Source organism: Corallococcus terminator (genome assembly GCF_049194865.1).
GTDB classification, from domain to species: domain Bacteria; phylum Myxococcota; class Myxococcia; order Myxococcales; family Myxococcaceae; genus Myxococcus; species Myxococcus terminator_A.
Genome location: NZ_JBLZWL010000097.1, coordinates 1 through 115,343 on the forward strand (window position 1 = coordinate 1; position 115,343 = coordinate 115,343).

Genomic DNA, 115,343 nt, shown 5'->3' on the forward strand with positions numbered 1-115,343 from the left:
TCCGCCCCCCTGAGCGGACCGCGCCTCGACTCAAGTCATGTGCGCGCTCGAGAGCGGGCCAGCGCCGCGGCCCGCGCGGGGTCGCGAAGCTGGTCCATCTCTTCTGGCATCAGCCAGTCCACGGGCTCCACCTCGTAGACATCCCGCTGGGCGTCGTACGACAGCACCAGCGCGGGATCTCCCCGCTTGAGCCCGTTCTTCTTCGAGCAGACCACGTTCAAGATGAAGCCCGCCTCGCCGTCCTCGAACGTCGCGTGGCCGTTGCGGTCCGTGACGCCGCCGCTGGAGATGGTGCACACCCGGCCCATCAGCGAGTCGCGACCCGGCGCCTTGCGCGCCACGAAGACGGGGCGCAGCGGCCGCACGGAGATGCCGGAGATCACCAGCCCCGCGATGAAGCACAGGATGCCCACCGTGCTGTTGAGCAGCCACGAGGGCAGCACGCCCCCCAGCAGCGCGTGCGCGGGAGGCGTGGCCAGGAGCGACAGGAACCACGAGAAGAACGAGACGAGGCTCACGGAGACCGTAAGGGGAATGCCCGCGAAGCCCAGCGTGGAGAGGATGCCGCCTTCCATGTGCGCGTCGTGGTCATGCGCGCCCATGGCCTTGCCGCCGCCCTGGATGGCCTCGCCCGCCGCCTTCGCCCCACCCTCCAGCGTCCCGGCGAGGGCCTTGCCCCCACCCTCGAACGCCGCTCCCAGTGCCTTTCCGCCAGATTCGAAGTCGACGTGACCGCCATCGAGCAGGTCGATACCCACTGCTCCGATGATGACGAACAGCCAATAAGTGAGCACCACGCCCATTGCCGTGGTGAAGATCGCGGTCGGAAACGCGAGGATGGCGTCGAAGAAGGGCGTCATCGTCGCCCGGGACTCTAATCGACCCTGATTCTCTCCGAAAACCGCCCCCGTCGATTTCCGGGCCGGACGCTCGCCGAGCCACCGAGCAGAGCCCGCATCGCCCAGCCGCCCTCGGCCGCGCAGCGCCTGGAGGGCCGGGCCTCGACAGGTCCGGGGTCCACCTTCACCCGGACAGAAGGACGATGCCGTCGCCACCACGGCCACGGCGCGAAGGAGGCCCTGCTCCACCTGCTGAAGTCGTCGGGGAGCGCCGGCCCGGCGCGTGATGCGACGCCGGGCCGCCGGCCGTTCGACTCAGGCGGGGACGACCTCCACCACGCTGGGCGGCATGTACGTGGGCAGCACGCGGTGGATGCGCAGCCCGGCCTTCTCCACCAGCGCGGTGTACTCCACCCCGGTGCGCTCCTGGCCGCCCACCAGCACCAGCATGGCCATGTCGTAGAGGTTGCCGAAGTGCGACACGTTGTCGCCCGGAAGCACCGTCTCCACGATGAGCAGCTTCGCTCCCGGATGCATCGCCTCGCGCATGTTGGTGAGGATCTTCAGGCTGCGCTCGTCGTCCCAGTCATGGAGGATCTGCGACAGGATGTAGATGTCGTGGCCCGACGGAATCTTCTCGAAGAAGTTGCCCTCCAGCACCTCGGCGCGTGACGCCACACCCAGGTTCGTCAGGCGCGCGGTGGCCTCCGCCTTGACGTGCGGCAGCTCGAAGAGCGCGCCCCGGAGGTTCGGATGGGACTGGAGGATGTGCGCCAGCAACGTGCCCGTTCCACCGCCCACGTCCACCACGGACTTCGCGGTGGAGAAGTCATACGCGCCCACCACCGCCGGAGCGTTGAGGCTCTGATACGCGGCCATGCTGCCGTTGAAGATGGCCGCGTCCTCCGGGTGCTTGGACATGTAGCCGAAGAAGCTGTCCCCCATGAACTTCTCCACGGAGGGCTGCCCCGTCTTCAGCGACGACACCAGGTCTCCCCACGCCTGCCAGGACAGCAGGTGGCCGTGCGCGCGCAGCGAGCCGTACACCGAGCCTGGGCTGTCCTTGCGCAACATGTTGCCCAGCTCCGTGAGGCCGAAACGCTGGCTCTGCTCGTCCTTGACCAGCACCCCCAGGCCGGTCAGGAGTCGGAGCATGCGTCGCAGCGCCGGAACATGGGTGCCGCTCGCCTGCGCGAGCTCCTCCACGCTCTTGGGCACATCACCGATGGTGTCCGCGATGCCAAGCTCCGCCATGATCTGCAGGCTGCGGGAGACCCAGAAGCCGTAGACCATCTGTGTCATCACGGCTGCGGGCGGAGGTGAGCTGGGAGAGACAGGAGCGGCGTTGATGGGACGAGGTTGCTGGCTCATGCAGGGGGGGACCTTGCGCGGGGGGAGGGAGTGAGACGCGGCAATTCTGGAACCTAAAAGGTAGGCTGTAAAAGCACTATTGGTCAGTTCCCTCGCATTCCCGGCCTTTTGTCGTGCGCGCATACATCAGCCACCGTCAAGCTCTCCCCACAGTGGAGTTGGAGTCACTGCGAGACGCCCTGCTGGGCTCGCGTTTCGTGGCCCGCAGTCCGCTCATGGGCACGTTCCAGGCGAGTCGGGGCTTCGCCTTCATCTTCACACATGAAGGTCGGAGCACCCTGGAGGCGCGCTTCCCGTTCCTGCGCGCATACCTCGCGCGAGTGCTGGCACCGGACAGCGCGCGCGGGCTGCTGCCGTGGCGTGAGCGGTTGTTCGGTTCGCGACAGCCGATACCCAACGCGTTCTATCTGAACCTGCTGTTGCTCGATGCGGGCAAGGGCGTGGGCCGACACATCGATGCGACATTGCAGGGCCCCAGCGGCGTCGCCGATGCCACGCCCCGACACGTGAGCGTGCTGTATCTCCAGATGCCACGGGGCGCGCGCGGCGGCGCGCTTCGGCTGCTTCACGACAACCACCGCGTGGGCGAAGTGCGGCCTCGGCCCGGGCTGCTGGTTCACTTCCAGGGCCATCTCCAGCACGAGGTGCAGCCGTTCCTCGGCGCCCAGGACGACACACAGCGCGCCAGCCTCGTCTGTGAGCAGTACGTCTTCCCGCCAGACGCCCTCGCCCGCCTGCCGGCCTTTCGCATCCAGTCCAAGGCCGGCTTCGCCGCCTATCTGGATGCGCAGCGCGAGCGCCGCGATACCTGAAACATCTGAAATCTCGGCAAGGCCGTGATGTCGTCGCCGCGCGGGTCGCTCGGATGCCCGGCGTCCTTGCGTCGGCCCTGGGCTCGTCTCCCGTCTCCTGAGAGTCGTGGGTGGTGGGGGCCCCAGTTTTGAGGGCTCCCGGGTCTGTCCTGTGCCGGGTTCAAAGCACGGAGAGACTGAGAGACAATGATTCGCCGTCTCGATGGGGGGCGGACCGATTCGTCGTTCAGGAGGCACCGTGGCTGTCGATCCGCAGGGCACCGATGTTCAGCGCTTCATCCAGGAAGACCCCGGGGGACCGCTGGTGATGATGAACCTGGTGCGGTTCAAGGAAGGGGGCCGGGCCTCGTTCGCGGAGTATGCGAACGCCATCATGCCTTTCATGATCAAGGCGGGCGCCCAGCCGCTCTATGCGGGCGACGGCTCCACCGCGCTGGTCGCCGAGCCGGGGCAAAGCTGGGACGCGGTGATGATTGTCCGCTACCCGAGCCGCGCCGCGTTCCTCCAGATGGTGAACGACCCCGACTACCAGCGCTTCAGCCACCTGCGCACGGCCGCGCTGCACGAGGCGGTGATGCAGGCGACGCTTCCCTGGGCGGCATCGCCTCCTTGAGCTTCGCGCGGACTCAACGCCCGGCGACGAGGCGCAGGTCCGCGGTGGGCACGAAGCCAGGCGGACGTCGGTGCCGCGTGGCCTGCTCATACGCATGGGCGAGCTTGAGCAACGTGGGCTCGCTCCATGCTCGACCGATGAACGACAGCCCCACGGGCAGTCCGCGCACGTAGCCCGCGGGCACGGTGAGGGTGGCGTAGCCGGAGACGGCGGCCGGCGTGGAGCTGCTGCCCAGCCAGTGGTCTCCGTTCACCAGGTCGATGAGCCCCGGAGGCGCCTGCGTGGGCGCGACGAGTGCATCCAGTCGGTGCTTGTTCATCACCGCGTCGATGCCCTGCGCGCGAGACAGCTTGCGGCTGGTGGCCAGGGCCTTGAGGTACTTCGCGTCGGAGAGCGGCCCGCGCGCCTGCGCCTGACGCAGCAGCTCCTGGCCGAAGTACGGCATCTCCACGTCCTGGTGCTCCTCGTTGAAGCGGATGAGGTCCCCGAGCGTGCGCAGCTTCGTCCTGTCTCCCAGGCTCGCGAGCCAGGCCTCCGTGCCGGCCTTGAACTCGTACAGCAGGACCTCGAACTCGGGGTCATCCAGCTTGGGTGCGTTGGGGATGGAGGCCGGGTCCACGAGGATGGCGCCCTTGGACTTCATGACCTCCAGGGCCTGCTCCATCAGCGCGTCCGTGGCGGCGTGGTAGCCGAAGAAGCGCTCGCGAGGAACGCCGATGCGCGCGCCCCTCAGCCCGTCGGCGTCCAGGAACTTCGTGTAGTCGAGCCCCGTGCGACCCTTGCTCGCGGCCGTCGCCACGTCGGCGGCGTCGACTCCGGCGAGCACGGTGAGCAGCGCGGCGGCATCCGCCACCGTGCGCGTCATCGGGCCCGCGGTGTCCTGGCTGTGGGAGATGGGGATGATGCCCGAGCGGCTGACGAGCCCCACCGTGGGCTTGAGCCCCACGAGCGAGCACGCCGCGGAGGGCGACACGATGGAGCCGTCCGTCTCCGTGCCCACGGACACGACGCACAGGTTCGCGGCCGTGGCGGCGCCCGAGCCCGAGCTGGAGCCCGAGGGAGACCTGTCCAGCGCGTAGGGATTGCGGCACTGGCCACCGCGTCCACTCCAGCCGCTGGCGGAGCGCGTGGAGCGGAAGTTGGCCCACTCGCTGAGGTTCGTCTTGCCGAGGATGACGGCGCCCGCCGCGCGCAAGCGCTCCACCACGAACGCATCTCGCGAGGGCACGGCGCCGACGAGCGCGAGCGAGCCCGCGGTCGTCTGCATCCGGTCCGCCGTGGCGATGTTGTCCTTGATGAGCACGGGGATGCCGTGCAACGGACCGCGCGCGCCCTTCTCCTTGCGCTCCTGGTCCAACGCCCGCGCGATGGCGAGCGCGTCCGGGTTCAGCTCGATGACGGAGAGCAGCGGCAGCGAACCGGTGCGGTCCATGGCCGCGATGCGCGCCAGGTAGCGCTCCGTGAGGCCGTGCGCGGTGTACGTCCCTTCGCCCATGCCGGCTTGAAGGTCGGCGATGGTGGCCTCCTCCAGGTCGAAGCGACTGGCTGAAGGCGCGGCCTGGCCCTCGGGGTTCGCGGAGACGTCGAGCGAGGACAGGGCCGTGACGGCGGCCGTGCCTCCGAGGAAGGCACGACGGCTCATTTCCCAGGAACGATGACCGGGCGGCGTGGGCTTTTTCATGGGGGCGTGCGCAGTACAGCAGTGGCGCATGGCTTGTCGCAAGCGAGGCGGCCCCGGACGCGGAAGTCCCGCGCGTCGCGCACGCTCCTGTTACGGTGCCAGGCCGACATGGCCTCGAATCTGACGCTTCTCGCGGGACCTGACGCGCTGCGGCTCTTGCGGGCGCGAGGGCTGCGCGGTGACGACGTGGATGTCGTTCCTGGGGCTTCTGGTGGCCCCAAGTGGTTGGTGCTGGCGGGGTTGGATCGCGCCCTGTTCGGCGAGCTCTTCAAGGGGCGCACCCGACCCCTGCATCTGATTGGCAGCTCCATCGGGAGCTGGCGGCTGGCGTGTCTGGCCCAGAACGACCCGGTGTCCGCGCTGCGCCGCTTCGAGGCGGCGTACATCGACCAGCGCTATCCGCCCAAGCCCTCCCCCGCCCTGGTGAGCGAGACGAGCGAGCGAATCCTCGACGCGCTCCTGGGTGACGACGGCCTGCAGGAGATCCTCCACCACCCGTGGGCGCGGCTGCACATCGTCACCGCGCTGTGTCGCGGACCCATGGGCGTGGAGCATCCCCGCGTGCAGCTCCTGGGGTTGGCGCTGTGCGCCATGGGCAACGTGGTGAGCCGCAAGAGCCTGAGCCTCCACCTGCGCCGCGTCATCTTCGACACGGCGGGAGACACCAGCCCCTTCACGCGCCAGAAGGACCTGCCCTCCGTCCACCTGCCCTTGACGGCGGAGAACCTGAAGCCGGCGCTCATCGCCTCGGGCTCGATTCCGCTGGTGCTCAGCGGCGTGCGCATCCCCGGCGCGCATCCGGGCGTGTACCGGGATGGCGGCGTCATCGACTACCACCTGGACCTGGACTTCGGTCCCGGTGAAGGCCTGGTGCTGTACCCGCACTTCTATCCGTACGTGGTGCCCGGCTGGTTCGACAAGGCCCTGCGCTGGCGACGGGCGCGGCCGGAGAACTTCCGGAGGGCGCTGCTCATCTCCCCTTCCCCGGAGCTGGTCGCGAGGCTGCCCGGTGGAAAGATTCCGGACCGCATCGACTTCGAGCGGATGACGGACACCGCGCGCATCCGCGCCTGGAACCAGGTGGTCGCCGAGAGCGAGCGGATGGGAGACGAGCTCCAGGAGCTCATCGCCACCGGTCAGCTCGCCGAGCATGTGAGGCCCCTCTGAGCACGGGGCCACGCGCCTCACGGGCGTGACGGCGGGGCTTCATTCTCGAGCTGGACCTGGTCCAGGTAGCACCAGCCCCAGTTCTCACCGGGCTCCAGCGAGCGGATGAGCGGGTGTGCCGTGTCGTGGAAGTGCCGCGTCGCGTGCTTGTTCTTCGAGTCGTCGCAGCACCCCACGTGGCCGCACGTCATGCACAACCTCAAGTGCACCCAGGTGTCGTGGAGCTTGAGACACTCCTCGCAGCCCTTCGTCCGGGGCCGCACGGGGCGCAGTTGATCCAGGTGGCCACAAGGGCCCGTGCCCTCCTTCGGATGGAACTCGATGGTGGCCTGCGGGTCGATGAGCTCCGCCGCCGTGCGCGGTGCGGTGGGAGCCGGCGAGGAGGTATCCACCTCCACGCCCTCCGGGGGTGGCGCGCGGAACAGCTCGGCGCCGCGCTCGAAGACGGAGACCGCGCCCTTGAGGACCAGCTCATCCCCCGACTCGAAGCGCAGGTGGGGTCCCACCTGTGACAGCAGCGCTCCGTCCCTTCGCAGGGACAGGACCTGGAGCGCGCCCCCCGCGCGCTGGACCAGCGCCTCCACCGTCATCCCGACGACGGGCGCACCGGGGCGGACCGTCACGCGGCGCGAGCCGAGGCAGTCATCTTCCAGCGCGCACACGAGCAGGGGCTTCTCCAGGGAGCCCGACAGACGCAGCGCCGCGTAGCCGGAGCGCCGCACGGCGTCCTCGTGGTCCTCGATTTCCTCCGGCGACTGTCGGTAGTCCTCGAGCACCGAGGACAGCACGGCCACCAGGCTCTCCAGCTCCTCGCACACGACGACATCCGCGCCGGCCGTGCTCATCGGCTCCACGTCCGCGACGGTGCGGACGCGCGCCACCAGTCGCAGCGTCGGGTTCTCCATCCGCGCCACGGCCACCACGCGGTGGGCCATGGCGACCTCGTCATCGACCACCATCAGGAGCTTCGCGCGCTGGATGCCCGCGACGCGCAGCGTGCGCTGACGCGCATAGTCGCCGCGCAGCACCGCCATGCCCTCGGCCTCCGCCTCGTTCGCCCCCTGGGGACTCAAGGTGGTGACCAGGAACGGGATGCCCGAGCCCCGCAGCACGCGCGACAGTCTGCGCGCCCCGTCTCCATAGCCCGCGACGATGATGTGGTTCTCGAAGCGGGCGAAGGACTCCGCCGCGAGCGCCTCGGACTCATCCGTCGTGGGGCTCTCCTGCGCCATCGCGCGGTGACCTCTGCGGGTGAGCCGACCGCCCGCCCAGACGCCCAGCCGGGACAGCAGCGGCGTGAGCACCATCAGCATCACCGTGGCCGCGATGAAGGCCTGGGAGCCCTCGGGGAGTCCCGCTGGAAACAACCCCAGCTTCCGGCCGCTGCGCTCCAGCACGAAGGAGAACTCCCCCACCTGGGCCAGGAGCAGCGCGCTCTCCACCGCCACGGGTGGTCGATAGCCGAGCGCCAGCACGCTGATGCCCGTCGTCACCGCCTTCACGACGAGCACCGCGACGATGGCCAGCAACACCTCGGGCAGGTGCGCCACGAGGAAGCCCACGTCCAGCAACATGCCCACGGAGACGAAGAACGTGGCGCTGAAGAGGATCTGGAGCGGGAGGATCTCTCCGAAGGCGTGTTCACTGAAGCGGCTCTCGCTGACGACGAGGCCCGCGAGGAAGGCCCCCAACGACACGCTGACGCCCGCGAGGCTGGTGAGGTATGCGGTGCCGAAGCACACGGCGATGACGGTGAGCAGGAACAGCTCCGGCGAGCACGTGCGGGCCACCACCTCCAGCAGCCGGGGCATCAGTCGTCGCGCCACCACCAGCACCGCGATGATGATGCCGATCGCCTTGGCGAACGCCCACACGAAGTGAAGCGGTGTGTCCCCCTTCCCCGCCAGCACTGGAACGAGCAGCACCATCATCACCACCGCGAGGTCCTGGAAGATGAGCAGCCCCAGGGACACCTGGCCCACGTCGGACGACGTGCCTCCCCTGTCTCCGAGCAGCTTGAGGACGATGGCGGTGGAGGACAGCGCCACCAGGAAGCCGGTGAACAGCGCGGGGCGCCACGCCACGCCGAACAACATCAGCAGGCCCATCATCCCCACGGAGGCCAGCCCCACCTGGAGCCCTCCTCCTCCGAACAGGAGCAGCTTGAGGCGGGACAGCTTCTCCAGGCTGAACTCCAGCCCGATGCTGAACAGCAGCAGGATGACGCCCAGCTCCGCGGCGGAGTTGACCAGCTCCAGGTCCTTCACCAGGGCCAGGGAGTTGGGTCCAATCAGCGCGCCCGCGAGCAGGAAGCCGACGATGGGCACCAGCCGGAAGCGATGGCCCACGTAGGCCATCACCGCGCCCGCGGCGATCAGGATGACAATCTCCTGCAGGAACGGCGGCGCGGCGGAGGCGAGAGGGAACATGGACGGAGGGCGGCGGCCCGGCCGGGCCACACGCGCGCCGAGCCTGCCCCAGCACGAGAGGCCGCCAGCGCGCCGCGCGGCGGATTCGTGCACCAGTCACCTTCACCACCCCGCCAACGGCGCCGGAATGAGCAACGGCCGACACCCTCGCGAGAGGATGCCGGCCGTCGGACTTCGAGAGCTCTCAGGACCGCTGAAGCGAGTGGTGTGCCTCCGGGTGCGGGCCTGTCAGGCGCCCGTCCCCGGAGGGAGCCGCCTCCTCGAAGGGAGGCGGCGTCCGACTCAGTTCAGGCGGCGACGACGGTGCAGCAGGCTGAGGAGCGCCAGGGCAAGCATGCCCGCCGGAGCACCCGCGCCCGTGGACGAGCAACCACCACCATCATCCGGGGTGGCCGTGGCCTCCACCGTGACGCTGTGGGTGGCACCCTTGGAGTCCTTCACCGTCAGCTTGAACGAGAACGTGGCGCTGTCGTCATCCAGCTCCGGAACGTCCACGCTGAGCACCGCCTTGGTCGACTCGTTGAGCGTGACGCCCGGGCCGCCCGTCTGCTCCCACTTGTAGGTCAGGACATCGCCATTCGCGTCGCTGGAAGCCGAGCCGTCGAGGGTCATCGACGTCTGGCTGCCATTGAGGATGATGCGAGCCTTGGCCACCGGCGCCGTGTTCTCCACCGGCGCGGCGGTCACGGTGATGACCACCAGGGAGGCCGTGCTGCTCGCCGCCCCGTCGCTCACCACCAGGCTGAACACCAGGTCACGATCAGCCGTCACCGCAGGGGCGGTGAAGCTGGGCTGGGCCGCCGTGGCATCGGACAGCGCCACCGTCGGGCCGCTGACCTGCGTCCACGCGTACGTCACCGGAGTGGAGTCCGGATCGCTGCTCGCGCTGCCATTCAGCGTCACGGTGGCGCCAGACTGAGCGGAAGCCGCCGCGCCCGCGTCCGCCGTGGGAGCACGGTTCACGTTGCGCACCGTCACCGCCACATCCGTGGTCACAGAGACCGTGCCATCCGACACCGTCACGCGGAACGACAGCGCCGCGTTGGCATCCACTTCGCCCGCGTCGAACGTCGCGGTCGCGGTGTTGGCGTTCTGCAGCGTCACGTTGGTGCCCGTCAGCTGCGTCCACGCGTAGGTCAGCGTGTCGCCGTCCTCATCCGAGGCATGGGCCACGAGGGAGACAGTGCTCCGCTCATCGGCCGTCACCGCGGACGCGGTCACCACCGGAGCCCGGTTCGGGATGTCCGTCGGGTTGATGGTGATGACCACCAGGGAGGCCGCGCTGATCGCCACCCCGTCACTCACGACCAGGCTGAACACCAGGTCGCGCTGCGCCTGCACCGAAGGAGCGGTGAAGGACGGCTGGGCCGCCGTGGCGTCGGACAGCGCCACGGACGGGCCGCTGACCTGCGTCCACGCGTACGTCACCGGAGTGGAGTCCGGATCGCTGCTCGCGCTGCCATCCAGCGTCACAGTCGTACCGGACACGGCGGAGGCCGCCGCACCCGCGTTCGCCGTCGGCGCGAGGTTGACGTTGAGCACCGTCACCGTCACGTCGTGGGTAGCGGTCTCCGGACCATCCGTCACCGTCACCCGGAACGTCAGGGTGCCAGTCGTGGTGACCTCGGGGGCCGTGAAGGTGGCCGTCGCGGTGGTCGCACCGGACAGCGTCACCGCCGTGCCGGTCAGCTGCGCCCAGGCGTAGGTCAGCGTGTCACCGTCCGGGTCCGTCCCGAAGGCGGTGAGCGTGGCGGGAGCGCGCTCGTTGACCGTGACGGCAGAGGCCGTCACCGCCGGGGCGCGGTTCACCGGGTTGACCTGCACGTTGACCGTGTCGCTGGCGGTGGAGCTGCCGTCGCTCACCGTCAGGCGGAAGGTCAGCGTCTCACCGGTCGCCGTCTCCGGCGCGGTGAAGGTGGCGATGGCCGAGGTGGCGTTGGTGATGCCCACCGGCGTACCGGCCGTCTGCACCCAGGTGTACGTCAGGGTGTCGTCATCCGCGTCGCTCGCCGAGCCGCTCAGCGTGGCCACGGCGCGCTCGTTCACGGAGCCATCCAGGCCCGCGTTCACCGTCGGAGCGCGGTTGATGTGGAGCACGTTCACCGTCACGTCCTGCGTGGCGGACGCCGTGCCATCCGACACCGTCACCCGGAAGGTGAGGACGGCGTTGGCGGCCACTTCGCCCGTCGCGAAGGAAGCGTTCGCGGTGTCCGCACCGGACAGCGTCACCGCCGGGCCGGACAGCTGCGTCCACTCGTACGTCAGGGTGTCACCGTCCGCATCCGAGGCCGTGGCCGCGAGGGTGGCGGTGCTGCGCTCGTCGACCGTCACCGACGAGGCGGTGACGACGGGGGCGCGGTTCACGTCGCGGATGACCACGTCCACGGTGTCGTTCACGCTGACCTTGCCGTCGGAGACGGTGAGGCGGAACGTGAGCGTCGTGTCGAAGTCCACCTCGGGGGTCGCGAACGTGGCGGAGGCCGCCGTGTAGCCCGTCAGCGCCACCGGGGTGCCGGACACCTGCGTCCAGAGGTAGGTGATGCTGTCGCCGTCCGCGTCGCTCGCGGAGCCGGACAGGGTGTAGCTGCCACGCTCATCCGCGGCGCCGTCCAGGCCCGCGTTCACCGAGGGAACGCGGTTGACGTTGAGGATGCGCACCGTCACGTAGTCCGTGGAGGTCAGGCTGCCGTCGCTGACCACCAGGCGCAGGACGATGTCGCGGTCCGACGCCACTTCAGGGGCCGTGAAGGTCACCGTGGCCGTGTCGGCACCGGACAGCGTCACCGCCGAGCCGGAGAACTGCGTCCAGGTGTACGTGAGCGCATCGCCGTCGGCGTCCGTCGCGCTGCCCGCCACCGTCACCGCGGTGCGCTCGTTGACGATCTGATCCGCACCGGCGTTGGCCACCGGAGGACGGTTCAGACACACGTTGTCGTCCGCCGCCAGCGCGGTGAACGGGGTGTTGTCGATGCCGCTGAAGGACAGGTTGTCCAGCGCCCAGCCCGTCGCGCCGACGGCGTTGTCGGTGCCGATGCGGAAGCGGATCTGGACCGTCTGGCCAGCGTACGTGGTGCCCAGGTCCAGCGACGCGGCGTTGAGCGTGGGGAAGTTCGCGCTCGTGCCGACGATGGCCTGCCGACCCTGCAGGGGGTTCAACACGCCCGGAGCAGTGTCCAGCACGCCGCCGTACAGGGGGCCACCGATGTCAATCCACGTCTGACCATTGTCCTGGGTGAGTTCGATGACGGCGCCGTCGTAGTTGAAGTCCTCGTCGGCTTCGAAATCGTAGGCGTGGTCGAAGCTGACGATGAACGGCGCGGTGGCGCTCACCTGGAGCGGCGGCGTCTTCAGCCAGAAGTCCGTGGGGACCCCCAGGTCCTCGCCGAAGAAGGCGCGGTCGACGTACGCCTCGTCCAAGTAGATGAGCCCGAAGTAGGTCTCGATGATGCGCGGCGCCTCGCTGGACTCCAGCTCCCAGGGGAGCGTCGCGGGGTTGGACTGGACGGTCTCCGTGCGGCTGCTCTCCGGAACCTCGTCGTAGTTGGTCATCGCGGCCAGCGATGCGATCACGTCGCCAGGGCTCGCCTGGTTCTCATCGCGGAAGGAGATGATGAACTCCGCGACGGAGCTCGGCGCGGCGCCCGTCAGCGTCACGGGCAGCGACACCGTCGTCTCACCGAAGACAGGGATCTCCGGCAGCCGGACAAAGCCCCCGTTGCTGATGACGACACCACGCGTCGGCGAGAAGATGGTGACGGAGCCATTGCGCGCGGGGTGCGAGCCGGTGTTCGCGATGGTGACGACGACGCGGCCCGTCTCACCATTGTCGAGCACGCCGTCGCGATCACACGAACTGGTAGGCAGGTCGTCGGACAGCGTCGCGCCCACGAGTCCCAGGGCGGGACCGGTGCGGAAGCTCTCCACCACACCCTCGTGGTTGGTGGAGACGTAGGACGGGCCCACGGCGCCGACACCGGCACCGCGCTTGGCGAAGGCCACCCACAGGCGCTCGGCATCCGCGGGGTCCACGGCATAGGCACCCGCGAGGATGGCGTCACGAGCCTCCAGGAAGGTGGGCGCGAACGGCGTCTGCATGTATCCCAGGACGATGTACTGCTTCATCCGGTCCTGGGCGACCTGGAACGGGTGCACGCGCAAGAGCGACGTATAGGCCTCCCAGAGCATGGTGGCCCACACCTCACCGGAGTTGTGGAACTGCGAGTTCACGCTGGCGTTCGGGAGGATGGGCGCCGTGGTGGGCAGGGGCGACGAGTTCGAGATGTGGCGGAACGTCAGCGCGTTCTTCGCCATGTCGGAGGAGTACGTCACGCGGCGGATGCCGTAGAACGCGCTGTCGGGAGAGCTAGCGCCGTAGCGCGGGGCGAACTCGGCGGCGCCGTACGCGCCCGTCCAGTTGGGATTGGAGGGGACGTTGATGTCCTCCGGCCGGGTCACCATGAGCAGCGCGTGGAAGTCAGCCCAGCCCTCACCCATGGAACGGCCCTGTTGGTTGACCAGACCCGAGGAGTTCAGGACGAGGCGGTTGCTGATGTAGTGCCCCCACTCGTGCGCGACGATGATGTTGTCGACGGTGCCGTCCGGGCCGATGCTCGGCGCGCGGAACATGCGCACGTTGAGGCTCGGGGCGTTGCGGAGCAGGTTGCCATCCGCCAGGGTGATGCGCAGCAAGGGGATGGTGATGGTGGCCGAAGTGCCCCCCATGTCCGCGACAGGGCCGGCGGCATTGTCGGCGATGATCATGCCCCGCGCGCCCGCGGCCTGGGCCACGGTGGCCTTGACGAGGAAGTCGCAGTTACCGCGGTCGATGAGGACGATGTTGCCAGCCACCGCCGCCGCGTTGGTCAGCGCGGTGCAGCCGTCCGTCGGGGACGTTCCGGGCGCGGTCACGCCATCCAACCCGATGACGACGTCGCCCACCATGTCGAACACTTGAGCGCCCATGCCCGACGCGATACCGACGGCATAGGTACCCGCGACGTTGGCCGGGGCATTCACCGTCAGATTCGCATCGCGGGGGCCGCTGAAGCGGTACATCTGCATTTTCGGCGGAAAACCATCCGCCGGCGTCGTCATGTTGGCGTTGTCCATCCCGCTGTAATCCTGCGCCTGCGCCAGGAGGGGATCGCTTCCCAAGCCGCCACGCCCGAAGTTGTCGGACTGCGCGTTGCCCGCGGACTCGTCGAACCCGGTGTCGTAGTACCAGTCGTGCAGCCAGTTGTTCAGGAAGAACAAGCTGGTCGTCGCCGCGGAGATCTGCTCGGCGTTGGCGTTCGGCTGGATGTCGAACAGCATCGTGCGGTCGAACACGCCAGGAGCCGTGACGGTGGGGCGAAGGTCGCCCTCGTTGTAGTTGTCCGGAGCCACGAGGTCCGCGTACGCGTCCACGTTGTTACCGGTCGTCACCGTGGCACCGGCCGGCAGCCACGGGTCGTTCTGGCTGAAGGGCGCGTTCTGCAGGGTGACGAGCGCGGGGGGAACGAACGCGGGCCGGAAGCCCGTCGGCGCACCGTCCGGGTGCGGCGTGGCGTTCGTGCCCGCGGGGCCGTCGTGAGGCGTATACGGGGGGGTGGAGTCCGCGAAGACGCGGTAGCTGAAGGCGGCCTGCTCGCGCAGGTCCTTGCGAGACAGCACTCGGCCATCCAACGCGGAGATGACGTACGAGTAGGCGTCCGAACCGACACTGTCCACGCGGCCGGTGAAGACCTCGACGTAGTACGCGGGCACCAGCGTGTTCGGCAGCTCGTAGTAGACCTGCTTGGCACGGGCGGGCTCGCGGAGGCCCGCTTCCTGAGGCCGCGCGTACGAGGCCAGGGTGTAGTGCGTGTAGCGCCCCGTGGACTTCGCGCTCTTCACTTCCGCCAGCAGGCTGCCGTCGAGCGCCGAGCCGGTGACATCCTGGTAGGCGGCGGCGATGGCGGACTTCGCGGACAGCTTGAACCGCAGGCGCTCGGGGACGGTGTGCGACTCCGTCACGTGCTCGGAGATGGTGCCGGAGATCGACACCAGCTCGTTGTTCTTGTTCAAGAGCATCCGGAGGCTCTGGCGGAACACCTCGACGCCGGAGAGCTCCTGCGCCACGGTGACGACCTTGACGCCCGCGGTCAGCTCCTTGACACCGGAGACGCGCGCACCGGCCGCCTCGAACGACTTCACGCCGTACATCGCCGTGTAGTCGTTGAGCTGGGCGAGGGCCGCCTGCGCCGGCGCCATGCTGGCGTACTGCGCCTTCAGCTTGTTGTTCGTCTGAGCGCCACCATTGGCCCACAGGAAGCGGGGGGCGCCGGTGTGCTCGTCGCGGTGGGTGACACGGACATTCGTGTCGGCGTCCACCGGCTTGAAGCTCGCGGCGGTGCGGCTCGCGGGCTTCGCCTCAAGGAATGCGTCGTAGTTCGGCAGCGTCCTGGCGAAGGAGCCGGTACCTGAAAGTACCAGCGCCAGGCCGGACAGCTTGGCAACCAACCTTCTCACGTGGGGGTGCTCCCATGGGATTGCGCGGGGTGGGAGCCGCCCGGGAGACCCGATACGTCGCTTTCCGACAATCTCGCCGGAAGTTCAGGTCTGTTCTGATTGGCTCCCAGGTGACAATTTGTCACCTGTTGGAGAGATTAGTGCCTTTACTGATGTAAGTTGAAAGGCGACATCGCGGTTTTTTCTACGATGGCGGGAGATTTCCGTATCCACGGGAGACTCGTCCGGAAAGATCCCCAGGCAGAACAAGGGTCTGCAATGTCCGTGGGCCACATTCCAGTGCTGACGGACCTACCCTGGTTCTCTGGTGTCAAGCCAGACAGGACGCGGAGTCCAGGTGGCTGTCGAGCCCCGGACAATCCACCTCGCGAGCAGCCCCCCTCCCCTGCCCGGAGCAAACCCAGCACGTGAGGAGCAGGCGCGCGCGGCGAGCGGAGGCACGAGCGCACCAAAAGAGAAAACCCCGGCCACCATCTCTGGCGACCGGGGTCTTCAACCTTGCGGCGCCTCTGAAGCCAGACAGGCTTCAAAAGACACCAAGTTGCGGGGGCAGGATTTGAACCTGCGACCTTCGGGTTATGAGCCCGACGAGCTACCAGGCTGCTCCACCCCGCGACATGTTGTGTTTGCCAATAAACACCAGAGGCCCGGCTTTCTATTCTCCGGGCCTCTGGCATTCCTAATTGCGGGGGCAGGATTTGAACCTGCGACCTTCGGGTTATGAGCCCGACGAGCTACCAGGCTGCTCCACCCCGCGTCAGCGGCGAGGGAGGTAGTACCGCCCCTCGCCGTGGACTGCAACATCTATTTCCCGCGAACCCGAACACGCTTCAAACGTGCTCGGTCGCGGTGAATCACTTGCCGAACTTGCTGAAGAGATCGGCGAGCGTGCCGAAGCCCTTCTTGCCAGCGGCGACACCCTGCGGCTGCTGCGTCTTCTGCCACTCCTCCACCTCGGCACGCTCCTCGGCGCGCACCGCGGCGGTGACGGACAGACGAATCTTGCCGGAGGCGTCGATGTCGAGAATCGCCACCTTCACCTCCTGACCGAGCGCGTAGTGCTTGCGCAGATCCGTGCCGCGCTCGGTGCCCGTCTCGCTGGCGGGGAGCAGACCCTTGCCACCCGGGAACTGGAGGAACACGCCGTAGGGCTCGATGCGGTCCACCTTGCCCACGACCACCTGCCCCGCCTTGGGACGGGGAGCGGCCGGAGCCGAGGGCGCGGTCTTCTCGGCCGCCACCGGAGCCGTGCGCTCCTCGGGAGGACGCTGCGCCTCCTCCTCGGTGATGCGGCGCAGGCCGATGCGCTTGTCGTTCGCGTCGATCTTCTCGACGGCGACCCAGATGGTCTCGCCTTCCTTCACGACGTCGCGCGGGTGCGCGATGCGGCGATCGCTCAGGGCGGAGATGTGGACCAGGCCGTCCACGCCGGGACGCAGCTCCACGAAGGCGCCGAACTGCTGGAGGCGGACGACCTTGCCCTGCAGGCGGTCGCCCTCCTTGATCTCGGAGATCGCCTTCTTGAACGGGTCCTCCTGCCGCGAGCGCATGGACAGCGTGATGCGCTCCTTCTGCTTGGTCTTGTCGGGCGAGTTGGGCTGCGCGGCCTCCATGCGCAGGATCTCCACCTCCACCTCGTCACCGGACTTCACCACGTCGCTGGGGTGACCCACGCGCGTGTACGAGAGCTCGGAGACGGGGATCATCCCCTCCACGCCGCCCAGGTCCACGAACACGCCGAAGTCGCGCACGCCAGAGACCTTGCCCTTGACGATGCTGCCCTGGGACAGGGTCTTGCGCGTCTCCGAGGCGAGCTGGCGCTGCTCGTCCTCGAGCAGCGAGCGGCGCGACAGCACCACGTTGCGGTCACGCACTTCCGTGACGCGGAACTTGAGCTTCTCGCCGATGAACTGATCCGGCTTCTCCACGTAGCGCAGGTCCAGCTGGCTGATGGGGCAGAAGGCGCGCTGGTCGCCGATGGCGACCTCGACGCCGCCCTTGTTCACGCTCAGCACCATGCCCTCGACGGGCATGCCGGAAGCGCGAGCCTCGGCCAGCATCGCCATGGACGCACTGCCCTTGGCCAGCGCGCGGCTCAGGACGATGCCCTTGGCACCCACCTCGATGACGTGCGCCTCCAGGCTGTCGCCGACGCCGAAGCGCAGGATGCCCTCGTCGTCCTTGAGCTCGCGCAGCTCAATCATCGCCTCGCTCTTGGCCGAACCCTCCAGCGACACGAACGCGGTGTCCGCGCCGAGCTGGAAGATGGTGCCCTTGACCTTCTCGCCCAGGCGCACGCCCCGACGACCCGGAGCGCCACCGTCCTTGGCCTGCGCCTCGAACATCTCGGCGAAGGACTGGGACTCGGGGACCTCCTCGTACAGCGCCGTGGAAGGCGCCGGCGTCGGCACGACAGGGCGCGGCGTCGGAGTGGCGCCGGAGGCCTCGGCCTCGGCCGTGGTGGCCTCCGCCGTCGCGGTCGCCTCGGCGGGCTGCTCACCCACCGGCCCCCGCGTTTCGATGGCACCCGACGCACGCTTCACGACGACCATGGGCCCCGACGGACGGCGCTCGCCACCACCGCGGCGCTCACCCCCTCGGTCACCACCCCGCGGAGGGCGCTCCTCGCGGGGCGCTCCTCCCGCGGGGCGCGGCTGCGCATCGCGCCCCTGACCGGGACCGCCGCGCTCGCCTCCGCGACCGCCGCCGCCGCCGCCACGACCTCCCTCACCACGGCTCGCGCCGCCCGAAGGAATGCCGAGCATCACGTCTCCGAAGGTCGCCTTCGGCTTCTTGGGGCCCATTCCACCAGGACCGCCCGCATTGGAACCGTTCTTCTCGTCGCTCACTGCCGAGACCTTCCTGAGACGAAGACAGCCCAGACTTCGCGTGAAGCCGGAGCCCATGAAAAAGGCGGCGCACTCTACACGCGCGCCCTGTCGGGAGGAAGCCCCGATGACGCGCACGTGGTCCACACCACCCCTTGAACCCTAACGAAGAGGCCCCTCCACGCCATCCCTTCCGACACCTGCTTGCACCCCCAACCACAGCCTGCCTGGTCCGTCAGGAACCGAGCAGTGGCGGGCACTTAGCGCCCTCGGCGAAGCCGGCCCGAGACCTTGCGAAGACCGCGCCGGCCTCCGGAACGCCGAGCGCCGCGGCCACCGCGAAATAGATGGCTCCCATGGGGATGGCGACGGCGACAAATCCCAGGATGGGATGCAGCCGAGGGGGGGCGAGGAAGGCCCCACCCCACTCCGCTTGCACTCCAGGCATGGGACCCAGCACCGAGGTGAGCCCCAGCTTCACCCCCAAGGCCACCGCTCCGGCAATCACCGCCGCGCCCCACAGCCGGGGGAGCAATCCAGAAGGCACACCCACGCGGCCCAGCTGCCTGGAGAGCTTGCGGCGCAGGAGGGTGGACTCCAGCCAGGCCACCATGCCGCTGGAGAGCGTGAGGCCGAGCGCGCCCAGGTGCGGGGGGAGCCCCAGCCACTCGGGCCCGTGCAGGCCCAGGAGCCACGCGCCCAGCGAGCCCAGCGCCACGCGGACGATGGCGAAGCGCAGCGGCGTCTTCGGATCCTTCAGCGCGTAGAACGCGGAGGCATAGAGCCGGCCCACGGTGGCGGCCACCAGGCCCACGGACGCGCCCATCAGCAGGTACCAGAGGTAGCGCGAGTCCGCCGCGGAGAAGCGGCCTGTCTGCAGCAGCGCCGCGGCGACCATGTCCCCCACGAAGAAGAAGGCCGCGGCCGAGGGCACCACCCAGAAGGCGATGCGCCGCGCGCCCGCGTCGATGCGCGTCCGAAGCTTCGCGGCGACCGCTTCCTGCTCGCCATCCGCCGCGCGCGCCATCTCTGGCAGCTCCGCCGCGGACACCGCCATGCCGAAGAGGCTCACGGGGATGAGGTAGATGGTCTGCGCGTAGACGAGCGAGGACATGGCCCGCACGGAGATGAGCGTGGCGAACGCCGTGTCCACCCAGGCGCTGAACTGCACCACGCCGCGCCCCAGGACGACGGGCCCGAAGCTCTTGAGCACCTGGCGCACGGGCGCCGCCGCGGTGGAGAGCGAGGGCTGGAAGCGCCCCAGCAACTTGAGGACGCTCGGCACCTGCACCGCGAACTGGAGGAAGCTTCCCGCGACGACGCCGTAGGCGAGCAGCTCCACCAGCCGCTCCTCGGCATGGCGGCCGCCCAGCACCAGCAGCGTGAGGATGATGGCGCCGTTCCACACCACCGGCGCCAGGTACGACAGCAGGAAGCGGCGGTGGCTGTTGAGGATGCCCAGACACCAGGCGCTGAGCACCAGGAAGCCGGTGCCCGGGAAGAGGATGCGCACCACGCGGATGGCCAGCTCGCGCGCGGAGCCCTCGAAGCCCGGGGCGATGAGGTCCACGAAGAGCGGCGTGAAGAGCATGCCCGCGCCCACGAGCAGCGCGGTGGCCAGTGACAGCAGGCCGAACACCGCGCCCGCCACCCGGTCCGCCTCCTTCGTGTCCTTGCGGCCGAGCAGCTGCGCGTACACCGGAATGAACGAGCCGGAGAGCACGCCCTCGCCAAACAGGTTCTGCAGGAAGTTGGGGATGCGCAGCGCCGCCTTGAAGATGGCCGCCGCCGCCTCGTTTCCCAGGTAGTGCGCGAAGACGCGCTCGCGCACGAGCCCCACGAGCTTGGAGGCGAGGATGCCAGTGGCCACGAGCACCGCGCCTCGTCCGCTGGAGCGCTCGGACCGAGGGGACGAGGCGGTGGAAGGCGGCGGGGAAGGCTCGGGCACGGAGACGGTCACGAGCGCCGGACTGTATGCGTGACGTCAAGTGGCATGAAGCAGGAAACCCACCGGGCCCTGTTTCTCTTGACGGTGCCCCCGGCGCATTGCAAGGGTCCGTACCCAATGGCCGATACCCCGGACAGCGACCTGGACGACGTGGCGCGCATCCGCCGCGTGCTGGCGCGCGAGCTGGAGACCATCAACGAATACGAGTCCTTCGCCCGGGCCGCCACACACCCGGAAGTGAAGGCGTTCTTCCTCCACCTGGCGACAGAGGAGAAGGAACACGTGTCGGAGGCGGTTCACATGCTTCGCATGCTCGACGCCAGTCAGGACACCCGCTTCACCAGTCCCATCGCGCCCGGGCACTTCCAGCAGGCCGTCGCCGACGCCGGCACACCTGTCGCGGCCCACTCGCCCTCTCCGTCTCCACCGCCCGCGCCGCACCTCACCAACGGCCGGTCCCCGGTGGAGCCGCTCACCGCCCTTCCCCCTCAGCGCCTGATGTACGGCCTGCCTGCTCCGCCGCCCACCGTGGAGTCCCATCCCCTCACGGTGGGCTCGCTCCGCCGCGGTGGCGGTGGTGGTGGCAGTGGCCGCAGTCGCTGAAGCCGTTCCTTTCCTCTTCTCCTTGTTGAGTATCTGGAGACTGTTCGATGCCTGACTTCCTTGGACATGCCGAGAACCCGCTCCGTGAAGAGGAGTGGGCGCGCCTGAATGAAACCGTCATCCAGGTCGCGCGGCGCTCGCTCGTCGGCCGTCGCATCCTCGACATCTACGGTCCGCTGGGCGCGGGCGTGCAGACGGTGCCCTACGACGAGTTCCAGGGCGTGTCCCCGGGCGCGGTGGACATCGTCGGCGAGCAGGAGACCGCGATGGTCTTCACCGACGCGCGCAAGTTCAAGACCATCCCCATCATCTACAAGGACTTCCTGCTGCACTGGCGGGACATCGAGGCGGCGCGGACGCACAACATGCCGCTGGACGTGTCCGCCGCCGCGGGCGCCGCCGCGCTGTGCGCGCAGCAGGAAGACGAGCTCATCTTCTACGGCGACGCGAAGCTCGGCTACGAGGGCCTGATGACGGCCAACGGCCGGCTCACCGTGTCGCTGGGTGACTGGACGGTGGCGGGCGGTGGGTTCCAGGCCATCGTCGAGGCCACGCGCAAGCTCAACGAGCACGGCCACTTCGGTCCCTACGCCGTCGTGCTGTCGCCCCGGCTGTACTCGCAGCTGCACCGCATCTACGAGAAGACGGGCGTGCTGGAGATCGAGACCATCATGAAGCTGGCCTCGGACGGCGTCTTCCAGTCCAACCGCCTGCGCGGCGACTCCGGCGTGGTGGTGTCCACCGGCCGCGAGAACATGGACCTGGCGGTGTCCATGGACATGGTGGCGTCCTACCTGGGCGCCTCGCGGATGAACCATCCGTTCCGCGTGCTGGAGGCGCTCCTCTTGCGCATCAAGCACCCGGACGCCATCTGCACCCTCGAGGGCCCCACCGCGGCGCCGGCCCGTCGTTAGTACGGCCCCTCCGCGCCCTGCTCCCATGGCAAGAGTCCTGGTGATTGACGACGAGGCGAACCTCCGCAAGGTGCTCGCCACGATGCTGCGCCGGGATGGCTTTGACGTCACCGTCGCGGAGAATGGTGAGCAGGGGCTCGCCGAGTTCCACAAGAACGGCGCCGACATCATCGTGACGGACCTGGTGATGCCCAAGGTGGGCGGCATGGAGGTGCTCAGCACCATCCGCGCCGCCAACCCGGACGTGCCCGTCATCATCATCACCGCGCACGGCACCGTGGACTCGGCCGTGGACGCCATCAAGGCGGGCGCGTTCGACTACATCACCAAGCCCTTCGATCAGGCGGAGCTGTCCGTCGTGGTCGCCAAGGCCGCCAAGACGAACGAGAGCGCCCGTCGCTCCGTGCGTCCGGACCTCAAGGCGCGCGCCGCCATCATCGGCGATGCGCCCCAGATGCAGGACGTCTACAAGGTCATCGACAAGGTGGCGGACACGCCCTCCACGGTGCTCATCACCGGCGAGAGCGGCACCGGCAAGGAGCTGATCGCCACCGCGCTGCACGGCGCCTCCAGCCGTCGCGACAAGCCGTTCATCAAGATCAACTGCGCGGCCATCCCCGCCACGCTGCTGGAGAGCGAGCTGTTCGGCTACGAGCGCGGGGCCTTCACCGGCGCCGTCACCTCCAAGCCCGGCCGCTTCGAGCTGGCTGACGAAGGCACGCTCTTCCTGGACGAGATCGGCGAGATTCCCGTCGAGATGCAGGTGAAGCTGCTGCGCGCGCTCCAGGAAGGTGAGTTCGAGCGCGTGGGCGGCATCAAGACGACCCGCGTGGACGTGCGCCTCGTCGCCGCCACCAACCGCGACCTCCAGGCGGAGATTGAAGCGGGCCGGTTCCGCAAGGACCTGTACTACCGGCTGGCGGTGGTGCCGCTCACCCTGCCGCCCCTGCGGGAGCGCCGCAGCGACATCCTGATGCTCGCGCGGCACTTCGTGGATAAGTACAACCGCCGCCTCAACAAGAAGATCGAGGGCATCAGCGACGAAGCGCTGGCGCTGCTCCAGGGCTACTCGTGGCCGGGCAACATCCGCGAGCTGGAGAACCTCATCGAGCGCGCGCTGCTGTTCGCGGACGGCCCGCTCATCACCGCCAAGGACCTGCCCGACCCCGTCCGTCAGGGACCGGGCGTCCAGGCGAGCTCTTCGTCAGCCGCCACCGCGCCGAGCATGGAAGTTCCCACGGGCGAGGTGGGCCTGAAGGACATCGTCCGGATGAAGGCGGCGGAGCTGGAGCGGGACCTCATCGTCAAGAAGCTCGATGAGACGGGGGGCAACGTCACCCGGGCCGCACGGCTCCTGCAGATCAGCCGCAAGTCGCTGCAGACGAAGATGAAGGAATTCGGCCTGCGCGACACCACGCCAGACGAGCAAGAGGACGGCCCCGAGGATTGACCCTCGGCAGGCGGAATTCCTCGTCGCGGGCGCTGGTTTTCGCGCCCGCCCACTCTTTCCATTTCACGGAGCCAGCATGCGGCCGAATCTCCCCACCCTCGGTGCACCACCCAAGCGCAGCCCTATCGGGCCCGTGGTCGCCGTGTCACTCATCCTGGGCGGCGCCGCCGGGGGCGTGTGGTGGTGGAAGCAGCGGATGGCCAGCGCCACGGGCGAGGCCGCCGTGCATCAGCCTGTCGCCGAGGCCGCCGGCTCCGTCGATGCGGGCGCCGTCGCGGCGTCCGCGCTCACCGCGCCCGTTCCCGTGGACCCGGTGAAGGCCGCGGGCATGGAGCGCGCGTCGATGCGCATCGACGGCCCGCTGGAGACGGCCATCAACAACGCCGCCGGCGCGGACGTGGGCCCCGCCCTGGCGCAGGTGGTGACGCGCACGCTGGTGTGGTGGGTGGCGGTGCCGGGTGAAATCCTGCGCGGCGACACGCTCGACATCCTCTTCCAGCGCCGCCCCAACGAGGAGCCCCTGGTGCACGCGGTGCGCTTCACGAGCGCCAAGCTGGGCAAGACGCTGAGCGCGTATCGCTACCAGTCGGGAACCGAGGGCGCCGCCGCCCGGTACTACCTGTCCACGGGCGAGGAGCTGGAGCTGCGCCTGGAGAAGTCGCCGCTGGACGACTACGAGCAGGTGACGTCGCTGCTGCGCGACGGCCGGCGCCACAAGGGCGTGGACTTCCGCACCCCCGTGGGCACGCCCGTCAAGGCGCCCTTCGCGGGCGTGGTGAAGCGCAAGAACTGGAACTGGGGCAGCAACGGCAACTGCCTGGAGCTGGTGGAGTCGGGTGGCCGTGGCCGCCGCGCCCTCTTCCTGCACCTGGACGAGGTGGGCAAGGACATCCACCCGGGCACGCGCTTCAACGTGGGACAGGTCATCGGCCGGAGCGGCAACACGGGCCGCTCCTTCGCGCCCCACCTGCACTACCAGCTGATGACCCAGGATGACCGGGTGCTGGACCCCTTCGACCAGCACAAGACCTACCGACGCACCATCGCGGCCACCCACAAGACGGGCCTCGATGACGAGGTCCGGCGCCTGGAAGGGCTGCTCGGAACCTCCGTCGCGGGTAAGTAAAAGCAACCCGATTCTTGACACTCCTTCGACGGCGCGGCTAGCTGGAAGCCCCCGGGCTTGCCGGAAGGCCCGGTCGTTTCGCCGTCGGAGGTCGGATGCACAGGCTTCGCGCCGTACTCGCCGCGCTTACACTGGGCGCGCCGTTCGCCGCCAGCGCGGCGGACATCACCCGGATCGCTTCGTCCTTCGAGGACGACGATCCGTTCGACCTGTTCATCGACGTCGGGTTCGAACGTACGCAGACTCGCGCCAAGATTGTCCGCGAGCAACTCGCTCCCGCGGGCACGCCCCCCAATGAGGATGGCTCGCCCGCCACCCGCGGTGATGCCGCGGAGCTCTGGTACAAGGGCGTGGATGCCCGCCTCAACCTGAGGCTGGCCATCGGTCTCTATCGGGATTTGGAGCTGTCCTTCACGCTCCCGCTGGTGTTCCAGCAGAACGAGAGTTGGGACTTCACCTCCCAGTCGTCCCAGGAGACGTCCACCATCACCAACAACTGCATCAACGCGGATGGGACGACCATCGCGGGATGCCTCTCGGATCCGCAGACCAACGGCGTGCCCCTCTTCGGCATGCCGCAGGAGAGCTTCCGGGGCGGTCTGGGCAACCTCCACTTCGGCCTGGCCTACGCCTTCTTCAACCAGGCGAAGGACGACACCAAGCCCACCTGGATTGTCGGCATCGACTACGAGGCGCCCACCGCGAAGATGCGGGACCCGAGCGTGGACACCACGAACTCGGACGAGCGCGGCAACATCGGCGACCGGGTCCACAAGTATCAAATCTACACGGCGTTCTCGCGCCGCATGGGCGTGGCCGAGCCGTACTTCAAGGCCAGCTACACCATCCCCGTCCGGGGCCCGCTCTTCTACTCCAACTGCGACCAGCGCGACGCCGACCCGCCGAACCTCGGCGCGCCCGGCAACTGCGGCACGGGCCCGTGGAACCGCAAGGAGACGGGCATGAAGTCGCCCGAGATGCTGGGGATGACGGCTGGTGTGGAGCTGGTGCCGTTCGACCGGCCCCAGAAGCACCAGAAGTTCACCCTGGACCTGCGGGCCATCGGAAACTACGTGGGCTCCGGCCGGTACAACAACGAGCTGAGCGCGGCGCTGCGCAAGCTGCTCACCTCCGAGGACTACTTCCAGGTCGGCGGCATGCTCGGCGCCACCGCCAGCGCGTCGGACACCTTCAAGATTCGCGCGTCGGGCACGTTCCTCTACAACACGGACCACACGCTGACGAACGAGGAGCTCGGCCAGGACCTCGACGGCAACGGAGAAGTCGACACCGATCCAGGCTCGGCGGAGCTCAACCCGACGTTCGATTGGCGCTACGACCTGGTCTCCCGCCGCTTCCGCGCCGTGGGCAGCACGACGTTCCGCTTCGACCTGAGCGCTTCGTTCAACTTCTAGCGGCAGGAAGCACCCGGGAGGAGCGGCATGCACCGCCTGCCCTCCCGGTGCCGCGACGGCGGCAACGCGGACATCAGGAAGGAACCATTCCCTCCCTGGAGTCCACTTCGATTCACCGCTTCAGCGAGAGCCCGAGTCGGTAGACGTCCTGTCCCGACCAGCCCGCACGACGCGCCAGCTCGGTGCTCAGCGGCTTGAGCTTCTCCCCGCGAGCCAGTCCCTCTTCGAGCCCTCGCCGCAGCTCCTCCTCGGACCAGCGGCGCTCTCCGGTGCGGCCCTCCACCAGGACCACCACCTCGCCCCGGGCCTCCTCCGTCGCGTAGCGCGCGGACAGCTCCGACAGCGGGCCCCGCACGAACTCCTCGTGCAGCTTGGTCAGCTCACGGGCCACGCACGCACGGCGATCACCCCAGGCCTCCTGCAGGTCCGGGAGCGTTTCTCCCAGGCGGCGGGGAGATTCGTAGAGCACCAGCGTCGCGGACAGCGCGGCCACTTCCTCCAGCATGGCGCGCCGCTCAGCGCCCTTACGGGGCAGGAAGCCCAGGAAGTGGAAGCGCCCCGTGGGGAGCCCTGACGCGCTCAGGGCCGCGACGAGGGCCGTGGCGCCAGGGATTGGCACCACCGTCAGCCCTCGCTCCAGGGCCTCGGCCACCAGCCGCTCGCCAGGGTCGCTGATGGCCGGACTGCCCGCGTCCGTGATGAGCGCGCAGTCATCCCCTTCCGAAATCCGGTCCAGGATTCGCCCGGCCCGCTGTCCCTCCGCGAAGGCCGGGAGGCTCACCAGGTCCTTGCCGCCAATGCCGAAGTGGTCCAGCAGCACGCGGGAGTGCCGCGTGTCCTCGCAGGCGATGAAGCGCACCGCGCGCAGCGTCTCCAGCGCGCGAGTCGAGATGTCACCCAGGTTCCCGATGGGCGTGGCCACCAGGTACAGCGTTCCAGCCATGCCTTCCCCTTACATGCCCGCATCGAAGGCGCCGGGAATGTGCTCCACGGTGGCGCGCTCTCCGCGCCCCACCACTGAAATCACGTCGAAGCGCATCATCCGCTCACGCAGGTCATGAGCGAAGAGATAGTGCAGCGCCGCCTTCACCACCCGACGCTGCTTGGCGAAGGACACGGTGTGCGCCGGGTCTCCCCACACAGCCGAGGAGCGCATCCGCACCTCGACGAAGCACACGAGGTCCTCGCGCTCCGCCACCACGTCCAGCTCGCCGTAACGACACAGCCAGTTCCGCGCCTTCACCCGCCAACCCCGCTCCTCCAGATACCGCACCGCCACCGACTCCGCCTCGTCCCCGAACTCCCGCCGCACCCCACGCCCCATCCCCGTACCCCCACGGTCCTCCTCCACGGAGGACACCCGCCACATCGGACTACACGTTAACCGTGCCGTCCGACATCTGGGCGAAGCCGGGGTGCGGGGTGACGTGGAGCACCTGCGTCAGCGTGCCCAGGTGCTTCAGCATGCGGGCGATGAGCGGCAGCTTCACTTCCTCGACGCCGGCGAAGACATCCTCGAGGACGAAGGGCCGCTTCACGCGGGCGCTCGCCTTCTCCACCACCGTCATCCGCAGCGCCAGGTAATACAGGTCCAGGTCCTTGGGCGGAATCTCGCCCACCGGCACGCGCTTACCACCCGCGAGCGCGAAGGCCCGACCTTCCTTGTCCCACTCGACGCCCTGGTAGCGGCGGTCCGCGAGCGCGGTGAAGTACTGGACGCAGCGCTCCTTGAGCATCGCCTGCACGCTCAGCACGTCGGTGGTGAAGATGTCAGAGGCCTGCGCCAGCAGTGCCGGAGAGGGGTCCTCCAGCGGCTCGGCGGGCGCGGGAGAACCATCGGGCCCAGCAGCGGCCGGCGGAGGGGGGGCCTTCGCCAGCGCGATGGACTCCTTCACGCGGCCCAGCTCGCGCTCCACCTCGCGCATGTCGCGCACGTAGGAGCCCTTCTGCGTGAGGTCCGCGTTGAGCGCCTCGAGCTGGTCCTTCAGCGCCTGTCGCTGCGTGGACGCGGCCACGAACTCCGGATCCGCCTCCATGCCCACGAGCTGATCCTTCAACTCCACCACGCGAGCCGCCAGCAGCTCCTTGCGCTCCAGCGCGGCGGGAATCTCATCCAGGCTCTCCACGCCGAGCGCCTTCTGCGCCATGCGCACCGGCGCGGCCTCGGCCTCGAACTCCTCGTGGAGCTTCTTCTCGCGAGAGTCGAAGCGGCCTTCCTTGCTGCCCCGCTGCGAGGTCTTCTGGAGCTCGTCCACGTAGCGCAGCGCGAGCAGCGCGGAGAAGCCGAAGGCCGGGATGTCCAGCAGCGCCAGGTAGCGGAACGTGCTGTCGATGCCGAGCCCCAGGCCCAGCCCCAGCCCCAGGAACAACACGCCCACGGCGATGCCCGCCCAGAAGCCACGGTCCTCGGTCAGCGGCTCCACCGAGTCCGGCACCTCCGCCGCGTCCGCATCCCGGTCCGCGCCCAGTCGGGCCAGCGCATCGTCCCGCTTCGCCACCGCCTTGGGGTAGCGCTGCACGCGGTTGAGGATGTCCTGGGGAAGGCCCAGCGTCTGCGGCGTCGGCGCGGCCCGCCACGCGTTCTCCGCATCGTTGATGGCGACCTTCAGGCCCTCGGTGCCCCTCAGGCGCTGGTCCGCATCGAAGATCTGCGAGGACAACCCATCCACCTTGAACTGGAGCGCATCCACCTCACGCGCGGAGACGAGCTCCGCTTCCAGCGCGCGCACCTTCGCCTCGGACGCCGCGACGTCCTCGGAAGGCGCCACGGCGGAGGCGGACGCCAGCGAGGGGAACTTGCCGGACGTCTTCGGATCCACGCCGGCCTTGGCTGCGGCCTTGCGCGGACGCCGCGACGGAAGCTGCCCCAGTTGGAGGCAGTAGAGCTGCTCGAACGTCGTCCGCGGAGGCAGCCCCACTTGGCCCCGGAGGAACTGGTTCATCTCCGAGGCGTCCGAGGACACCAGCTCCGGCTGCTGCGTCGTCTTGTTCAGACGGTGCAACGTCCCCGAGCCGCCCAGCTCCCGCAGCACGCGGTAGGTGGCGCCATCGACGCCCTGGAACGTGAGCGCGGCCTTGCCGGACTTCGCACCGGGAGCCACGAAGGAGGCATCTCCGCCACGGCCGTCCGCATAGAACAGCGCGAGCAGGAGCCCCGCGAACGGGCTCGCCTCAGCCGAGGGTGGCTTGAGGACAAGGTACCCGGACTTGAGCGCGAAGCGGCCCGCGGGAGTGAAGCCCCGGACATTCTGGACGGCGACCTCGACGAATTGCATGGCCGGCGCATGTTACCGCGAATGAAAAAAGGAGCGCCCGGGATCGGACGCTCCTTCTTGATGACGGCCCGAGGGCCGACGAGGACTCAGGCGCTCAGGAGGCCTTCGGGGCCTTGGGGGCCTTGTCGGCGTCTTCCTGCACGTCCACGCGGGCCGCCTTGCCCTTGAGGTTGCGGAGGTAGAACAGGCGGCTGCGGTTCACGCGGCCACGCGACAGGACTTCGATCTTCTCGTAGCGGGGGCTGTGCAGCGGGAAGATGCGCTCCACGCCGACGCCGAAGGACGTCTTGCGGACGGTGAAGGTGGCCCGGTGGCTGCCCGAGGTCTTCCGGATGACGGTGCCCTCGAACGCCTGCACGCGCTCCTTCTCGCCCTCCTTCACCTTCCAGAAGACGCGCACGGAGTCACCAGAACGGAACGAGGTGACGTCCTGGCGCAGGTACTTGGCCTCGACGTGCTGAATGGCGCTGTTACGCATGACAGACTCCAGTAAAGCGGAAGCTAACGCGATGATGAACGCGTGAAAGAGCGGGCCGTACTACCAGAGAGAACGGTGTCGGACAAGCCCGCTGAAGCCCAATCCACTGAGAACCCCCAGGGTTACAGGTCTTCCTCGCGGCGAGCCAGCAGTTTCTGATCCGCCTTCGACAACGTCAGGCGGGCGAACAGGTCCGGCCGGCGCTCTTGCGTGAGCACCAGGGATTTCCACCGACGCCACCGGGCAATGCGGGCATGGTCTCCCGACTGGAGGGCCGCGGGCACCTCGACCTCCCGGAAGACGGGCGGGCGCGTGTAGTGGGGATGCTCCAGCGTCCCCTCCTCGAAGCTCTCCGACACCGAGGACGCCACGTTGCCCAGCACCCCGGGCACCAGGCGCGCCACGGCATCCACCACCGCCAGCGCGGCGATCTCCCCGCCGGTGAGGACGAAGTCCCCCAAGGACAGCTCGCCGTCCAGGTGGCTCATCACCCGCTCGTCCACGCCCTCGTAGCGGCCGCAGACGAGGATCAGCCCCGCGGTGTGCGCTACCAGTTCGCGCACCGTGGCCTGCGTGAAGGTCGCTCCACGAGGGCTCATCAGCAGCACCTTCGCGCCGGGCAGCCGCGTCCGAGCCGCTTCGATGGCCGCGATCAGCGGCTCGGGCTTCATCACCATCCCCGCGCCGCCCCCGTAGGGCGCGTCGTCGGTGACGCGATGCTTGCCCTCCGCGTACTCGCGGATGTCGGTGATGGTGGTGGAGAGCAGGCCCTTCTCCTGGGCCTTGCCGAGGATGCTGGAGCCCAGGTAGCCGGACACCATGCCGGGGAACAGCGTGAGCAGCTCCACCGGATACGGCGGGCTCACGACTCGGACCCGTCCGGGGCGTCCTTGTCGGCGTCGCGACGCCCGACCTCCACGTACTCTGGAGGGCGGATCACGATGCGCTGGGCGGCGATGTCCACGGTGGGGACGAACTCGTCCGCGAAGGGAACCACCAGCTCCTGGCGTCCCGCGGCGCGGATGACCAGGTTCGGCACTTCGCCGGTGGCCCAGATCTCCTCCACCGTGCCCAGGGGCGTGCCAGCCTCATCCACGGCGGACAGGCCCAGCAGGTCACCCTGGAAGAACTGGCCCTCCTCGGGCGCCTCCAGGTCCTCGCGGAAGACGAACACCGTGGAGCCCACGAGCGACTCCGCCTCCGTGCGCGTCTCCACGCCCTCGAAGGCGACGATGTCCTCTTTCGGCGTGGGCCGCAGCTCCTCAATCTTGAGGTCGCGCTCCACGCCCGCACGCGTGCGGATGCGGACCCGCTCGACGGTGGCGAGCGTCTCCGAGTTTGGATCAAACGGCCGCACGGCCACCTCGCCGCGCAGCCCGTGCGCGCGCGAGATGAAGCCCAGCTCAAGCAAGGGTTTCTGGGTCACCGCGACACGTCCGGTGCGGCGGCGGGGGGACCGCTGGCCGCATTGCGCCGGTCGTCGAGGATCTCCAGACGGACCTTCTGGCCTGACTTCTGCGCGGCGGCATTGAGCAGCGTCCGGAGGGCATTCACGGTGCGCCCATCACGGCCGATGACCTTGCCGACGTCCTCGGGGGCGACCTTCAGCTCGAAGAGCCGCGCGCCGTCCGCCTCGGAGATGCGCAGGCCCACCTGGTCCGGTTGATCGACCAGGGCCCGCGCCAGATACGTGAGGAGTTGCTCCACGTCCGCTCAGTACAGGCGGTCGCGGATCAAGCCGCGGGGGTGGACTTGGGAGCCTTCGCGGCGACCTTGATGAGGTCGGCGACAGTCTCCGAAGGCGTCGCGCCCGTCTTCAGCCAGTAGCTCAGCCGCTCCTCGTTGAACTCCACCTTCGGAGGGGTGAGGTTCGGGTCGTACGCGCCAACGGCCTCGATGAACTTGCCGTCCCGGGGATTGCGGGAGTCGGTGGCGACCACGTGGTAGTAGGGCTTCTTCTTGGCGCCCGCTCGGGCAAGACGGAGGACGACGGCCATGGAGTACTCCAACGAACAGGTTACGACGATGGAAACGGGGTGGCGCTCTTAACGCCGTACCCGCCGGATTGTCAAGGAAGCTCGGGACTTTATGTCGTGCTTTCGGCTGCGGACGCCTCACCACGATTGGCGAGTTGCCCGCAGGCGCCAGCGATGTCCCGGCCCCGGTTCTTGCGGATGTACGCGGCCACGTGCCCGTCCGACAAGATGGCTCGGAACTCTTCGGCCCGCTCTTCCGCGGTGGTCTGGAACCCCAGACCCGGGTTCTCGTTGTAGGGAATCAGGTTCACCTTCGCCGGAATTCCCTTGAGCAGCTGGATGAGGCGGTGGGCGTCCTCGTCGCTGTCGTTGAAGCCCTGGATGAGGACGTACTCGAAGGTGATGCGGCGCCCCTGGCGCAGCGGGAACTTGCGACACGCGTCCAGCAGCGCGGCGATGTTCCACTTGCGGTTGACGGGCATCGTCTTGCTGCGCTGCTCGTCGGTGCTGGCGTTGAGGGAGATGGCCAGCTTCACGTCCGTCTCCTGGCCGAAGCGCTCGATCATGGGAACGAGGCCCACGGTGGACACGGTGATGTGGCGGTGGCTGAAGTTCGGCCCGTCCCCGGACTGGAGGATGGCGAGCGCCGTCTTGAGGTTCTCGAAGTTGTGCAGCGGCTCGCCCATCCCCATGAACACGAGGTTGGAGAGCGGACGCAGCGTCTCGTGGCCCTCGTTCTTGCGGACCTCGCGGTTCACCGCGTGGACCTGGGCGACAATCTCGCTGGCCGTCAGGTTGCGCTTGAGGCCCATCGTGCCCGTCATGCAGAAGCTACAGGCCATGGCGCAGCCCACCTGGGTGGACACGCACAGCGTCCTGCGGTCCTCGGAGGGCATGTAGACGGACTCGATGTAGCGCCCGTCCCGCGTCTTCCACCGGTACTTGATGGTGCCGTCGATGCTGCGCTGCTCCAGGTCCTTCACCAGCGGGATGATCTCCGCGGCGACCCTGAGCTTCTCGCGCAGGACCTTGGACAGGTCCGTCATCTCGTCGAACGAGGTGGCACCGCGCTGGTGCAGCCAGCGGTAGACCTGGGGGGCACGGAAGGCGCGCTCGCCCAGCTGCTCGGTGACGAAGCGGGTGAGCGCCTCCAGTGACAGGCTGGCCACGTCCACGAGCTTCGCTGGCGCGGGCGCCGGCAGGGGCTCCGTGACGGGAAGAGAGGGGGTGGCGGAGGTCTCGGTCATCGTCGTCGCGCTATTGAACGGTAAGGCCCGGGGCGTCCCTTCCCACACCTGGGCACGACAAGTCAAAGGAGCGCACGGCCCCTGAGTCCTGCTCCGGGCAGGAGCGCCCTCCCGCTCCCCTGCCCCGCTGGAAAGCCAACGGCCCGGGCCAGCCCCTCGCGGGTGCCGACACCGGGCCGTCAGTCACGGGCCCCGCGCGGGGGCCCTGCCGCCTACTTCTTGGCGGTGTACTCGTACGACTGGATCTCCGTCTCGCGGAAGAAGTACGCGATCTCGTTCTTCGCGTTCTCCAGGCTGTCGGAGCCGTGCACCGTGTTCTGGTCGATGCTGGTGGCGAAGTCCTTGCGGATGGTGCCCTCGGCCGCCTGCGCGGGGTTGGTGGCGCCCATGATGTCGCGGTTGCCCAGGACGGCGTTCTCGCCCTCCAGCACCATCAGGACCACCGGGCCGGAGACCATGAACTGCACCAGGTCCTTGAAGAAGGGCCGGGCCTTGTGGACCGCGTAGAAGCCCTCGGCCTCCTTCTGGGAGAGCTGCTGGAGCCGGATGGCGACCGGCTTCAGACCCTTCTCCTCGAAGCGGCTGATGACCTTCCCGATGACGCCCTTCTGAAGACCGTCCGGCTTGATGATGGACAGCGTACGCTCGATGGCCATTTTGACTGGCTCCTTGTTCCCTTGAGGGGGGGTGTTAGCGCTTCGTGGGGCCGCGCTTCACGGCCGCCTGGAGGGTGGTGCCCAGCTCGGCGGGGCTGGCGGCCATCAGGATTCCCGCGGCCTCCATCGCCTTGATCTTCTCCGTCGCCGTGCCCTTGCCACCAGAGATGATGGCGCCGGCGTGGCCCATGCGCTTGCCCGGGGGCGCCGACTGACCGGCGATGAACCCGGCGATGGGCTTGGTGAACTCGCGAGCGACGTACTCCGCGCCCAGCTCCTCGGCGCTGCCGCCGATCTCACCAATCATGATCACCGCGTCCGTGTCCGGGTCCGCGTTGAACAGCTTCAGCACGTCCACGAAGTCCGTGCCGTTGACCGGGTCTCCGCCGATGCCGACCGCCGTCGACTGGCCCAGGCCCAGCTGCGTGAGCTGGTGCACGGCCTCGTACGTCAGCGTGCCGGAGCGCGACACCACGCCGATGCGGCCCGCCTTGTGGATGTGGCCCGGCATGATGCCGATCTTGCACTTGGCGCCGGGGGTGATGACGCCCGGACAGTTCGGACCGATGAGGCGCACGCCCGGCTTGCCCTGCAGGTAGCGCTTGGCGCGCACCATGTCGAGGACCGGGATGCCTTCGGTGATCGTGATGATGAGGGACACGCCCGCGTCAGCGGCCTCCATGATGGAGTCCGCGGCGAACGGGGGCGGGACGAAGATGACGGACGTGTTCGCGCCCGTCTGCTTCACGGCGTCGGCGACCGTGTTGAACACGGGAACCTTGCCCTCGAAGTCGGTGCCGCCCTTGCCCGGCGTGACACCACCAACGAGCTTCGTGCCGTAGTCCAACATCTGCTTCGAGTGGAACGAGCCCGCCGAGCCGGTGATGCCCTGGCAGAGGACCTTCGTGTTTTCGTTGACGAGGATGCTCATGGCGCTCCTTCAAAAAAGTGTGGGCGATGAAGCGCGCGGACTACTTCAGCGCGGCGACGGCCTTCTCGGCCGCCTGACGCAGGTTGTCCGCCGGGGTGATGGCGAGGCCGGAGTTGCGCAGCAGTTCCTTGCCCTGCTCCACGTTGGTGCCTTCCAGCCGAACGATGAGCGGGATCTTGAGCTGCACTTCCTTGGCCGCGGCGATGATGCCGTCCGCGATGACATCGCACTTCATGATGCCGCCGAAGATGTTGACCAGCACCGCCTTCACCGCGGGGTCGGCCAGGATGAGCTTGAAGGCCGCCGTCACCTTCTCCTTGCTCGCGCCGCCACCGACGTCCAGGAAGTTGGCCGGCGAGCCGCCCACCAGCTTGATGGTGTCCATGGTGGCCATGGCCAGGCCCGCGCCGTTCACCATGCAGCCGATGTTGCCCTCGAGCGCGATGTAGGCCAGGTCCCACTCCTTGGCCTTCGTCTCACGCTCGTCCTCTTCCGCCTGGTCCCGGTACTGCAGCAGGTCCTTGTGACGGTAGAGGGCGTTCTCGTCGAACGTCACCTTCGCGTCCAGCGCCACCACGCCGCCATCCTTCAGGATGACCAGCGGGTTGATCTCCACCAGCGACGCATCCGTCTCGATGAACATCTTGTAGAGCGCGGTGCAGAACTGGGCGAACTTGTTCACCGTGGGGCCCGTCAGGCCCAGCCCGAAGGCCAGGTTGCGGCCCTGGAAGTCCAGGAAGCCCACCGCCGGGTCCACCGTCTCGCGGAGGATCTTCTCGGGGTGCTTCTCCGCCACTTCTTCAATCTCCACGCCGCCCTCGCGGGACGCCATGAAGGTGACGCGGCTGGTGACGCGGTCCAGCGTCACGCCCAGGTACAGCTCCTGGCCAATGGCCAGACCTTCTTCGATGTAGACCTTGTTGACCTTCGTGCCTTCCGGCCCGGTCTGGATGGTCTTCAGCATCATGCCAATCATCTGACTGGCGAGGTCCTTCGCCTCGGCCGGGCTCTTGGCGAGCTTCACGCCGCCGCCCTTGCCTCGGCCACCGGCGTGGATCTGGGCCTTCACCACGACGACCGGCGTGGCCAACTCCTTGGCCGCGGCCTCCGCTGCATCCGGCGTGAGGGCGAGAATTCCCTTCGGCGTGGGCACACCGTACTTCCGGAAGATTTCCTTGCCCTGGTACTCGTGGATCTTCATCGAGGCTCCATGTGGAGACGAGGGGGACGACCCCTTACAGGCGTCAGCGCGTGGCCCTCATTGCGCAGAAACCGACGGATGGCAAGACCGTTTGACCCGGCACACACCGCGGTGCGGCAGCGTGTGGACAGCTGATAACCAGGGATGTCCAGGCAGATGAGGCCGCCTTCACCTCGTCCGAGCGACGGGGCGAACGCTCGAACGGCGACGGCCCCATGCGGTGTCCCGGAGGACACGCGCACGAGGCCGCTCGGGCATCACGCGAGTGACGAACGTGTCACCCCGGACCGCTGTGTGCCTTCTTCTCCTCATCCTGCGAGAAGAGGTCCTTGATGACCAGCTTGGTCACCTGACGGTTCATCATCGCGATGGAGGTGGTGAGCGGAATCTCCTTCGGGCAGACCTTCACGCAGTTCTGCGCCTTGCCGCAATCCTGCACGCCGCCGGGCCCCATGAGCGAGCGCACGCGCTCCTCGGAGTTCAGCTTGCCCGTGGGGTTCATGTTGAACAGGCGGGCCTGGCTGATGGCCGCGGCGCCCACGAAGTCGTTGTCCAGGGTCACCTGGGGACACGCCTCCAGGCAGCTTCCGCACGTGATGCACGTGGAGAGCACGTACATCGTGGACTGGTCCACCGGCGACTGGCGCGGGCCCGGCCCCAGGTTGTGGGTACCGTCCGTGGGAATCCAGCCCTTCACCTTCTTGAGCGCCTCGAACATCCGGCTGCGATCCACGGCCAGGTCCCGGACCACGGGGAACTTGCTCATGGGCTCCAGGGTGATCGGCTGCTCCAGCTTGTCGATGAGCGCCGAGCACGCCATGCGCACCCGTCCGTTGATGTTGATGGCGCAGCTGCCGCAGACCTCCTCGAGGCACGCGGCGTCCCAGACCACCGGAGGCACGCGCTTGCCCTCCACGGTGACGGGGTTGCGCTGGATCTCCATCAGGCACGAGATGACGTTGGCGCCCTTGCGGTAGGGAACCTTGAACTCCTCGTAGCGGCCCGGCTGATCTGGAGCGTCCTGCCGCCAGATGCGGAAGGAGATGGATTGGGTGCTGACGGCGCCTGCCTGTGCGGTATCCATGTGGCTCGACCCTTCACTTCCAAGTCAGTGACGGGGACCCGCGCACCGAGCGCGAGCCCACCCAGAAAGTTCCCCGGCGCCTCACGCGTACCAGCGCGGCTCGGGCTTCAGCACGGGCGTCGGGACGTCCTCGTAGGAGATGTTCGGCCCCTCTTCCGCGTACTTCGCGATGGTCGTCTTCGCCCACTTGTCGTGGCGCGCCTGCCACAGCGCCATCCACGTCGGATCTTCGTTGGGGTCCTTCGTCTTCGGCTCGGGCAGCGAGAAGTCCGGCTTGTAGTGCGCGCCGCGGCTCTCGTCGCGCAAGAGCGCGCTGGTGGCGATGACCTCGCCCAGCTCCAGCATGTTCCAGACCTGGTTGGTGTACGACAGCGACCGGTTGGACGAGTTGCCCGTGTCCAGGACGTTGACGTTCTTCCAGCGGCTCTTCAGCTCGCGGATCTTGTCCACCGTCTTCTTCAGCCGGTCGTTGTAGCGGACGACGGTGCAGTTCTCCGTCATCACGTCGCCCAGCTCCTGCGCCAGGCCGTAGGGATTCTCCGGGCCCGCCATCTTCTTGATGGTCCCGAACCGGTCCTCCCAGTAGCGCTTCGCGTCCTGGAAGTACTTCTCCGGCATCGCCGCCGCGCTCGTTGTGTTGCTCTTGGCGAAGGACGCCATGGCCGGGCCGCCGATCATGCCCGAGTAGATGCAGGACAAGAGCGAGTTGGCGCCCAGGCGGTTGCCGCCGTGGAACGCGTAGTCCGCCTCGCCCGCGGCGTAGAGGCCCGGAATATTCGTGGACTGGTTCTTCGGGCTGCCCTCGAGCGGCGTCTGCGTCTTCGAATCCGCCTCGAACTGAACGTACAGGCCGCCCATCGAGTAGTGCATGCCCGGGAAGATGACCATCGGCGTGACGCGCGGGTCGTCACCGACGAACTTCTCGTAGATCTCCATGACGCCCTTGATCTTGGCGTCCAGCGTCTTGGCCGGGATGTGCGTCACATCCAGGTACACGCCGTCCCTGCCCCCGATGCCCATGCCCAGGTCGCGGCAGACGATGAAGATCTCCCGCGTGGCCACATCGCGGGGCACCAGGTTCTTGTACTTGGGGTACTTCTCCTCGAGGAAGTACCAGCGCTCGCTCTCCGGGATGTCCCGGGGCCCGCGCGTGTCACCCTTCTTCCGAGGCACCCAGACGCGGCCACCCTCGCCGCGCACCGACTCGCTCATCAGGCGCAGCTTGTCCTCGCCCGGAATCGACGTCGGATGCACCTGGATGAACTCGCCGTTCGCGTAGATGGCGCCCTCCATGTAGGCGCGACCCGCGGCGGTGCCGGTGTTGATGATGGAGTTGGTGGAGCGACCGAACACGATGCCAGGGCCGCCCGTGGCGAGGCACACGGCCTCCGCCGGGAAGGTGCGGATCTCCATGGTGCGCAGGTCCACGGCCACGCTGCCGATGCAGCGGCCACCCTCGTCCTTCACCGTGCCGAGCCACTCCCAGTACTCGTACTTGGTGACCTTGCCCTCGGCCTCATAGCGGCGGACCTGCTCGTCCAGCGCGTAGAGCAGCTGCTGACCGGTCGTCGCTCCGGCGAAGGCCGTGCGGTGGTGCAGCGTGCCGCCGAAGCGGCGGAAGTCCAGCAGCCCTTCCGGCGTGCGGTTGAACGTCACGCCCATGCGGTCCAGCAGGTAGATGATGCCGGGGGCCGCGTAACACATGCCCTTCACGGAGATCTGCTCGGCCAGGAAGTCGCCGCCGCGCAGCGTGTCCTTGACGTGGACCTCCGGGCTGTCGCCCTCGCCCTTGGTATTCACCGCGCCGTTGATGCCGCCCTGGGCGCAGACCGAGTGCGAGCGCTTCACCGGGACGAGCGAGAGCACATCCACCTGGTGGCCCGCCTCCGCGAGCTTGATCGTCGTCATCAGCCCGGCGAGACCGCCGCCCACCACTGTGAACCGCGCTGCTGCTGCCATCATCGTCTCCTTGACTGCCGGGAACCCGGACGCGCCAGCTGTCAGCCGGCTCGCCACGTTGGCGCGCCACGCTCCGGACATCCCCGTGCGAGTTCTACAGGCTAGTTAACTTGGCGGAACCGCGCCGCAACGGCGGCGTCGAAAACGATAAGCCCGCGTCATCCGCGGCATCAGGCGCGAAGCCCGCCGAGTGCTTCCGGCGGGCTCCACGACTGGAACGGATTACAGCTTGACGGAGTCGACCGTCTTCTTGACCGATTGGAAGGACTTCGCCAGCTCGGCCTTCTCGTCGGCGTTGAGGTCGACGGTGATGACCTTCTCGATGCCGCCCGCGCCGATCTGCACGGGGGTGCCGAAGAAGTAGTCGCTGATGCCGTACTGGCCCTTCAGCAGCGCCGCGCCCGGCAGGATGCGCTTGCGGTCGAAGATGAAGCTCTCCGCCATGGCGATGGAGGAGGCCGCGGGGCCGAAGTAGGCGCTGCCCGTCTTGTACAGGCCGACCAGCTCCGCGCCGCCCTCACGGGTGCGCTTGACGATGGCGTCCAGCTTGTCCTTCGCGATGAGCTCCGTGAGGGGCACGCCGCCCACGGTGCTGTGACGCACCAGGGGCACCATGTCGTCACCGTGGCCGCCGAGCACCAGCGCGTCCACGTCACGGATGGAGCAGCCGAGCGCCTCCGCCACGAAGCACTTGAAGCGGCTGGTGTCCAGCACGCCCGCCATGCCCACCACCATGTTGTCCGGCAACTCCGCGATCTTGTGGAGCGCGAACACCATCGCGTCCAGCGGGTTCGCCACGTTGATGACGAACGCGCCCGGGGCGTGCTGCTTGATGTTGGCAGCCACGTCCTTCATGATCTTGAGGTTGATCTCGAGCAGATCCTCGCGGCTCATGCCCGGCTTGCGGGGCATGCCGGCCGTGATGATGATCACGTCCGAGCCAGCGACGTCCTTCCAATCCGTGGTGCCGGTGACGCGACAGTCGTAGCCGTCCACCGCCGCGAGCTGGTTGATGTCCAGCGCCTTGCCCTTGACCAGACCTTCGGCCACGGGGATGTCGTACAGGAACACGTCACCGAGCGACTTCTGCACCGCCAGCAGCGCGAGGTTGCCGCCGATCTGCCCGCCGCCGATGAGGCCAATCTTCTTCTTGCGATTCTGAGCCATGGATTCGCCGTCTCCCATTTCCCCGTGAGGGGACTACATGTGCTTGATGATGGCCTGACCGAACTCGGAGCACTTCACCTCGTTCACGCCAGCCTGCCCTTCCTGCTTCATCAGACGGGCGAAGTCGTAGGTCACCGTCTTGGCGGCGATGGCGCGGTCCATGCCCTGGATCATCAGGTCCGCGGCCTCGTGCCAGCCCAGGTGCCGGAACATCATCTCACCGGAGAGGATGACGGAGCCGGGGTTCACCTTGTCCTGGTCCGCGTACTTGGGCGCCGTGCCGTGCGTCGCCTCGAAGACGGCGTGGCCGGTGACGTAGTTGATGTTGCCACCCGGGGCGATGCCGATGCCGCCCACCTGCGCCGCGAGCGCGTCCGACAGGTAGTCGCCGTTGAGGTTCAGCGTGGCGATGACGTCGAACTCGTCCGGACGCGTGAGCACCTGCTGCAGGGTGATGTCCGCGATGGAGTCCTTGATGATGATCTTCCCGGCGGCGACGGCGGCCTTCTGCTCCGCGTTGGCCGCGTCCTCACCCTTCGCGGCCTTCGTCACTTCCCACTGGTCCCAGGTGTAGACCTTGTCACCGAACTCCCGCGCGGCCAGCTCGTAGCCCCACTTGCGGAAGGCGCCTTCGGTGAACTTCATGATGTTGCCCTTGTGGACCAGCGTCACGCTCTTGCGCTTGTGGTCCACCGCGTACTGGATGGCCGCGCGGATGAGCCGGTCGCTGCCCTCGTGGGACACCGGCTTCAGGCCGATGCCGACGTCGGAGGGGAAGCGGATCTTCCCGAACTCCTTCGGGAACTCCTGCTTCAGCAGGGCCAGGAACTTGTCCGCCGCCGGGGTGCCGGCCTCGAACTCGATGCCCGTGTAGATGTCCTCCGTGTTCTCACGGAAGATGGTCATGTCCACCTTGTCCGGCGTCTTCACCGGGCTGGGCACGCCCTTGAAGTAGCGCACGGGACGCAGGCAGACGTACAGGTCGAGCATCTGGCGCAGCGCCACGTTGAGCGAGCGGATGCCGCCGCCCACCGGCGTGGTCAGCGGCCCCTTGATGCCCACCAGATAGGTGCGGAAGGCCTCGACCGTCTCTTCGGGGAGCCAGTTGTTGACCGCCTTGAAGGACTTCTCGCCGGCGAGCACTTCGTACCAGGCGATCTTCTTCTTGCCCTTGTAGGCCTTCTCCACCGAGGCATCGAAGACGGCCTGGGACGCGCGCCAGATGTCGCGGCCAGTGCCATCGCCCTCGATGTAGGGGATGATCGGATGATCCGGGACGGACAACTTGCCGTTCTGGAGGGTGATCTTCTCGCCGGACGTCGGGGGCGCCATGGACGTGCTCCTGGAAGGTGTGGCCGTGTAAGAATTGGCGCGGGATAGTCGAGAACCCGCCCCCCTCCCGTCAAGGAGTTTGGCCACCCCTCCAGGGTGCAGGACTTATCGGACCCAGCGGCGCGGCACGAGAGGGCGAACCTCCCGCACGCCCCCGAGCGCTCGAGTTCCTCGCCGGCCCGACTACCAACAGGCCAGGCCCGGCGCGGGCAGCTCCACCGTCACGGTGAGCCCCACTTCCACGCCGCGCGACACTTCCAACGTCCCGCCCACGGACTCCACCAGCTCCCGCGCGCGCGCCAGCCGCCGGTGCGCCGAGCCCACCAGCATGGGCGACAGCACGACGGCCCTCAGCTCGCGCTCGGACAGGTGCGCATCCGGCGTCACCACCTGGAAGCGCGGCCCCTCGTCACCAAAATCGTCCGGCGCGTCCAGTGACACCTGAACGCCGCCCTCCCCGGCGAGGTCCGCCGCATGGGCCAGCAGCAGCAACAGCACCTGCCGTGTGCGACGCAGCCCCGTTCGCGCCAGCACCGCTTCCCCTGGAAGATCCAGCTTCACCGCAATGCCGTGGATTCTTCGCGTGACTTCCAGCAATTCCTTGGATTCACGCATGAGCGCCGCCACATCCACCTGGTGGAAATCCGGCCCCTCCACCGACTCCAGGGAGGCCGCGCGCACGGGGCGTCCGCCCTCGTTCGCCGCTTCACCCGAAGTGCTTCCCACCCAATCCCGCGCCGCGCTCATCGCTCACCTCTTATGGTTGGCGTGCAGGAGGGAGTTTACTGGAGCAATCCGACTCGCTCCATTTCACTACGAGAAAGCACTCAGAGCGTGGTTGACTGGTGACATTACAGTTGAGCGACATCTTGGCGGTGGCGTTGTCGGGTGCTGGGCATACAGTTCGTGAAACTTGGAGAAATGACCTGTCACGGTTGACCCAGTGACCTAGATTCTCGCCTTGCCGAAAACAGCAAGGCTGCACAAATTTGATTTGACTGTTCCTGCTGACTCCGTATGATACGGACCCATAGCGAAATGCCGCCCACCGCAGCACCGCTGGAGCAGGGAGGAACTGTTGTGCTTGCAACTTCGCCATCCGCTTCAGGCGTTCCTCACTACCGGAGAAGGGGGCTCCTGGACATGGAAGGGGGAAACCCACTCTCTGACCGGCGGACGGTCGAGTTCGACAGCCGAGACGCTTTCATCAATGTGATTCCGCTGCCGCCAGCGGAAGCCGCGCTGGATGACTCGGGATACTCGCTGCATGGCCGAGGCCCGAACGCCATCACCTGCTCGCTGGGTTCGCTGGAAGGGACCATTGGCGAGGTGACGCGGCTGAGCCCCACCGTGGTCTGGGTGATGCCGCGAGGCCCGGTGAACCACTCCGAGGCGCCCACCCTGCCCGTCTTCCTCAAGGGCCGTGGCGTGACGATTGGTCCCCTGGTGGGTGCGTTCATCCGCACCGACGCCGAGACGGCGAGCGCGCCCGTGGGCCTGCAGCTCGTGGGAGTCACCGTGGAGCAGGGCCGGCAGATCCTCGCCATGCTGGCGGATGCCTTGCGCAACGGCGTTGCGGAGCCCGCGGCCTCGGCGCTCCCGATGCAGGACACCATCGAGCAGCCGGAGCGCATCCGCTCCATCCTCAGCGCCATCTGCGCGGCGGGGAACAAGGGCGTGCTGCGCCGCATGGGCCGCTCGGTGCAGATGGTGCTGGAGCGCTTCAACTCGGCGACGGCCCAGCTCGAGTGGCGCACGGACGAGACAGTCTCAGAGTGGGGCGAGGCGCCCTACGACGTGGACGTCATCGGCTACAACAGCGCCTACCGGATGCAGTTGGAGGCGGGCGGCACGGATGGAGATCGGCTCTTCACGCCGCTGCCGACGCGCATCTTCCGCATCCGTCACCGCTGGCACCGCCGCGTCCCCGCCCCCGCCGGCGCGCGCGTGCGCTTCCACCACCCGCTCTGGCGCGAGCTGGGCGAGCTGCAGCGCGACGCGGTGGACCTGTCCTTCTCCGGCCTGTGCGTCCGCTGCAAGCCCGAGGACTTGATGTTCCCCGGCCTGCTGCCGCCCCACATCGAGCTGGAGACAGGCGCGGGCCAGATTCTGACTTTGCGTGGCGAAATCCGCTACGTCACCAGCCCGCGCGCGGACGGCTCCGTGCTGTGCGGCCTGAGCGTGCAGCCCTACTCCGTGGACGAGGCGCGCTGGGTGCGCTTCGTGTCGCAGACGACGTCCCCCGCGACTCGCACCAGCGAGGACATGGAGGACGGGCTGTGGGACTTGTTCACCCGCTCCGGCTTCTTCAGCCTGGCGGGCAAGTCCACCGAGGAGTTCGAGGAGCTGCGGCTGTCCTTCCGGACCATGGCGAAGCGCGGCGCGGAGGTTCCCCAGCTCTTCTGCCAGGCGGTGTGGCCGTCGGAGCGCGGGCCCGAGGCGACGCTGTCCTTCATGAAGCCCTACCGCCACGCGTGGATGGGGCACCAGGTCGCCAAGCGTCCCGGCAAGCCGCCTCCGAGCGTCACGGAGCCGGGGCAGATCATGCGTGACTTGTACGTGCGCACGTTCGAGCACCCGCAGAGCGATCCGGACTTCCGCTGGGTGGTGGCCTACGTGGAGGCCCTCAACCCGTGGATCGCCAAGGCGCACGTGCGCTACGCCGAGCGGCAGATGGAGACGGGCCAGGGACTGGCCTTCACCCGCAAGGTCCACATGCTGGACGTGCTCACCCATGAGCAGACCGGCCGCAGCCACGAGGGCATCACCGTGGGGCTCGCCACGCCCCAGGAGCTGACGCTGCTGGCGGACACCATCGCTCGCACGCGACCGGCCTGCTACGTGGAAGCGCTGGACTTCACGCGGGAGCGCATCGACATGCGCCCGGTGCAGGCGCGCTGGAAGGAATTCGGTCTCGAGCGTGAGCGCGAGATTCTGGTCGCGCGTCGGGGCGGAGTTCCCGTGGCCGCGACGGTGCTGGAACTGGGTCAGCGGGGCACGAACCTGTACTGCCTGCTGGACATGGCCCGCCTGTTCTCGATGACCGAAGAAGGACCGTCCACCTATGTCGCCTTGGTGGATGCCGCGCGCCGTTGGTATGCCGCGCGACGCCGCACCTCGTTCCACTTCCTGTGTGAGGACGAGGGGGGGGATTACGTGCAGGAAGCCGGTATCCACGGCGGACCTGATCCATTCATGTGGATCATCTCCTCCAAGCTGATTCCCGACTTCCTCGAGCACATCAGTGAGCTGACCATCGGGCGCCGTGGCGCCCACAACCCTCGCTAACACGCCCTAGAGGTCCAGACATGAGCAACAAGCAACTCGTGGAGCAGAAGTACGTTCCCCACGTGGTCGAAGTCCGCGAGCGCCTCAAGTCCTCCCCCGCGCTCAAGACGCTGTTGGATCCGAACGTCGACCCGGCGCTCGTGGAAGGATTCCTCATCCAGCTCAACTCGCTGGGCGTGTACATGACGGAGCCGGTGGATGGCTGGATTCGCCGCGCCGGTGAGGCCACCGTGAAGATGGGCCTCAAGGACGTGGGCGAGAAGCTCATCACCCACGCGAAGCACGAGGAAGGCCACCACCTGATGATGATCGAGGACACCAAGAGCCTCGTCGCCCGGTGGAACGCCAAGCGCGGTCCCCAGCTGGACGCGACGGCGCTGCTGAACCAGGTGCCCACGCAGGCCATGGTGGAGTACCGGAAGATCCACGAGGACACCATCGTCGGGCCGATGCCCGCCGCCCAGGTCGCGATTGAATATGAAATCGAGAACCTGTCGGTCGTCTTCGCGCCCGGGCTGATGGAGCAGGCCAAGCGCGTGTGTGGCGAGGACATCATGGAGGCGATGTCCTTCGTCAAGGAGCACGCCGAAATCGACGTGGGCCACACCGCCCTCAACGAGGTGATGCTCGGCAAGCTGCTGACCCAGGTGCCCGAGAAGGCCGAGGTCATCGGCAAGACGGGCGCGCAGGCGCTCGACATCTACCTGCGCTTCATGGGCGACTGCGTCGAGCGCGCCCAGGGCCTGCTGAAGCCCGCCGCCGCGGCCTGACCTCACCGTCGGGTGGAAGAACTCCGGGGCGCCTCGGGCCATCTTCTGGCCTGGGCGCCCCGTCGTCATTTCAAGCAGCGCCCTACCCTCGCCTCACCCGGCCTTGCGGACCTCGGTGGTGCCCCCCGGAGGCCGGGGACGGATGAGCCCGCGCAGCGAGCGGCGGAGGCCGTCCAGGCTGGGGCCTTTCGCCGTGCCGAACACGTAGCGGTCCGGACGCAGCACCACCACGTCCTTGTCGTGGTGCTTGAACCACGCGCCCAGCCGCCCCTCCGTGTCCACGAACGCGTCCGCGGGAGGCTCGCCGATGCGCTCCGCGGAGAGCACCGACCAGGCCCGCGCGCCCACTTCGGCCGCCAGCGCGCGCGCCTCCCGCTGCGTGTCCTGCGAGGCCCCGGGCCGCGTCAGCACCACGAAGCCATCGCCGAGCACGTGGTCCATCAGCACTCGCTGGCCCTCGGAGGCCTCGACGCGGGGCTGCGGGAAGTAGGTGCCCTCCGGCGCGGCCTTCGCCCGCTGCGTGCCGAGGATGAAGCCCTTCTCCAGCGCGAAGGCGGGCTTCACCTTGAACTGGCGGATGAACTCCCCGGTGACGGGCAGCCGGTAGAGCAACTGGATGAGCACGTTGCGCGCGCGCGCCAGCACCTGGCCACCGGTCATCATCATCCGGCCCATGGCGTCCGAGCTCTTGATGACCTCCGCGACATGGCCGCGCCGCTCGTGCTCGTACGTGTCCAGCAGCGAGTCGTCCGCCGAGCCGTCCAGCACCCGCGCCAGCTTCCAGCTCAGGTTCGCCGCGTCGCGGAAGCCCGCGCACAAGCCCTGCCCCAGGAAGGGCGGCATCAGGTGCGCTGCGTCACCGAGCAGGAACGCGCGTCCCACCCGCCAGCGGTCCACGAGGCGGCTATGGTACGAGTGGACGTTGACGGAGCGGATGGTCACCGTCGCCGGGTCGATGTAGTGCGCGATGAGCGAACGCACGTGGTCCGGCTGCCGCACGGCCTCCAGGTCCGAGCCTGGGTCCACGATGAGGTCGAAGCGCATCTCGTCCCGCGCGGTGCGCGCGATGAAGCCCCGACGGTTCGGTCCACACAGGTAGCTGGTGTAGTCGGGCTCCGGCGACGTCGTGCTCACCGTGATGGCCAGGGCGTGCTCGAGCGCGGTGGTGCCCTCCAGCTTCAGGTCCAGCTTGCGGCGGATCAAGCTGTGAGCGCCGTCGCAGGCCAGCAGGTAGCGCGCGCGAACCGTCACGGACCTGTCGGTACCGCACTCGCGCACGCGCACGTTGAGCCCCTCGCCATCCTGCACGAAGGACTCGACCTCGCGGCCCTGCCACAGCGCCACGTTCTCGAAGCGCGCCATCCCCCGCCGCAGCACCGCCTCCATGCGCGGCTGCTGGAAGAAGGCCCCGACATAGTGGCCGTACGGCTGGTCCAGGTTCGCGAAGTCCACCTCCGCGAGCGAGCGCAGGCGGTCGTCGAGGTAGCGCAACGTGTGGCACGGATGGAAGCCCGGCCCCAGCTCGCCCTCCAGTCCCGCGGACTGGAAGATGCGCTGCGCCTCGTCATCCACGCTGATGGCGCGGGACTGCCCATGCGCGGACAGCTCCTTCTCCACCACCAGGGTCCTCACGCCTTGGAGCCCCAGCAGATTGGCTGCCATCGCTCCGACCGGTCCACATCCCACGATGATGACATCAACAGTTTCTGGAGCCACGTCCGCCCTCCGGGTGTCGTGCTTGTTGAGCTGCCTTTGATTCATCCCCCAGGCCAGGCCTTGGAATAATCAAGCCAGTACCACCGCTCCGCCTCGCCCCGTGCCTCTTGATTCAAAGAACGCCTGGGGGTGGATTCCTTGCCTGTTTGAGTTTCACCCCTCGAACAGAATTTCCAATCACGCCTGGATGTTTTCCATTTCGAGCGGGGGGTGCTCCCTACCCGGCGGCTTACCGTCGTGGGCCGAGGTGGGAGCGCATTCCTCGTGAGCTACAAGTTTTGCGTCTGCATGAAATCGCAGTGTCGAGTAGCGACGGAGACCCTGTCTGGAAAGCAGCACAGACGTCGTGGGCAACGCGCGGCGTCGTGCATTCAGGGATCGACGGATGTTCTGGTGGCGGTTCCCCCTCACGCGAAGTTCGCGAAGGAGCAGTTCCATGGAATGGCTCGAATTCTCCCGCTGGTCCCCCGAGGTGGAGCGACAGCTCGCGCAGCAGGCCGCGCGACTGGGCGCGGCGGCGGCCCTTGGAGCCTCCCTGACCCGGCGGGTGCGCGTCAGCGCCACCGTGGCGGCGGCGTACCGGCTGAGCGCGATGCTGCGTGAGTACCCTCGCACCAATCCCTGGGGCCACCCCGTCTCGGAGTCCTGAGTCGGGCTGACGCTCGCCGGAAGTCCCCCGGCTTCCGGCGTCACGTCCCCACCAGGAGCCCCGGCCCCCTTGTCGAGGGTGAGCGCGTGAATGGTCCCTTCGAGGGGCCCACGAAAGCTCCCATCCGAGGGAAGGGCTCTGACGAAAGCGGTTCGATTCACGATTGATTGACACATCAATCCACTCCCACCTCAGCCTACCGGGTTCCCTCTACGCCGCACATTGGCGCGCAAAGACTTCGCGCGCGCACCCAGGCCCGGCGCAAGACATGCGTTGGCGCGATTGGGTGGGCAGGGCCTTCCACGTCCCCAAGGGAGGAGACCGGCCGGGCGCTCCTCTGTGTCGTTCAGTCCTCGGCGGCCTTGCGCAATGCGGGACGTTCCAGCTTCCCCATCGCATTGCGTGGCAGGGCTTCCACCCAGATGAACCGCGCCGGCAGCTTGAAGCCCGCGAGCGACTGGCGACACCAGGCGTCCATCGCCTCCGCCTCGGGACGCGGCTGTCCCGCGCGTCGCGCGAGGAAGGCCACGGGGACCTCGCCCCAACGCGGGTCCGGCACGCCAACGACCGCGGCCTCCCGCACCGAGGGGTGATTGGCGAGCACCGCCTCCACCTCGGCCGGGTAGATGTTCTCCCCGCCCCGAACGATGAGGTCCGTGCGGCGCGACAGCACCGTGAGGCGACCTCGTGCGTCCAGCACACCGAGGTCTCTCGTGTGCAGCCAACCATCGAGCAAGGCCTCGTTCGTGGCCTCGGGCTTGCGCCAATAGCCCGCCATCACCGTGGGGCCACGCACCTCGATGTCACCCTCCTGCCCCGGGCCTCGCACGTCGCCGCGCTCTCCGACGATGCGAACCTCCATCCCTGGAAGTGGTGGCCCGGCGGTCCGCCCATCCGCATCGGAGGGACGCTCCGTCGTCACCTGGGAGCACGCCTCGGTGAGTCCGTACGTCTGGAGCGCGAGCAGTCCCACCGCGCGCGCCCGCTCCAACAAGGGAACGGGCACCGGCCCTCCGCCAATCAGCGCCAGCTTGAAGGACTCCGGCACGCGACGCCCGGCGCGAACATCCAGCACCCGCTCCAGCGTCGTGGCGACGAGGCTCGCGTGCGACACGCCCTCCTCGTCGATGGCCCGACAGGTGGCTTCCGCATCGAAGCGCTCGTGCAGCACGAGACAGCCCCCCTCGTACGCGGTGCGCGTGAGCATCGCGAGCCCGCCGACGTGAAACAGCGGCAAGGTCCCGAGCCAGCGTGGCGCCCGGTGTTCTCCCAGGTTCCCCGCGGACCCGCGCGAGGACGCCCGGAAGTTCCCCTCCATCAGCACCGCGCCCTTGGGCCGCCCCGTCGTCCCACTGGTGAAGAGGATGACGCGAGGCGCTCGCCCTTCCAGCTCCACGCACGTGTCGGACGAGGCCTCTCCCGCGAAGCTCTCCAGCCCCTCCGCGCCCACAAGCCGCTCACGCAGCGTTGCCAGGGCGAGCGTCAGGCCTGGCTCGACATCCTGGGCCAGGGGCTCCAGCTCCGCGCGGGTGAGTCGCGCATTGAGCGGCGCCAGCACGGCCCCGAGACGACCGAGGGCCCAGAAGAGGAACACGCAGGCCGCGTGATTCGTCGCCAACACACAGACGCGATGACCCGCGCCAACTCCGCGAGCCTCCAGCGCGGCCACCCACCGACGCACCTCCGCATCCAGTGCGCCGTAGCTCCACGAGCGTCCCGCGAAGGTGAGCGCCTCCGCGTCCGGGTGACGCAAGGCTCCTTCGCGAACGGGACACCCGAACTTCGTCACACCACCACCCTGGCATCCAGGCCCAGTCCAGGCGACTCCGGAAGACGGATGCGCCCGTGCACGGGCTGGTAGTCATGCCAGTCGGGCTCTTTCGCGAAGAGCCGCCCGACCGCGAGCCCCGAGGCCAGCGCACCCGAGGGCAGCGCGGCGGCCAGATGCGCGGCACCCGCTCGGGCCACGACGCCATCCAGCGAGCTCGTCACATACGCCTGCATTCCCAGCCGAGCGGCCCGCATCGCCACCACGAGCCCAGGGAGCAGTCCGCCCAGCACCATCGGCTTGAGCACCACCGCGCCCACCGCGGGGCCGCCCCCCAACAGCGGATCCACCGACAGCAGCGCGCGCAGCGTCTCTGGTGAGCCGAGCGACTCGTCCGCCGCCACCATGCATGGCGCCCTTCGCTGCACGCGCCACAGGGCCGACAGGTCGTCCGGCGGCGTCGGCTGCTCCACCAACTCCAGGCCGTACCACCCCAGCTTGTCGAGCGCGCGCTTCGCGTCCAGCTCCGACCAGCCACCGTTCGCGTCCAGCCGCAGCTTCACGTCCGGCCCCACGGCCTCGCGCACCGCCTTCACTCGCTGCTCGTCCGCCTCCAGCGAACGCGTGGCCACCTTCAGCTTCAGCGTCCCGAAGCCCTCGGCCACCGCACTCCGGGCCTCTTCCGCCAGCGCCTCCGGAGACTCCTCGCCCAGCAGCGCGTTCACCAGCACCTCGGGACGCGACTCCTCCGCCAACAGCCAGCACAGCGGCACGCCCTGGCGCCTGGCGAGCAGGTCCAACAGGGCCAGCTCCAGCGCATGCTCCGCGGCGGGCACGGGGCCCGGCGGCGCGGGATGGCGGGCCCGGACACGAACGCCCTCGCCACGCGCCACCGTCGGCGGGAAGGGAGACAGCGTGTCCTCGACAGCGCGCACCGAGTCGCCCAACAGCTGGCCCTTCAGCGACGACAGCCACGCGCCCAGCACCTCACCACACACCGCCAGCGACTCCGTGCCGAACTCCGGAAGCGGCATCGCCTCGCCGAGTCCCACCCGCCCATCCTCGTCCTCCAGTTGCACGAGGAAACCCTCGCGCGCGGAGTAGGAGCCTCGGGCTGTCTTCAAGGGCTGGAGCAGCTCCAACTTCAGCGGGGTCAGCGTCGCCTGGACAATGCGCATGAGCTCACATCATCGCAGGTACAGGCCCACGCCGAACAGCACTCCGAAGAAGAGTTGGAAGCGCGCCGTCCCGCCCAGCGCCGGGTTCAGCGCAGCCCCCTGCTCTCGCAGCACCCGCTTCAGCGGCGGCACGACCAGGGGCAGGCTCAGGAACGATAGAAAGACCCAGGGTCCCGCGAGTCCCAGCGAGAACATCGCCACCGGCGTGGCGAACGAGGCGACGAGCAACAGCACGTACTCGGCCTTTCCCGCCGTCGTCCCCCAGCGCACGGCGAGTGTGCGCTTGCCCGCCTTCACGTCCGTGGTGACGTCTCGCAGGTTGTTGACGACGATGAGCATGGTGCCGCTCGCACCGACTGGAATCGCCGCCCACCATGCCGCCGGATGCACCGTGCCGGCCTGCACGTAGAAGGTCCCCGTCACCGCGACGAGCCCGAAGAAGATGAAGACGAACAGGTCGCCCAGCCCGTTGTAGCCCAGGGGGAACGGCCCGCCCGTGTACGCGTACCCGCAGAGGAGCGACGCGAGCCCAATCGCGACGATGGGCCAGCCGCCCACCGCCACGAGGTACGCCCCCACCGCCGTCGCCAGGGCGAAGCAGACCGCCGCGCCCAGCAACACCGTGCTCGGAGCAATCAGCCCGCTCTGCGTGACTCGCACCGGCCCGAGCCGCTCGTGCGTGTCCGCGCCCTTCTTGAAGTCGTAGTAGTCGTTGATGAAGTTGGTGCCAATCTGGATGAGCACCGCGCCCAACAGCGCCGCGAGGGCCGGGAGCGTGCGCCCGACACCCAGTCCGAACGCGAGCGTCGTCCCCACCAGCACGGGCACCAGCGCCGCTGTCAGCGTCTTGGGGCGCACCGCCATCAACCACGTCTTCACCGTGGGCCGAGGCTTCGCCATGCCCACTGGGGCTACCGGCACGGACGTACTCACGGGTTCACCCTCCCAGGACTCGCCACCGGGGCGGCGGCCTCGAACTGGGGCGCCTCGTACCAGGGCGTCTGGAGGAAACCGAGCACCTCCCGGACGTAGTCCTCCGGCGCCTCCAGGTGCGGCGCGTGGCCGCAGTCAGAGAAGGCATGTCGCCACACCACAGGAAGCTCCGTCGCCATCTTCCGCGCCGTCTGCGTGAACTTCTCGTCCCGCGCCCCCGTGAGCAGCAACGTGGGCAGCCGCTGGTGATGCAGCTCCGACCAGTAATCCGGTTGCACACCGAGCCCCAGGCACTCCAGCGCACCGGCGAGTCCCTCCACCGTGCATGCACGACGGTGAGCGCGCAGCGTGTCACGGCGCTCCTTTGGCATGTCTCGCAACCCGTCGAACAGGGGCAGCGCCTCCCAGCGCTCCACGAAGGCGTCCACACCCTGGGCGCGGATGAAGGCCGCGAGCCGTGCGTCCGCCTCACGTCGCGCGGAACGCTCCTGACGACGATGCAGGCCCGGCGAACCGCTCTCCATGATGAGCCGACCGAACCGGTCCGGTGCGCGCACGGCCGCCGCCAGCGCCACCCGCGCGCCCTGCGAATAACCGAGCAGATCCACCGTGCCCACGCCCAGCGAGTCCACGAGGGACACCAGTGCGTCCACCGTCTCCAGGAAGCCGTCGCGGCCCTGTCGCTCGGGCAGCGGCGTGGCGCCGTGTCCAGGCAGGTCCACCGCGATGGCTCGCACGGCGCTCCCCAGCAGCGGACGCAGTCCATCGAACGAGGCCCGGTTGCCGGTGAAGCCGTGCAGCAGCACGAGGGGCCGGGAACCTTCTCCCCACGTCTCGTAGGCCAGTGTCACGCCCATGGTCCGTCTCCGAGTGCGGCGGCCATCCTCGCGAAGAGCTGCCGGTGGTCATCCACGTTCGCGGCCCGGTCCACGCGCACCTCCACGAGGTGCAGGCCGCCTTCGAGTCCCTCACGCACCGCCGACCGCAGCGCGGAGGGTGTCGTCGGCCGGTGCAGCCGCGCACCGCCGAGCGCCGCCGCATGCGACAGGTCCACGCCATGCGGAGTGCCGAACAGCGTCTCGAACTCGTCCGGCTTCGCCGTCTGGGCGATGGGCAGGAACGAGAAGATGCCGCCGCCGTCGTTGTTCACCGCGACCACCGTCAGCGGGACTCGCGAGCGCGAAGCCGTGACGAAGGCGCCCACGTCGTGCAACAGCGCCAGATCGCCCGTGAGCAGCACCGCGGGACGCGAGGCCGCGGCGGCCATGCCCAGCGCGCTGGAGATGATGCCGTCGATGCCGTTCGCTCCACGATTGGCGAGCACCCGCAGCGGCACCGGACCCGCCGGCGCGAAGGCGTCCACGTCGCGGATGGGCATGCTGCTGGAGACGAACAACGGGGCTCCCGCTGGAAGCGCGGCCACCACCTCGCGAGCGATGCGCGGCTCGCTGAGCTGGTCGGGCCGCTCGGCGAAGGCGGCCTCGAGCGCGCCTCTCGCCAGTCGCTCCGCCGCGAGGAAGCCCTGGGCCCACCGCCCCGCTCCTCGCGTCTGCCCCTTCGCCAGCGCCGCGCAGGCCGCCACCGCCGAGCCCTCCACCACCGTCGCCGCGCGATGCGTGGGGTCGAACAGCGAGCCCCCATCACTGAAGAGGACGACGTCCGAGCCCGACGCCTCCATCCACTGCTGCGGCGACTTGGGCGTCAGCCCACCACCGAAGCGCAACACCAGCTCCGGACGGTGCGCCCGGGCGAAGGGCGCATGGCGCAACAGCGCGTCGTAATACGAGAGCGTGAGCGGCCCACCGCCGTAGCGCGCCTGGGACGTCGCCTCGGCGAGCACCGGGTAGCCCGTGGCCTGGGACAACGCGGAGATGGCGTCGGCGAACCCGTCCGCCTCGTCGCGCGGTCCACAGACGATGACACCCCGCTCCGTCGCGGCGATGCGCTGACGGAGCGACTCCAACACCGCCGCGTCAGGCACCGGCATCGGCGCCACGATTCGCGTGAGCGGCGCCCCCGCGCGGCCCGCCTTCGCCAGCGCGGACAGCCGCTCCTCGCCGAAGGCCTCCGTCACGGGCGCGAGCGGCTCGCGGAAGGGCACGTTGAGCTGCACGGCGCCACGCGGCATGCGCAGCGCGGTGGCCACGGCCCGGGCGGCGGTGGCGCGCAGGTGGATCAACGCGACGTCACTGGCCTCGGGGACTCCCACGTCCGTGAAGCTGCGCGCGTGCTCACCGTAGAAGTGCGCCTGGGGCACCGTCTGCGCCGCGCCCCAGCCCTGCAGCTCCAACGGACGGTCCGCCGTCAGCACCACCAGCGGCACCTGCGACAGCGAGGCCTCGATGACCGCGGGATAGAAGTGCGCGCCCGCCGTGCCGCTCGTCGCCACGAGAATCACTGGCGCGCGAGACTGCTTCGCGAGCCCCAGCCCGAAGAAGGCCGCGCTTCGCTCGTCGATGATGGACCAGGTGCGCAGGCCCTCCGCGCGAGCACACGCCAGCGCCAGCGGCGAGGAGCGCGAGCCCGGGCACACCACCGCGTGCCGCGCGCCACCGCGAACCAGCTCCTCCACGAGCGCACGAGCCCACAGCAGGTTGAGATTACTGTCGCCCGACATCCCCGCCTCCCAACGCACGCAACACGGCCAGACTCTTCATCTCCGTCTCCCGCCACTCCGCCTCCGCGATGGAGCCGGCCACGATTCCGCAACCCACGAACAACCGGGCCCGCGAGCCCCGCACGCGCGCCGAGCGCAACCCCACCATCAGGTGCGCACGCCCCGGCCCCACCCACCCCACCGGCCCCGCGTACCAGCCCCTGTCCAACCCTTCGTGCTCCAATAGGAAGGACAGCGCTCGCTCGCGCGGCGTTCCTCCCACCGCGGGCGTGGGATGCAGCGCCCCCACCACCTGCGCCGCCGACACGCCCTCGCGCAGCTCCGCGCGGATGGCCGTGCGCAGGTGCACCACGTTCTTCAACGCCAACAACTGGGGCTCCGCGTCAGCCCGCACGTCGGTGGCCAGGCCCCGCAGCGTCGCGAGGATGTAGCGCACCACCGCCTCGTGCTCGCGCCCGTCCTTGTCCTGGCCCCGCAGCCCCTCGGCCAGATGCGGCGCGGCCGTCCCCGCGAGCGCCTCCGTCTCCAGCACCCGCCCCTCCACCCGACACAGCGTCTCCGGCGTCGCGCCCAGGAAGCACGTCCCGTCCGGCGCTCGAAACAAGAAGGTGGCGCAGCGAGGGTTCTGCTCCCGCAGCCGCGCCAGCACGTCCACCACGTCGAAGGGCGCCGGCCCCTCCACGTCCACGGCGCGCGCCAGTACCACCTTCTGAAGCTGTCCCGAAGCAATGGCTTCCAGCGCCCGCTCCACCCGCGCCTCGAAGTCCGGACGCGACGACGTCAGCGACAGCGAGACCTCGCCGCCCCGCACATGTCGATAGGCCTCCGAGAAGCGCGCCCTCACCCGCTCCAGCCGCGAGCGCACCGCGTCCTCGCCACCCCGCCCCTCGGGCGCGAAGGCCGCCACGGCCAGGCCGCTCAAGGTGCGCCACACCAGCACCTCCGGCAACGTCCAGCGCGCCACGCCGTGCGCCGCCCAGGCCTCATCGGGCAGGCCCGTCGCGCCGAAGCGAATCCCGCCGAACCAAGGACCCGGGAGGTTGTCGGGAGCCTCTCCCAACCAGCGCAGCGACGTCGCGGCCAGCGTGCTCAGCACCTCGGGCACCTGCCCGGAATCCGAGGCCTCCACCACCGCCGCCTCACCCCACCCCGCCACCGCTTCCCGCTCCAGGGGCCGCTCCCAATACACCGTTGGAACGCCCAGCGAGTCCGCTCCGGAGAGTGGATCCACCGCAGCCAGGGGCATCATTCCGGCCACCCAGCGCTGGCTCTCAACGAGATTGAGCGTCTTCATCAGCGGTCCTCATCCGCGACTGCCCTGAAATCACCTTCGGTTGTCTTCTAAGCCATCTCGGCTATACATGCACCAAGGAGTTCAAAACCTCTTGAACTCGGTGGATGGGAGGGCTCGTGGGAGGCAAGCAGCCAGACGAATCCGTGCCGGTAAACGCCGGGAAGGACACGGGTGCGCGGCGAGTGCTCCGCTCATTCCGGCCCGAGGGCACGCGTGTCCGAGCGGGGACCGTGGAGGTAGGCGGCCCGGGATTCGTCGTCATGGCTGGCCCCTGCGCCGTGGAGGGTCTGGAGCAGGTCGACCGCACCGCCGCCGCCGTGGCCCAAGCCGGTGCCCATGTCCTCCGCGGTGGCGTGTTCAAGCCCCGCACCAGTCCCTACGCGTTTCAGGGCATGGGGGAGCCGGGGCTCCAGCTGCTGGCCGACACCGGACGCCGACATGGGCTGCCCATCATCAGTGAAGTGATGGAGACCGCGCAGATTCCCTTCATGGCGGAGTCCGCGGACATCCTCCAGGTGGGCGCGCGGAACATGCAGAACTTCTCCCTGCTGCGCGCGCTGGGGAAGATTCGCCGCCCGGTGCTGCTGAAGCGGGGGCTGTCCGCCACGGTGCAGGAGTGGCTGCTGGCGGCGGAGTACATCCTCGAGGGCGGCAACGAGCAGGTGCTGCTGTGCGAGCGGGGCATCCGGACGTTCGAGACGGAGATGCGCAACACGCTGGATCTGGCCGCCGTTGCATGGGCCAAGCAGCGCACGCACCTGCCCGTTATCGTCGACCCTTCACATGCGACGGGACTGGTGGAGCTCATCCTCCCCATGTCGCTGGCGGCGGCGGCGGCGGGGGCGGACGGGTTGTTGATTGAGGTCCATGCGAAGCCGGAGCAGGCGCTGTGCGACGGGGCGCAGGCCCTGACGCCGGAGCGCTTTCAAACGTTGATGCAGCGGCTGCCAGCCGTGCTAGACGCGGTGGGCCGACACCTTTGGCGGCCGGAGAGTCCGGCCCAGGTCGTGAGGGCGCGATGAGCACTGAAGTCCGTCAGATGTTCTCCTCCATCGCCACGCGGTACGACGTGACGAACGAGGTCCTGTCGTTCGGCATCCACCGCCTGTGGCGCCGGACGGCCGTGCGACTCAGCCGGGCCAAGGAAGGCGACAGCGTCCTCGACTGCGCCTCCGGCACGGGTGACCTGGCGCTGGTCTTCAAGCGGAAGGTGGGAAGCAACGGCCGAGTCATGGGCACGGACTTCTGCCCGGAGATGCTGGAGAGCGCCCCCGCGAAGGCGGCCAAGGCGGGCCTCCAGGTGGACTTCCAGGTCGCCGACGCGATGGCCCTGCCCTTCGCGGACAACAGCTTCGACGTGGCCTCCATCGCCTTCGGCATCCGCAACGTGGATGACCCGGTGAAGTGCCTCAGTGAGATGGGGCGCGTGGTGAAGCCGGGTGGCCGCGTGGTGGTGCTGGAGTTCGGCCAGCCCAACGGCGTCTTCGGAGCGCTCTTCCGCTTCTACAGCAAGACGGTGATGCCGGCGATTGGCGGCATGCTCACCGGCAATCGCGCGGCCTATGAGTACCTGCCCCGCACCTCGGCGGCCTTCCCCGCCGGAGACCGTTTCCTGTCGCTGATGGACCAGTCCGGAGCCTATGCGGAGCGAAGCGCGCATCCGCTGATGTTCGGGACCGCGAACGTGTATGTCGGCATCGTCCGCTGAAGGCCGCAGAAGACTCGTCGAGCATGTCCTCAACTCAGTGGATCCCCGGCTCGCGCCGACCCTGAGAGAAGCCCTCGCGCGTCCGGGGCCCATACCCCGCCCGGACGCGGGCCAGACGGTGGTTCTGTGTGGCCACCGCAGCGCGGGCAAGTCCACGCTGCTGCCCCGCGTCGGCGGGCTGCTGGAGCGGCGCGGCCTGGACCTGGACACCCACCTGGAGCAGACCCATGGACGCCCGCTGCGCAAGTGGGTGGCGGAGGCTCCCGCGGAGTTTCGCGCCGCTGAGCGCCGAGCGCTCCTGGAGCTTCCCTCCGGTGCCCTCGTCGCGGTGGGTGGCGGCTTCCTCTCGCACCACCCGGACGCGCTGGCGGGGATGTTCACCCTGCTCATCCCGGTGACGTTCGAGACCTACCGGGAGCGACTGCTCACGGACCGGACCCGCCCCCGGTTGCGTCCGGAGGTCTCCCTGGAAGAGGAGCTCTCCTCCGTCTTCCATGAGCGCGAGGTCCTGCACGCCCGCGTTCCCACCATCGCCCTGGTGGACTTCCTCCGGGGCTGCCTCCACCTCGAGGAGTCCCCGTGACACCCGCCCGGCGTGTCGTGACGCTGCCTCCCACCCTGCTCGGCGCTGACGCCGTGCACTTCGCCCGGGAGTGCCAGCGTCGCGGCGCCGACGTGCTGGAGATTCGCACGGACCTGCACACCCCGGAGGCCGTGGACCCGGCGGCGCTCGCGGCCGTCCTTCCGCTGCTCGTCTCCGAGCGTGGCAAGCCGCTGCCCGCCGCCTGGATCTCCGCCGCGTGGCGCGTGGACCGGGACTTGATGGACGCCACCGGGCACCAGGGTTCGCTCGACGCGCCCTCCGGAAAGCTGCTCGCGTCGCACCATGCGGACCGACAGCTCACCACCGACGAGGCGCTGCGCCTGTGGGAGCGCGATGTGCCTCCCGACGCGCTGGTGAAACACGTGGAGCCCATGGCCCATCCGGACCATGTCGGCACCCTGCTCGAAACCCAGCGTCGGCTGGCGGAGCGGTTCGGCGTGACGCGTGTCACGGTGCTCGGCATGGGCGCGGTGGCGCTGCCGGCTCGGGCCGTGCTCGCCCGGAACAACCTTCTCGATTACGTGGCGGCAGGCGGCTCGTGGGCCGCCGCTCCGGGCCAGCGACTCCTCGACGACGTCGTCCGCGAGTGGCGCGGCTCGGACCGCACCACGCTGCCAGCCCCTCTGCGGCTGGGCATCTTCGGGATGTCCATTGCCCACTCGCGCTCGCCGCGCATCCACCGCCAGCCGTTCGATCGCATCGACATCCCCGAGGGCGGCCCCGTCGAGGCGCTCCTGGACTCGCTCTTGCCCCACTACGCGGGCTTCGCTGTCACCAGCCCGTTCAAGATGCCCCTGGCCCGGCACACCGGCTCATCGCTGGACGCCATCAACACCCTGGTCCGCCGGGGCAACCGGTGGGAGTCCTTCAACACGGACACCGAGGGCGCCCGGAAGGTGCTGGAGCGCCTGGGCGCCAAGGACGTCTTCGTCCTCGGTGACGGGGGCGCCACCTCCGCGCTGCGCACCGTGGCGGCCGAGCGCGGTGACGCCCTGCGCATCCTTCGCCGGGCCGACATCCAGGCCCCCCTCACCGGGGCGGGCGTCTGGACCTGGCCAGTCCATGTGGAGCCGCCGGATTCCCTGCGATTCGAGCGAGCACGCGTCGCGGTGATCGCATACGGTGCGCCCGGCCGACGCATCGCGGCGGAGATTACGCGGCGCGGCGGCACCCCGGTCCTGCTGGGTGCGGCGTGGTTCGTCGCGCAGGCCCGGCGGCAGCGACAGCTTTGGGAGACCGCGACATGAACACCTTCGGAGTCCTCTTCCGCTTGACGACCTTTGGTGAGAGCCACGGCCCCGCGCTCGGCGCGGTGGTGGATGGCTGTCCCGCGGGCGTGCCCCTCACGCAAGAGCGCCTCCAGGCCGCGTTGGACAGGCGCCGCCCTGGCCAGTCCGCCCTTGTCACGCCTCGCAACGAGCCAGACCGGGTGGAGATCCTCTCCGGCGTCTTCGAGGACAAGACGCTCGGCACGCCCATCGCCGCCATGGTGCGCAACACGAACCAGCGCTCGGGCGACTACGAGCAGCTCAAGCAGGTGGACCGGCCCGGCCACGCGGACGCCGTGTGGCGCGAGCGCTACAAGCACCGGGACCACCGCGGCGGTGGCCGCACCAGCGGACGCGAGACGCTCTGCCGCGTCATCGGCGGCACCATCGCGGAGGCGTACCTGGAGCGAGATATGCCCACCGTGCGCACCGTCGCGTACGTGTCGCAGGTCGGTGAGCTCATCGCCTCCGTACCCGCGCCGGGCCTCACGCGCGCCATGGTGGACGCCCACCCCACGCGCTGCCCCGACGAGGCCGTCCGCGAGGAGATGTCTCGCCGCATCCTCGCCGCGAAGGAGGCCGGGGACAGCCTCGGCGGCTCCATCGACATCCGCGTGGAAGGCCTGCCCGTGGGACTGGGCGAGCCCATCTTCGGGAAGATCAAGGCGCTCATCGCGCAGGCGCTCGGCAGCGTGGGCGCCATTACGGGTGTCGTCTGGGGCCCGCCGGACTTGCTCCAGCGCATCGGCCAGCCGGGCACCCAGTTCCACTCCGTCAAGGACGTCTACGGCGGCATCCAAGGGGGACTCACCAACGGTGAGCCGCTCCAGGTCCGCGCTTTCTTCAAACCCCCAGCGACGCTGGCGGACCACGCGAAGGGTGGCCGTCACGATCCGTGCATCATGCCCCGCGCCGTTCCGGTGCTGGAGTCCATGGTGTCACTGGTCATCGCAGACCTCGTCCAACAGATGAACGCACGCCCCAACACCCTATGAGCCCCTACCCTCCCGGCGCCTACCGTCCTCCCAACGACCGCTGGGGTCCGTTCTCCCGACTCGCCAAACGCCTCCCCGAAGGCAGCCTCGCGGTGGTGGATCGCACCGTGGCCCGTCTCCACCCGGGGATCATCCCCGCGCTGGAGGCGCAGAATCCTCGCGCCATCGTCCAGCTCGTGGGCGGAGAGAGCGCGAAGAGCTTCAAGGCCCTGGAGAAGGTGCTCGCCGCGGGCCTGTCCCTGCCGCGCTCCGGCACGCTGCTCGCCGTGGGCGGAGGCACCGTGGGCGATGTGTCCACCGTCGCCGCGCACCTGCTCAAGCGCGGCGTGAGGTTGGTGCAGGTCCCCACCACGCTGCTCGCCGCCGTCGACAGCAGCCTGGGTGGCAAGGGCGCGGTGGACCTCACCGTGAAGGGCCGCGTGGTGAAGAACCCCGCCGGCGTCTTCCACTACGCCGAGGAGTCGTGGATCTGCCCGGAGCTGTTCGCCTCGCTGTCGCCGACGCAGGTGCGCGAGGGCTCGCTCGAGGCGTGGAAGATGGTCATCAGCCTGGATGCCGCCCTCTTCCGTCGCTACCTGCGCAAGCCTCCGGCGCTCGAGAAGCTGGTGAAGGACGCGCGCGGCCTCAAGGAGAGCGTCTGCGAGCAGGACCCGTACGAGCACAAGGGCCTGCGCCGGGTGCTCAACTTCGGCCACACCTTTGGCCACGTGCTGGAGAGCGTGTCCCACTTCAAGCTGTCCCACGGTGACGCCGTGGGCCTGGGCATCCTCCTGGCCCTGGACGTGGGTCGCCACCTGGGCGTCACCCCCGAGCCCGTGGCCGCCGAGGTCGAGCGGGCCCTCATCGACGGCCCGGGTGTCCAGAGTCGTGAGCGAGTCGCCGCCCTGCTGCGCCCCGCGTCGCTCAAGGACATCGCCACGCTGCTCGACGCCGACAAGAAGGCGGGAGCGCGGGGCGAGCTGCGCATGGTGCTGCTGACGGCCATCGGCGCCACCGAGGTCCGCGACGTGGCGGCGACCACGTGGCGCGAGCTGTGGCCGTCGTGGACGAAGGCGGTGCGCCCGTGAGCACCAGCACCCGTCGAATCCTCCTGGACCCGAGCGGCCTCGTGGCCTCGCCGCTCACCCCGCCCGTCTCCAAGTCGGACGCGCAGCGCGCCCTGGTGCTCGGCCACCTCACCGGCGCCTGGCCCCTGCCCTCCGTCCAGGCCGAGTCGGACGAGGACCTCCCCGCCGACGTGCGCGTGCTCCGTCGAGGCGTGGAGGCCCTGCGACTGCCACCCGGGCCCGTTCGCGACGTGGACTGCGCGGACGGTGGCGCCCCCTTCCGAATCCTCGCCACCCAGGCCGCGGTGACTCCAGGCGCGCGAGTGAGCCTCACCGGAACGCCCCGCCTGGGTGAGCGTCCCCACGGCCCGCTCTTCACTTCGCTCAAGGACGCGCTCGGCCCCGCGGGCCTCACCCTCACCGAGGGACACCCGTGGCCCGTGGAGCTGGCCGCGCCCACGGACACCTCGAAGGTGTCGCCCGTCTTCCGGGTGCCCGGCTCGCAGAGCAGCCAGTACGCCTCCAGCCTGCTCCTGGGCTGCGCCGCGCTGTTCCTCCGGGAGCGCCGCGCGTGGAGCGTCGAAATCGAAGGCACGCTGACGAGCGCCGGCTACCTGGAGCTCACGCTGACATGGCTGGAGCGCTTCGGCTTCGAGGTCCAGAAGTCCGACTCCCGCTACACCCTCTCCGGCTACACGCCCCCGCCGAGCGTCCCCTCGCTCCCCGGGGATTGGTCCTCATTAGGTTATCTCCTGCTCGTCGCCTGGAAGGCCGGCGGCACGGTGGAGCGGGCAGATTCGGCCAGCGCCCATCCGGACCAGGCCATCCTCCGCCTCATCGAGCAGGTGGGCCTGGGCACGACGCCAGCGGGCCCCGCCCACACCTTGAAGGTGACGGGCCGTCCCGTGGGAGGCCTGCGGGCTTCGGGCAAGGAGTGCCCGGACCTGCTGCCGACCCTGGCGGCGCTCGCCTGTGTGCTCCCCGCGCCGTCCACGCTGACGGACGTCGGAATTCTCCGACTCAAGGAAAGTGACCGGTTGGAAGGTATCCGAGACCTCGTGAAGGCCTACGGGGGCACCGCGGACCTTCAGGGGGAAATCCTCCACCTGACGCCTCCAGCGGCCCCTCCTGCCCGGTTCGAGATGGACAGCCGGGGGGACCACCGCCTGGCGATGACGGCCGCGACACTCAGCGTGCTGTCTGGAGCGACCCTCGTCCTGACCGGTCCCGAGTGTGTCGAGAAGAGTTTTCCCGGCTTCTGGCGGCAGCTGTCCCGCTCGGGAGCGCGTATTTCCGAGCAGCCGTAGGAAGCATCAGTGTCTCCCCCGTCGACTTATCGATCTTTTTTGTTGAAAGCGATCTGCCCCCTGTGAAATCTCCGCCCATGCCCAAGGACACGCTGACGATCACCGACAATCGGACCGGCAAGACGTACGAGGTCCCGGTCGAGAACGGCTGTATTCGCACCAACGCCCTCCGACAGATCAAGGTCGCGGACGACGACTTTGGCCTCATGGGCTACGATCCGGCGTTCCTCAACACCGCGAACTGTAAGAGCGCCATCACCTTCATCGATGGCGACAAAGGCATCCTGGAGTACCGCGGCTACCCCATCGAGCAGCTGGCCGAGAAGTCCAGCTACCTGGAGGTCGCCTACCTCCTGCTGAACGGTGAGCTGCCGACCCCGAAGGAACTGGACAACTTCGTCCACCTCGTCACGCACCACACGTACGTGCACGAGAACGTGAAGTCCTTCATGGACGGGTTCCGCTACGACGCGCATCCCATGTCCGTGCTGGGCTCCACCGTGGCCGCACTGTCCAGCTTCTACCCGGAGGCGAAGTACACCAAGGACGAGCAGAGCCGCCGCATCCAGATCACCCGGCTCATCGCCAAGATGCCCACCATCGCCGCGTTCTCCTACCGGCACCTGATGGGGCTGCCCTACATCTACCCGGACAATGACCTGTCCTACGTCGCCAACTTCCTGGCGATGGTGAAGCGCGTCGGCACCGCGACCTACAAGGTCCACCCCGTGCTGGAGCGCGCGCTGGACGTGCTCTTCATCCTCCACGCCGACCACGAGCAGAACTGCTCCACCACCTCCGTGCGCACGGTGGGCTCGTCGGAAGTGGACCCGTACTCGGCCGTCACGGCGGGCATCGGCGCCCTCTACGGCCCGCTGCACGGCGGCGCCAACGAGGCGGTGCTGCGCATGCTCCGCGAGATTGGCCACATCTCCAAGGTCCCGGACTTCATCAAGTCGGTGAAGAGCGGCGAGGGCGAGAAGAAGCTGATGGGCTTCGGCCACCGCGTCTACAAGTCCTACGACCCGCGCGCCAAGGTCATCAAGCGCGTGGCCGACGAGGTCTTCGACGTGACGGGCAAGAACCCGCTGCTGGAGCTGGCCGTGGAGCTGGAGCGCATCGCGCTGCAGGACGACTACTTCGTCAAGCGCAAGCTCTACCCCAACGTCGACTTCTACTCCGGCCTCATCTACGAGGCGATGGGCTTCCAGGCGGAGATGTTCCCCGTCCTCTTCGCCATCCCCCGCACGGTGGGCTGGTGCGCGCAGTGGGAGGAGATGGTCCTGGACTCCGAGCAGAAGATCGCCCGTCCCCGGCAGATCTACACGGGCCAGAAGCGCCGCGACTACGTCTCCATGGACAAGCGCACCGCGAAGTAATCGGCGCGTCGTCACGCCTCACGGCCTGACATGAGAAGGGGCGAGGGACCGCGAGGTTCCCCGCCCCTTTCTCTTTGCGGGCTCCGGAAGCCCCAGGCTCCAGAAGCCCCGAGGGCCGCCCGCACCGCCCTGCTTCAGCCCGTCTGGGCCGCGCCGTTGGCCTCGGCGTACATCGCCTCGATGAGCGCGGCGTGCTTCTGCTCCACGGCCTTGCGGCGGACCTTCAGGGTGGGCGTCAGGTCGCCCGCGTCCACGGTGAGGTCCTGCTCCAGGACGACGAAGCGCTTGATCGTCTCGAAGCGGGAGAGCTTCGGGTTGATGTCCCGGTCCAACCCCTCCTGGAGGAGCTGGCGCAGGCGGGCGTCCTGGGAGAGCGTCTTGAGGTCCTCCGGCCAGCCCTTCTGCTGGGCCAGGGCGCGGCACTTCTCCACGTCCAGCGCCAGCAGGGCCACCAGGTAGTTGCGCCGCTCGCCCACCACCACCGCGTGGCCCACGCCGGGCAGGGATTTGATCAGCTCCTCGATGTTGCCGGGCGCCGTCTTCTTCCCGCCGGAGGTGACGATGATCTCCTTCTTGCGGCCGGTGATGTGGAGGTAGCCCTCGCCGTCGAGCTGGCCCACGTCCCCGGAGTGCAGCCACCCGCCCTCCAGCAGCTCCTCGGTGGCCCGCGGGTTCTTGTAGTAGCCCATGCAGACGTTGCCGCCCTTGACGAGGATCTCCCCGTCCTCGGCGATGCGCACCTCCACGCCGATCAGCGGACGCCCCACCGTGCCCAGGTGGGCGGCTTCGCGCGTGTTCACCGTGCCGGGGCCCGCCACCTCCGTCATGCCCCACACCTCGTGGATGAACATGTCGATGGAGGCGAAGAACTCCAGCACGTCCCGGCCGATGGGCGCCGCCGCCGTGGCGAAGAAGTCCACCCGCTCCATGCCGATGCGGGCCTTGAGCGGCTCGAACACCAGCCGCCGAGCCAGCTTGTACTGGGCGTCCAGCAGCACGGGGATGCGCTCGTGGCGCTGGGCGCGGGCATGCAGCTCCGAGGCGACGCCCCGGGCCCAGGAGACGATGCGGCGCTTCATGGGCGGCTGGGAGCGCAGCCCCTCCTCCGCCTTGGCCTTGAACTTCTCCCACACGCGGGGGACGCCGAAGAAGAACGTGGGCCGCACGTCCTTCAGGTTCGACGGCATCGCCTCCACCGAGTCCGCGAAGTACACCTGGATGCCCAGCATCAGCGGGCAGTGCAGGGAGATGACCTGCTCCGCGATGTGGGACAACGGCAGGTAGGAGATGATGACGGAGTCCTGCTTGTGCTTGAAGTCCACCGCCAGGATGAGCTGCCGGGACGTCCAGGCGATGTTGTGGTGGCTGAGCATGACCCCCTTGGGGTGGCCCGTCGTCCCGGAGGTGTAGATGAGGGTGCCCAGCGCTTCCGGCTTCAGGGCGTTGACGCTGTCCCAGTAGGGCTTGTCGTCCACCCCCGTGCCCTTCTCCAGGACGTCCGCGTAGCGCAGGACGCCCTCTGGCAGCGGCGTGGACGGCGCGTCCAGGATGATGATGTGGCGCAGCTTGGGCAGCCGCTCGCGCAGGGCCAGGCCGGTGCGCAGGTGCTTCTCGTTCTCCACCACGAGGATGGTGGCCTCACAGTGGCCCAGGATGTACTCGAGCTGGTCCACCGCGCTGGTGGTGTAGAGACCTACCGGAACGCCCCCCAGCGCCATGGCGGCCAGGTCCGCGACGTGCCACTCCTCGCGGTTGAAGCTGATGATGCCCAGCGGCTGGCCCTCCCCGTACCCGAGCGTCCTCAGGCCCAGGGCGAAGCGTTTGACCCGCTGGGCGTAGTCGAACCAGGAGGTAGGGACATAAGCGTGTCCCCGGCGCGTCCAGAGGGCCGGCCGATGTTCCTGCTGCGAGGCGCGGTCATGGAGGGCATGCACCATCGTCTTCGGGAGGTCCATCCGACGAAGGTTAGCGGATGTAGGGGCGTTCCGACCACGCCACCGGTTCGCGGACGTTGACAGCTGGTTGGATGGCTTTGTATGCCGCGCCCGACCATGAGCATCGACTTCACGTGCCAGAAGTGCGAGGCAAGCTTCGAGCTTGACGTTCAAGACCTCATCGAGGGGACGGAGAAGATCGTCTGTCCCCACTGCGACGCGAAAGCGCCCGCGAATCTCTCGGAGGACTTCGTCGCCGCGCTCTCGGAGATGCGCGCGCAGATCGCCGTGCTCGACAAGAAGTTCGCCGTCTCCATGACGCTGGAGTCGGAGGACGTCACCGACACCATCGACGACGAGGACGAAGACGAGGATGAGGAGTCCGAGGAGGACGACGAGGAGGACGACGACGAGGATGAAGACGAGGACGTCGAGGACGACGAGGACTACGACGACGGCGACGAAGACGAGCGTCCCTGACGTCCGCCCCCTTGCCCTCCGGGCGACCGTTTCCCGTCGCCCAGGGCAACCGGGCTGAACCGCTACCCTCCCGACAGGGTAGCGGGTGCGTAGTTTCAGGGTGTGAGAACACCCAACCGCGCCACTTTCTTCTTCGCCCCCCTGTCGGCGCTGTTGCTGGCGCTAGGGGGGGTCCTGCTGCTCCCCGCCTTCAGCGCTCCGGGGGCCGTCGCGGCCACCCTCCCGGACGCCTCCGGGCAACCGTGCATCACCGAGCACGGAGGCGACCCCAAGGCCTGCAACGAGCTGGTGGAGCTCGAGGTGCAGGATGTCGTCCCGCTGGTGGAGGCCCAGACGCACGCCGTCGTGCTCACCACCAAGGACAAGCAGGTGGTCCTCCCCGTCTTCGTGGATGAGGCCTCCGCCGTCTCCATCGCCTTCCGGCTGGCGGAGCGCGAGCCGCCCCAGCCGCTCGCCCAGGACCTGCTGGACGACGTCGTCGACCAGCTCGGCGCCAAGGTGACCGAGGTCCGCATCGACGACCTGCGCGACAACGTCTACTCGGGGCGCGTCTTCCTGGAGCAGGGCGCGAAGAAGATGACGCTGGAGGCCCGCCCGTCGGACTCCATCGCCATGGCCCTCACCAGCCATGCCCGCATCCGCGTCACCCGAAAGGTCCTCACCCTGGCCGGCATCAGCCGCGAGGAGATCGAGTCGCTCCAGCAGGGCGGTCCCGGCGTCGGCGGCAGCGGCCCGGGCGGATTGATGGAAGAGCCGGAGGTGATGCCTCCGCCTGGGCTGCCTGCGCCCGGCCAGCCGCCCATCGAAATGGACACGGAGGCCCTTCCGCCCGGCCACCCGCCGCTCGGCGCGCCCCAGGGCACCGGAAAGAAAATCGACCTCTAGTCCGGGACGAGCAGGCTTGGCGACAGGTGCGAGAAAGCCCGGCCCCCCCTCCCAGGGAAGCCGGGCTTTCTCTCTCGAACAGCGAGCACCTGAAAAACACTGGCATGGGGCCCACCCGGGGGTCGGCACCGCGCCTGGGGCAAAGAGTTAGTCTCCCAGGCGCGAGGCTGTCAAGCCGCGCACCCTGGCGCCTAGGATGCGCGCGCATATGCGCAAGGCGAAGATCATCTGCACCCTGGGGCCCGCATCGAGCACGCAGGAGGCCATCGAAGGCCTCATCCGCGCGGGGATGAACGTGGCGCGGTTGAACTTCTCGCACGGTACGCACGACGAGCACCGTCAGCGAGTGGCCCTCATCCGCAAGGCGTCCAAGCGACTGAAGCTGCCCGTGGCCATCCTCCAGGATGTCCAGGGCCCCAAGATTCGCCTCGGAAAGTTCGAGGGTGGACAGCTCCTGGTGACGCAGGGCCAGCGCGTGACGGTGACGACGCGCGCCGTCATGGGCCAGGGCTCCATCATCCCCACCCCCATCAAGTCGCTGACGAAGGACGTGTCGCCCGGAGAGGCCATCCTCCTGGACGACGGCCGGGTGCGGCTGCGCGTGCGCAAGGTCACGGGCCAGGACGTCCTCTGCGAGGTGGAGATCGGGGGCCTGCTCAAGGACCACAAGGGGCTGAACCTGCCGGGCTCGCCCATGTCCGTGCCCACGATCACCCCCAAGGACGAAGTGGACCTGGCGTTCGGCCAGGACGTGGGCGTGGACTACGTGGCGCTCTCCTTCGTGCGCACGGCGGACGACATCCACCGCGCCCGCAAGCACGTGGCGAAGAACAAGACGCCGCTCATCGCCAAGATTGAGAAGCCCCAGGCCGTGGACCAGCTCGACGCGATTGCGCGGGCGTCCGACGGCATCATGGTGGCCCGGGGCGATTTGGGCGTGGAGATGCCGCTGGAGCAGCTCCCCGCCATCCAGAAGCGGATGGTGCGGGTGGTGAACCAGATGGGCGGCCTGGTCATCGTCGCCACGGAGATGCTGGAGAGCATGGTCAACAACCCGCGCCCCACCCGCGCAGAGGTGTCCGACGTGGCCAATGCGATTCTGGACGGCGCGGACGCGGTGATGCTGTCGGGCGAGACGGCCGCGGGGCGCTACCCCATCGAGGCGGCGTCCACCATGGCCCGCATCGTCGAGGAGACAGAGCGCGGCGTGGTGCGACACCAGCACCACTCCCCCTTCGAGCGCTCGGAGGATCTGGGCACGGGCGTCGCGGCGGCGGCGGTGGCGGCGGCCACCCAGCTCAACATCCAGACGATCGTCGCGTACACGGAGAGCGGCCACACCGCGCGCCTCATCTCCGAGTTCCGCCCCCACGCGCGCATCATCGCCCTCACGCCGAACGAGGCCGCGGTGAACCGCATGGCGCTGTACTGGGGCGTGACGGGGCTCCAGGTGCCTCGCGTGAGGTCCACGGACTCCATGCTGCGGCAGGTGCGCAAGCTGTGCCTGCGCGAGGGCATCTGCCAGGTGGGAACGCCCGTCGTCGTCGTGGCCGGCGTGCCACTCAACGTGCCGGGCAACACCAATCTGATGAGCATCCACCGCGTGTGAGCGCGGTGGACGGCGTCACTCAGAGCACCTTCTGCTCGAAGTCGTAGATCTTCTCGACGGCGAGCTGACGGTAGCGCTCCATGTTGAGGGCGCGGCGGGCGCACTCCCACACCAGCTCGTTGGAGGTGCGCTCCGGCTCCTTCTTCTTGCGGCGCTTCACCTCGGCCTTGATGGACTTCACCGCGGCGCGCGGGTGGTAGCAGAAGGCGGAGGAGAACAGGAGATGTCCACCGAAGGGGATGAGGCGGGCCTCCAGGATGTCGCCCGTCTCCAGCCCGGCGATGTGGCGCCGCTCCGTCACGTCGAAGTCCTTGCCCGAGTACAAGTCGCGCAGGCGCACCAGCCCCTTGCCCAGCTTGCGGACCTCGAAGAGGCCGTGGACCGTCTCCGTGAAGCTGCGGAAGGCGTTGGCCTCCTCGGGCGGGGTGTTCGCCAGGCGCTGCTCGTAGAACTCCACGGCCGGCGTCTTGCCCGTGCTCGGCGAGACGCGGTCATAGAGGAAGTAGTCGAGGAACGACGCCATGCGCAGCTCGAAGAGCTTGTCGTCCTCGAAGACCTCGCCCGTCAGGCGGAAGTACTCCGCCTTGGCTTCGAGCAGGTCCGCCTTCCGCGACTCCACGCTGCCGAAGGCGATGAGCTGGTCCAGGTACGGCTGGTAGGAGAGCGGTGACAGCGGGGAGTCCATAGAGGGTCGGTCATCCTACCCCGCCATCAGCTTCGCGAAGCGGCCGAAGAGATAGCGTGCGTCATGCGGGCCGGGAGAGGCCTCGGGGTGGTACTGCACGCTGAAGGCCCGAGCGTCGGGGACGGCCAGGCCCTCCACCGTGCCGTCGTTGAGGTTGATGTGCGTGACGACGGCCTTGCCCTTGAGGCTGGCGTCGTCCACGGCGAAGCCGTGGTTCTGCGCGGTGATCTCCACCTTGCCCGTCGTCAGGTCCTTCACGGGCTGGTTGCCTCCGCGGTGGCCGAACTTCATCTTGTACGTCCGGCCGCCCAGCGCCAGGGCCATGATTTGATGCCCCAGGCAGATGCCGAACACCGGCACCTTGCCCAGGAGCGCCGCCACGGTGCGGTCCGCGCCCTTCACCGCCGCCGGGTCTCCGGGGCCGTTGGCCAGGAAGACGCCGTGGGGCTTGCGGGCGAGGACCTCGTCCGCCGTGGTGTTGGCTGGGACGACCGTCACGCGGCAGCCCACGTCGACCAGGAAGTGGAGCATCGACTTCTTGAGGCCGTAGTCGTAGGCGACCACGTCGAAGCGCGGCTCACCCTGGGGGTGGGCCTCGCCAATGCCGGTGAAGACGTCCGGCGAGGGCGCGGTGAAGGTGTACGGCGTCTTCACCGACACGCCGCTGGCCAGGTCCAGGCCCTCCATGCCGTGGGCGGTGCGAGCGCGCTCCGACAGCGCGGCCGGAGACAGGCCCTCGCTGGAGATGACGCCCATCTGCGCGCCGTGGGTGCGCAGGTGGCGCACCAGGCGGCGGGTGTCCAGGCCTTCGATGCCGGCGACGTTGTGACGCTTGAGGTACCCATCCAGCGACTCACGCGAGCGCCAGTTGGACGGCTGGCTCGCGAGGGCGCGCACCACCATGCCCACCGCGTGCGGCTTGCCGGCCTCTTCGTCCTCCGGCGTCACGCCGACGTTGCCCATCTCCGGGTACGTCATGGTGAGGATCTGCCCGACGTACGAGGGGTCCGTGAGGATCTCCTGGTAGCCGTACATGGACGTGTTGAAGACCACCTCACCCACCGTCTCGCCGACCGAGCCAAAGGCACGGCCCTCGAAGGTGGTGCCATCCGCCAGGGCGAGCACTGCCCGCTTCGTCATTACCGTGACTCCTTCACCTGGCCGTCGGAGAACACCTTCCGGCCAGAAACCCAGGTCTGCACCACGCGGCCCTTCTGCTTCCGGCCATGGAAAGGCGTATTCCGGCTGCGGGAATAGAACCGGTGGGCATCCACCGTCCACTCCTCCAAGGGGTCCACCACGGTGATGTCCGCCGGAGCCCCGGGCGCCAGGTGACCGCCCGGCAGGCCGAACGCCTTCGCCGGCCCGTGCGTCAGCAGCTCCACCGCCCGCTTCGCGCCCAAGAGCCCCGAGTGCACCAGCTCCAGCGTCAGCCCCAGGGCCGTCTCCAGCCCGATGATGCCGTTGATGCCCTTGTCGAACTCCACCTGCTTGTCCAGCACGCCGTGGGGCGCGTGGTCCGTGGCGATGGCGTCCACCGTGCCATCCACCAGCGCCTCGCGCAGCGCCTCCACGTCCCGGTCCGCGCGCAGGGGCGGCGCCATCTTCGCGTGGGTGTCGTAGTCCCCCACCGCCCGGTCATCCAGGATGACGTGGTGGGGCGTGGCCTCGGCCGTGACGAGCAGGCCCCGGCGCTTCGCCTCGCGGATGAGGCGCACGCTGCCCTCACACGACACGTGGGCGATGTGCAGCCGGCCCTTCGTCTCCTCGAGCAGCACCAGGTCTCGCGCCACCATGGCCACCTCCGCCGAGGCGGGGATGCCGCGCAGGCCCAGGCGCGTGGAGGTGGTGCCCTCGTGCATGGCGCCCCCGGCGGACAGCGTCAGGTCCTCCTCGTGGACCATGACGGGCACGCCGAAGAGCGTGGCGTACTGGAGCGCGCGCCGCATCAGCGCCGCGTTCATCACCGGGCGGCCGTCGTCGGTGATGGCGACGCAGCCGGAGGACACCAGCTCGCCCGTCTCCGCCAGCTCCTCGCCCTTGAGGCCCTTCGTAATCGCGCCCGCGGGGTACACGTGGCACAGGCCGGCGGCGCGAGCGCGCGACAGCACCAGCTCCGTGACGAGCCCGCTGTCGTTGACGACCTTGGTGTTGGGCATGGCGACGACGGCGGTGAAGCCTCCCGCCACGGCGGCGCGGCAGCCCGTGAGGACGGTCTCCTTCCCCTCCTCGCCCGGCTCGCGCAGGTGGACGTGCAGGTCGATGAAGCCCGGCAGGACCCAGCGCCCTTCGGCCTCGACCACCTCCGCGCCTTGGGGCACGGGGAGCGGCGCGTCGGAGACCTCCGCCACCTTGCCGTCGCGCACCAGGACGTCGCGGACCCCATCGACTCCGTTGCGCGGGTCGATGACGCGCCCTCTCCGGAAAAGCACCGTGGAGCTCATGACGCGCACACCTCGAGGATGGCCCGCCGCACGGCGACGCCGTTGGAAACCTGCTCCAGGATGACGCTGCGCGGCCCGTCCGCCACCGAGGGCGCAAGCTCCAGGCCTCGGTTGATGGGGCCCGGGTGCATCACCAGCGCGCCCGCCTTCATCCGCTCCTCGCGAGCGGGGGTGAGGCCGAACAGCCGCGAGTACTCCTTCGTCGAGGGCAGGAACGCCTCGCCCATGCGCTCTATCTGCAGGCGCAGACACATCACCGCGTCCGCGTGCGGCAGCGCCGCGTCCAGGTTGTGCGTCACCTCGGCGCCCAGCGACTCCAGGCCCGGGGGCACCAGCGTGGGAGGACCACAGAAGACCACCCGCGCGCCCAGCGACTTCAGGCACCAGAGGTTGGAGCGGGCCACGCGGCTGTGGAGGATGTCACCGACGATGAGCACCGTGCGGCCGTCCAGGCTGCCCCAGTGCTGGCGGAGGGTGAAGGCGTCCAGGAGGGCCTGGGAGGGGTGCTCGTGGGTGCCGTCCCCGGCATTGATGACGGCGCAGCGGACGTGTTTGGCCACCAGGTGGGGCGCACCGGACGAGCGGTGGCGCATGACGATGGCCACCGGCCCCGTCGCCTCGATGTTGCGAGCGGTGTCCAGCAGCGTCTCGCCCTTCGACGTCGACGAGCCGGAGGGGCTCCAGTTGAGGACGCCGGCGCCCAGGCCTCGGGCGGCCATGTGGAACGAGGTGCGAGTGCGGGTGGAGTCCTCGAAGAAGAGGTTGGCGACCACCTTGCCGCGCAGGGTGTGGGTGACGTCTGGACCACCAGGCAGGTGCGCGCGCGCCCTGTCGAGCACCGCTTCGAGCTCGTCCCGGCGCCAGCCTTCGATTCCAAGGAGGTGTCTCATGGCCGGGGCCGCCGCGTACCCCGGGCCGTGCGGCGCGTCAAGCACCGTCCGAGGCGTGACGGGCCGCCTGCCCGCCGTGTGTGGGTCAGCGCACGGGCTCGAAGAACCGGTCCAACCGCAGGCCGGTGCCACCGAACAGGCCGTGCAGCAGGCCGCGGTAGCCCAGCGACGCCCAGATGACCATCGACTTGCCCTTGATGTGGCCGTAGGGCACGAACTCCGTCTTGTTGTAGCCGGTGATGCCCAGGCCGTGACGGCTGTCCGCGCTGTTGTCGCGGTTGTCACCCAGGACGAAGACGTGCCCCTCGGGCACCACGTAGGGGCCCTCGTGCCGAGGCATCCGCGTGGGCGTCTGGAGCACGCTGTGTGTCACGCCGCCCAGGTCTTCCCGGTACAGCGACTCCTGCTGGTCGAACCACTCCCCGCCGTCGGTGAGGTTGTGGACGATGTACTCGGGGTTGATGCGCTCGCGCGGCTGCGGCTGGCCGTTGATGTGGACCACGCCGTCGAACATCTCCACCGTGTCACCGGGCACACCCACCACGCGCTTGGTGAAGTCAGAGGACTCGTCGACCGGGTTGTTGAAGACGATGACGTCGCCGCGCCCCGGAGGCCGGATGATGACGAACGGCACCACATTGGCGAACGGGATGCGCACGCCGTAGATGAACTTGTTGATGAAGACCTGATCGCCAATCTCCAGCGTGGGCAGCATGGAGCCGGAGGGAATCCGGTACGGCTCCACGAAACACGTCCGGAACACGGCGGCGACGAGCAGCAGCTTCGCGAAGCCGCCCACGAAGTCCAGGGGTGACTCCTTGCGGAACGGGCCCAGGTGCTTCTCCGTGAGGACGTCCAGCGCCCCCACCTCGGCCCGCAGCGCCTCCAGTTCCCCTCGCACCGACGCGGCCTCCACCTTCAGGGCCTGCTCGGCGAGGAGCGCGGGAACTCCTGGCGCCAGCTTCTCGCGCACCGGCGACCTGGAGAGGACCCGCTCGTTTTGCTCGAGCAACTCCGACGCGCCAAGCCGCGAGTCACGCCACTTCGACGACACGCCGCGCCAGACGAGCAGCGCGACCCAGCACGCCACCAGCAGCAGGCCCAGTCCCTTCATCACCGGCTGCGCCCAGCTCGCCGCGGACGGCACGAACTCGATGAGCACCGTGTAGGGGAACATCAGCAGGGCGGCGATGCACACCGGAGCCCACAGGCTGGTGAGTCGCTCCCGCCAGAGCAGCCGGCGCCAGGCACGCACCTGCGCGGGGGTGCGCCGAGCCGCCATCATCGAGGACAACGACTCAGTGGACGCAGGGGCAGGCAAGGAGTTCATGGAGGGCCGCCCCCTGTACGAACCACCCAGGAAGCGATTTCCAGGAACTTCCTAGCGAACGGGTTCGAAGAACCGGTCCAACCGCAGGCCGGTGCCGCCGAACAGGCCGTGCAGCAGGCCGTGGTAGCCCAGCGACAGCCACACCACCATCGCCTTGCCCTTGATGTGGCCGTAGGGCACGAACTCCGTCTTGTTGTAGCCGGTGATGCCCAGGCCGTGACGGCTGTCGGAGCTGTTGTCGCGGTTGTCGCCCATGACGAAGACGTGGCCCTCGGGCACCACGTAGGGGCCCTCGTGCCGAGGCATCCGCGTGGGCGTCTGGAGCACGCTGTGCGTCACGCCGCCCAGGTCCTCCCGGAACAGCGCTTCCTGCTGGTCGAACCACTGCCCGGTTTCGGTGATGTTGTTGACGATGTACTCGGGGTTGATGCTCTCGCGAGTCTGCGGCTGGCCGTTGATGTGGACCACGCCGTCGAACATCTCCACCGTGTCACCCGGCACGCCCACCACGCGCTTGATGTAGTCGGTGGCCTCGTTCACGGGATTGTTGAAGACCACGACGTCACCGCGCCCCGGAGGCCGGACGATGACGAACGGCACCACGTTCGCGAACGGGACGCGCACGCCGTAGATGAACTTGTTGATGAAGACCTGATCGCCAATCTGGAGCGTGGGCAACATGGAGCCGGAGGGAATCCGGTACGGCTCCACGATGAACGTCCGGAACACCAGGGCGACCAGCAGCATCTTCACGAAGCCGCCCACGAAGTCCATGGGCGACTCCTTGCGGAACGCGCCCAGGTGCTGGGCGGTGAGCGCGTCGAGCGCCTTCACCTCGAGGGGCAGCCGCTCCATGTCCCCTTCGGCCGAGGCCGACTCCACCTTCAGGGCCTGGTCGGCGATCTGCTCGGCCGCCAGCGGGGAGACCTTCTCGCGCACCTGCGGCTTCTGGAGGATGCGCTCGTTCTCGGCGATGAGCTCATGCGCCTCGTGCCGCAGCCGGCGGAGCTGCTTCTCGCGGGGCGACACGTTGCGCCACACCAGCAGCGCCACGAAGTACGCCACCATCAGCAGCCCCAGCCCCTTCATCGCGGGCTGGGCCCAGGCGGCCGCCGTGGGCACGAACTCGATGAGCACCGTGTACGGGAACAGCACCAGCGCGACGATGCACAGCGGGGCCCACAGGCTGGTGAGCATCTCCCGCCACAGCAACTTGCGGCGAGCGCTCACCTGCTCAGGGGTGCGCCGGGCCGCCATCGCGGTCGCCAGCTTCGCGGGAGGGTTGGCGGAAGGACTGGCAGCGTTCATGGCTACTGCTCCGACTTGAGGACCGCGAGGAAGGCCTCCTGCGGAATCTCCACCGTACCCACCTGCTTCATGCGCTTCTTGCCCTCCTTCTGCTTCTCGAGGAGCTTGCGCTTGCGGCTGATGTCACCACCGTAGCACTTGGCGAGCACGTTCTTGCGCATGGCGGAGATGGTCTCACGGGAGATGATCTTCGCGCCGATCGCCGCCTGGATGGCCACTTCGTACATCTGCTTCGGGATGACTTCCTTCAGCTTCGCGCAGACCTCGCGACCGCGCAGGTAGGCGCGCTCGCGGTGCACGATGACGCTCAGCGCGTCCACCGGCTCCCCGTTGATGAGGATGTCCAGGCGCGCCAGATCCGCCTCCTGGTAGCCGGTCAGCTCGTAGTCCAGGCTGGCGTAGCCGCGCGACACGCTCTTGAGCTTGTCGAAGAAGTCGAAGACCACCTCGGCCATCGGCATCTCGTACGTCACCTGCACGCGCTGCCCGCTGCTGCCCAGGTACTTCATGTCCTTCTGCACACCGCGGCGGTCCTGGCACAGCTTCAGGATGGCGCCCAGGTGGTCGTTGGGGACGTGGATGTGGCAGGTGAGGATGGGCTCCTCGAACTTCGCGATGTTCTGCACCGGCGGCAGCTTGGCGGGGTTGTCCACCAGCTGGACGTCGCCCTTGCCGCTCGTGATTTGATACACCACGCTGGGCGCGGTGGTGATGAGGTTCAGGTTGTACTCGCGCTCCAGGCGCTCCTGGACGATCTCCATGTGCAACAGGCCCAGGTAGCCGCAGCGGAAGCCGAAGCCGAGCGCCGTGGACGACTCGGGCTCGTACGTGAAGGCGGAGTCGTTGAGCTTCAGCTTCGCGAGCGCGTCACGCAGGTTCTCGTACTGGTCGGATTCGATCGGGAAGATGCCGGAGAACACCATCGGCTTCACTTCCTGGAAGCCCGGGAACGGCTCCAGCGTCGGACGGGCCTCCTCCGTGACGGTGTCGCCGACCTTCGCGTCCAGCAGTTCCTTGATGTTGGCGACCAGCACGCCCACTTCGCCGGCCATCAACTGCGTCACGGGGCGGGAGAACGGGGTGAAGACACCCAGCTCCTGGACCTCGAAGACCTTGTTGTTGCTGAACAGCTTGATCTTCTGCTTGAGCTTGAGCGTGCCTTCCAGCACACGCACCAGCGTCACCACACCCCGGTAGTTGTCGTACCAGGAGTCGAAGATGAGGGCCTTGAGCGGCGCATCCGGCGAGCCCGTCGGCGGCGGCACACGCGCGACCACCGCCTCGAGAATCTCGTGGATGCCGATGCCTTCCTTCGCGGAGGCGGGCACGGCCACGGAGGCGTCGATGCCGATGACGTCTTCGATCTCCGCGCGGGTGCGGTCGACGTCCGCGCTGGGCAGGTCGATCTTGTTGATGACCGGGATGATCTCCAGGTCGTGATCCAACGCCATGTAGACGTTGGACAGCGTCTGCGCTTCCACGCCCTGCGACGCGTCCACCACCAGGAGCGCGCCCTCGCACGCGGCCAGGCTGCGGCTGACCTCGTACGCGAAGTCGACGTGTCCCGGCGTGTCGATGAGGTTGAGGACGTACTGCTTGCCGTCCTTCGCGGTGTAGTTCATCCGCACGGACTGGGCCTTGATGGTGATGCCCCGTTCGCGCTCGATGTCCATGTTGTCGAGGAACTGGGCCTGCGCCTCGCGCTTGCTCAGCGTCCCCGTCTTGTCGAGGAGGCGATCAGCCAGCGTCGACTTTCCATGGTCGATATGGGCGATGATGCAGAAGTTGCGGATGTGCGCGTTTTCAGCCGGCATGTTCGGGGCGCTCGTCGGAAGAAGCGGGCGTGACTAACATCGAACCGCGCGAAAATCTACGCGCGAACGCCCACTCGACGAGCAACCCGTCAGGGGCGCCCGATTGTTCCCCAATCATCAGGCGCCCTTGAGCGGACGCCCGGCCACCTCGGGACGAAGGGGCACGAGGTCCCGCCCGGGAGGCAGTCTCCTCCCGGACTCCCCTGCCCCCAGGCTCGCCAGCCAGCCTCAGCCGTGGACTCGGCCCGGCTCGGTCTTCTCGCGGAAGTAGGCGACGGTGCGGCGAGCCCCCTCGCGCAGGTCGGCGGACGGCTCCCAGCCGAGCACCTTCTTCGCGAGTGAGTTGTCGATGCACGAACGAAGCTGCTCGCCGGGCTTGCCGGGCGCGTGGGCCACGGCGGCCGTCGAACCCGCGGCCTCGGCCAGCAGCGCATAGAGGCGGTTGATGTCCGTCTCCACGCCGGTGCCGATGTTGATGGCGCCCACGTAGTCCTTCTCGAAGGCCAGCCGGTTCGCCCGGGCCACGTCGGGACCGAAGACGAAGTCGCGGGTCTGCTTGCCCTCGCCGAAGATGGTGGCGCCCTGCCCGGAGAGCAGGCGCTGGCAGAAGATGGCCACCACGCCCGCTTCGCCGTGCGGGTTCTGTCGCGGGCCGTACACGTTGGCGTAGCGCAGGGCGACGTACTGCAGGCCGTACTGGGCCCGGTAGTAGCCCAGGTACAGCTCTCCGGCGGCCTTGGAGACGCCGTACGGGGACACCGGGCGCGTCGCGTGGGACTCGGTCGCGGGGAACACGTCCTGCTCGCCGTAGATGGCGCCGCCGGTGGAGCTGAAGATGACCTTCTTCACGCCGGAGACCCGCGAAGCCTCCAGCACGTTGAGCATGCCGCGGATGTTCACGTCCGCGTCGAAGCCCGGATCATCCACGCTGCGCCGCACGTCCATCTGCGCCGCCAGGTGACAAAGCACCTGGGGCTTCTCCGACTTGATGAGCTCCGCGGCCTCGCGGCTGCGGATGTCATGCACGGCCAGCCGGACCCGCGGGTCCAGGTTCTCCTTCTTGCCACCCGACAGGTCATCCAACGCGATGACCTCATGTCCGGCCTTCAGGAACTCGTCGCACACGTGCGAGCCGATGAAGCCCGCTCCACCCGTCACCAGGACTTTCACGCTTCCGTCTCCCCGCCACCCGGCCGTGGCCAAACTTGTCTTTGATTCCAGGATCTCTCGCGGCGGCAACCTATGCCGGGGACCGCCGCACGGCAACCTCGCGGAACCACGCGATGGTCTCCCGCAAACCCTCTTCCAGCGGCACCTTGGGCTCCCAGCCGAGCAACGTGCGGGCGCGGGTGATGTCTGGTTGACGCTGCTTGGGATCATCCTTGGGCAGGGGCTTCTCGATGATGCTCCCGCCACCGCCCGCCGCCGTGCGCACGGCTTCCGCGAACTGACGGATGGTCATCTCCCGGGGGTTGCCGATGTTGACCGGGTTGGGCTCGTCCGACAGCGCGAGCCGGATGAGGCCGTCCACCAGGTCCTTCACGTAACAGAACGAGCGCGTCTGGCTGCCATCGCCGAAGACGGTGAAGTCCTCGCCCTTGAGCGCCTGGCCGACGAAGGCTGGAACCACGCGCCCGTCGTTGAGCCGCATGCGCGGGCCGTAGGTGTTGAAGATGCGAACGATGCGGACCTGCACGCCCTTTCGGCCGTAGGCCGCCGTCACCGCCTCCGCGTAGCGCTTGGCCTCGTCGTACACCGAACGCGGGCCAATGGGATTGACGTTGCCCCAGTAGTCCTCGCGCTGCGGGTGCACCAGCGGATCGCCGTACACCTCGGAGGTGGACGCCATCAGGAAGACGGCCTTGTTCGCCTCCGCCAGCTTCAGCCCGTTCTCCGTGCCGATGGAGCCCACGCGCAGCGTCTCCAGCGGGAGGTTCGCGTAGTCGATGGGCGACGCGGGCGACGCCATGTTGAACATGTAGTCGAACGGCTCCTTCACGGGGATGCCGTCGACGATGTCCGCCTTCACGTACCCGAAGCCCGGCCGCCCTTGCAGCGTGCGGATGTTCTCCTCGTTGCCGGTGATGAGGTTGTCCACGGCCGTCACGGCCGCCGCGCCGTCATCCAGAAGGCGCTCGCACAGGTGCGAGCCCACGAAGCCCGCGCCGCCCAGTACCACCACTCGCTTGCCCTGCATGCTCTTCACGTCGCGCCTCGTCTCTCTCTCAAATCTCGTCGAAGGTCGCCTGCCCCGGCAGCTGCGCTTTGTACTTCTCCAGGACCAGGTCGATGCCCTGGCGGATGTACTCGGCCACGGGCACCTTCGTCTTCTGGTTCAGCGCCTTGAGGAGCTCGTTCTGCTCCGGGGTGATGTAGATGGTGGTGCTGATCTTCTTTCGGGCCATGGCGATATGTGAAAATATATGGAATGACGTGGCGCGCGAAAGCATCTCGTGCACACGACTCGGCGCAGAGGCCCCTGCGTCCCGGGAGCACCGAATGAGCCGTTGCAAGCGCTGGATTTTCCTCGGGTTGATGACATCCGGCCTGCTCACCGGCTGCGCCAGGGACAAGTCAGCGGAGCGCGGCGACAGCGCCCCGGGTAGGTCCTCACCCACCGCATCCGAGTCCATCCGGCCGGAGCGCTCGCGCGACGAACACGTCACGCAGTTGGACGTGAACGGCGACGGAAAGCCGGACGTGTGGACCTACACGGTGGCGGACGCGGGCGCGAGTGGCGAGGAGCGCTTCCGCAAGGTGCGCCAGGAGCTGGACCTGAACTGGGACGGCCGCGTGGACCTGACGCGCTACTTCGACGACGTCGGCGCGCTGATGCGCGAGGTGATGGACCTGGACTACGACGGCAAGGTGGACGCCACCTACTTCTACGAGAAGGGGGCCAACACGCGCCGCGAGCGGGACTTCGACGGCGATGGCCGCACCGACAGCGTCACCTTCTACGAGCGCGGCGTCCTGGTTCGCAAGGAGCGCGACACCAACGCGGACGGGCGCGTGGACTACTGGGAGTACTGGGAGGGCGGCCAGGTGGACCGCATCGGCGAGGACCTGGACGGTGATGGCACCGTCGACAAGTGGACCCGCAATCCCAACAACGCGGCCCGCGACTGAGGAGCGAGCCGCGCCTTCACGGCGCAGCGACTACGCCTTGCTGGTGCCGGTGCGGCCGTAGGAGTCCTCCAACCGCACGACGTCATCCAGCTCGGGCGTGCTGACCTCGAGGATGTCGCAGTCGGTGAGGGCCACCATGCGGTGCTTGGTGAGGGGCTTGATGTGGTAGCTCTCCCCCGGGTTCATCTCCTTCTCGATGAGCCCCTGTCCCTCGTCGACGATGAAGAGCAGCTTGCCGCTCTGGACGTGGATCGTCTCGTCCTTCTGGTTGTGGTACTGCAGGCTGAGCTTGTGGCCCTGCTTCACGTGCAGCAGCTTGCCCACGTAGCGCTCGGTGTGGGCCCAGATGAGCTCGTGGCCCCAGGGCTTCTCCACTCGCCTTGTCGTCGTCATGGTGCTTCCCGTCTTCCTCGCCCGCTCTCAGTTCGTGCCGGCCACGAACGCGTCGAGCTGGGTCTCACGCTTGAAGTCTGACAGATACCGCGTCGCAGCGTCCTTCGAGGCGAAGGTGCCCATGCGCACGCGGTACCAGGTGCCCTTACCGGCCACCTCCGCCGTGACGATATACGGGGCATAACCCCTATCACGCAACCGGGCCATGAACCTGTCCGCCTCCTGCTTGTCCTGGAAGGCCGACAGCTGGAGCGTGAAGGCCCCACCCTTGACCGCCGGGTCCGGCAGTTGCGCGGCGCGGGCCAGGGCTTCCTTCATCCCACTCCCCTCCTTCTGCGTCGTCCGGGTCGGCACGGCCGCCGTCTCCACCTTCCCGGACACCTGTGCGGGCTTGGCGGCGACGGGCGCGGGCTTCTCGGCGGGAGCGGCGGGCTTCTCCGCGACGGGCGCGGGGGTGGGCTTGGGCGTCTCCGCGACAGCCACGGCCTGGGGCTCCTCGGAGGGCTCCTCCGGGGGCAGCTCGCCGGTGTCCGGGTCCGGCGTCGGGGCCATCGCGGCCGTCTTGACGGGCTCGGGGGGCTTGGGCGCGGGCTTCTCGGCGGGAGCGGCGGCGGGCTTCGCCGGAGCGGGCTTCGGGGCGGCGGCGACGGGCTCCGCGCTGGCCTTGCGCGTCAGCTCGTCCTGGAAGGTGAGCGCGGAGTCCTTCTGCTGCACGGCCTGGAGCGCCTGGGCATTGGCATCCAGCGCGGAGAGCAGGTCGGGAGCGCTGGCCGTCTGCACGTCACCCGCGAGCTTCTTCCCCACGACGACGCCCAGGACGAAGACGGCGCCAAGCACGACGATGCCGGCGATCAACAGGCTTACGATCTGCCGGTTGTCGAGAGAGACGTCGAACTTCTCCTTCATCCGGTGGGCGTCTCGCATGACTCAGGGATCCTCGCGCGCGGACAGAGCGGGCCACACGAGTCCGTGTTGCGGCCTGTAGCGTCGGCGTCGAGGGGAAGGTACGCCCCACCCCCCACCCGGTCAAATTCACGGAAGGCGGCTCCAAGGCCGCGCCGTCACCGCGCCACGGACGTCACCGGCGGTGTCGCGGAGGCGATCGCCACCGCGGGCAGCACGGGCCCCACGGGCTCCTGCCGGGGTGCGGGGGCATTGAGCCGAGCGCGCAGCTCCTTGCCGGCGGCGAAGCTGAGCGTGCGGCGCTCCGGTACGGAGACGCTCTGCCCCGTCTTCGGGTTGCGCCCCGTCCGGGCACGCCGCGTGCGCAGGGAGAAGACACCAAAGCCTCGCAGCTCGATGCGCTTTCCAGCCACGAGTGCCTCCGACATGCAGTCGAAGACCGCATGCACGATGGCCTCCAACTCTCGTCGCGGGACGTGGGGTGCACGCGCCGCGATGCGCTCGATGAGCTCACTCCTCGTCATGGCACACCTCCGCCGAGGGGACGGTGGACTCTACAGAAGGCGCACCCGCGAGGACAATCCAGCCAGCCCCACGCCTCAGCGCAGGCGCAGGTCCACGGGGCCCTCGACCTCCACCTCGGAGCCGTCCTTGCCCTTCAGGATGACCTCCGCCCCATCCGGCACCAGCAGGCGGACGGTGCGCCCCAGGGGCACCTCGCGGCCCTCCAGGAGCACCGCGGTGGCCAGGTCATCCGTCTCCGCCACGGCGATGCCGTCATCCACCACCGCCACCAGCCCCCCCTCCCCCAGGTCGCCCGCGTGGATGAACGGGACCTTGGGGCGGAACGGCGGCGCGGGAAGCGGCGTGTGCGGCCCCTCGTGCTCGACGTCCGAGCCCATCTTCTGAAGGCCGTTGGGGGTGAAGAAGGCGACGAAGTACTGGCTGGACGAGTACGCGTCCTCGTGCGCGCTCTTGGGCGTCACCTGCACGTTGGTGTACCGGGCGGCGACGATGCGCAGCGCGCGGGGCGCCTCCTGCACCGCGCCCTCCACCCAGCGGTGGGACGGGAGGTTGGAGCCGTGGAGCCTCGCCTCGTCCGCGTCGCCGACCTCCAGCGTGTCACCCTTCTCCAGGAACCTCAGGCCGCCACCGAAGTACTCGAGCACGGCGGGGCCGGTGGCGGTGAGCAACATGTCACCGGTGAGCTGGGCGCCGACGGCGACGGTGCGCTGCTCCTTGCCCCGCGTGTGGATCACCGGGGCTCCGGCCGCGAGCAGCCCGGCGATGGGCTTGTCCGAGCGCTCCTTGCAGGCAGGGAGCAGGCTGGCCGTCGCGACCACGAGCAGACATCCCATGAGGCGCCGCGCCATGTCCTGCTTCCTTCCTCAAGCCGACTCGAGCTCAGACGATCCAACCACCGCCCAGCACCTGATCCCGAGCGTAGACCACGGCGGCCTGTCCTGGGGTGACGGCGCGCGCGGGGGCATCCAGCTTCACCGAAACGAGGCCGTGGGGGGAGATCTCCACACGCCCCGAGGCCCCCGCGTGGCGGTGCCGGATACGGACCTCCACGGGCGTCTCCGGCGACGGCGGCGCGTCCACCCAGTGGGGCTGGAGCAGGCCGAAGCGATCCCGCCCCGTCTGCTCGGCGCTGCCCACCACCACGCGGTGGGTCTCCGGCTCCAGCCGCTGGACGTAGCGCACCTCTCCGCCGCCCAGGTTGAGCCCCTTGCGCTGCCCCACCGTGTAGCGGTGGATGCCCTGGTGGGTGCCGAGCACGTGCCCCTCCGTGTCGACGACCTCGCCCGAGGGCTGAGGGCCGGCGACCTTCTCCACGAAGCCCGCGTAGTCGCCGTCCGGCACGAAGCAGATCTCCATGCTCTCCGGCTTGTGGCTGGTGACCAGGCCGTGGCGCTCGGCGACGGCGCGGACCTCCGCCTTGGTCATGTCCCCCACGGGGAAGACGATGTCGCGCAGCTCGTCCTGGCCGAGCGTGAAGAGGAAGTAGCTCTGGTCCTTCGCGGCGTCGACGGCGCGGCGCAGGACGAAGCGGCCGTCCGTCTCTTCCACGCGCGCGTAGTGGCCAGTGGCCAGTCGCGCTCCGAGCGCCCGGGCGCGCTTGAGCAGGAAGTTGAACTTCACGTCGCGGTTGCAGGCCACGCAGGGGATGGGCGTGCGCCCGCCGAGGTAGGACTGGACGAAGGGATTGACGACGCGGTCCTGGAAGATCTCCTCCGCGTTGGCGACGTAGAACGGAATCCCGAGCGTCTGGGCGACGGCGCGCGCGTCATCGATGTCGTCGGGACTGCAGCAGCTCCCGCACTTCGCCTTGCCCTCGTAGGACCAGACGCGCAGGGTGATGCCGATAACCTCGTGGCCCTGCTCCTTGAGCAAGGCGGCAGCGGCCGAGGAATCCACCCCGCCGCTCATCGCAACGACGACTCGCATGGTGCCCCTTCCTACACGCCCCGGCTTCCGGGCGCACGCGGGAGGACGCGGGGTGCCCCCCAAACCCGACCCTGGAGCCCGGTGGGAGGGCCGCCCACCGGCCGGGCTCAGGCCCCCGAGCGCGCCGACCGCCAGGCCAGGAGCCGCTGCTTGAGCCCCTCGGCGGTGTTCAGGGCCGGCTCGTCGAGCACCGAGTCCATCAGGAAGCGTGTCGCCTCCCCGACGATGGGCGACGGGCCGACGGCGAGGGTGGCCATGATGTCGCCCCCCGTGAGCGCCAGGTCCTTGGGCACCAGGGGCGGCTTCGCGGCGGCGAGGGCCTCCAGCCGCGCGCACAGGCGCTCCACGTCGGCCAGGCGCTCCGGAGCACGGACCTGGACGCGCGCCCGCGCTACGGAAACGAGCTGGGGGAGCTGGGGCGGCCCCACCCGGGCCAGGAGCCGGCGCAGCGCGGGGTCCGCGTCCGAGACGCGCTCCTCCAGCTTCGCGGTCTCCACGAGCAGCGCGACGAGGTCCGCGACCTTGTTGGGGAACTTGAGCCGCAGGCCGATTTCACGGGCCTGGGCGCGGTCGACGAGGTCCGCGAGCAGCGTGGCCATGCGCGGTTCGATTTCCGTCGGCGCGGCCTGAACGGCGGCACGCGCGAGCCGGGCGGCCTCGGGAGAAGCGCGGGCCACTTCGGGGAGGAACACGTCCATCAGCCCCGTGTCCGCGAGCAGCACGAGGCCTCCTTCCGCGCGCGGAGAGAGCAACAGCTTCGTCAGCTCCTCGCGCACGCGCTCCAGGGCGACCTTTCGGAACACCCCGAGCGTGGCGGGAATGGCGTCACGGGTGTCCGGGTCCAGGGTGAAGCCGAGCACGGCGGCGAAGCGGACCGCGCGCATGGGGCGCAGGCCGTCCTCGGAGAAGCGCTCCAGGGCCGAGCCCACGCAGCGGATGAGCTGGGCCTGGAGGTCCGTCTGGCCGCCGAAGGGGTCCACGAGGTCGCGGTCCAACGGGTTGTAGGCCATCGCGTTGATGGTGAAGTCGCGGCGGGACAGGTCCTTGACGATGTCGCGCTCGAAGGCGACGGAGCTGGGCCGGCGTCCGTCGAGGTAGTCCCCCTCCGAGCGGAACGTCGTCACCTCGACGTGGGTGCCGCCCTGCACGACAGTGACGGTGCCGTGCTGGATGCCGGTGGGGATGACCTTGCGGAAGGCGCGCTGGACCTCCTCGGGGAGCGCGCTGGTGGCGACGTCGAAGTCCTTCGGGTGGACCTTGCGCACCATGTCCCGGACGCAGCCGCCCACCAGGTACACGGCATGGCCCAGCTCGCGCAGCCGGGCGATGACGTCGAGCACGGGTTGGGGGATGTCGGCGTTATGGAGGTTGGCGAGCATGGGTCCCAGGGCGGCGAGCGAGGTGCCCGCCTCCCCCGGTTGTACTTGCGTGCCCGCCCTTGGATCCAGGGCCTCGACGAGAGGCCCTGTGCTCAGCCCGTCACATGGACTGTTCGTCGCAGGGGTTCTGGGGATTGTGCACAGGCTCGGAAGACGAGGCGCACGCCAGAATGAGGCACTCGTTCTTCGTCCCACAACTGCCGTCACAGCAGCGCTGCTGCCCCGCGGGACACGCAGGGCCCGCATCGGCACAAGTGCCACAGTTCATGACCACACCGCAGCCGTTGGGGACGCAGCCGCAGAGGCCAATACAGTTGGACGGGCTGGGCTGACAGGTGGACTCGCACATGAACTGGGAGTTGCAGACAGACCCAGCGGCACAGGCGCCGCAACTGAGCGATCCACCGCAGCCGTCCGGGGGAGTGCCGCACTGCCCTCCTATCGCGGAGCAGGTCGTCGCAGGCACACACCCCGTCGAGTACAGCTCACTGGGTTGACGGCTCAAGACCCCGCCCGAGTCCCGATTCCAGCCGCCGTTGATGAGCACCTTGTCGGGGGATGAAGCGATCAGCGACAGCTTGAAGTCCCGGCGCGCCAGTGCAAGCGCTGGCATCACCGTCCACCCAGTCGCGCCGATGTTGTACCGCTCCGCGGAGGTCACGGGAGTGCCCGTCGTCGGATGGATTCCGCCCACGACGAGCACGGAGCCATTGCTCAACTCGACGGCGGCGTGGCCCGTGCGCACGACCGACACGGCACCGAAGGCCCAGGTGTTCGTCACCGGGTCATAGAAAGAGGCCCTCTGCTCCGGCACGTCGTTGATCCAGCGCGGCCCCACCACCAGGACCAGTCCAGAGTCGGTCTTCGTCAGCAGGGTCGCGGAGTGGCCCGAGGCCAGCACGTTGCCGCTGTTCGCCACGGCGGACCAGGTGTTGGCGGTGGGGTTGTACCGCTCGTGCTGGAGACGGTTGCCGAGCACCAGCACGTCCCCCTGCTTGAGCAACGTGGCCGTGTGGCCTGAATAGGTGTGCGTGGGAGCGGCGGTCAGGGCCCACGTTCCGGTGGCCGGGTCGAAGAGCTCCGCGGACGCGAGCCCCTGGGCGGAGGCGGGATTGTCCCCGCCCACCACCAGCACCTTGCCGTTGGGCAGGAGCGTCTGCGTGTGGCGGGCCCGGGCGACCTGGAGCGGGCCCGTTTCCGACCAGGTGCCCGTCGTCGGATCATAGAGCTCGGCGTTCCTGCCATCCCCGCGAGGGGTAATGCCGCCGGAGACCAGGACTCGGCCATCCGAGAGGCGCGTGGCGGCATGCTCGTGGCGAGCCTTCACCAGGTTTCCGGTGGCGCTCCAGGGAGTGGAGGCACCTGGGGTGTACAGCTCACAGGCGCGGAAATCACTGGGGGCGCCCGGAGCGGCGGTGGTGCCACCGACGAGGAGGACCCGCCCGTCCGCGAGGACCGTCTGCGTGAAGCCAGTCCGGATGAAGGAGGGCGAGGTCGTCAGGACCCGAGCCTCCTGGGACGCCAGCACGGGGACCTCGGCCTTGGGCGAGCTACAGGCCACCCCCATGAACAACCCCAGGAGCGCAACGGCCCCCCTCATCCCACCCTGCTGGCTCACGACACCTCCGGAATACGGTCCGGACTGTATACGAACCCAGCCCAACACACTGGTCATCGAGGCCCTCAGGGTGTCGCCGCACCCCGAGTGACACCGCTCGTGACGCCTCAGCTGGCGCGTCTGTCCGACACGCGGGCGGCCGACAGCACTCCGGCCAGGGCCAGCACGAGCACCCCCGCGATGGGCACCACGAGCAGCCCCACTCGCAGTCCCACCGCGTCGGCGACGAGCCCGACCACGGGGGGCGACAGGAGGAAGCCCAGGCGCATCAACCAGCTCACGAGGGTCAGACCCGTGCCCGGGCGCAAGCCGGGCAGCTCGTCAGCGCCGTGCATGGCGGCGGGGACCAGCGTCGAGACGCCGAAGCCCGCGAGCGCGAACCCCGCGATGGTGGCGGGCACCGAGGGGAACAGCAGCGCCGCGCCCATGCCCACCGCCGCGAACGCACCGCCCGCCCGAGCAACCGCTCGCTGCCCGAACCTGTCCACGAGCCGGTCACCGCGCAGCCGCCCGATGAACTGCGCGCCCACGAGCGCCACGTATCCCAACGAAGCCACCGTGACGCCCGCGCCGAGCGTGCCGGAAAGATAGACAGCCGCCCAGGTCATCCCCGCGTCTTCGACGAGCGCCCCGCTCAGCGCAATCATGACCAGCGCGGCGACCGCGAGCCCCAGTCGGAGCCGCACCGACGACCCACGCCGTGCCGGCTCGGCCGCTGCATGAACCGTGGCCTCGGATGAGTCGTTGGAGGCGGAGGGCTCGGGGCCGGGGAGCAGGAAGCGCAAGGCGGTCAGCGACACGGCGGAGAAGATGAGCGCCGAGGCGCCCAGGTGGATGCCTCGTGGCACGTTGAGGCCCGCGGCGAGTCCTCCCATGAGTCCCCCGAGCACCGCGCCGATGCTCCAGATGGCGTGAAACGAATTGAGGATGGAGCGACCGTAGAGACGTTGGACGCGAAGACCGTGGGAGTTCTGGGCCACGTCGGTAATGGCATCCATGCTGCCCGCGAGGAAGAGCGTCCCGGCGAGCGCCGCCCACGAGGGTGCGATGCTGGCGAACAGCATTCCCAGCCCCGTGAGCACGGTTCCGGCCACGGCGACCCGGGACGAGCGGAAGCGACGGATGAGCGCTCCGGCGGCAAGTCCCGCCATCAGGGCGCCGAAAGGAAATGACGCGACCGCGAGTCCGTACTGGGCATTGCTGAGCCCGAGGTCGGATTTGATCTGCGGATAACGAGGCAACAGGTTGGCGAGGATGGCGCCGTTGGTGAGGAACAGCACCGCCACGGCGGTGCGGGCCGCTCGGTGCTCACGGGGCACCGGGGGCGAGAGGGGGATGGTCATGATGAGGCGGCTCTAGGAAGAGAGGAATCGGAGCACGGCGTCGCGAGTGACGTCGCGGCCATGCGGTGTCGCGTCGAGGCTGACGTGGATGAACAGCCCTTCAATCAAGGCATCGAGCTTGTGGGCGGTCTCCGCGTCGACATGCTGTTCGAGCACGTCGCGGCTGCGGCGCATCCAGTCGTGGGTGATCTGCCGGAAGGCGGGCTTCCGGGCAGCAAGGGTGTAGAGCTCGAGCGTGAGCACCAGGTCATCGGGCCCCTCCACGAGGTCCGTGTGCACCAGGTCGACGATGGCCGAGGCGAGCTCGTCACGATGGGCCGCCACCGAGAGTCGCGCGGCGAAGCGCTCGCTGACGCGCTCGGCGAAGCGGGTGAAGGCCTCGCGCAGGAGCTCATCCATGCTGGTGAAGTGGTAGGTCATCGACCCGAGTGGCACCCCGGCACGGTCCGCGACGCGGCGGTGTGACGTTCCCGCCACCCCGCCCTCCGCGATGACGGCGAGCGCGGCGTCGATGATGCGGTCGCGTCGGTCGGGATCATTCCGGCGGGTCGCCAAGGGGGGCTCCTGGCTTTTCGAGAGTTCGTGCAAGAGCGACATCGAAGGAGAAGTCCTGCATGTGTACGTTCGTACATATCGACAATACCTGGAACGACTTTGTTCCCGGGGAGGGCGTCTCCCCTGGGAGTGGGGCTGTCGAGCAGGCAACCCGCAGCCCGCGCGACGGGGGTACGGCGTCAGCCAGACCGCCCCAGGGTCAGACGCACTCCAGACTCAACGCCATTCATTACCACCCACGAATTGGCTCGCCACGCCAACCAACGCCAGGATTTGCCTCCCCTCGCAGCGCCAAGGCACGTCCATGACACCCAGGCTGTATGCGGTTCTCCTCGTCCTTCTGGCCCTTCCACTTCACGCATCAGCGGAGTCCTTTGATAGGACTTTCATCTACGAAGCAGAAACGAACTTGCAGCATGCCATTGGTTATCCGGAAGGCGTCGGCTGGGCCGCGAACACGGCGGCCTACGCACGGGGCACGCTCGTCTACGGTCCCTATGCCACGAACTGGGGTGCCGGCGCGGGCAAGGCCGTTTTTCGAATCATGATCGACAACAACAGTTCCAACAACGTTCCCGTCGCGAACCTGGACGTCTACTGCTACGACAGTGATCGCCTCATCGCCACGAAGGAACTGCGGCGAGGAGACTTCACCCGGACCTTCGAATATCAGGACTTCGACCTCTGGTTCGACCTGCGGCTCTGCGCCGGTCAACAGATGGAGGTCCGCCTGGGCTGGCTCGATCAGGCCTACCTGAACATCGACAAGGTCACGGTCCACCTCGACGACTTCGCCCAGGGAGAGCCGCAGGTGAGGAACTTCACCGAGAGTTCTCCCGCGCACGTCCAGGCCCTGGTTCGAAGGGCCATCGAGGGGCTGGGGTTCGGGACCTATGACCCGGCCACCGCCCCACTCCGTCGAGACGGCCCCAACGCCGGAGACCTCGTCTTCGTCGGCAAGCACTACATGGCATGGATTGACCAGACGGGCTTCTACGGGAAGATGAACGCCCTCTGGCTTCTCAATGGCGCGACGGGAGACGCACTGGCCTTCGTCCATGAGCAGCCCACCACCCGACGCCCCGTGAGCTTCCTGGGCGTGGCCGAGGACGGCAATGGCGCGTGGATGGCGGGCTACAGCGGCGCCGAGCACTATGAGCTGCCCCACGAGACTCCGGAGCCTGGCGAGGACCCCAACAGGAACGGGCAATGCGACACCAATGAGGCGTGTACGGGCAGCGCCTGCGTCCGAACCATCTGCAACTGGTACAGCATCAACGAGGCGGCGCCGGTCACCGACCCTGACGTGCCCCATTGGACGGCGTGTGCCCAGAACCGCATGGCCTGGGCCCGGCGCGTCCGTCCCTCCCTCCAGGAGGAAAGCGCCACCTCGCTCCGCCTGGTCTACGAGGCGCCCATCACCAAGGAGTCCGATGCGGGGAGGGATGGCGCGAAGGAGGGAGACCTCTGCCACCAGGACTTCCTCTTCTCCGACGGAGTCCGACGTCCCGTGTTCCTGCGGCTCGGCTACGTCCTGCATGGGGACAAGGCGTTCTTTGATCGGACCTACCAGTTCGACAATCCGGCGGGGAACCCGGCCTTCGGGCAGGAAGTGTGGTCCGTGATTGGAGGGCTGGTCCTGTCGAAGCTGCCAGCGACCCAGCCGGCCAAGGCCAACCTGTTCCACACGGTGCGCCCGGAGTTGCGCGCTGTCTCGGGGCCCGTGCCACCCTATACGTTCCCCGCGGGCCAGTGGACCGCGCGCCGCCCGGCCACGTCGTCGAACGAGGACGAGGTCTGGGGATGGCTGGCGACGTCCATCTCCTGGAGCGCGCGGGGACGTGCGTCGCTCGGAGACTCGTTGAAGATGGAGTCCCTGGGCCCTGTCGACAATGACGACACGGGCTTCTGCCTGTGCAACGTCCACGGGGGAATGGAGGTGGGTGGTGGCGTGCTGCATCGGGGCATCTCGCTGCCCATCGCGGGCGGCACCCGGTCCATCGAAACCACGCGCCGTATCTCGTTTCCGGCAGAGTACACCCTCCCCTTCGTCTACGAGGCGGAGGGCGGTTCACTCTTCAAGCTCGTAGGTCGCACCGATGGCGATGGTTGGTCCGCCAGCACCGCGGCCGACTCGCAGGGCCGACTCCTCTACGGGCCCTATGCCAGCCACTGGGGGGATGGCGCCAAGAACGCGATCTTCAGACTGATGGTCGACTCCATCACGACTGGCGGCAACGTGGTGACGGTGGATGTCTATGACGCCACGACAGACCAGGTCATCGCGACGCGAGCCATTCCGCGCTCGTCATTCATCCAGCCCTACATGTATCGAGACTTCAGCCTGAGCTTCTCCCTGGACAACCGGCTGGGTCACGCTATCGAGACGCGCGTGTACTGGCATGACATCTCTTATGTGAAGGTCGACAAGATCTCGGTGTTCGACCAGTAGTGGGGCAGTACCTGGGGCCTGTCGCTGGAGGGCGGGCGGTGGGTGCTCCCTGGCCCCTGTGGTGGGCGAGGGGGCGGCCACCCGGGCTCGCTTCCGTGCTCCTGGGACGGAGCCCCGTTGTTCGCAAGGCATCAGACCGGGCTCAACGGGCGTGCCCATCAGGGCATCGCTCTCGTTGCGCGCGTCCGGGCACCTGCTATAAACCGCTTCAGTGCGAAGGGAGCCACCAGCAGTGGCCACCCTTCGTTTGAAATAACGAGTAATTCTGCGGATTTAGCCGCGAACGACCTCGTAGCTCAGTTGGATAGAGCGGCGGTTTCCTAAACCGCAGGCCACAGGTTCGATTCCTGTCGGGGTCATAGCGGAACCCCTTGATGTTCCAAGGGGTTCCGCGCGTATCACCGAGCGCCAGGTGGTTGACCGCGCCAGCGTGGTGTCCAGGTGGCGCTGCGACGAACGCGAATGACGCTCAGCCTTTGACGGCCACAAGCACGGCCCACCACCGCGCCACATGCGTCGGCCCCGTACATCGGTCCGCACTGACGAGGCCGAGGCACCGATTGAAGACGTGGGCGCTACAGCGCCTTCTGGAGCGCCTGCTCCAGTTCCTGATGCGTCTGCCAGCTCACCGGGCGGAGCCCTGAGACCAGATCCAGTGTCCCGTTCGAAACGGAGACGGAGGCCTGGGCATCCGTGCGCAACTGGATGCGCTTCACCTTCTCACGCAGCGCGGTGCGACCAATCTCGTCCTTGGCGAGGGACTCCACCACTTCGCGGACGCGCTCGGCGAGGAAGCCCAGCGCGCGCAACTCCTCCGCGCTCGCGGGGTTGACCCCGGGCGCCAGCATCACCTCCAACGGAGCCTCGGTCACCGCGCGCAGGCGGGCCTCCAGCGCGATGAGCTGACGGCGAAGATCCAGCAGCGACGGGACGGGCACGGAATCTCGCCGCAGCTCGCCGAACCACACGACATCGTGGACGGTGACGGCCTCGACGGTGCCCACGGGGATGATGGAGGCATCCTCCTGCGAGTAGCCACCCTCCCGGGGAGCGAAAACGAGGATGGAGCGGCCCTCGCGACGGTCCTCCAGCATCTCCCGGACGACGCCGGTGATGGCTCGGCCGCTGCGCAGGGACAGCGTCGCGCGGGGAAGGAACAGCGGAACCCCCGCCCGCTCCCGCGCGGTGATGCGCACCAATGCATGGAGCAATGCATCCACACCCTTGGCATCCGCCTCCAGGAAGGAACGGAGGGGGTCACCCGTGTACGGATTCGGCAGCTCCGGGGCGGCCTCGAGCGTCTTCCGGATGGCCTCCTTCCGGTCATCCACCTGGTCCAGGTTCGTGACGGGCTCATGGTCCAACGTGAGCACCCCCTCCTGAAACGTCGCGATGCTGGACGCGGACGAGTTGCTCGACGAGTTGCGGATGACGATGCGCTTGAGCGCGCCTCGCAGGAAGTCGCGGCCCAGGTCGTCCTGCCCCAGGGCGTCCAGCGCGCCGATGAGCGGGGCGAAATAGACCTGAGGCCAGGCTTCCGCATACAGCTCCGCGTAGCCCTCCGCCGTGAGGCTGGCCCAGTCGACCTGCACGGGCACCTCGAAGCGCGCCGCGGCCTCCACGTCCTTCTGGAGCTTCGGGTAGAGCGTTTCCTCGAACTGCTTCGCGGCCTTGCGTTCGGCGAGTCCCATTCGATTCTCCAGAAGGAGGGTGTGGGCGAGGAGTCTCGCCCGAGCCCCCAGAAGACGCCCAGCCCCGACTGCTCGTTCCATCGCCTCTGGTCCGGGTGGACCCATGCTCACAGCCCATCCTGGGTCACCCCGGCATCACTGTGCCGGCTTTTCGGGCGCGGATAGGCTTTCCCCCTCACCCCCCAACCAAGCCCAGGAGATCTCCATGTCCAAGTCATGGAACGTCGTCATGTGCAGTCTCGCCTCGCTGTGGATGGCCTGTTCTGACGGCCTCGAGGAGTCGATTCAGCCGGAGCTCTCCGGTGAGATGAGATTGTCTGTCAGCGGCCTGACCGCCCAGCAGCTCGACAGTCTGGTCCTCACGGTGCAGCCGGCCAATGTCTCTCAATCCCTGTCGTATTCGGCGACGACGGACACCTTCACCGGCACGCTCGTGTTGCCCGTCGGAACTCAGACCCTGACGGCGCAAGGCTATGTCGACGATGGCGCGGGCAACCCCGTGCTCGTCGCGAGCGGCACTACCTCCGTGGATGTCGTCGGAGGTACGACGGTGACTGCCCTCCTGCGCGTCCAGGACCTCACGCCGCCGGTGCCCCAGCCCGACATCGCGCCTTTCATCTTCGGAGCGACCATCACCGGGCCGTCCCGCGTCAATCAGTACACCAGCTTGAGCGTGTCGGCCCGCGACCTCGACGGGGACGTCCTGACCTACCAGTGGACGAGCAACTGCCCGACGAGCGTGTTCACCCACCCCACCTCCTCATATACCCAGTGGGTGCCACGTGACGCTGGCACCTGCCGCATCCAGGTGGACGTCACAGCGCGCGGCGTGACGGTAAGCCAGAGCATCACCGTGGGCGTCCAGGGGCTGACGACGCCGCAGACTGGCGAGGTCGAGATCGAAGCGGAGTACATCACCCGGCCCCTCGTCACCGCCATCCACATCCAGGGGACCGGCCTGAGCGCCCGCCAGTTCTCGCGCCAGGACGCGGTGACGCGACTGCCCTTCGTGGGCCCGAACCGGACCTTCCAGATCGAGTTCTTCGTGGACTATGGCAACCGACACGGCACTCGCACCGCGTCGCTCGACTCGACGTGCGGCACCGTGGTGCGCGGCGTCGACACGTGCGCGGCCAGCCCCGCTCCCGCGACGTGCTCGGTGCGGTACACCTGGACCACTCCCCTGCCCAGCCCCACCTGTCTGCTGACGGCCCGGGCGACGAATGGAAGTCTGACGGACTCCTTCGCCATCGGAACCATGGTGGACTGGGTTCCCTGAGCGCCCTCTGGACGCGAAGACCCCACATTCCTGGGATGGACCTGCCCGGGTGGCTCCCGCCACCCTTCTCTCCTACCGGACGAACCCTGTTCGCGAGAGGAGAGAACCGAGATGCTCGCCCCGCTTCCGATTTCGCGCGTCGCGACCCATCCCCTCGTCCTCCTCTGGGCCGCACTGGCCGTCCTGAGCCTGGCCGTCGGACTGGGTGGGTTCTTGAGGCCCTGCCAGTGGAACCCGGAGCGGGTACTCGCACGCGCCTGTGCGCCGAATCCACCCCAGGCGCCCTGAAGACAGACGCCCCGCTCCGGCACTGGAGCGGGGCGTGCGGCTCCTGACGTCACTCCTCGCGAATGCTCAGGCGGATGCTGCCAACTTCCGTGTCTTCGTAGCCATCCACGACGATGGTGATGGCCTGCTGGGCATCCAGCGGAATCCGGACCTCCGGCGTCCCGTTGTGCCGGCTCCGCCCATCACAGGCCAGGATCCTCTCGGGCTCGCACGAGCGGGGGTACACCGCCACCACCGTGCCGATGCTGGAGCCCTCCGTATCAATCACATACGTCCCCGCGGCGGGAGCCACCCAGAAGAACACCTTCTCCGGGGCCTCGGACCAATAGGAGCAGGTGTCCTGATCGTGATTGATGGAGCTGGTGCCTGACGTGTTCGCCGCCGTCCAGATGGGGAGCGGGTCCGTCAAGTGGACCCCCTCGACGCCCTGGCAGTTGGTCCGCTCCGTCGTCCCGGAAGCCGCGTGGCAGTCCGCGTCCAACGGATAGTCCGACTGCCCGTCTCCGTCGTTGTCCACGCCGTCGGCGCACACGGGCAACACCGCGGGGTCCACCTCGGACTCATCCCGGGAAGACTCACAGCCGGGCTCCTCGGGGTAGTCGATGCGCCCATCCCCGTCGTCATCCCGCCCGTTGCCGCACGCGAACGGCAGCTCCACCGTCAGGGTGAAGTCAACCGCGTCCCAGGCCTCGATGACGACCACCACTCGCTCGTTGGCCGCGAGCGTCACGACTCCCATCGCGCCGCCCGAGCTTTGTCGGGACCTGCAGGCAGTGATGACCTCTCCTCGGCAGGACTCCTCGCGCAGCGACAAGAAGGGCCGGGCCTGGCTGAGACTACTGTCCACCCGGAACCGATACGTCCCCGCGACGGGCGCCACGAAATCGTAGGCCCGTGCCCGGACATAGCGTGAGTCGGAGCACCCCGCCGACGCGGCGATATCCGCGAAACGGGTCGTCCCTTGGATGACCACCGGCGTCAGCGGCAGGCCCTGCGTCGAGAGCAGCTCGCCGCAGGCGACCTCGTCGTCGTCTCCGGCGCTCAGACAGGACGGATCTCCCGACGAACCCTCGGCGAAGTCGATCCACCCATCCTCCTGACCCACCGGCTCACTGTCCACCTGGTCGCCACAAGCCGGCGCGGGGATGGGGTCCTGTTCATCGTCGTCCATCGGGTCCGAACAGCCGGGGTCGTTGGGGAAGTCCTTCTTCCCATCGCCGTCCGAATCCATCCCGTCATCGCAGCGAGACACGCGGCACTGGAACTCAGTGATGGACACCCCGCCGCCTTCCAGTTCCTTCGGGCGACAGTGCTGATCTTCCGCGCACCGGAACCAGGGCTGCAACGGATCACACACGGCGTCGTCGTCGAGGATGCCATGCACCCGGAGCTGGGCCGTCCCTGTCCCTTCCGCGATGGCGTAGACGACCCCGCCCTCGTCCACGCGCGCGCTCGTGAAGACTTCCGACGCCGCCTCCAACTTGACGTCACACGTGATGGCCCGGTTGTCGTCGGCGCACGAGTTGCGCAGGGACAAGCCACTGAGCTGCGTCTCCGCTCCCACGATGACCAGTCCAGGCCCCGGCATGCGGATGCCGACCACCCGGTCCACTTGGTTCTCCGTCGAGCACGTCAGTCGATGGTCATCCGCCGCCCCACCGAAGTCGATCGGAAGCATGGCCATCTGGTCCAGACCGACACTAGCCTCCTGCGTCAGGTCGATAGGTGCCGCGCAGCTCTCGCCATCTCCGTCCTCCGACGTTCCCGCGGCACTGCCACAGCCCGGATCCTCGGGCCAGTCCACGAGCCCATCTCCGTCATTGTCCTCGCCGTCCGAGCAGGTGGGCTCGGTAGGGGGATCCATCTCGTCGTCGTCCTCGGGAGACTCGCAACCCGGATCACTCGGGTAGTCATGGACGATGTCACCATCGTCGTTGTTCTTCCCGTCACCGCACTGACTGCCCTGGCAGCGGAACACCGGTGAGCCATCCAGCGACTGCTCGCCCTCCTCTTCGCTGCACACGCCGTGACCGCAGACGAAGTTCGAGTCGCCGGGCGTGCACTTCGCGCCAATTCCCAGACGCGCCCGCTCCAACAGGATTCCCTGGGTGCTGCTCAGGGACGGGATGTAAACCTTCGCGTCCTTCGACATCGGCCCGGTCGTGATGCTCATGACCGTGCTTGTCCGGCACGTCGCCTGGCCTTCGAGCGGCGTGCATCCGTCGGGTCCAGCCATGTCCTGGACGAAGGTGAAGAACGGCAGGTACCAGCCACCCGTCGAGGTCAGCGTGAGACTCTCCACAGGGCCGTCAAACGGCAGGGAATGCCATGACCCTTGCTGACTCATGGTCGCCACGCCACACGGCCACGCGACAGGAGCTTCTTGCGAACGGAGCAGCGGCCGGAAGTTGACGCCTTGAGGAAGGGGAACCGCTGCCATACAGGCCGCCCCCGCGTTCGCCGCGTACACTGGCAGTGTCAGCGGCGCCGAGGTGGCCGACGCGTTGAGCATATCGACCGCGGACGCGGTGAACGTCAACGGCCCCTCCGCCACGGGCGTGAACGAGGCCGTCCGCTTGTAGCCGCTGTACACGCTCACCGCCACGGGCCCCTCGCTCAGCAGGACCGCGCTCCCGGCGAGCACCTCCAGCGACTGGAGCTGGCGCTCGTCGAAGAAGGTCGCATCCACAGTGGCGGGGATCCCCACAGCCGCATAGCTGCTGCGCGCGGAGAGCGAGAACCAGGGCGCGCGGTTCGCCACGACCGGCTCCTCATGCGTCTGCGTGACACTCCTGCCGCGAATGTCGGTGCCAACGGCCGACAGTCTGAGCGTGCCCTCCGTGAGCGTGAGGGAGGACAGCGTGAGAAAGCAGGTCCCGGACTCCGGGCAGTCCACGGAGGCGGCAACGACGTTTCCGTTCGGGAGCGTCGCGACCACCGACAACGTCGACATGGCCAGGTCATCCCATGCCGACACCTGGTAGCCGACCGTATGCCCGGCGGCCAACGGCAGGTTCGACGGCCACGAGACGACACTGAAGCTGATCCAAGGCTCGGCGTTCGCGTCGAGCCTCACCTCCGTATAGCGCCGCGCCTCGTGCCCCATCTGGTCGATGGCGAGCGCCATCACCACCACGGTGTTCTTTCCCTCCAGGCGGGGGTCCGTCAGGAACGGCAGGTAGAAGGAGGTCTCCAGCGCCCCATTCAGGCCACCGCCGATGAACTCCGGAGTCCCTCCACCCTCGATCTGCGTGGGGCTCACATACGTCGCGCCGTAGATGACCCAGGCACTCACGGTGTCCAGGTCCCCATCGACGTCCTCCGCGTTGACCTGGACGTAAGCCTCGGTCCCCTCGACGCGAGCGTTGTTTGCCGAGAAGGACTCGATGGTCGGAATGGCGACAGGCGCCAGGAGCACGTAGCTGCGCACTCCCGAATCCAGCCGCTGCCCCAGGGTGTCTTCGACGACGACCCGCAGCGTCACCACGTCACCTGCGTGCTTCCCGGAGAGGTCCAACGTGAAGTCGAGCGTGTTGCGCACCCCCTCCTCCGAGGAGAAGTTGCTCGCGACGACTTCGCCATCGACATACAGCCGCAGGGTCGACGACCCGTCATCCATCGCTGAAAGCTGAAGCACGTTCTTCGCCGGGCTCGCGAACAGGCGACGGGGCATTCCCTGCAAGTCCGCCGGAGGACTCGCCGAGCCACGCACGTTGATGGTCACCTCTCCGCGTGCCGGCTGGCCCAGCGCGTCGACCACGTCGACGTAGAGTGCCGGGTACTCCACCAGGTGGGTGGGGAGTCGGACCGAGCCGGAGTAGTACCCGTCCGAGCCCACCTTCGGCGTCAGCACGCCCAGGAACACGTCCTCCAGGCTCGCCGTCACCGTGTACGGCGGAGTGCCGCCCGACACGTACGCGGTGATCGGAACGGACTGCCCCACGGCGAACGGATCGTACCAGTCCGGGTCCTCCACCGACACCCACGGCTCGCCCTGGGCGGGCGGAGTCGCCACGCGGATGACTCGCTCTTCGGACAGCCCCTCCACGCCATGGACCGCGCGGGCGCGAACCTGGAGCCGCAGCTCCGAGCCCGGCAGCGCGGTCTCCGGCACCCACCACTGGCCGGAGGCTGCCCCTGGCTCGAGGTGCGCGAAGGGCACCCCATCCACCAGCAGCAGCGCGTCGTCCACGCGAGCACCCGACACCCGCGCTTCGAACGGCACCAGCGTGCCTGGCACCACCACCAGCGGCGCGGCGGAGAGCTGCAGCGTCGCGGTCGGCGCCGCGAGCGACGAAGGCGCAGTGAACACCGTCACGCCCGAGAAGCCCCGCGCGACGACGACCTGGTCTCCCGCCAGCACCGCGTCCCTCGCGTCCGGAGCGACGAGCGTGGCCTTCAGTCCCGGCGTGGTGGTCGCGACATCCCACAGCTGCACGCCCTGCTCCGTGGTGACCAGCGCAAGGCGCCCCGACAACCGGATGCGCCGCACGGGCCCCGGCGTCGACACCGTGCTCCGCGCCACGAGGCTCCCCGCGCTGTCCAGCGCGTAGACCCGGAACCCGGAGTCATTGCCCGCGAGCAACAGCTCACCGCCCAGCGCCACGACGTTCGTCGGCTCGCTCGCGATGCTCTCCCGCCTCAGGATGTCCCCCGCGCGATCCAGCTCCACCCACGTGAAGCCCGCGGGGCCTCGCGCGATGACGGCCCAGCGCTCATCTCCCGCGACGTCGAGCGTCGGCCCCTGCAGGTCCAGCTTCTTGACGGACAGCACGTCCGGCAGGCTGGCCGTCGCGACGACTCCCGCGCTCACCGTCCACAGCCGTCCAGGCGTCGCATGGAACCGCTCCACGCTCCCGACGCCAGAGGACAGCCTGGACCCGCGAGTGCTGTCCACGACGAAGGCCCCCGTGGTGTTCGCATCCGTCAACACGGACATCGCCGTTCCATTGAGCAGGAAGGTGTCCCCGCCCACGCGCTCGATCTGCCGCACTGCCTTCAGCACGGAGACCGAGAGCTGCCGCGTGGGACGCGACGGAATGGCCAGGTCCACCAGCGATGCCCCAGCCAGCCCCGCCGCCACGACGACGCCGCGTCGCGCCGGAGACAAGCCCACCACCGCATCATCCGTGTTGGACCAGGTGCCCAGGGCCGAAGGAGTCGTGCCCTCGGACGGACCTTCCGACAGCACCTTCACCACGAGCCCCGACTCGGTCGCCGCCAGCAACACGCCGCCCGACACGCGCAGCGCCCGCGCCGACAGTGACTCCTGCGCGAGCACTCGCGGCGCGTACGGCTCACTCACGTCCACGGTGCGCAGCACCCCATCGTCGCCCGCGACGTAGGCCCGGCCACGACTGACGGCCAGCGCCCGCGTCCCGGTTCCCAGCACCGCCTCGCCCTGCGCCACCAGGCTCGACGTGCCCACCGCCACCACCTGCACGCCTCGCGTCGTCCCCGCCACCAGCATCGCTCCATCCACGTCAACCAGCCGGACGTTGTCCAGGAGGTCCACGGAGGTCTGGGAGGTAGGCACCGCCACCGGACGCACGTAGAGGCGCTTGAGCGACGCGTAGAACATCCGCTCACCCGTCACCGCCAGCAACGGCGTCGTCACGTACGGGACCGAGCGGCTCGCGTAGGAGATCAACCGAGGCGCCGCGGGCTGGGTCAGGATGACTTCATCGATCCAGGACATGCCCTGTTCCGCCACGAAGGCCCGGCTCGCCCCCTTGAGCGACATGACCGACGTGTTCTGCGTCGCTCCCACGAGGCGCGGCTGCTCCGGCCGCGAGACGTCCACGACCTTCAAGCCGCCCTCCGCCATCGCCACCAGGACATGACGTCCCTGGACGGCCAGCGACAGCGGCGTGCCCTCGAGTCGCACCATCCCCAGAGGCGTCACGGTCACCGTCGCCGCATCACGCACCAGCCGACCCACGGCGACGCCCTTCGGAGTCGCCGCTACGACGAGCTCGCCCAGCAGCGCGACGTCCACCGCTCCCGCGAAGTCCCCCGCGACGACGACCGAGCCGTCGGACATCGTGGGCGCCACCACCTCGCGCACCCGGAAGTCCGCGGGGCCACCATCACTGACGTTGCCCTGGAGGTCCTTCGCCCAGCCCTCCACGCGGAGCACCGTGCCCACGGGCGTGCCCACCGGCACCGTGTAGCTGAGCAACGGTCCCCCCGTGGCCACCAGCACATCACCCAGCTTCACGCGCAGCCCCTGCTCCACCACCGGCAGCGAGCCATCCGTCGCCGTCAGCTTCGCGGTCACCATCGAACCCGCGGCCACCACCGTGCCCGAAGGAGTCACGTCCAGCGCCGCAATCGACGGGAGCGTCTCGTCCGGAACCACCAGCACCTGCGCGTGCGCCACGGACTCACGACCATCGCCGTCGACCAGTCGCGCCGTCACCCACGCCTGGACACTGCCCGCACCCGTCGCCAGCAACGGCATCCTCGGCGTGGCCACCGTGGCCGGCGAGGCGAGGAGCATCTGCTCCTCCAGCGTCACCTGGCTCAGTCCGACGGCGAAGCTCACCGTGTAGCGCTCGGGCACGTCGCCCTGGAACGCCACCGTCATCGACACCGGCTGGCCTTCCGAGGCCTGAGCGACGGCGGGTGTCACCGTGAACGGCGTGCCAGCCGGCTTGTCATTCGTGAAGACGAGCACGGACCTGGGCGTGGAGATCGCCGTCTCGCTGCCATCCGTCGCGGTCGCCACCAACGTGATGCCATGTCCCGTTCCGGTGCCCACCATGGGCACCGACAGCACCGCCGACAGGGCCGGCGACGTCACGGTGACGCTTCTGAGCACCGTCGCGCCGTCCATCAGCGACACCGTCACGGTCTTCACCCGCGCCGGGTCCACGAACCTGGGGACCACCGTCATGCGCGTGCCCTCCAGCACCTGCTCGGGCGCCTCCAGGCTCACGAACTCCGGGCCGGACGTCGCGGTCGTCAGGGCCACCACGTCCTCCGCCTTCTCGGAGTTGCCGGCCTGGTCGTGCACCCACAGCTCCAGGTGCGCGCTCGTCCCCGTCAGCGGCAGGTCCACCGAGTCCGGCAAGCGGCCGTCGAGCACCTCCACCGTCCGGCCGTTCACCTTCAGCTCCGACACGTAGGCATTGAACGGATCCACCTCGTCGCTCACGCCAGTGGTCAGCGCGATCCGACTTCCCGCTACACCCGTCGCGGGCGCGACCAGCGACACGACAGGCTCGTCGGGTCCACGTCCCAGCGGCAGCCGCGCCACGCTTCGCGCATCCGCGGTCAGGATGTCTCCCGCCGTGATGACCGCCGCTCCCGCCAGCGTGGGGTAGTGACCCACGCCCACGGGGTACGCGCCACCCGACGCGGGCTCGGAGCGGATGTCATGCACCCGAAGCCCCTGGGTGGTTCCCACGACGAGCCACGGCCCGAACACGGAAGCGGACTGTGCCGGGACATCCAGCGTGGTGGGCTCCGTCCCGAGCAGCGTCAGGTGGACACCCGACTCCTCGAAGCAACGCAGCATCGTGCCGCCCAGCACACAGGCCCTGTCTTCCCCCGCCGCGACGACGAGGTCCGCGTTCGCCACGGCCACCGAGGCCTTCACCGTGGGCGCATGCGGCGTGGACACGTCCACCGACGTCAGGCGCGTCTCGCCCAGCACCAGCGCACGCGTCCCGCTCACGGAGAGCCCCTTCACGGGCTCGCCGGGCAGTCGTCCCGCGACCTGGCCCGAGGCGGTGTACACCTCGAGGCCCTCATCCGTTCCCACCACCAGCAGCGCACCGCGCACCGCCGCCAGCGCCGTGGGCGCGCGCCGCACGTTCACTGACGTCACCGTCAGGTCCGGCAACGACAGCAGCTCGACCACGCCAGCGCCTCCGCGCCGCACCGCCACCGCGAGCCGGTTTTCCACGAAGGCCAATCCCACCCCGCGCCCCTTCACCCGGCGCGTGCCGATGACGGCGAGCGTGGAACGGGAGCGAAGCTCCACCACGGCCTCTCCCACGGAGTCCTCGCGCAGCACCGCCCACGCGTCGCTCCTCGCGGCCACGGCCACCACCGGCAACGAGGGCTCCGGCTTCACGCTTTCGTCGCCCCGCGCGAACACCGCCAGCGCGCCCGTCTTCACGCTCGCCAGTCGCTGCGAGCCCGTCTCCAGGGCCTCCACCCGTGCCACCACCGGCGCGCCTTCCGGACCGCGCGGCAGCGTGTAGCGCCCGTCCGTCCCGGAGAACGCGACGCCCCCCACCGTGAGCGAAGGCACGGGCGTCATCGCCCCGGCCTCGGCCTTCACCTGGAGCTGCGAGCCCCCCAGCCACATCGGCCCCACCGGCCGCGTCGCGACCTGGATGATTGGAGTGGGCAGCGAGGAGTTCTGCACCTGGAAGATCTGGACCAGCGGCTCGCTCTGGAGCCCGTCCACGTCCGTCGCCACCGCGCGCACCGCCACGCGATACGGCTTGTCGTTGACCAGCACGGGCACCTGGAAGCGATGGCTCCAGGGCTCGTGCGTCAGCGTCACCGACTGCAGGTCCAGCTCCAGACGAACGGAAGCGACACCCGCCGGCGCGCTCACGTCCACCGCCACTTCGACCTCGTTGCCTTCCCACAAGGTGCTGCCCACGCTCGGCGTGCGCAGACTCACCATCGGCTTCGTCGCGCTCGACGTGGCGCCCAGCACGGTGAGCTCCACCGTTGACTCCATGTCGTTGCCACGCGCGTCGACCGCGTACACCCGCAGCTTCACGAGCGTGTCCTCGGAGACGGACGGCGCCACCCAGCGCACCGGCGCGGGGACTCCCGCGAACGTGGCGAGCTGCTTCGGCTCGGTCGTCCCCATCAACTGGTGGAACGTGGTGCGCACGACACGGTTGTTGTCGGACACGCTCGCGCGCAGCTCCAGGCTCGCGCCCGAGGAGATCTTGGCGCCCTGGGTGGGCAGCACCCACGCCACCACCGGGTCCTCGTTGTCGCGCTCCACCGTCACCTGTAGCAGCGCGGGCGCGGAGGTCTGTCCTCGCGAGTCCGTCGCCACGGCGACCAGCTCGTGGACCTCGTTCACCGCTCCCGTCAGCACGAGCGGGAGCGTCTCTTCCAGCACGCTCGTCGTCCCCGTCAGGCCGGTGACACGCCGCAGCGGCTGGCCGTCCATGCTCAGCTCGATGGAGCTGAGCTGCTCGGGGTCCTCCGCGGAGACTCGGAGGGCGAGCGTCTCGCCTTCCTTGCCCTGCACCGCCGCGAGCGCGGGCTCCGTGAAGCTCACCGTGGGCAACCTGTCGTTGGTCAGGTTCACGATGGCCGTCACCGTGGCGTCATTGCCGCTGCCATCCACCGCGCGAGCCACCAGCGTGGACTTGCCGCCAGCCGGGATGCTCCGCCAGGTGTGGCGGTACTTCGGCTCGTACGGCGACACCCTCGCCAGCTCCTGGCCATCCACGGAGAGCTCCAGGTTCAACGGCCCCGGGCCCGTGTCCGTGCCGGACACCACGAAGGTGTACTCCGTGCCCACGCCCAGCGTGGAGTTGTGCACCGGCGTCGTGCGTCCGTCGAAGGCCAGCGCCACCGTGGGGTCGAGGACGTCCACGGCGTAGAACGTCTTCGGCCATGGCGCGGGCTGCACGTTGCCCACGACGTCGTAGACGTTCGTCAACGTCAGCATGTAGCCCTTGGTGGACTCGAGGTTGGCGGCCCCCGCCGGTCTCGTGAAGGTCACCGTCGAGCCAGTCACGCTCAAGGTGCCCGCCAGCACGGTCCCCGTCGTGACGTTCGTCATCACGGCCGTGGTGAGCGCCTCGGGAGCCACACCCAGCCGCACGGGCTCGTCGAACGTCGCGCTGAAGGTCTTCTGCGCGAGCGGCACGGACCCGGCGGGCAGATACTCGGGCATCTGGCCCGGCGCCTTCAGGTCTCCCCGGTGGAGCGACTGCTCCAGCACCAGGCTCGCGCCCGGCTGGGAGAGGTAGAGCGGCACCCAGCCCGTCCCTCCCGCGGGGATGCGGACATCCACGCGGTTGGTCGCGAAGTTCATGAGCTGCGCGGGAGGACCGTTCTGCGTGAAGCGGACCTCCAGGCCTCGCGTGAAGCCCGTGCCCGTCAGTCGCACCCATTGCCCCGCGTGGTCGACGCGGTTCGGCGCGACCTCGGAGACGGAGAGCGGCGTGTTGTAGACGAAGCCACCGGGCACCTCCGCCACGTCGCTCCCGCTGACCACGCGCACCAGCACCGGCCCCGCGTGCTGCGTCGCCGGAGCGAGCACCCGCAGCTGGGTGGCCAGTGCCTCGTGCGTCGGGTCATCCGTGGCCGGCTTCAGGCCGAAGAACACCTGCGAATCCGGAGCGAAGCCTGAACCATCGAGCGTCACGACGGTGCCACCCGTCAGGGGTCCATGGTCAGGGGCAATCTCGGAGACAGAGACACCGGAGGCCTCCGCGTCACCACGGAACGAGTACGTCCAGTCCCCGAGCACGGTGCCGCCCTTGTAGGATGTCGGCCCCAGGGTGACGCGCGCGGAGTAGTCCCGACCGGACACGAGCGCGCTGGTGGGCTGCGAACGCAGCGTGGAGCCCGACGGAGTCACCGTCGCGGGCACCACCGTGGTCCCATCCAGCAGGAGGATGGACGAGCCGGCCACCACGGACAGGGACAGCTCGCTCGCGACGGACACCGACACGGGCGCGTTCAGCGGCAGCACGCCTCCGGGCCGAGGCGACATGTGGCGCACCGTCGGGTACGGCAGCGTGTCGAAGAGCTGAGTACGGCCCGACAGCGTCGTCACCAGCACGAAGCCATCACCCACCAGCGGACGGGGCTGGTAGCTGGCGGTGTGCGTGAAGAAGGTCCGCTCGACGAAGGTCGTCGACGGCGTGGTGTCGATCCACGACGCACGCCCCGTGCCCGCGGCGATCAGCCACGGACCCGAGAGCGCCACTGCGCTCGGCACGCTCGCGAAATCGCCAGTCGAGGTCCATGAGCCCAGCGACCTCGGCGCCGTCGGGTCCATCGCCTCCAGGACGTACGCGGAAGCACCCGCCGCCACGGCGATGCGGCTGCCCTCCACGGACAGGTCCATGGCCATCCCCGCCAGCCCGCCCACGGTGCCCAGCACCTTCAGCTCACCGTCCTTCAGGCTGCGCAGCTCCACGCGCGAGACCTGGTTCTGCTCCAGCAGCACCGCCAGGGCATCCCCCACCACGCCCAGCGCCGCGATGCGCGAAGGCGACAGCGAGTGCTGCGCCAGCACCACCAGCCGGTCTCTCGTCTGGCTCGCCTCGCGCATCTCGCCGAGCAGCACCAGCTCACCACCACCCGCCACGGCGACCGTGGAGGCTCCAGGGCCCACTGCCACGGACGTCAGGTACGCGCCCGCCACCAGCGGAACACGGTCCAGCTCCACCGGTGCACAAGGCACTCCCGGGCCACTGCCACAAGCGCCCAGCTCGTACCGCACCACCACGTTCGTCCCGAGCAGGACGGCCCGGCTTCCCGACACCGCCAGCGACATGGCACCACTCACGCCAGGCACGCGGCCCAGCTCGAGCTTGTTGCCAGACGTCGACAGGTCGATGGCGACCAGGTCGCTGTCCCGCGCCTGCAACAGCGTCGTCCCCACGAGCGCGCTCGCGGGCCCACCGGCCTGCAGCTCCTCGCGCTTCGCCAGGGTGAAGGTGAAGCCACCCGCCAGCACGCTGCCCACCGCGCCGCCGCCCGTGGGCGTCTCCACGCGCACGTCGACAGGCCCCACGATTCCATCCGGCACCGTCGCCGTCAGCACGCCCGACACGTCCACCGTCGTCGCGCTCGCCGGCACTCCAGAGAACGTCACGCGCGAGCCGGCATAGAAGCCCTCGCCGTGCAGGCGCACCTGCGCGCGGCTCATCGTCTCCGCGAAGGTCGGCTCAACCTTCGTCAACTTCGGAACCGGCAGGTAGCGGTAGGCCCCGAGCCGCGACACCGACAGGCCATCCGGATTGCGGACCTCCACGGACGCCGCGCCCGCGACACCGGGAGGCGCGATGACCTGGATGACCTTTCCACCCTGCGACACGGCGCAGCTTCCTCCAGACGTCGCGCCCGCCGGCTTGCCGCCGATGAGCACGGTGCAGCCCGACATGAAGCCGGTGCCATGCAGCGTCACCGTCTCACCACCCGCAGTCAGGCCGTAGGCCGGGCTCACCTCGCCCAGCGTCGGACCCGAGACGGTGGCCTGGGTGGCCGTCTGGAACCGGACCTCCGTGTCCGTGCCCAGCTCACCGCCCTGCAGGTCGGCCAGGGTGCTGCCCACCTTGAGCACGTAGCGCGTCCCCACGCTCAGCACGGGCGACGGCGTGAAGATGGCGCGAGCGCCACCCTCGTCCGAGCGGGCCTCCACCGAGCCCGTCACCGCCTGGCCCGTCGACGTCTCCAGGCGCACCTGGTCCAGGGTGCTCGTGCTCGGCAGCTCCGACAGGAGCACCGTCGGCTTCGTCCCCACGGGCACCGTCTCGCCCTCGGCTGGAATGGAGCCACGCACCTCCAGGTGGTCCAGCATCACCGAGGCGATGGTGCCGGCCAGCTCTCCGTGCCCGGTGTCCGGCGACTGGATGGGCAGTTCCACCGCGCGCCCGTTCTTGTCGAGCACCAGCGTTCCCACCATCAGGTACTTGTCCATCATCGCCAGCGTGTTGGCATCGCCCTGGACCAGCGCGTGCTCCAGTGCCGTCGGACTCCCCGTGTGCGGCACCCGGAAGCGCTGCACCTTGCCGCCGCCCGCCGCGACATACGCGATGCCCGCGGCCACCCGCGTCTGCTCCGCCGAGACCCGGCCATTGTTCATCACGTCCGTGAGCAGCAGCGCGCCCACTAGCGAAGGCTGGCTCGGCGTCTGGAGCTCGATGACGGACACCTGCGCCTTGGCGCCGAGCGACACGTAGGCTCGCGAGCCTTCCGTCGTGATGTGGCGCGCGGAGCCGATGAGCGGAACCTCGCCCACCTGCTCCAGGTCTCCCCGGCGCGCATCCAGCACGAGCAGCCGGGCTCCTCCCACCCCCTCCGCCGAGGCGAGCAGGTAGTGGCCATTCAGCGCCAGCGCCGTGACGCCACCCTGGATGAGCCGCTGGTACGTCTGACGCGGCTGGGGATTCTCCGTGGTCCGGTACGCACGAATGCCCGCGGCATCCGCCGCGTAGACCATGTCACCCCCGGCCGCCACGGCCACCGTCGCGCCCGTCCCCGGCAGCGAGTACGTCACCGACGACGCGGAAGGCCGCGTCACGTCCAGCACCTTCAGGCCGCCCGTCCCCGCCGCGACGTAGAGGACGTTGCCCACCTTGGCCAACTGGTACGCCCCCGACTTCCCGCTGTCGCTGAACATCACCCGCGCCATCTGCCGGACCGCCGTCTGCTCGGAGAGGTCCGCGATGAACAGGCCACCCTGGGACTGCGAACGCAGTCCTCCGCCCTCGACAGCCGCGCCATGGGGGCCGGTGACGTCCACCTCGCCACCGATGGAGGCGTAGAGGACGCCACGGTCCACCAGGACGTGCCGCAACGGAGGCGTCTCCAGCCGCGCCATCGCTCCCGCGCCATAGAGGAACGAGCTCAGGCGCACGGCCTCACGCTGCTGGGTGCCACCGTCATGCGTGGGAAGCGTCAGGCGGGCCTTCACATCCACCAGCCCCGCCGCATGGGGAGGAGCCACCGCCGTGGCCTGACCCGACGTGCGCACGTTCACCGTGAACGAGTGCGCGTCGCCGAAGAAGACCTCCATACCGGGAAGGAAGCCCGTGCCCATGAGGGCCACTTCCACGCCACCCTGCTGGCTCGCATGGTCCGGAACCGGCGCGCTCAACTGGAGCGCGTCCCGGTACGTGAAGGCGCCCAGCTGCGTCGCCTGCATTCCGTCCGAGTAGGCCACCTGCACCGCCGCGGGCCCCGCGACCGACGACAGCGGAATCCGCACGATGAGCGCGCCCGTCCCGGCGTCCCACACCACGTTGCCAGCGCCGGTGATGGGCGTACCACCCACGGACACCACGAGGCCCGTGCCGCCCAGGTGCGTGCCGTCGATGCGCACCGTCGTCGTCTCGGTCCGCAGACCGCTCGACGGAGTGACGGTGGTGATGGCGGGCCGCTGGCGTCCGGCCTGGTCCACCTTGAACTTGAAGAAGACCGACGTCGCCAGCGGACGCGACAGCCCCTCCTCGGACAGCGTGGACTTCACGCCGCCCGCCGCCAGGGACACCTCCACCTGCTCACCGGGCTGGAAGACGTCCGCGACGTCGGGCGTGAAGAACAGCGACGAGGTCCGCAGGGCGGTCGCCTCCACCCGGCTGACTCCGGTCACCACGCGCCCGGCGGGGAACGCCGTCGAGAAGGCCTTCACGCTGAAGGCTCCCGGTACCAGCGAGTCGAGCGCCACGGGCAGCGAGAAGTCGATGCGGACCTCCGTGCCCACCGGCGCCAACGAATCCGGCTCCGGGAACGAGCCCACCGCGAGCAGCTCGGCGGGAGCAATCTCCACGACGGTGCGACCCGCGCCGCGCGTGGCCACCCACAATGAACCGCCGAACCACGTCAGGCCTGAGCCCTCCGCATCCAGCAAGGTGGACTGGAGCAACACCGGCTGCCCCTCGTGCGTCGTCGAAACGTCGAAGACGTACAGGCGCCGGCCCACCGTGACGTAGGCGCGACCCGAGCGCACGGAGATGCGCGCACGCATCAACTGGTCCGTGGACACTCCCGCATCGACGACGACTCCACCTAGACGCGCGCCCAACCGGTCATGGATGGCCAGCCGCAGGCCGTTGCCACCCGAGGCGTTGATGTTCGACGTGAGGACGTAGAAGCGGTTCGCTCCCAGGTCCAGCGCCAGGCCGTCCTCCGGGTACAACGGGATGGAGCGCACGAACACCGGCTGCGGCCCCACCAGCTCGAAGACCTGGATCTGCCCGCTGGCCGCGCCCGGCTGGGTGACGCTGACGTAGGCCAGCGTGCCCTCGATACGAACGCCCGTGGCGATGCCACCCGTGGTGGCGCGCCCCGCGATGTAGGGCCGCTTGCTGTCGGCCACGTCCACCACCGTCACGCCCGCGCCCTCGGCCAGCAGTACCAGGTGGCCGCTCACATCCAGGCTGTTGACGGGGGCGTCCGTCCTCACGCCGCCCAGACGGATGGGCCGCTCCTCGAGCGTCACATCGAAGATGTCCAGGCCCACCGCGTGGGCCGGCGCTCCCACGCCCACGTACAGCGTGTTGCCCGACAGCCGCAGCTCGGACACTTCCTTCGGCGGATAGCCGGGCAGCCCCAGGTTCGTGCCGAACGGCAGGTCATAGGCGAAGGTCGCCACGTCCCAATCCAGCGTCGTCTCCGGAGTCGCGCCGGGGATCACCAGGCTCACGGTCTCCATTCCCGGCGTGTTCGCCGCGGGCACCGTGAAGCGCACCGTGCGCAGGTCGACGATGTCGACGTCATCCGCCATCGTCGTCTCGCCGAAGCGGACCTTCATCCCCGGCTGGAGCACGGACTGGTCGAACACCAGCGTCGCCCGCGTCCCACCACCCACGGGGCCATGGTCCGGGGACAGCGTCGCGTGCGCCACGGCCGGGTCATCGATGTAGAAGAGCGCGAAGGCCAGCTCCGACTTCGGTCCGCCCGGGTGCGTGACTGTCACGTCCACGGGGCCCGCCTGCTGTGCCCCCGGCGCGGCGAGCACCATCTCCGTGTCGCCATTCGAGCGAGGGCAGGTGCTGAGCGTGCACGTCACCACATTGGCGCCGATGCGCACCTGCTCCGTGCCCGTGAAGCCCGAGCCCTTGAGCGTGAGGCTTCCACCGGTGGCACGGGCCAGCGTGGTCGGCGACACCGACTTGAGCGACGGCACCCGGCTGTTCGCCTTGCCGGTGGTGAACGTGGCGCGGAAATCCTTCAAGAGGTCTCCGCCCCGCTCGTCCTTCACACCGGTGGTGACGAGCAGCGTGTAGTCCTCCTCGGCCTTCAGCGTGCCCTGCACGGAGGCCTTCACCGTGTAGAGACGCTTCATGTCGTCACGCTCCACGGCGAGCTGCACCACGGCGGGCTGACCCTGGGCGTTCAGCGCGGGCTGACCGTCCTCGCCCAGGAGCTGAACGGAGGCAGGCACGACGCTGGGCGCGAAGATGGAGCGGTTGAAGCGCACCGTCAGCACCGGGCTATCAGGAGTGATGATGGCCCCGCGCTCCGGATTCACGCCGGTGACGAACGAGAACGGAACCTGCAGCTCCGTCAGACGGTCTCCACCCGCCAGCAGCAGGCGATCTCCCGCGAGCGCCACGTCCATGGCTGGCTCGGTGTTGCCTCCGCTCACCAGCTTCGGAGCACGCGGGTTCGACACGTCCACCAGCACCACGCCACCCTCCTTGGCCGACACGAAGAGCATGTCGCCCAGGAGGCGCAGCCGCTGCGGCTGGCCCGGCGTGTTGGACAGACTCTCGTCGAAGTCGATGCGCGCGCAGTCCAGCGGCTGCTCGGGGTTCGGGCACTCCAGCTCCACCGCCTGCGCGGGGTTGCTGATGTCGATGAAGCGAAGCCCCAGCTCCGCCGCCGCGACGATGGCCGTGTTCCCCACCACCACCACGTCCGTGAGGTTGGCCGGGAAGGTCAGCCGCTTCAGCAGCGTCGCCCCGGGCCGCGCGGCGTCGTAGATCTCCAGGTGACCTTCGGGCCTGGCCGTCTTCGCGTGGTACGTCGTGCGCTGTCCGCCGCCAGCACCGCCTCCGAGCGAATACTCGGGCGGCGGCGGCAACGTCCCTTCCGGGTTGTCGCAGTAGTGAGCGCCCTCATGGTGTCCGGTGGCGACGAAGAGCTTTCCGCCGTGCATCGTCAGGCCATAGGGCTCGCCACCCGGAGACAGGGTCCCCACCAGCAGCGGGTCCGCGGGGTAGCGCGTGTCCAGCAGGCGCAGGATGCCACCCTGGCCCGCGGCGGGCTCGGAGCCCACGCAGGGGCCCGCGTCCGGCGGAGGATTCGGCACCATCTTGTTGAAGGCCACCCAGCTCCCCATCGGCGTGGGCAGCAGCCGCGTGGCGAACTCGGGCCCGCCCCAGTCTCCGAACTTCGCCCGGCCCAGCTCCGTCATCGCGCGGTCATTCGCCGTCGTCACCGCCAGGCCAGCCGCGCCATTGGCGATGAGCACCTGACCCGGCAGCGTCGCCACGTCGAGCGAGTCCGGCGTCAGGTCGAACTCCGGCCATGGCGTGTCACTGGGCAGGTAGCCGAAGAGGATGGCCTGGAGCCTGTCCACCTTCTCCACCTTGGGATTGACGGTCTGCCCCACGGAGGCGACCGGCTGGCCCGCGTTGCGGACGTCGAAGGTGCCCGCGGTGTAGGCGTCGAAGTAGCGACCTCCCTGGATGTACCTGGCGTTGAGGTCCTTCGGCAGGCGGTTGCCGTTGATGGACGCTCCCGCTGACGAGTACAGGTACAGGGGCTCGTCGAGGTCCGCGGCCAGGGCCTTCGTGCGGAACGCGGAGACGGTGGCAACGCCATCCGTGCTCGTCGGAGCACCCTGCGCCTGCGGCGTGCGCCCGCGCTCCAGGCCGTAGCCCACCTTACGCTCGAGGCGGCTCACCTCCGGCTCTCCCACGCTTTCGCCCGAGCCCTGATTGTCCGGCAGCGAGGACGTCACGCGCACTTCCGCGAAGCCATCCGTCCCGAAGGACCCGATAGGCGCCGTCACGGCCAGCTCCTCCGTGGACAGGACCTGGACGGAGGAAGCCAGCAGCGTGCCGACATAGACCTTCGGTCCGCCCAGCGCCCCATAGGCCCAGTCCGGCAGGAAGCCGACACCGCGTACCCGCATCTGGCTGCCGCCAAAGGGGTTGAGGAAGCGAGGCGTCGCGCTGGTGATGTTCAGCGGTGCCTTGTAGAGGAAGCCGCCCGCGCGGCGGTCCCACAGCCCCGAGCCCGACTCCAGCGCTCCGTTCTCATCCAGCACGCCGTTGATGACCACCACGTCCGCGAGGCCAGGCACTCCCGGGGGCACTTTCACTTCCAACAGCGTCGAGGACGGGATCCCCGAAGGCCACACGGTGGCCCGCTCGCCGCCAATCAGCACAGTGGTCGCCGCCGCGAAGTTCCGTCCGAGAATCTGGACAATCGAACCGCCGCCCGTGGGCCCCACGCGAGGCACCACCTGGGCGATCTCCGGACGCGAGCCCGGAGCGTGCGCCGCGTCGAACTCCACTTCGAAGGGCGACAGCAGGTGCTTGCTGTCCAGCGTGAGCAGGGCCGTGGACACCGACAGCTTCAGCTTCGCGTGCGAAGGCAGCGGGTTCTCCGGACGGAAGCGGATGAGCACGGTGCTGACCGGCTCCGTCGCGCTCCCCGCCTCCAGGTCCGCGCCCGTCGCGCCCGTGCCCAGCCACTCCGTGCCGTCCACCGTCAACGACACGGCCTGACGCGCGCTCTCCGCAGTCACCGTCGTGGAGAACGTGAGCAGCAGCGACGGCACGTCGAGCGGCACCACGTCTCCGGCCTTCACGCTCGCGGAGACCAGGGTCAGCTCCGCCGCCGGACCGAACTCCAGCGCCCAGCCCGCGTTGCCACGGTTCCTGGCGCTGACGATGCGACCTCCCGCCACGGCGACGCGCTCGGCGGAGCCACCGCTCGCTCCCGCGACATGGTGCAGCAGCCGGGGATTCAGCAAGTCACTCAGGTCCACCACGGCCACGCCCGCCGCACCTACGGCCACGTAGGCCACATCCCCCACCAGCCGCACGTCCGAGGCGAAGCCCTTGAGCGTGTTGGTGCCCACCGAGGCACCACGGACAGGGTGCGCGGGATTCGACACGTCCACGAGCACCAGGCCCTCGGTCCCCGCCGCCACGACAGCCACGTGGTCCCGACGCAGGCGCACCCGCTGGACATCCAGCGGCAGCGAACCCTGTTGCGCCGGCATGCGGTCCACTCGCACCGTGTGCAGGTGGCCTCCAGTGAAGCGATGACCTGGGGTCCACGTGCCGGTGCCCACCACCGCCAGCTCCTCCTCCACGGCCAGCGCGCTGACCTCGGGGAGCAATGGGTCACCCAGGGTGTTCAGCAGGAAGGCCGCGTTCGTGATGTCGAAGCTGCGCAGGCCGCCCTTGCCAGCGGCGGCCAGCAGCCGGTCGCCCCGCAGGTCCAGGCCGAAGGCCGCGCCGTTTCCGGCAGCGGTGGAGCGAACCATCTTGGGCGTGGCCGGGTTGGAGATATCCAGCTCGAGGACGGTGCCCGCCGTGTAGCTGCTCCCATCCTGAGTCGCGCCCGCGCCGATGAAGAGGCGGTCATTCCACTCGGACGCGTACGCGATGGAGAGCAGGTCTCCACCCAGGTAGCTCCACGTCCCGATGATGCGGTCATCGCGACGGTCACTGTCCTCGTCGATGACCTCGTTGCGGCGCTCGGGAGGAATCGGCGTCCCCGCCAGCCGGCCCTTCAGGTAGAGCCCCGACAGGTCGACGATGCGAAGGCCGCCAGCGCCCACCATGTAGACGTGGTCGCCAATGGTCACCATGTCGTGAATCGCGCCCTGGAACGCCACCGCCGAGTCCGTCGGCTGGTCGAAGATGTAGGCGTCCTCGAGCGTGGCGCTCGTCCCATCCGACTGCGCCACCGTGACATCCACCGCGCCGCGCAGGCCGTTGGGCGTGTACGCCTCGATGCGCTCCATGCCCAGCACGCGAACGCGCAGGGCGGGCGTGTTGCCGAAGCGCACCTGGACGGTGCCGCTCGTCGTGAAGCCGGTGCCCCGCAGCAGCACCTTCGTTCCACCCGACGCGGGGCCTCGTCCCGGAGTGACGGCGAGCAGCGACAAGGACTTCGTGTAGATGAACGCACCCGCGCGCGTCAGCGAGCTGCCGGACGGGTTGCGGACCTCGAGCGACGCGGCGCCATCCACGGTCGACGCGGGCGTGCGCACGACGAGCTGGTTCGCGGAGAACGACTCGAGCTCCGCGGGAGCACCGCCCAGGCGGACCTCCAGTCCGGTCTCGAAACCACTCCCCTTCAGCGTCACGAGCGTGCCGCCCGCCACCGGGCCCTCACGGGGCGAAATCGAGTCGACGACGACCTGACGTGCCACCGTGTCCTGGGACGTCTCGAACTCCGTGACGAAACGCCCGGGCATGAGCGAGCCGTTCGTGCCCAGCGTCTGGAGGCCAGAGATGACCAGCCGGTGGCGCGTCAGCGCCCTGAGCGTCTGGGTCGGGTCGATGACGAGCTGGTGGACTCCAGCCGCGCTCACCTGCTGCGTGACCAGGACGGGGAGCTCCTCGCCCTCGGAGGAGCCATCCATCCGATAGAGCCGCGCGTTGACGGACGACGCCTCGCGCACCGCGAGGTTGAGGTCCGCGACGAGCGTCTCCGTGGTGGGGACGCCCGTCGCATACGGCGCCGGACGCACGGCCATCACCATGGGGAACGGCACCGCGATGACGACGAACCCGTCATTGGGCGTGGGCTGCGAGGGCGGCGAGTAGACGGTGCTGATGGTCGCCGCCACCACGCCCTGGTCGATGCCCACGTCCGAAAGCAGCGTCGCGGGCCACAGGTCCACGGCATCCACGGCGAGGGGCGCGGCCAGCTCCGAGACCGCCGAGAGCTGCACCACGCCGGCGCCCGCATTCACGCCCAGGTGAGTGCCGAGCGCGGACAGCGAGAAGCGCGTGCCCACGAGGGCCGATAGCTGCGCCACCTTGCGAGGCTGAGTGGGAGGCGCCAGGGAGACCGTGGAGGCCACCTCCCCCGACGACGACAACCCACGTCCCGAGTGGATGGCCAGGTCCCCCAGGTCCTGCGTCTCGCCGACCACCGGGAAACCCGGGCGCGCCAGGTCCACCACCAGGGTGGCGACGTCGTTCCCGGACCGGGCGAGCAGCACGGCGTGGCGGCCGAGCATCCGCACCTTCTCGATGGAGGGCGTCCGCACCGAGCCCTTCATCAGGAAGGAGCGCACGGAGCCGAGCAGCGTGGGACGCAGCGGC

Annotated in this window: 79 protein-coding genes and 3 tRNA genes (1 of these 82 running past the window's edge); 27 read left to right on the forward strand and 55 right to left on the reverse strand. The window is 68.9% G+C overall.

Translation table 11 applies throughout. The features are described 5' to 3' along the window. Positions 1-35: 35 nt before the first annotated feature. Both ACN469_RS29610 and ACN469_RS29615 read right to left on the reverse strand, forming a co-directional pair. The gene (locus ACN469_RS29610; RefSeq protein WP_498773207.1) at positions 36-860 is read right to left on the reverse strand and encodes a hypothetical protein; all 825 of its coding nucleotides are present in this window, start codon (positions 858-860) and stop codon (positions 36-38) included. 294 nt (positions 861-1,154) lie between these two features. After that, positions 1,155-2,210 (reverse strand): methyltransferase, encoded by a 1,056-nt coding sequence (locus ACN469_RS29615; protein WP_498773209.1) that lies wholly within the window; start codon positions 2,208-2,210, stop codon positions 1,155-1,157. Positions 2,211-2,323: 113 nt separating this feature from the next. Here ACN469_RS29615 and ACN469_RS29620 point away from each other — a divergent pair, with 113 nt between their 5' ends. Next, on the forward strand, positions 2,324-3,022 hold the full coding sequence (locus tag ACN469_RS29620) for a 2OG-Fe(II) oxygenase family protein (RefSeq protein ID WP_498773211.1): 699 nt from the start codon (positions 2,324-2,326) through the stop codon (positions 3,020-3,022). Positions 3,023-3,260: 238 nt separating this feature from the next. After that, positions 3,261-3,635, forward strand: coding sequence for a DUF1330 domain-containing protein (locus ACN469_RS29625; RefSeq protein WP_498773213.1), 375 nt, complete (start codon positions 3,261-3,263; stop codon positions 3,633-3,635). A gap of 13 nt (positions 3,636-3,648) precedes the next feature. Here the strand turns inward: ACN469_RS29625 and ACN469_RS29630 are convergent, their stop codons facing one another. Beyond that, positions 3,649-5,316, reverse strand: a complete 1,668-nt coding sequence (locus ACN469_RS29630; protein WP_498773215.1) for an amidase — start codon at positions 5,314-5,316, stop codon at positions 3,649-3,651. Positions 5,317-5,424: 108 nt separating this feature from the next. Here ACN469_RS29630 and ACN469_RS29635 point away from each other — a divergent pair, with 108 nt between their 5' ends. Continuing rightward, entirely contained in the window at positions 5,425-6,483 is a 1,059-nt protein-coding gene (locus ACN469_RS29635; RefSeq protein WP_498773217.1) for a patatin-like phospholipase family protein, read from the forward strand. Positions 6,484-6,500: 17 nt separating this feature from the next. Here the strand turns inward: ACN469_RS29635 and ACN469_RS29640 are convergent, their stop codons facing one another. The 6 genes from ACN469_RS29640 to murJ all read right to left on the reverse strand — a co-directional run bounded on the left by ACN469_RS29640 (position 6,501) and on the right by murJ (position 20,099). Beyond that, complete coding sequence (locus ACN469_RS29640; protein WP_498773219.1) at positions 6,501-8,912, reverse strand: cation:proton antiporter domain-containing protein; 2,412 nt, start codon at positions 8,910-8,912, stop codon at positions 6,501-6,503. A 282-nt stretch (positions 8,913-9,194) separates the two neighbouring features. Further along, entirely contained in the window at positions 9,195-15,401 is a 6,207-nt protein-coding gene (locus ACN469_RS29645) for a myxosortase-dependent M36 family metallopeptidase (protein WP_498773221.1), read from the reverse strand. 541 nt (positions 15,402-15,942) lie between these two features. Continuing rightward, positions 15,943-16,016 (reverse strand) — tRNA-Met (locus ACN469_RS29650). Positions 16,017-16,084: 68 nt separating this feature from the next. Further along, a tRNA-Met gene (locus ACN469_RS29655) sits at positions 16,085-16,158 on the reverse strand. A gap of 97 nt (positions 16,159-16,255) precedes the next feature. Beyond that, positions 16,256-18,205: a S1 RNA-binding domain-containing protein gene (locus ACN469_RS29660; RefSeq protein WP_498773353.1), complete on the reverse strand. Its 1,950-nt coding sequence runs from the start codon at positions 18,203-18,205 to the stop codon at positions 16,256-16,258. A 259-nt stretch (positions 18,206-18,464) separates the two neighbouring features. Continuing rightward, a complete protein-coding gene (gene murJ / locus ACN469_RS29665) occupies positions 18,465-20,099 on the reverse strand; it encodes a murein biosynthesis integral membrane protein MurJ (RefSeq protein ID WP_498773223.1) in 1,635 nt (544 codons plus the stop codon). Between murJ and ACN469_RS29670 the strand changes: the two genes are divergently transcribed. The 6 genes from ACN469_RS29670 (at position 20,086) to ACN469_RS29695 (ending at position 25,685) form a co-directional block, all read left to right on the forward strand. Further along, positions 20,086-20,211 carry a hypothetical protein gene (locus tag ACN469_RS29670; protein WP_498773225.1) on the forward strand — a complete coding sequence of 42 codons (126 nt, stop codon included), beginning with the start codon at positions 20,086-20,088 and terminating at the stop codon, positions 20,209-20,211. The genes murJ and ACN469_RS29670 overlap by 14 nt on opposite strands. Positions 20,212-20,294: 83 nt before the next feature. Then, on the forward strand, positions 20,295-20,780 hold the full coding sequence (gene encB / locus ACN469_RS29675; protein ID WP_498773228.1) for an encapsulin nanocompartment ferritin-like cargo protein EncB: 486 nt from the start codon (positions 20,295-20,297) through the stop codon (positions 20,778-20,780). 47 nt (positions 20,781-20,827) lie between these two features. Next, positions 20,828-21,694, forward strand: coding sequence for an encapsulin nanocompartment shell protein EncA (encA, locus tag ACN469_RS29680; RefSeq protein WP_498773230.1), 867 nt, complete (start codon positions 20,828-20,830; stop codon positions 21,692-21,694). Positions 21,695-21,719: 25 nt separating this feature from the next. Beyond that, positions 21,720-23,144, forward strand: a complete 1,425-nt coding sequence (locus tag ACN469_RS29685; RefSeq protein WP_498773232.1) for a sigma-54-dependent transcriptional regulator — start codon at positions 21,720-21,722, stop codon at positions 23,142-23,144. Between the two features lie 76 nt (positions 23,145-23,220). After that, positions 23,221-24,270, forward strand: a complete 1,050-nt coding sequence (locus ACN469_RS29690) for a M23 family metallopeptidase (protein ID WP_498773234.1) — start codon at positions 23,221-23,223, stop codon at positions 24,268-24,270. Positions 24,271-24,365: 95 nt separating this feature from the next. Continuing rightward, positions 24,366-25,685, forward strand: coding sequence for a hypothetical protein (locus ACN469_RS29695; RefSeq protein WP_498773235.1), 1,320 nt, complete (start codon positions 24,366-24,368; stop codon positions 25,683-25,685). 112 nt (positions 25,686-25,797) lie between these two features. On the opposite strand, the gene rsmI is transcribed toward ACN469_RS29695, so the two are convergent. From rsmI to ACN469_RS29780, 17 genes are all read right to left on the reverse strand, one after another. Continuing rightward, positions 25,798-26,628 carry a 16S rRNA (cytidine(1402)-2'-O)-methyltransferase gene (gene rsmI / locus ACN469_RS29700; protein WP_498773237.1) on the reverse strand — a complete coding sequence of 277 codons (831 nt, stop codon included), beginning with the start codon at positions 26,626-26,628 and terminating at the stop codon, positions 25,798-25,800. Positions 26,629-26,637: 9 nt separating this feature from the next. Continuing rightward, positions 26,638-27,009: a YraN family protein gene (locus tag ACN469_RS29705; RefSeq protein WP_498773239.1), complete on the reverse strand. Its 372-nt coding sequence runs from the start codon at positions 27,007-27,009 to the stop codon at positions 26,638-26,640. A 49-nt stretch (positions 27,010-27,058) separates the two neighbouring features. Next, positions 27,059-28,960, reverse strand: a complete 1,902-nt coding sequence (locus tag ACN469_RS29710; protein ID WP_498773241.1) for an AAA family ATPase — start codon at positions 28,958-28,960, stop codon at positions 27,059-27,061. A gap of 94 nt (positions 28,961-29,054) precedes the next feature. Continuing rightward, a complete protein-coding gene (gene rplS / locus ACN469_RS29715) occupies positions 29,055-29,438 on the reverse strand; it encodes a 50S ribosomal protein L19 (RefSeq protein WP_498773243.1) in 384 nt (127 codons plus the stop codon). 122 nt (positions 29,439-29,560) lie between these two features. Next, positions 29,561-30,304 (reverse strand): tRNA (guanosine(37)-N1)-methyltransferase TrmD, encoded by a 744-nt coding sequence (gene trmD, locus ACN469_RS29720; RefSeq protein ID WP_498773245.1) that lies wholly within the window; start codon positions 30,302-30,304, stop codon positions 29,561-29,563. After that, positions 30,301-30,864: a ribosome maturation factor RimM gene (rimM, locus tag ACN469_RS29725; RefSeq protein WP_498773247.1), complete on the reverse strand. Its 564-nt coding sequence runs from the start codon at positions 30,862-30,864 to the stop codon at positions 30,301-30,303. Before rimM ends, trmD begins: the two co-directional genes overlap by 4 nt. Beyond that, positions 30,861-31,145 carry a KH domain-containing protein gene (locus ACN469_RS29730; protein ID WP_498773249.1) on the reverse strand — a complete coding sequence of 95 codons (285 nt, stop codon included), beginning with the start codon at positions 31,143-31,145 and terminating at the stop codon, positions 30,861-30,863. The genes rimM and ACN469_RS29730 overlap by 4 nt, the downstream gene beginning before the upstream one ends. A 26-nt stretch (positions 31,146-31,171) precedes the next feature. Beyond that, a complete protein-coding gene (rpsP, locus tag ACN469_RS29735; RefSeq protein WP_163866997.1) occupies positions 31,172-31,435 on the reverse strand; it encodes a 30S ribosomal protein S16 in 264 nt (87 codons plus the stop codon). 89 nt (positions 31,436-31,524) lie between these two features. Continuing rightward, complete coding sequence (gene rlmN, locus ACN469_RS29740) at positions 31,525-32,661, reverse strand: dual-specificity RNA methyltransferase RlmN (protein ID WP_498773251.1); 1,137 nt, start codon at positions 32,659-32,661, stop codon at positions 31,525-31,527. 212 nt (positions 32,662-32,873) lie between these two features. Next, the gene (gene ndk / locus ACN469_RS29745; RefSeq protein WP_498773253.1) at positions 32,874-33,317 is read right to left on the reverse strand and encodes a nucleoside-diphosphate kinase; all 444 of its coding nucleotides are present in this window, start codon (positions 33,315-33,317) and stop codon (positions 32,874-32,876) included. 34 nt (positions 33,318-33,351) lie between these two features. After that, a complete protein-coding gene (gene sucD / locus ACN469_RS29750) occupies positions 33,352-34,248 on the reverse strand; it encodes a succinate--CoA ligase subunit alpha (protein WP_498773255.1) in 897 nt (298 codons plus the stop codon). A gap of 40 nt (positions 34,249-34,288) precedes the next feature. Then, positions 34,289-35,449, reverse strand: a complete 1,161-nt coding sequence (gene sucC, locus ACN469_RS29755; protein WP_498773257.1) for an ADP-forming succinate--CoA ligase subunit beta — start codon at positions 35,447-35,449, stop codon at positions 34,289-34,291. Between the two features lie 277 nt (positions 35,450-35,726). After that, complete coding sequence (sdhB, locus tag ACN469_RS29760; RefSeq protein ID WP_498773259.1) at positions 35,727-36,533, reverse strand: succinate dehydrogenase iron-sulfur subunit; 807 nt, start codon at positions 36,531-36,533, stop codon at positions 35,727-35,729. An 81-nt stretch (positions 36,534-36,614) separates the two neighbouring features. Continuing rightward, entirely contained in the window at positions 36,615-38,492 is a 1,878-nt protein-coding gene (gene sdhA, locus ACN469_RS29765; protein WP_498773355.1) for a succinate dehydrogenase flavoprotein subunit, read from the reverse strand. 222 nt (positions 38,493-38,714) lie between these two features. Further along, positions 38,715-39,659, reverse strand: a complete 945-nt coding sequence (gene mdh, locus ACN469_RS29770) for a malate dehydrogenase (protein ID WP_498773261.1) — start codon at positions 39,657-39,659, stop codon at positions 38,715-38,717. 33 nt (positions 39,660-39,692) lie between these two features. After that, positions 39,693-40,991, reverse strand: coding sequence for an NADP-dependent isocitrate dehydrogenase (gene icd / locus ACN469_RS29775; RefSeq protein ID WP_498773263.1), 1,299 nt, complete (start codon positions 40,989-40,991; stop codon positions 39,693-39,695). A gap of 183 nt (positions 40,992-41,174) precedes the next feature. Continuing rightward, positions 41,175-41,738: an ATP-binding protein gene (locus tag ACN469_RS29780; protein WP_498773265.1), complete on the reverse strand. Its 564-nt coding sequence runs from the start codon at positions 41,736-41,738 to the stop codon at positions 41,175-41,177. Between the two features lie 465 nt (positions 41,739-42,203). On the opposite strand from ACN469_RS29780, the gene ACN469_RS29785 reads away from it, so the two are divergent. Both ACN469_RS29785 and ACN469_RS29790 read left to right on the forward strand, forming a co-directional pair. Then, positions 42,204-44,279: a PilZ domain-containing protein gene (locus ACN469_RS29785; RefSeq protein ID WP_498773267.1), complete on the forward strand. Its 2,076-nt coding sequence runs from the start codon at positions 42,204-42,206 to the stop codon at positions 44,277-44,279. A gap of 20 nt (positions 44,280-44,299) precedes the next feature. Then, positions 44,300-45,049: a hypothetical protein gene (locus ACN469_RS29790; RefSeq protein WP_498773269.1), complete on the forward strand. Its 750-nt coding sequence runs from the start codon at positions 44,300-44,302 to the stop codon at positions 45,047-45,049. A 93-nt stretch (positions 45,050-45,142) separates the two neighbouring features. Here ACN469_RS29790 and ACN469_RS29795 read toward each other — a convergent pair whose 3' ends face one another. Further along, entirely contained in the window at positions 45,143-46,810 is a 1,668-nt protein-coding gene (locus tag ACN469_RS29795; RefSeq protein WP_498773271.1) for a bifunctional 3-(3-hydroxy-phenyl)propionate/3-hydroxycinnamic acid hydroxylase, read from the reverse strand. Positions 46,811-47,201: 391 nt separating this feature from the next. On the opposite strand from ACN469_RS29795, the gene ACN469_RS29800 reads away from it, so the two are divergent. Further along, positions 47,202-47,414 (forward strand): hypothetical protein, encoded by a 213-nt coding sequence (locus tag ACN469_RS29800; RefSeq protein WP_498773273.1) that lies wholly within the window; start codon positions 47,202-47,204, stop codon positions 47,412-47,414. 346 nt (positions 47,415-47,760) lie between these two features. Here the strand turns inward: ACN469_RS29800 and menE are convergent, their stop codons facing one another. Genes menE through ACN469_RS29830 form a run of 6 tightly spaced genes read right to left on the reverse strand, consistent with a single transcriptional unit; the run spans position 47,761 to position 55,204 of the window. Continuing rightward, complete coding sequence (gene menE, locus ACN469_RS29805) at positions 47,761-49,203, reverse strand: o-succinylbenzoate--CoA ligase (RefSeq protein ID WP_498773275.1); 1,443 nt, start codon at positions 49,201-49,203, stop codon at positions 47,761-47,763. Then, positions 49,200-50,360, reverse strand: a complete 1,161-nt coding sequence (locus ACN469_RS29810) for a mandelate racemase/muconate lactonizing enzyme family protein (protein WP_498773277.1) — start codon at positions 50,358-50,360, stop codon at positions 49,200-49,202. Before ACN469_RS29810 ends, menE begins: the two co-directional genes overlap by 4 nt. Before the next feature lie 9 nt (positions 50,361-50,369). After that, a complete protein-coding gene (locus tag ACN469_RS29815) occupies positions 50,370-51,293 on the reverse strand; it encodes a 1,4-dihydroxy-2-naphthoate polyprenyltransferase (protein ID WP_498773279.1) in 924 nt (307 codons plus the stop codon). Beyond that, positions 51,290-52,150 (reverse strand): 2-succinyl-6-hydroxy-2,4-cyclohexadiene-1-carboxylate synthase, encoded by an 861-nt coding sequence (gene menH, locus ACN469_RS29820; RefSeq protein ID WP_498773281.1) that lies wholly within the window; start codon positions 52,148-52,150, stop codon positions 51,290-51,292. Before menH ends, ACN469_RS29815 begins: the two co-directional genes overlap by 4 nt. Next, on the reverse strand, positions 52,141-53,910 hold the full coding sequence (gene menD / locus ACN469_RS29825; RefSeq protein ID WP_498773283.1) for a 2-succinyl-5-enolpyruvyl-6-hydroxy-3-cyclohexene-1-carboxylic-acid synthase: 1,770 nt from the start codon (positions 53,908-53,910) through the stop codon (positions 52,141-52,143). Before menD ends, menH begins: the two co-directional genes overlap by 10 nt. Continuing rightward, the gene (locus ACN469_RS29830; RefSeq protein WP_498773285.1) at positions 53,894-55,204 is read right to left on the reverse strand and encodes an isochorismate synthase; all 1,311 of its coding nucleotides are present in this window, start codon (positions 55,202-55,204) and stop codon (positions 53,894-53,896) included. The genes menD and ACN469_RS29830 overlap by 17 nt, the downstream gene beginning before the upstream one ends. Positions 55,205-55,308: 104 nt before the next feature. Between ACN469_RS29830 and aroF the strand changes: the two genes are divergently transcribed. The 8 genes from aroF (at position 55,309) to ACN469_RS29870 (ending at position 63,511) form a co-directional block, all read left to right on the forward strand. Beyond that, on the forward strand, positions 55,309-56,226 hold the full coding sequence (gene aroF, locus ACN469_RS29835; protein WP_498773287.1) for a 3-deoxy-7-phosphoheptulonate synthase: 918 nt from the start codon (positions 55,309-55,311) through the stop codon (positions 56,224-56,226). After that, positions 56,223-56,912, forward strand: a complete 690-nt coding sequence (gene ubiE / locus ACN469_RS29840) for a bifunctional demethylmenaquinone methyltransferase/2-methoxy-6-polyprenyl-1,4-benzoquinol methylase UbiE (protein ID WP_498773289.1) — start codon at positions 56,223-56,225, stop codon at positions 56,910-56,912. Before aroF ends, ubiE begins: the two co-directional genes overlap by 4 nt. 118 nt (positions 56,913-57,030) lie before the next feature. Beyond that, on the forward strand, positions 57,031-57,495 hold the full coding sequence (locus ACN469_RS29845) for a shikimate kinase (protein ID WP_498773291.1): 465 nt from the start codon (positions 57,031-57,033) through the stop codon (positions 57,493-57,495). After that, complete coding sequence (locus ACN469_RS29850; RefSeq protein WP_498773293.1) at positions 57,492-58,763, forward strand: shikimate dehydrogenase; 1,272 nt, start codon at positions 57,492-57,494, stop codon at positions 58,761-58,763. Before ACN469_RS29845 ends, ACN469_RS29850 begins: the two co-directional genes overlap by 4 nt. Beyond that, complete coding sequence (gene aroC, locus ACN469_RS29855) at positions 58,760-59,779, forward strand: chorismate synthase (protein ID WP_498773295.1); 1,020 nt, start codon at positions 58,760-58,762, stop codon at positions 59,777-59,779. The genes ACN469_RS29850 and aroC overlap by 4 nt, the downstream gene beginning before the upstream one ends. Continuing rightward, positions 59,776-60,846 (forward strand): 3-dehydroquinate synthase, encoded by a 1,071-nt coding sequence (locus ACN469_RS29860; RefSeq protein WP_498773297.1) that lies wholly within the window; start codon positions 59,776-59,778, stop codon positions 60,844-60,846. Before aroC ends, ACN469_RS29860 begins: the two co-directional genes overlap by 4 nt. Next, entirely contained in the window at positions 60,843-62,132 is a 1,290-nt protein-coding gene (locus ACN469_RS29865) for a 3-phosphoshikimate 1-carboxyvinyltransferase (RefSeq protein ID WP_498773299.1), read from the forward strand. Before ACN469_RS29860 ends, ACN469_RS29865 begins: the two co-directional genes overlap by 4 nt. 77 nt (positions 62,133-62,209) lie before the next feature. Next, on the forward strand, positions 62,210-63,511 hold the full coding sequence (locus ACN469_RS29870; RefSeq protein WP_498773301.1) for a citrate synthase: 1,302 nt from the start codon (positions 62,210-62,212) through the stop codon (positions 63,509-63,511). A 134-nt stretch (positions 63,512-63,645) separates the two neighbouring features. Here ACN469_RS29870 and ACN469_RS29875 read toward each other — a convergent pair whose 3' ends face one another. Further along, positions 63,646-65,448 (reverse strand): AMP-dependent synthetase/ligase, encoded by a 1,803-nt coding sequence (locus ACN469_RS29875; RefSeq protein WP_498773303.1) that lies wholly within the window; start codon positions 65,446-65,448, stop codon positions 63,646-63,648. Between the two features lie 99 nt (positions 65,449-65,547). On the opposite strand from ACN469_RS29875, the gene ACN469_RS29880 reads away from it, so the two are divergent. The 3 genes from ACN469_RS29880 (at position 65,548) to pyk (ending at position 68,419) form a co-directional block, all read left to right on the forward strand. Further along, entirely contained in the window at positions 65,548-65,925 is a 378-nt protein-coding gene (locus ACN469_RS29880; RefSeq protein ID WP_498773305.1) for a hypothetical protein, read from the forward strand. Between the two features lie 102 nt (positions 65,926-66,027). Then, positions 66,028-66,810, forward strand: coding sequence for a bifunctional nuclease family protein (locus ACN469_RS29885; protein WP_498773307.1), 783 nt, complete (start codon positions 66,028-66,030; stop codon positions 66,808-66,810). Positions 66,811-67,018: 208 nt separating this feature from the next. Continuing rightward, positions 67,019-68,419: a pyruvate kinase gene (pyk, locus tag ACN469_RS29890; RefSeq protein WP_498773309.1), complete on the forward strand. Its 1,401-nt coding sequence runs from the start codon at positions 67,019-67,021 to the stop codon at positions 68,417-68,419. Between the two features lie 19 nt (positions 68,420-68,438). Here pyk and ACN469_RS29895 read toward each other — a convergent pair whose 3' ends face one another. The 10 genes from ACN469_RS29895 to ACN469_RS29940 form a co-directional block, all read right to left on the reverse strand. Next, entirely contained in the window at positions 68,439-69,104 is a 666-nt protein-coding gene (locus ACN469_RS29895; protein ID WP_498773311.1) for a DUF7986 domain-containing protein, read from the reverse strand. Positions 69,105-69,119: 15 nt separating this feature from the next. Then, positions 69,120-70,244, reverse strand: a complete 1,125-nt coding sequence (gene carA / locus ACN469_RS29900; RefSeq protein WP_498773313.1) for a glutamine-hydrolyzing carbamoyl-phosphate synthase small subunit — start codon at positions 70,242-70,244, stop codon at positions 69,120-69,122. Then, positions 70,244-71,548 (reverse strand): dihydroorotase, encoded by a 1,305-nt coding sequence (locus ACN469_RS29905; protein ID WP_498773315.1) that lies wholly within the window; start codon positions 71,546-71,548, stop codon positions 70,244-70,246. The genes carA and ACN469_RS29905 overlap by 1 nt, the downstream gene beginning before the upstream one ends. Beyond that, the gene (locus tag ACN469_RS29910; protein ID WP_498773317.1) at positions 71,545-72,438 is read right to left on the reverse strand and encodes an aspartate carbamoyltransferase catalytic subunit; all 894 of its coding nucleotides are present in this window, start codon (positions 72,436-72,438) and stop codon (positions 71,545-71,547) included. Before ACN469_RS29910 ends, ACN469_RS29905 begins: the two co-directional genes overlap by 4 nt. An 85-nt stretch (positions 72,439-72,523) precedes the next feature. Then, positions 72,524-73,768 carry a signal peptidase I gene (gene lepB, locus ACN469_RS29915; RefSeq protein ID WP_498773319.1) on the reverse strand — a complete coding sequence of 415 codons (1,245 nt, stop codon included), beginning with the start codon at positions 73,766-73,768 and terminating at the stop codon, positions 72,524-72,526. 51 nt (positions 73,769-73,819) lie between these two features. After that, complete coding sequence (gene lepB, locus ACN469_RS29920; RefSeq protein ID WP_498773321.1) at positions 73,820-75,076, reverse strand: signal peptidase I; 1,257 nt, start codon at positions 75,074-75,076, stop codon at positions 73,820-73,822. Positions 75,077-75,078: 2 nt separating this feature from the next. After that, entirely contained in the window at positions 75,079-76,890 is a 1,812-nt protein-coding gene (lepA, locus tag ACN469_RS29925; RefSeq protein WP_163866965.1) for a translation elongation factor 4, read from the reverse strand. A 228-nt stretch (positions 76,891-77,118) separates the two neighbouring features. Next, positions 77,119-78,060, reverse strand: a complete 942-nt coding sequence (locus ACN469_RS29930) for an NAD-dependent epimerase/dehydratase family protein (RefSeq protein WP_498773324.1) — start codon at positions 78,058-78,060, stop codon at positions 77,119-77,121. Positions 78,061-78,130: 70 nt separating this feature from the next. After that, positions 78,131-79,087 (reverse strand): UDP-glucuronic acid decarboxylase family protein, encoded by a 957-nt coding sequence (locus tag ACN469_RS29935; RefSeq protein ID WP_498773357.1) that lies wholly within the window; start codon positions 79,085-79,087, stop codon positions 78,131-78,133. A 28-nt stretch (positions 79,088-79,115) separates the two neighbouring features. Then, positions 79,116-79,295: a ribbon-helix-helix domain-containing protein gene (locus ACN469_RS29940; RefSeq protein ID WP_044281109.1), complete on the reverse strand. Its 180-nt coding sequence runs from the start codon at positions 79,293-79,295 to the stop codon at positions 79,116-79,118. Between the two features lie 94 nt (positions 79,296-79,389). Here ACN469_RS29940 and ACN469_RS29945 point away from each other — a divergent pair, with 94 nt between their 5' ends. Further along, a complete protein-coding gene (locus tag ACN469_RS29945; protein WP_498773326.1) occupies positions 79,390-80,019 on the forward strand; it encodes a hypothetical protein in 630 nt (209 codons plus the stop codon). Between the two features lie 30 nt (positions 80,020-80,049). On the opposite strand, the gene ACN469_RS29950 is transcribed toward ACN469_RS29945, so the two are convergent. The 9 genes from ACN469_RS29950 to ACN469_RS29990 form a co-directional block, all read right to left on the reverse strand. Then, positions 80,050-80,412 carry a cupin domain-containing protein gene (locus tag ACN469_RS29950; protein WP_253996665.1) on the reverse strand — a complete coding sequence of 121 codons (363 nt, stop codon included), beginning with the start codon at positions 80,410-80,412 and terminating at the stop codon, positions 80,050-80,052. 27 nt (positions 80,413-80,439) lie between these two features. Continuing rightward, the gene (locus ACN469_RS29955; protein WP_498773329.1) at positions 80,440-81,336 is read right to left on the reverse strand and encodes an SPOR domain-containing protein; all 897 of its coding nucleotides are present in this window, start codon (positions 81,334-81,336) and stop codon (positions 80,440-80,442) included. Between the two features lie 137 nt (positions 81,337-81,473). After that, the gene (locus ACN469_RS29960) at positions 81,474-81,839 is read right to left on the reverse strand and encodes an integration host factor subunit beta (RefSeq protein ID WP_498773331.1); all 366 of its coding nucleotides are present in this window, start codon (positions 81,837-81,839) and stop codon (positions 81,474-81,476) included. A 75-nt stretch (positions 81,840-81,914) separates the two neighbouring features. Next, entirely contained in the window at positions 81,915-82,688 is a 774-nt protein-coding gene (locus ACN469_RS29965; RefSeq protein ID WP_498773333.1) for a hypothetical protein, read from the reverse strand. Between the two features lie 31 nt (positions 82,689-82,719). After that, positions 82,720-83,766, reverse strand: a complete 1,047-nt coding sequence (gene mnmA / locus ACN469_RS29970; protein WP_498773335.1) for a tRNA 2-thiouridine(34) synthase MnmA — start codon at positions 83,764-83,766, stop codon at positions 82,720-82,722. A 107-nt stretch (positions 83,767-83,873) separates the two neighbouring features. Next, positions 83,874-85,145 carry a CCA tRNA nucleotidyltransferase gene (locus ACN469_RS29975; protein ID WP_498773337.1) on the reverse strand — a complete coding sequence of 424 codons (1,272 nt, stop codon included), beginning with the start codon at positions 85,143-85,145 and terminating at the stop codon, positions 83,874-83,876. A 100-nt stretch (positions 85,146-85,245) separates the two neighbouring features. Further along, a complete protein-coding gene (locus ACN469_RS29980) occupies positions 85,246-86,745 on the reverse strand; it encodes a Kelch repeat-containing protein (protein WP_498773339.1) in 1,500 nt (499 codons plus the stop codon). Positions 86,746-86,870: 125 nt separating this feature from the next. Next, positions 86,871-88,106 carry an MFS transporter gene (locus ACN469_RS29985; protein ID WP_498773341.1) on the reverse strand — a complete coding sequence of 412 codons (1,236 nt, stop codon included), beginning with the start codon at positions 88,104-88,106 and terminating at the stop codon, positions 86,871-86,873. A gap of 12 nt (positions 88,107-88,118) precedes the next feature. Next, entirely contained in the window at positions 88,119-88,661 is a 543-nt protein-coding gene (locus ACN469_RS29990) for a TetR/AcrR family transcriptional regulator (protein ID WP_498773343.1), read from the reverse strand. 409 nt (positions 88,662-89,070) lie between these two features. Between ACN469_RS29990 and ACN469_RS29995 the strand changes: the two genes are divergently transcribed. Both ACN469_RS29995 and ACN469_RS30000 read left to right on the forward strand, forming a co-directional pair. Continuing rightward, entirely contained in the window at positions 89,071-91,113 is a 2,043-nt protein-coding gene (locus ACN469_RS29995) for a hypothetical protein (protein WP_498773345.1), read from the forward strand. A gap of 285 nt (positions 91,114-91,398) precedes the next feature. Then, positions 91,399-91,472, forward strand: a tRNA-Arg gene (locus tag ACN469_RS30000). A gap of 216 nt (positions 91,473-91,688) precedes the next feature. On the opposite strand, the gene ACN469_RS30005 is transcribed toward ACN469_RS30000, so the two are convergent. Next, entirely contained in the window at positions 91,689-92,804 is a 1,116-nt protein-coding gene (locus tag ACN469_RS30005) for a hypothetical protein (RefSeq protein ID WP_498773347.1), read from the reverse strand. 205 nt (positions 92,805-93,009) lie between these two features. Here ACN469_RS30005 and ACN469_RS30010 point away from each other — a divergent pair, with 205 nt between their 5' ends. Then, positions 93,010-94,083 (forward strand): hypothetical protein, encoded by a 1,074-nt coding sequence (locus ACN469_RS30010; RefSeq protein WP_498773349.1) that lies wholly within the window; start codon positions 93,010-93,012, stop codon positions 94,081-94,083. A 337-nt stretch (positions 94,084-94,420) separates the two neighbouring features. Here the strand turns inward: ACN469_RS30010 and ACN469_RS30015 are convergent, their stop codons facing one another. Next, positions 94,421-115,343 carry the 3' portion of an IPT/TIG domain-containing protein gene (locus ACN469_RS30015; protein ID WP_498773351.1) on the reverse strand. 10,664 nt of this gene lie beyond the right edge of the window, so 20,923 of the gene's 31,587 nt are visible here — the last part of the coding sequence; its start codon lies off the right edge, out of view; the stop codon is at positions 94,421-94,423.

Bases quoted from the DNA above. Each gene is read 5' to 3' on its own strand.
- ACN469_RS29630 (WP_498773215.1), bottom strand. From the start codon at position 5,316: ATGAAAAAGCCCACGCCGCCCGGTCATCGTTCCTGGGAAATGAGCCGT.
- ACN469_RS29960 (WP_498773331.1), bottom strand. From the start codon at position 81,839: ATGACGAGGAGTGAGCTCATCGAGCGCATCGCGGCGCGTGCACCCCAC.
- ACN469_RS29705 (WP_498773239.1), bottom strand. From the start codon at position 27,009: ATGGGGCGTGGGGTGCGGCGGGAGTTCGGGGACGAGGCGGAGTCGGTG.
- aroC (WP_498773295.1), top strand. From the start codon at position 58,760: ATGAACACCTTCGGAGTCCTCTTCCGCTTGACGACCTTTGGTGAGAGC.
- ACN469_RS29940 (WP_044281109.1), bottom strand. From the start codon at position 79,295: ATGGCCCGAAAGAAGATCAGCACCACCATCTACATCACCCCGGAGCAG.
- ACN469_RS29985 (WP_498773341.1), bottom strand. From the start codon at position 88,106: ATGACCATCCCCCTCTCGCCCCCGGTGCCCCGTGAGCACCGAGCGGCC.
- ACN469_RS29640 (WP_498773219.1), bottom strand. From the start codon at position 8,912: ATGTTCCCTCTCGCCTCCGCCGCGCCGCCGTTCCTGCAGGAGATTGTC.
- ACN469_RS29670 (WP_498773225.1), top strand. From the start codon at position 20,086: ATGCCAGTGGCCACGAGCACCGCGCCTCGTCCGCTGGAGCGCTCGGAC.
- ACN469_RS29975 (WP_498773337.1), bottom strand. From the start codon at position 85,145: ATGCTCGCCAACCTCCATAACGCCGACATCCCCCAACCCGTGCTCGAC.
- ACN469_RS29710 (WP_498773241.1), bottom strand. From the start codon at position 28,960: ATGCAATTCGTCGAGGTCGCCGTCCAGAATGTCCGGGGCTTCACTCCC.
- ACN469_RS29635 (WP_498773217.1), top strand. From the start codon at position 5,425: ATGGCCTCGAATCTGACGCTTCTCGCGGGACCTGACGCGCTGCGGCTC.
- ACN469_RS29780 (WP_498773265.1), bottom strand. From the start codon at position 41,738: ATGAGCGCGGCGCGGGATTGGGTGGGAAGCACTTCGGGTGAAGCGGCG.
- ACN469_RS29955 (WP_498773329.1), bottom strand. From the start codon at position 81,336: ATGCGAGACGCCCACCGGATGAAGGAGAAGTTCGACGTCTCTCTCGAC.
- ACN469_RS30010 (WP_498773349.1), top strand. From the start codon at position 93,010: ATGTCCAAGTCATGGAACGTCGTCATGTGCAGTCTCGCCTCGCTGTGG.
- rpsP (WP_163866997.1), bottom strand. From the start codon at position 31,435: ATGGCCGTCGTCCTCCGTCTTGCCCGAGCGGGCGCCAAGAAGAAGCCC.
- ACN469_RS29895 (WP_498773311.1), bottom strand. From the start codon at position 69,104: ATGGACTCCCCGCTGTCACCGCTCTCCTACCAGCCGTACCTGGACCAG.
- ACN469_RS29905 (WP_498773315.1), bottom strand. From the start codon at position 71,548: ATGAGCTCCACGGTGCTTTTCCGGAGAGGGCGCGTCATCGACCCGCGC.
- rsmI (WP_498773237.1), bottom strand. From the start codon at position 26,628: ATGGCTGGAACGCTGTACCTGGTGGCCACGCCCATCGGGAACCTGGGT.
- ACN469_RS29795 (WP_498773271.1), bottom strand. From the start codon at position 46,810: ATGAATCAAAGGCAGCTCAACAAGCACGACACCCGGAGGGCGGACGTG.
- ACN469_RS29860 (WP_498773297.1), top strand. From the start codon at position 59,776: ATGAGCCCCTACCCTCCCGGCGCCTACCGTCCTCCCAACGACCGCTGG.
- sdhA (WP_498773355.1), bottom strand. From the start codon at position 38,492: ATGGCAGCAGCAGCGCGGTTCACAGTGGTGGGCGGCGGTCTCGCCGGG.
- menD (WP_498773283.1), bottom strand. From the start codon at position 53,910: ATGTCGGGCGACAGTAATCTCAACCTGCTGTGGGCTCGTGCGCTCGTG.
- ACN469_RS29935 (WP_498773357.1), bottom strand. From the start codon at position 79,087: ATGCAGGGCAAGCGAGTGGTGGTACTGGGCGGCGCGGGCTTCGTGGGC.
- sdhB (WP_498773259.1), bottom strand. From the start codon at position 36,533: ATGGATACCGCACAGGCAGGCGCCGTCAGCACCCAATCCATCTCCTTC.
- encA (WP_498773230.1), top strand. From the start codon at position 20,828: ATGCCTGACTTCCTTGGACATGCCGAGAACCCGCTCCGTGAAGAGGAG.
- ACN469_RS29695 (WP_498773235.1), top strand. From the start codon at position 24,366: ATGCACAGGCTTCGCGCCGTACTCGCCGCGCTTACACTGGGCGCGCCG.
- lepB (WP_498773319.1), bottom strand. From the start codon at position 73,768: ATGAACTCCTTGCCTGCCCCTGCGTCCACTGAGTCGTTGTCCTCGATG.
- ACN469_RS29875 (WP_498773303.1), bottom strand. From the start codon at position 65,448: ATGGTGCATGCCCTCCATGACCGCGCCTCGCAGCAGGAACATCGGCCG.
- ACN469_RS30005 (WP_498773347.1), bottom strand. From the start codon at position 92,804: ATGGGACTCGCCGAACGCAAGGCCGCGAAGCAGTTCGAGGAAACGCTC.
- menH (WP_498773281.1), bottom strand. From the start codon at position 52,150: ATGGGCGTGACACTGGCCTACGAGACGTGGGGAGAAGGTTCCCGGCCC.
- sucC (WP_498773257.1), bottom strand. From the start codon at position 35,449: ATGAAGATCCACGAGTACCAGGGCAAGGAAATCTTCCGGAAGTACGGT.
- ACN469_RS29690 (WP_498773234.1), top strand. From the start codon at position 23,221: ATGCGGCCGAATCTCCCCACCCTCGGTGCACCACCCAAGCGCAGCCCT.
- ACN469_RS29830 (WP_498773285.1), bottom strand. From the start codon at position 55,204: ATGAAGACGCTCAATCTCGTTGAGAGCCAGCGCTGGGTGGCCGGAATG.
- encB (WP_498773228.1), top strand. From the start codon at position 20,295: ATGGCCGATACCCCGGACAGCGACCTGGACGACGTGGCGCGCATCCGC.
- ACN469_RS29615 (WP_498773209.1), bottom strand. From the start codon at position 2,210: ATGAGCCAGCAACCTCGTCCCATCAACGCCGCTCCTGTCTCTCCCAGC.
- rplS (WP_498773243.1), bottom strand. From the start codon at position 29,438: ATGCGTAACAGCGCCATTCAGCACGTCGAGGCCAAGTACCTGCGCCAG.
- ACN469_RS29880 (WP_498773305.1), top strand. From the start codon at position 65,548: ATGCCGCGCCCGACCATGAGCATCGACTTCACGTGCCAGAAGTGCGAG.
- ACN469_RS29810 (WP_498773277.1), bottom strand. From the start codon at position 50,360: ATGCGCATTGTCCAGGCGACGCTGACCCCGCTGAAGTTGGAGCTGCTC.
- ACN469_RS29800 (WP_498773273.1), top strand. From the start codon at position 47,202: ATGGAATGGCTCGAATTCTCCCGCTGGTCCCCCGAGGTGGAGCGACAG.
- sucD (WP_498773255.1), bottom strand. From the start codon at position 34,248: ATGAGCATCCTCGTCAACGAAAACACGAAGGTCCTCTGCCAGGGCATC.
- ACN469_RS29660 (WP_498773353.1), bottom strand. From the start codon at position 18,205: ATGGGCCCCAAGAAGCCGAAGGCGACCTTCGGAGACGTGATGCTCGGC.
- ACN469_RS29870 (WP_498773301.1), top strand. From the start codon at position 62,210: ATGCCCAAGGACACGCTGACGATCACCGACAATCGGACCGGCAAGACG.
- ACN469_RS29950 (WP_253996665.1), bottom strand. From the start codon at position 80,412: ATGACGACGACAAGGCGAGTGGAGAAGCCCTGGGGCCACGAGCTCATC.
- ACN469_RS29790 (WP_498773269.1), top strand. From the start codon at position 44,300: ATGAGCAACAAGCAACTCGTGGAGCAGAAGTACGTTCCCCACGTGGTC.
- ndk (WP_498773253.1), bottom strand. From the start codon at position 33,317: ATGGCCATCGAGCGTACGCTGTCCATCATCAAGCCGGACGGTCTTCAG.
- ubiE (WP_498773289.1), top strand. From the start codon at position 56,223: ATGAGCACTGAAGTCCGTCAGATGTTCTCCTCCATCGCCACGCGGTAC.
- mdh (WP_498773261.1), bottom strand. From the start codon at position 39,659: ATGGCTCAGAATCGCAAGAAGAAGATTGGCCTCATCGGCGGCGGGCAG.
- icd (WP_498773263.1), bottom strand. From the start codon at position 40,991: ATGGCGCCCCCGACGTCCGGCGAGAAGATCACCCTCCAGAACGGCAAG.
- lepB (WP_498773321.1), bottom strand. From the start codon at position 75,076: ATGAACGCTGCCAGTCCTTCCGCCAACCCTCCCGCGAAGCTGGCGACC.
- ACN469_RS29685 (WP_498773232.1), top strand. From the start codon at position 21,720: ATGGCAAGAGTCCTGGTGATTGACGACGAGGCGAACCTCCGCAAGGTG.
- ACN469_RS29610 (WP_498773207.1), bottom strand. From the start codon at position 860: ATGACGCCCTTCTTCGACGCCATCCTCGCGTTTCCGACCGCGATCTTC.
- ACN469_RS29910 (WP_498773317.1), bottom strand. From the start codon at position 72,438: ATGAGACACCTCCTTGGAATCGAAGGCTGGCGCCGGGACGAGCTCGAA.
- mnmA (WP_498773335.1), bottom strand. From the start codon at position 83,766: ATGCGAGTCGTCGTTGCGATGAGCGGCGGGGTGGATTCCTCGGCCGCT.
- rlmN (WP_498773251.1), bottom strand. From the start codon at position 32,661: ATGACCGAGACCTCCGCCACCCCCTCTCTTCCCGTCACGGAGCCCCTG.
- pyk (WP_498773309.1), top strand. From the start codon at position 67,019: ATGCGCAAGGCGAAGATCATCTGCACCCTGGGGCCCGCATCGAGCACG.
- ACN469_RS29965 (WP_498773333.1), bottom strand. From the start codon at position 82,688: ATGGCGCGGCGCCTCATGGGATGTCTGCTCGTGGTCGCGACGGCCAGC.
- lepA (WP_163866965.1), bottom strand. From the start codon at position 76,890: ATGCCGGCTGAAAACGCGCACATCCGCAACTTCTGCATCATCGCCCAT.
- ACN469_RS29980 (WP_498773339.1), bottom strand. From the start codon at position 86,745: ATGAGGGGGGCCGTTGCGCTCCTGGGGTTGTTCATGGGGGTGGCCTGT.
- carA (WP_498773313.1), bottom strand. From the start codon at position 70,244: ATGACGAAGCGGGCAGTGCTCGCCCTGGCGGATGGCACCACCTTCGAG.
- ACN469_RS29945 (WP_498773326.1), top strand. From the start codon at position 79,390: ATGAGCCGTTGCAAGCGCTGGATTTTCCTCGGGTTGATGACATCCGGC.
- aroF (WP_498773287.1), top strand. From the start codon at position 55,309: ATGGGAGGGCTCGTGGGAGGCAAGCAGCCAGACGAATCCGTGCCGGTA.